The organism is Sphingomonas sp. (assembly GCF_017744835.1).
Lineage (GTDB): Bacteria > Pseudomonadota > Alphaproteobacteria > Sphingomonadales > Sphingomonadaceae > Sphingomonas.
This window is the reverse complement of the sequence record NZ_JAGIAM010000007.1, coordinates 1-110,266: the sequence shown is the minus strand read 5'-3', so window position 1 is coordinate 110,266 and position 110,266 is coordinate 1. Positions and strand designations below refer to the sequence as shown.

General features: G+C 67.9%; 114 protein-coding genes, 1 tRNA gene and 1 pseudogene (1 of these 116 cut by a window edge). 51 read left to right on the top strand and 65 right to left on the bottom strand.

Annotated features, from left to right (window positions below; all coding sequences use genetic code 11):
• The 3 genes in view from J7500_RS18110 to J7500_RS18100 are tightly spaced (at most 10 nt apart) and all read right to left on the bottom strand, a layout consistent with a single transcriptional unit that may run on beyond the window.
• Positions 1 to 356: the start of an SPOR domain-containing protein gene (locus J7500_RS18110; RefSeq protein ID WP_294063555.1), read on the bottom strand. Its footprint begins 982 nt before the window's first position; 356 of the gene's 1,338 nt are visible here — the first part of the coding sequence; the start codon lies at positions 354 to 356; its stop codon lies off the left edge, out of view.
• 2 nt (positions 357 to 358) lie between these two features.
• Positions 359 to 949: a hypothetical protein gene (locus tag J7500_RS18105; RefSeq protein WP_294063494.1), complete on the bottom strand. Its 591-nt coding sequence runs from the start codon at positions 947 to 949 to the stop codon at positions 359 to 361.
• A 10-nt stretch (positions 950 to 959) separates the two neighbouring features.
• A complete protein-coding gene (locus J7500_RS18100) occupies positions 960 to 1,676 on the bottom strand; it encodes a ParA family protein (protein ID WP_294063493.1) in 717 nt (238 codons plus the stop codon).
• Between the two features lie 183 nt (positions 1,677 to 1,859).
• Here J7500_RS18100 and J7500_RS18095 point away from each other — a divergent pair, with 183 nt between their 5' ends.
• Genes J7500_RS18095 through J7500_RS18085 form a run of 3 tightly spaced genes read left to right on the top strand, consistent with a single transcriptional unit; the run spans position 1,860 to position 4,083 of the window.
• On the top strand, positions 1,860 to 2,768 hold the full coding sequence (locus tag J7500_RS18095) for an SPOR domain-containing protein (RefSeq protein WP_294063492.1): 909 nt from the start codon (positions 1,860 to 1,862) through the stop codon (positions 2,766 to 2,768).
• A 49-nt stretch (positions 2,769 to 2,817) separates the two neighbouring features.
• A complete protein-coding gene (locus tag J7500_RS18090) occupies positions 2,818 to 3,627 on the top strand; it encodes a MipA/OmpV family protein (RefSeq protein WP_294063491.1) in 810 nt (269 codons plus the stop codon).
• Between the two features lie 33 nt (positions 3,628 to 3,660).
• A complete protein-coding gene (locus J7500_RS18085) occupies positions 3,661 to 4,083 on the top strand; it encodes a VOC family protein (protein WP_294063489.1) in 423 nt (140 codons plus the stop codon).
• A gap of 21 nt (positions 4,084 to 4,104) precedes the next feature.
• On the opposite strand, the gene serB is transcribed toward J7500_RS18085, so the two are convergent.
• Entirely contained in the window at positions 4,105 to 4,983 is an 879-nt protein-coding gene (gene serB / locus J7500_RS18080; protein ID WP_294063487.1) for a phosphoserine phosphatase SerB, read from the bottom strand.
• Here serB and miaA point away from each other — a divergent pair.
• From miaA to J7500_RS18050, 6 genes are all read left to right on the top strand, one after another.
• The gene (gene miaA / locus J7500_RS18075; protein WP_294063485.1) at positions 4,976 to 5,908 is read left to right on the top strand and encodes a tRNA (adenosine(37)-N6)-dimethylallyltransferase MiaA; all 933 of its coding nucleotides are present in this window, start codon (positions 4,976 to 4,978) and stop codon (positions 5,906 to 5,908) included. The genes serB and miaA overlap by 8 nt on opposite strands.
• Positions 5,909 to 5,985: 77 nt before the next feature.
• Entirely contained in the window at positions 5,986 to 7,731 is a 1,746-nt protein-coding gene (locus J7500_RS18070; protein WP_294063483.1) for an acetolactate synthase 3 large subunit, read from the top strand.
• A gap of 4 nt (positions 7,732 to 7,735) precedes the next feature.
• A complete protein-coding gene (gene ilvN, locus J7500_RS18065; protein ID WP_294063482.1) occupies positions 7,736 to 8,251 on the top strand; it encodes an acetolactate synthase small subunit in 516 nt (171 codons plus the stop codon).
• A 118-nt stretch (positions 8,252 to 8,369) separates the two neighbouring features.
• Entirely contained in the window at positions 8,370 to 9,389 is a 1,020-nt protein-coding gene (gene ilvC, locus J7500_RS18060; RefSeq protein WP_294063480.1) for a ketol-acid reductoisomerase, read from the top strand.
• Between the two features lie 120 nt (positions 9,390 to 9,509).
• Positions 9,510 to 10,112, top strand: coding sequence for a TMEM175 family protein (locus J7500_RS18055; protein WP_294063478.1), 603 nt, complete (start codon positions 9,510 to 9,512; stop codon positions 10,110 to 10,112).
• Positions 10,113 to 10,190: 78 nt separating this feature from the next.
• The gene (locus J7500_RS18050; RefSeq protein WP_294063476.1) at positions 10,191 to 10,823 is read left to right on the top strand and encodes a YceI family protein; all 633 of its coding nucleotides are present in this window, start codon (positions 10,191 to 10,193) and stop codon (positions 10,821 to 10,823) included.
• Positions 10,824 to 10,885: 62 nt separating this feature from the next.
• Here the strand turns inward: J7500_RS18050 and J7500_RS18045 are convergent, their stop codons facing one another.
• The gene (locus tag J7500_RS18045) at positions 10,886 to 13,567 is read right to left on the bottom strand and encodes a TonB-dependent receptor (RefSeq protein WP_294063475.1); all 2,682 of its coding nucleotides are present in this window, start codon (positions 13,565 to 13,567) and stop codon (positions 10,886 to 10,888) included.
• 215 nt (positions 13,568 to 13,782) lie between these two features.
• Here J7500_RS18045 and folE point away from each other — a divergent pair, with 215 nt between their 5' ends.
• The 4 genes from folE to J7500_RS18025 all read left to right on the top strand — a co-directional run bounded on the left by folE (position 13,783) and on the right by J7500_RS18025 (position 16,041).
• On the top strand, positions 13,783 to 14,403 hold the full coding sequence (folE, locus tag J7500_RS18040) for a GTP cyclohydrolase I FolE (protein ID WP_294063474.1): 621 nt from the start codon (positions 13,783 to 13,785) through the stop codon (positions 14,401 to 14,403).
• 3 nt (positions 14,404 to 14,406) lie between these two features.
• The gene (locus J7500_RS18035; RefSeq protein WP_294063473.1) at positions 14,407 to 15,171 is read left to right on the top strand and encodes an SDR family oxidoreductase; all 765 of its coding nucleotides are present in this window, start codon (positions 14,407 to 14,409) and stop codon (positions 15,169 to 15,171) included.
• Positions 15,164 to 15,523 carry a dihydroneopterin aldolase gene (locus tag J7500_RS18030; protein ID WP_294063472.1) on the top strand — a complete coding sequence of 120 codons (360 nt, stop codon included), beginning with the start codon at positions 15,164 to 15,166 and terminating at the stop codon, positions 15,521 to 15,523. Before J7500_RS18035 ends, J7500_RS18030 begins: the two co-directional genes overlap by 8 nt.
• Positions 15,524 to 15,654: 131 nt before the next feature.
• A complete protein-coding gene (locus tag J7500_RS18025) occupies positions 15,655 to 16,041 on the top strand; it encodes a PRC-barrel domain-containing protein (RefSeq protein ID WP_294063471.1) in 387 nt (128 codons plus the stop codon).
• 60 nt (positions 16,042 to 16,101) lie between these two features.
• On the opposite strand, the gene leuA is transcribed toward J7500_RS18025, so the two are convergent.
• From leuA to J7500_RS18005, 4 genes are all read right to left on the bottom strand, one after another.
• Positions 16,102 to 17,760, bottom strand: a complete 1,659-nt coding sequence (gene leuA / locus J7500_RS18020; protein ID WP_294063470.1) for a 2-isopropylmalate synthase — start codon at positions 17,758 to 17,760, stop codon at positions 16,102 to 16,104.
• A gap of 200 nt (positions 17,761 to 17,960) precedes the next feature.
• Complete coding sequence (locus J7500_RS18015; protein WP_294063469.1) at positions 17,961 to 18,113, bottom strand: hypothetical protein; 153 nt, start codon at positions 18,111 to 18,113, stop codon at positions 17,961 to 17,963.
• A 53-nt stretch (positions 18,114 to 18,166) separates the two neighbouring features.
• Positions 18,167 to 19,150, bottom strand: coding sequence for a Gfo/Idh/MocA family oxidoreductase (locus J7500_RS18010; protein ID WP_294063467.1), 984 nt, complete (start codon positions 19,148 to 19,150; stop codon positions 18,167 to 18,169).
• The gene (locus J7500_RS18005) at positions 19,147 to 20,103 is read right to left on the bottom strand and encodes a zinc-binding dehydrogenase (protein WP_294063553.1); all 957 of its coding nucleotides are present in this window, start codon (positions 20,101 to 20,103) and stop codon (positions 19,147 to 19,149) included. The genes J7500_RS18010 and J7500_RS18005 overlap by 4 nt, the downstream gene beginning before the upstream one ends.
• Positions 20,104 to 20,413: 310 nt before the next feature.
• Here J7500_RS18005 and J7500_RS18000 point away from each other — a divergent pair, with 310 nt between their 5' ends.
• Entirely contained in the window at positions 20,414 to 20,683 is a 270-nt protein-coding gene (locus J7500_RS18000) for an SWIB/MDM2 domain-containing protein (RefSeq protein WP_294063465.1), read from the top strand.
• Positions 20,684 to 20,816: 133 nt separating this feature from the next.
• A complete protein-coding gene (locus tag J7500_RS17995) occupies positions 20,817 to 22,325 on the top strand; it encodes a hypothetical protein (protein ID WP_294063464.1) in 1,509 nt (502 codons plus the stop codon).
• Positions 22,326 to 22,334: 9 nt separating this feature from the next.
• On the opposite strand, the gene J7500_RS17990 is transcribed toward J7500_RS17995, so the two are convergent.
• From J7500_RS17990 to J7500_RS17980, 3 genes are read right to left on the bottom strand one after another with little or no spacing between them, the layout of a single operon-like run.
• Positions 22,335 to 23,444, bottom strand: coding sequence for an inositol-3-phosphate synthase (locus tag J7500_RS17990; RefSeq protein WP_294063462.1), 1,110 nt, complete (start codon positions 23,442 to 23,444; stop codon positions 22,335 to 22,337).
• Positions 23,444 to 24,460, bottom strand: coding sequence for a beta-xylosidase (locus J7500_RS17985; protein WP_294063461.1), 1,017 nt, complete (start codon positions 24,458 to 24,460; stop codon positions 23,444 to 23,446). The genes J7500_RS17990 and J7500_RS17985 overlap by 1 nt, the downstream gene beginning before the upstream one ends.
• A complete protein-coding gene (locus J7500_RS17980) occupies positions 24,457 to 25,272 on the bottom strand; it encodes a TIGR04290 family methyltransferase (protein WP_294063460.1) in 816 nt (271 codons plus the stop codon). Before J7500_RS17980 ends, J7500_RS17985 begins: the two co-directional genes overlap by 4 nt.
• Before the next feature lie 189 nt (positions 25,273 to 25,461).
• Between J7500_RS17980 and J7500_RS17975 the strand changes: the two genes are divergently transcribed.
• On the top strand, positions 25,462 to 26,343 hold the full coding sequence (locus tag J7500_RS17975) for a glycosyltransferase family 9 protein (protein ID WP_294063459.1): 882 nt from the start codon (positions 25,462 to 25,464) through the stop codon (positions 26,341 to 26,343).
• Positions 26,344 to 26,351: 8 nt separating this feature from the next.
• Complete coding sequence (locus tag J7500_RS17970; protein ID WP_294063457.1) at positions 26,352 to 26,798, top strand: DUF6165 family protein; 447 nt, start codon at positions 26,352 to 26,354, stop codon at positions 26,796 to 26,798.
• On the opposite strand, the gene J7500_RS17965 is transcribed toward J7500_RS17970, so the two are convergent.
• Complete coding sequence (locus J7500_RS17965) at positions 26,779 to 27,363, bottom strand: histidine phosphatase family protein (protein ID WP_294063456.1); 585 nt, start codon at positions 27,361 to 27,363, stop codon at positions 26,779 to 26,781. The two genes, J7500_RS17970 and J7500_RS17965, sit on opposite strands and share 20 nt — an antisense overlap.
• 149 nt (positions 27,364 to 27,512) lie before the next feature.
• On the opposite strand from J7500_RS17965, the gene J7500_RS17960 reads away from it, so the two are divergent.
• The 8 genes from J7500_RS17960 to J7500_RS17925 all read left to right on the top strand — a co-directional run bounded on the left by J7500_RS17960 (position 27,513) and on the right by J7500_RS17925 (position 35,631).
• Positions 27,513 to 28,625: an NAD-dependent epimerase/dehydratase family protein gene (locus tag J7500_RS17960; protein WP_294063455.1), complete on the top strand. Its 1,113-nt coding sequence runs from the start codon at positions 27,513 to 27,515 to the stop codon at positions 28,623 to 28,625.
• Complete coding sequence (locus tag J7500_RS17955) at positions 28,622 to 29,710, top strand: SDR family NAD(P)-dependent oxidoreductase (protein WP_294063453.1); 1,089 nt, start codon at positions 28,622 to 28,624, stop codon at positions 29,708 to 29,710. Before J7500_RS17960 ends, J7500_RS17955 begins: the two co-directional genes overlap by 4 nt.
• Entirely contained in the window at positions 29,707 to 30,816 is a 1,110-nt protein-coding gene (locus J7500_RS17950; protein WP_294063451.1) for a glycosyltransferase family 4 protein, read from the top strand. Before J7500_RS17955 ends, J7500_RS17950 begins: the two co-directional genes overlap by 4 nt.
• The gene (locus J7500_RS17945; RefSeq protein ID WP_294063449.1) at positions 30,813 to 31,937 is read left to right on the top strand and encodes a glycosyltransferase; all 1,125 of its coding nucleotides are present in this window, start codon (positions 30,813 to 30,815) and stop codon (positions 31,935 to 31,937) included. The genes J7500_RS17950 and J7500_RS17945 overlap by 4 nt, the downstream gene beginning before the upstream one ends.
• The gene (locus tag J7500_RS17940; RefSeq protein ID WP_294063448.1) at positions 31,934 to 33,016 is read left to right on the top strand and encodes a glycosyltransferase; all 1,083 of its coding nucleotides are present in this window, start codon (positions 31,934 to 31,936) and stop codon (positions 33,014 to 33,016) included. The genes J7500_RS17945 and J7500_RS17940 overlap by 4 nt, the downstream gene beginning before the upstream one ends.
• Positions 33,013 to 34,083 carry a glycosyltransferase gene (locus J7500_RS17935; protein ID WP_294063447.1) on the top strand — a complete coding sequence of 357 codons (1,071 nt, stop codon included), beginning with the start codon at positions 33,013 to 33,015 and terminating at the stop codon, positions 34,081 to 34,083. Before J7500_RS17940 ends, J7500_RS17935 begins: the two co-directional genes overlap by 4 nt.
• Before the next feature lie 50 nt (positions 34,084 to 34,133).
• A complete protein-coding gene (locus J7500_RS17930) occupies positions 34,134 to 34,313 on the top strand; it encodes a hypothetical protein (protein WP_294063446.1) in 180 nt (59 codons plus the stop codon).
• A gap of 154 nt (positions 34,314 to 34,467) precedes the next feature.
• The gene (locus tag J7500_RS17925) at positions 34,468 to 35,631 is read left to right on the top strand and encodes an NAD(P)/FAD-dependent oxidoreductase (protein WP_294063445.1); all 1,164 of its coding nucleotides are present in this window, start codon (positions 34,468 to 34,470) and stop codon (positions 35,629 to 35,631) included.
• Positions 35,632 to 35,829: 198 nt separating this feature from the next.
• Here J7500_RS17925 and J7500_RS17920 read toward each other — a convergent pair whose 3' ends face one another.
• The 3 genes from J7500_RS17920 to J7500_RS17910 form a co-directional block, all read right to left on the bottom strand.
• Complete coding sequence (locus tag J7500_RS17920; protein ID WP_294063444.1) at positions 35,830 to 36,486, bottom strand: sigma-70 family RNA polymerase sigma factor; 657 nt, start codon at positions 36,484 to 36,486, stop codon at positions 35,830 to 35,832.
• A 93-nt stretch (positions 36,487 to 36,579) separates the two neighbouring features.
• Positions 36,580 to 36,717 carry a hypothetical protein gene (locus J7500_RS17915; RefSeq protein WP_294063442.1) on the bottom strand — a complete coding sequence of 46 codons (138 nt, stop codon included), beginning with the start codon at positions 36,715 to 36,717 and terminating at the stop codon, positions 36,580 to 36,582.
• A 65-nt stretch (positions 36,718 to 36,782) separates the two neighbouring features.
• A complete protein-coding gene (locus J7500_RS17910) occupies positions 36,783 to 37,586 on the bottom strand; it encodes a response regulator (RefSeq protein WP_294063441.1) in 804 nt (267 codons plus the stop codon).
• Positions 37,587 to 37,867: 281 nt separating this feature from the next.
• Here J7500_RS17910 and J7500_RS17905 point away from each other — a divergent pair, with 281 nt between their 5' ends.
• The 3 genes from J7500_RS17905 to J7500_RS17895 all read left to right on the top strand — a co-directional run bounded on the left by J7500_RS17905 (position 37,868) and on the right by J7500_RS17895 (position 40,006).
• Complete coding sequence (locus tag J7500_RS17905; RefSeq protein ID WP_294063439.1) at positions 37,868 to 38,029, top strand: NepR family anti-sigma factor; 162 nt, start codon at positions 37,868 to 37,870, stop codon at positions 38,027 to 38,029.
• Between the two features lie 10 nt (positions 38,030 to 38,039).
• Positions 38,040 to 39,608: a sensor histidine kinase gene (locus tag J7500_RS17900; RefSeq protein WP_294063438.1), complete on the top strand. Its 1,569-nt coding sequence runs from the start codon at positions 38,040 to 38,042 to the stop codon at positions 39,606 to 39,608.
• Positions 39,609 to 39,871: 263 nt separating this feature from the next.
• Entirely contained in the window at positions 39,872 to 40,006 is a 135-nt protein-coding gene (locus J7500_RS17895; protein ID WP_294063437.1) for an entericidin A/B family lipoprotein, read from the top strand.
• A gap of 67 nt (positions 40,007 to 40,073) precedes the next feature.
• Here J7500_RS17895 and tatC read toward each other — a convergent pair whose 3' ends face one another.
• The 8 genes from tatC to argS all read right to left on the bottom strand — a co-directional run bounded on the left by tatC (position 40,074) and on the right by argS (position 46,594).
• Positions 40,074 to 40,838 (bottom strand): twin-arginine translocase subunit TatC, encoded by a 765-nt coding sequence (tatC, locus tag J7500_RS17890; RefSeq protein ID WP_294063435.1) that lies wholly within the window; start codon positions 40,836 to 40,838, stop codon positions 40,074 to 40,076.
• Positions 40,835 to 41,314, bottom strand: a complete 480-nt coding sequence (gene tatB / locus J7500_RS17885) for a Sec-independent protein translocase protein TatB (RefSeq protein WP_294063434.1) — start codon at positions 41,312 to 41,314, stop codon at positions 40,835 to 40,837. Before tatB ends, tatC begins: the two co-directional genes overlap by 4 nt.
• A 56-nt stretch (positions 41,315 to 41,370) precedes the next feature.
• Complete coding sequence (locus J7500_RS17880; protein ID WP_294063433.1) at positions 41,371 to 41,607, bottom strand: twin-arginine translocase TatA/TatE family subunit; 237 nt, start codon at positions 41,605 to 41,607, stop codon at positions 41,371 to 41,373.
• Between the two features lie 74 nt (positions 41,608 to 41,681).
• Positions 41,682 to 42,287: an SMC-Scp complex subunit ScpB gene (gene scpB, locus J7500_RS17875; RefSeq protein ID WP_294063431.1), complete on the bottom strand. Its 606-nt coding sequence runs from the start codon at positions 42,285 to 42,287 to the stop codon at positions 41,682 to 41,684.
• Complete coding sequence (locus J7500_RS17870) at positions 42,284 to 43,018, bottom strand: ScpA family protein (protein WP_294063429.1); 735 nt, start codon at positions 43,016 to 43,018, stop codon at positions 42,284 to 42,286. Before J7500_RS17870 ends, scpB begins: the two co-directional genes overlap by 4 nt.
• Before the next feature lie 70 nt (positions 43,019 to 43,088).
• Entirely contained in the window at positions 43,089 to 44,096 is a 1,008-nt protein-coding gene (gene nagZ / locus J7500_RS17865) for a beta-N-acetylhexosaminidase (RefSeq protein WP_294063427.1), read from the bottom strand.
• A gap of 48 nt (positions 44,097 to 44,144) precedes the next feature.
• Positions 44,145 to 44,870, bottom strand: a complete 726-nt coding sequence (locus J7500_RS17860) for an SPOR domain-containing protein (RefSeq protein WP_294063426.1) — start codon at positions 44,868 to 44,870, stop codon at positions 44,145 to 44,147.
• On the bottom strand, positions 44,870 to 46,594 hold the full coding sequence (argS, locus tag J7500_RS17855; RefSeq protein ID WP_294063424.1) for an arginine--tRNA ligase: 1,725 nt from the start codon (positions 46,592 to 46,594) through the stop codon (positions 44,870 to 44,872). The genes J7500_RS17860 and argS overlap by 1 nt, the downstream gene beginning before the upstream one ends.
• 205 nt (positions 46,595 to 46,799) lie before the next feature.
• On the opposite strand from argS, the gene J7500_RS17850 reads away from it, so the two are divergent.
• Positions 46,800 to 47,072, top strand: a complete 273-nt coding sequence (locus J7500_RS17850) for a hypothetical protein (protein ID WP_294063423.1) — start codon at positions 46,800 to 46,802, stop codon at positions 47,070 to 47,072.
• Positions 47,073 to 47,110: 38 nt separating this feature from the next.
• Here the strand turns inward: J7500_RS17850 and J7500_RS17845 are convergent, their stop codons facing one another.
• From J7500_RS17845 to J7500_RS17740, 22 genes are all read right to left on the bottom strand, one after another.
• The gene (locus J7500_RS17845) at positions 47,111 to 48,277 is read right to left on the bottom strand and encodes a deoxyguanosinetriphosphate triphosphohydrolase (protein ID WP_294063421.1); all 1,167 of its coding nucleotides are present in this window, start codon (positions 48,275 to 48,277) and stop codon (positions 47,111 to 47,113) included.
• A 40-nt stretch (positions 48,278 to 48,317) separates the two neighbouring features.
• Positions 48,318 to 50,357, bottom strand: coding sequence for an SPOR domain-containing protein (locus J7500_RS17840; RefSeq protein WP_294063420.1), 2,040 nt, complete (start codon positions 50,355 to 50,357; stop codon positions 48,318 to 48,320).
• A 93-nt stretch (positions 50,358 to 50,450) separates the two neighbouring features.
• Positions 50,451 to 51,932: a cell division protein FtsZ gene (ftsZ, locus tag J7500_RS17835; RefSeq protein WP_294063418.1), complete on the bottom strand. Its 1,482-nt coding sequence runs from the start codon at positions 51,930 to 51,932 to the stop codon at positions 50,451 to 50,453.
• A 109-nt stretch (positions 51,933 to 52,041) separates the two neighbouring features.
• A complete protein-coding gene (ftsA, locus tag J7500_RS17830) occupies positions 52,042 to 53,304 on the bottom strand; it encodes a cell division protein FtsA (protein ID WP_294063416.1) in 1,263 nt (420 codons plus the stop codon).
• A gap of 19 nt (positions 53,305 to 53,323) precedes the next feature.
• The gene (locus J7500_RS17825; protein WP_294063414.1) at positions 53,324 to 54,217 is read right to left on the bottom strand and encodes a cell division protein FtsQ/DivIB; all 894 of its coding nucleotides are present in this window, start codon (positions 54,215 to 54,217) and stop codon (positions 53,324 to 53,326) included.
• On the bottom strand, positions 54,214 to 55,137 hold the full coding sequence (locus J7500_RS17820) for a D-alanine--D-alanine ligase (protein ID WP_294063551.1): 924 nt from the start codon (positions 55,135 to 55,137) through the stop codon (positions 54,214 to 54,216). The genes J7500_RS17825 and J7500_RS17820 overlap by 4 nt, the downstream gene beginning before the upstream one ends.
• A 5-nt stretch (positions 55,138 to 55,142) precedes the next feature.
• Complete coding sequence (murB, locus tag J7500_RS17815; protein ID WP_294063413.1) at positions 55,143 to 56,066, bottom strand: UDP-N-acetylmuramate dehydrogenase; 924 nt, start codon at positions 56,064 to 56,066, stop codon at positions 55,143 to 55,145.
• Positions 56,039 to 56,233 carry a hypothetical protein gene (locus J7500_RS17810; RefSeq protein ID WP_294063411.1) on the bottom strand — a complete coding sequence of 65 codons (195 nt, stop codon included), beginning with the start codon at positions 56,231 to 56,233 and terminating at the stop codon, positions 56,039 to 56,041. Before J7500_RS17810 ends, murB begins: the two co-directional genes overlap by 28 nt.
• The gene (gene murC / locus J7500_RS17805; protein WP_294063410.1) at positions 56,230 to 57,648 is read right to left on the bottom strand and encodes a UDP-N-acetylmuramate--L-alanine ligase; all 1,419 of its coding nucleotides are present in this window, start codon (positions 57,646 to 57,648) and stop codon (positions 56,230 to 56,232) included. Before murC ends, J7500_RS17810 begins: the two co-directional genes overlap by 4 nt.
• A complete protein-coding gene (gene murG, locus J7500_RS17800; protein WP_294063408.1) occupies positions 57,645 to 58,799 on the bottom strand; it encodes an undecaprenyldiphospho-muramoylpentapeptide beta-N-acetylglucosaminyltransferase in 1,155 nt (384 codons plus the stop codon). The genes murC and murG overlap by 4 nt, the downstream gene beginning before the upstream one ends.
• Positions 58,796 to 60,025 (bottom strand): FtsW/RodA/SpoVE family cell cycle protein, encoded by a 1,230-nt coding sequence (locus tag J7500_RS17795; protein ID WP_294063405.1) that lies wholly within the window; start codon positions 60,023 to 60,025, stop codon positions 58,796 to 58,798. Before J7500_RS17795 ends, murG begins: the two co-directional genes overlap by 4 nt.
• Positions 60,022 to 61,350 (bottom strand): UDP-N-acetylmuramoyl-L-alanine--D-glutamate ligase, encoded by a 1,329-nt coding sequence (gene murD, locus J7500_RS17790; RefSeq protein ID WP_294063404.1) that lies wholly within the window; start codon positions 61,348 to 61,350, stop codon positions 60,022 to 60,024. Before murD ends, J7500_RS17795 begins: the two co-directional genes overlap by 4 nt.
• Complete coding sequence (gene mraY / locus J7500_RS17785) at positions 61,347 to 62,417, bottom strand: phospho-N-acetylmuramoyl-pentapeptide-transferase (protein WP_294063403.1); 1,071 nt, start codon at positions 62,415 to 62,417, stop codon at positions 61,347 to 61,349. The genes murD and mraY overlap by 4 nt, the downstream gene beginning before the upstream one ends.
• A complete protein-coding gene (gene murF, locus J7500_RS17780; protein ID WP_294063402.1) occupies positions 62,405 to 63,784 on the bottom strand; it encodes a UDP-N-acetylmuramoyl-tripeptide--D-alanyl-D-alanine ligase in 1,380 nt (459 codons plus the stop codon). Before murF ends, mraY begins: the two co-directional genes overlap by 13 nt.
• Positions 63,781 to 65,196 (bottom strand): UDP-N-acetylmuramoyl-L-alanyl-D-glutamate--2,6-diaminopimelate ligase, encoded by a 1,416-nt coding sequence (locus J7500_RS17775; RefSeq protein WP_294063401.1) that lies wholly within the window; start codon positions 65,194 to 65,196, stop codon positions 63,781 to 63,783. Before J7500_RS17775 ends, murF begins: the two co-directional genes overlap by 4 nt.
• Positions 65,193 to 66,902, bottom strand: a complete 1,710-nt coding sequence (locus J7500_RS17770; RefSeq protein ID WP_294063400.1) for a penicillin-binding protein 2 — start codon at positions 66,900 to 66,902, stop codon at positions 65,193 to 65,195. The genes J7500_RS17775 and J7500_RS17770 overlap by 4 nt, the downstream gene beginning before the upstream one ends.
• Complete coding sequence (locus J7500_RS17765) at positions 66,899 to 67,474, bottom strand: hypothetical protein (protein WP_294063398.1); 576 nt, start codon at positions 67,472 to 67,474, stop codon at positions 66,899 to 66,901. The genes J7500_RS17770 and J7500_RS17765 overlap by 4 nt, the downstream gene beginning before the upstream one ends.
• Entirely contained in the window at positions 67,474 to 68,424 is a 951-nt protein-coding gene (gene rsmH / locus J7500_RS17760) for a 16S rRNA (cytosine(1402)-N(4))-methyltransferase RsmH (RefSeq protein ID WP_294063397.1), read from the bottom strand. The genes J7500_RS17765 and rsmH overlap by 1 nt, the downstream gene beginning before the upstream one ends.
• Complete coding sequence (locus J7500_RS17755; RefSeq protein WP_294063396.1) at positions 68,421 to 68,906, bottom strand: division/cell wall cluster transcriptional repressor MraZ; 486 nt, start codon at positions 68,904 to 68,906, stop codon at positions 68,421 to 68,423. Before J7500_RS17755 ends, rsmH begins: the two co-directional genes overlap by 4 nt.
• A gap of 358 nt (positions 68,907 to 69,264) precedes the next feature.
• Positions 69,265 to 69,522, bottom strand: a complete 258-nt coding sequence (locus tag J7500_RS17750; protein WP_294063395.1) for a hypothetical protein — start codon at positions 69,520 to 69,522, stop codon at positions 69,265 to 69,267.
• 534 nt (positions 69,523 to 70,056) lie between these two features.
• Positions 70,057 to 71,049, bottom strand: coding sequence for a cysteine synthase A (locus J7500_RS17745; RefSeq protein WP_294063393.1), 993 nt, complete (start codon positions 71,047 to 71,049; stop codon positions 70,057 to 70,059).
• A gap of 46 nt (positions 71,050 to 71,095) precedes the next feature.
• Complete coding sequence (locus J7500_RS17740; RefSeq protein ID WP_294063392.1) at positions 71,096 to 71,425, bottom strand: DUF962 domain-containing protein; 330 nt, start codon at positions 71,423 to 71,425, stop codon at positions 71,096 to 71,098.
• Here J7500_RS17740 and J7500_RS17735 point away from each other — a divergent pair.
• Entirely contained in the window at positions 71,424 to 71,945 is a 522-nt protein-coding gene (locus J7500_RS17735) for a DNA-deoxyinosine glycosylase (RefSeq protein ID WP_294063391.1), read from the top strand. The two genes, J7500_RS17740 and J7500_RS17735, sit on opposite strands and share 2 nt — an antisense overlap.
• A 9-nt stretch (positions 71,946 to 71,954) precedes the next feature.
• Here the strand turns inward: J7500_RS17735 and J7500_RS17730 are convergent, their stop codons facing one another.
• Positions 71,955 to 72,425, bottom strand: a complete 471-nt coding sequence (locus J7500_RS17730) for a hypothetical protein (RefSeq protein WP_294063390.1) — start codon at positions 72,423 to 72,425, stop codon at positions 71,955 to 71,957.
• Positions 72,426 to 72,661: 236 nt separating this feature from the next.
• Between J7500_RS17730 and J7500_RS17725 the strand changes: the two genes are divergently transcribed.
• Both J7500_RS17725 and aat read left to right on the top strand, forming a co-directional pair.
• Positions 72,662 to 73,042, top strand: coding sequence for a hypothetical protein (locus J7500_RS17725; protein WP_294063389.1), 381 nt, complete (start codon positions 72,662 to 72,664; stop codon positions 73,040 to 73,042).
• Positions 73,043 to 73,137: 95 nt separating this feature from the next.
• Complete coding sequence (gene aat, locus J7500_RS17720) at positions 73,138 to 73,899, top strand: leucyl/phenylalanyl-tRNA--protein transferase (RefSeq protein WP_294063388.1); 762 nt, start codon at positions 73,138 to 73,140, stop codon at positions 73,897 to 73,899.
• Here the strand turns inward: aat and J7500_RS17715 are convergent.
• From J7500_RS17715 to J7500_RS17695, 5 genes and pseudogenes are all read right to left on the bottom strand, one after another.
• Positions 73,839 to 74,369, bottom strand: a pseudogene (locus tag J7500_RS17715) (DUF2155 domain-containing protein); the annotation flags it as partial. The gene aat and the pseudogene J7500_RS17715 overlap by 61 nt on opposite strands.
• Positions 74,366 to 74,758: an NADH:ubiquinone oxidoreductase subunit NDUFA12 gene (locus J7500_RS17710; protein ID WP_294063387.1), complete on the bottom strand. Its 393-nt coding sequence runs from the start codon at positions 74,756 to 74,758 to the stop codon at positions 74,366 to 74,368. The gene J7500_RS17710 and the pseudogene J7500_RS17715, both read right to left, overlap by 4 nt.
• A 52-nt stretch (positions 74,759 to 74,810) precedes the next feature.
• The gene (locus tag J7500_RS17705; RefSeq protein WP_294063385.1) at positions 74,811 to 75,320 is read right to left on the bottom strand and encodes a DUF192 domain-containing protein; all 510 of its coding nucleotides are present in this window, start codon (positions 75,318 to 75,320) and stop codon (positions 74,811 to 74,813) included.
• Between the two features lie 4 nt (positions 75,321 to 75,324).
• Complete coding sequence (locus J7500_RS17700; RefSeq protein WP_294063384.1) at positions 75,325 to 75,909, bottom strand: cold-shock protein; 585 nt, start codon at positions 75,907 to 75,909, stop codon at positions 75,325 to 75,327.
• A gap of 78 nt (positions 75,910 to 75,987) precedes the next feature.
• Positions 75,988 to 76,530 (bottom strand): RecX family transcriptional regulator, encoded by a 543-nt coding sequence (locus J7500_RS17695; RefSeq protein WP_294063383.1) that lies wholly within the window; start codon positions 76,528 to 76,530, stop codon positions 75,988 to 75,990.
• A gap of 121 nt (positions 76,531 to 76,651) precedes the next feature.
• Between J7500_RS17695 and J7500_RS17690 the strand changes: the two genes are divergently transcribed.
• The 7 genes from J7500_RS17690 to J7500_RS17660 all read left to right on the top strand — a co-directional run bounded on the left by J7500_RS17690 (position 76,652) and on the right by J7500_RS17660 (position 85,292).
• On the top strand, positions 76,652 to 78,421 hold the full coding sequence (locus J7500_RS17690; protein WP_294063381.1) for a fatty acyl-AMP ligase: 1,770 nt from the start codon (positions 76,652 to 76,654) through the stop codon (positions 78,419 to 78,421).
• A gap of 96 nt (positions 78,422 to 78,517) precedes the next feature.
• The gene (locus J7500_RS17685) at positions 78,518 to 80,875 is read left to right on the top strand and encodes a bifunctional diguanylate cyclase/phosphodiesterase (protein ID WP_294063380.1); all 2,358 of its coding nucleotides are present in this window, start codon (positions 78,518 to 78,520) and stop codon (positions 80,873 to 80,875) included.
• 99 nt (positions 80,876 to 80,974) lie between these two features.
• Positions 80,975 to 81,051: transfer RNA gene (locus J7500_RS17680), tRNA-Trp, on the top strand.
• A 58-nt stretch (positions 81,052 to 81,109) separates the two neighbouring features.
• A complete protein-coding gene (locus J7500_RS17675) occupies positions 81,110 to 81,688 on the top strand; it encodes a YqaA family protein (protein ID WP_294063378.1) in 579 nt (192 codons plus the stop codon).
• A gap of 148 nt (positions 81,689 to 81,836) precedes the next feature.
• On the top strand, positions 81,837 to 82,034 hold the full coding sequence (secE, locus tag J7500_RS17670; RefSeq protein ID WP_294063377.1) for a preprotein translocase subunit SecE: 198 nt from the start codon (positions 81,837 to 81,839) through the stop codon (positions 82,032 to 82,034).
• Positions 82,035 to 82,055: 21 nt separating this feature from the next.
• Positions 82,056 to 82,595, top strand: coding sequence for a transcription termination/antitermination protein NusG (nusG, locus tag J7500_RS17665; protein WP_294063376.1), 540 nt, complete (start codon positions 82,056 to 82,058; stop codon positions 82,593 to 82,595).
• Between the two features lie 189 nt (positions 82,596 to 82,784).
• Positions 82,785 to 85,292, top strand: coding sequence for a PAS domain S-box protein (locus J7500_RS17660; protein WP_294063374.1), 2,508 nt, complete (start codon positions 82,785 to 82,787; stop codon positions 85,290 to 85,292).
• A gap of 7 nt (positions 85,293 to 85,299) precedes the next feature.
• On the opposite strand, the gene J7500_RS17655 is transcribed toward J7500_RS17660, so the two are convergent.
• Both J7500_RS17655 and J7500_RS17650 read right to left on the bottom strand, forming a co-directional pair.
• Positions 85,300 to 86,421, bottom strand: a complete 1,122-nt coding sequence (locus J7500_RS17655) for a P1 family peptidase (RefSeq protein WP_294063372.1) — start codon at positions 86,419 to 86,421, stop codon at positions 85,300 to 85,302.
• Between the two features lie 34 nt (positions 86,422 to 86,455).
• Positions 86,456 to 87,589 (bottom strand): FAD-binding oxidoreductase, encoded by a 1,134-nt coding sequence (locus tag J7500_RS17650; RefSeq protein ID WP_294063370.1) that lies wholly within the window; start codon positions 87,587 to 87,589, stop codon positions 86,456 to 86,458.
• A gap of 359 nt (positions 87,590 to 87,948) precedes the next feature.
• Here J7500_RS17650 and J7500_RS17645 point away from each other — a divergent pair, with 359 nt between their 5' ends.
• From J7500_RS17645 to J7500_RS17620, 6 genes are all read left to right on the top strand, one after another.
• Positions 87,949 to 89,142 carry a mechanosensitive ion channel gene (locus J7500_RS17645; RefSeq protein WP_294063369.1) on the top strand — a complete coding sequence of 398 codons (1,194 nt, stop codon included), beginning with the start codon at positions 87,949 to 87,951 and terminating at the stop codon, positions 89,140 to 89,142.
• A 231-nt stretch (positions 89,143 to 89,373) separates the two neighbouring features.
• Complete coding sequence (gene rplK / locus J7500_RS17640) at positions 89,374 to 89,805, top strand: 50S ribosomal protein L11 (RefSeq protein WP_294063368.1); 432 nt, start codon at positions 89,374 to 89,376, stop codon at positions 89,803 to 89,805.
• Positions 89,806 to 89,809: 4 nt separating this feature from the next.
• Complete coding sequence (gene rplA, locus J7500_RS17635) at positions 89,810 to 90,502, top strand: 50S ribosomal protein L1 (RefSeq protein WP_294063367.1); 693 nt, start codon at positions 89,810 to 89,812, stop codon at positions 90,500 to 90,502.
• Positions 90,503 to 90,877: 375 nt separating this feature from the next.
• Positions 90,878 to 91,186 (top strand): hypothetical protein, encoded by a 309-nt coding sequence (locus J7500_RS17630; protein ID WP_294063366.1) that lies wholly within the window; start codon positions 90,878 to 90,880, stop codon positions 91,184 to 91,186.
• An 89-nt stretch (positions 91,187 to 91,275) separates the two neighbouring features.
• On the top strand, positions 91,276 to 92,046 hold the full coding sequence (locus J7500_RS17625) for a hypothetical protein (RefSeq protein ID WP_294063364.1): 771 nt from the start codon (positions 91,276 to 91,278) through the stop codon (positions 92,044 to 92,046).
• Between the two features lie 40 nt (positions 92,047 to 92,086).
• Entirely contained in the window at positions 92,087 to 92,488 is a 402-nt protein-coding gene (locus J7500_RS17620; RefSeq protein WP_294063362.1) for a GFA family protein, read from the top strand.
• 23 nt (positions 92,489 to 92,511) lie between these two features.
• On the opposite strand, the gene J7500_RS17615 is transcribed toward J7500_RS17620, so the two are convergent.
• Entirely contained in the window at positions 92,512 to 93,453 is a 942-nt protein-coding gene (locus J7500_RS17615; protein ID WP_294063360.1) for a zinc-binding alcohol dehydrogenase family protein, read from the bottom strand.
• 71 nt (positions 93,454 to 93,524) lie between these two features.
• Between J7500_RS17615 and J7500_RS17610 the strand changes: the two genes are divergently transcribed.
• Positions 93,525 to 93,974: a MarR family transcriptional regulator gene (locus tag J7500_RS17610; protein WP_294063359.1), complete on the top strand. Its 450-nt coding sequence runs from the start codon at positions 93,525 to 93,527 to the stop codon at positions 93,972 to 93,974.
• Here the strand turns inward: J7500_RS17610 and J7500_RS17605 are convergent.
• Complete coding sequence (locus J7500_RS17605; RefSeq protein ID WP_294063358.1) at positions 93,971 to 94,429, bottom strand: hypothetical protein; 459 nt, start codon at positions 94,427 to 94,429, stop codon at positions 93,971 to 93,973. The genes J7500_RS17610 and J7500_RS17605 overlap by 4 nt on opposite strands.
• A gap of 238 nt (positions 94,430 to 94,667) precedes the next feature.
• Between J7500_RS17605 and J7500_RS17600 the strand changes: the two genes are divergently transcribed.
• The gene (locus tag J7500_RS17600) at positions 94,668 to 95,192 is read left to right on the top strand and encodes a hypothetical protein (RefSeq protein ID WP_294063357.1); all 525 of its coding nucleotides are present in this window, start codon (positions 94,668 to 94,670) and stop codon (positions 95,190 to 95,192) included.
• Here the strand turns inward: J7500_RS17600 and J7500_RS17595 are convergent.
• Both J7500_RS17595 and J7500_RS17590 read right to left on the bottom strand, forming a co-directional pair.
• Complete coding sequence (locus J7500_RS17595) at positions 95,183 to 95,737, bottom strand: L,D-transpeptidase family protein (protein WP_294063355.1); 555 nt, start codon at positions 95,735 to 95,737, stop codon at positions 95,183 to 95,185. The genes J7500_RS17600 and J7500_RS17595 overlap by 10 nt on opposite strands.
• A 359-nt stretch (positions 95,738 to 96,096) precedes the next feature.
• Positions 96,097 to 96,759: an NAD(P)H-dependent oxidoreductase gene (locus J7500_RS17590; RefSeq protein ID WP_294063353.1), complete on the bottom strand. Its 663-nt coding sequence runs from the start codon at positions 96,757 to 96,759 to the stop codon at positions 96,097 to 96,099.
• Between the two features lie 342 nt (positions 96,760 to 97,101).
• Here J7500_RS17590 and rplJ point away from each other — a divergent pair, with 342 nt between their 5' ends.
• Together rplJ and rplL are read left to right on the top strand one after the other, a co-directional pair.
• On the top strand, positions 97,102 to 97,617 hold the full coding sequence (rplJ, locus tag J7500_RS17585; RefSeq protein ID WP_294063352.1) for a 50S ribosomal protein L10: 516 nt from the start codon (positions 97,102 to 97,104) through the stop codon (positions 97,615 to 97,617).
• A 53-nt stretch (positions 97,618 to 97,670) separates the two neighbouring features.
• Complete coding sequence (gene rplL, locus J7500_RS17580) at positions 97,671 to 98,051, top strand: 50S ribosomal protein L7/L12 (RefSeq protein WP_294063351.1); 381 nt, start codon at positions 97,671 to 97,673, stop codon at positions 98,049 to 98,051.
• Positions 98,052 to 98,118: 67 nt separating this feature from the next.
• Here rplL and J7500_RS17575 read toward each other — a convergent pair whose 3' ends face one another.
• From J7500_RS17575 to J7500_RS17545, 7 genes are all read right to left on the bottom strand, one after another.
• On the bottom strand, positions 98,119 to 98,331 hold the full coding sequence (locus J7500_RS17575) for a hypothetical protein (RefSeq protein ID WP_294063349.1): 213 nt from the start codon (positions 98,329 to 98,331) through the stop codon (positions 98,119 to 98,121).
• A 68-nt stretch (positions 98,332 to 98,399) separates the two neighbouring features.
• Complete coding sequence (locus tag J7500_RS17570) at positions 98,400 to 99,680, bottom strand: hypothetical protein (RefSeq protein ID WP_294063348.1); 1,281 nt, start codon at positions 99,678 to 99,680, stop codon at positions 98,400 to 98,402.
• Between the two features lie 67 nt (positions 99,681 to 99,747).
• Entirely contained in the window at positions 99,748 to 101,166 is a 1,419-nt protein-coding gene (locus J7500_RS17565) for a pitrilysin family protein (protein WP_294063347.1), read from the bottom strand.
• Positions 101,166 to 102,575, bottom strand: a complete 1,410-nt coding sequence (locus J7500_RS17560; protein ID WP_294063346.1) for a pitrilysin family protein — start codon at positions 102,573 to 102,575, stop codon at positions 101,166 to 101,168. The genes J7500_RS17565 and J7500_RS17560 overlap by 1 nt, the downstream gene beginning before the upstream one ends.
• 75 nt (positions 102,576 to 102,650) lie before the next feature.
• Entirely contained in the window at positions 102,651 to 103,514 is an 864-nt protein-coding gene (locus J7500_RS17555) for an energy transducer TonB (protein ID WP_294063344.1), read from the bottom strand.
• A 79-nt stretch (positions 103,515 to 103,593) separates the two neighbouring features.
• Complete coding sequence (locus J7500_RS17550) at positions 103,594 to 104,787, bottom strand: S41 family peptidase (protein ID WP_294063342.1); 1,194 nt, start codon at positions 104,785 to 104,787, stop codon at positions 103,594 to 103,596.
• 310 nt (positions 104,788 to 105,097) lie between these two features.
• On the bottom strand, positions 105,098 to 107,029 hold the full coding sequence (locus J7500_RS17545; RefSeq protein WP_294063340.1) for a CocE/NonD family hydrolase: 1,932 nt from the start codon (positions 107,027 to 107,029) through the stop codon (positions 105,098 to 105,100).
• Positions 107,030 to 107,110: 81 nt separating this feature from the next.
• Between J7500_RS17545 and J7500_RS17540 the strand changes: the two genes are divergently transcribed.
• Entirely contained in the window at positions 107,111 to 107,362 is a 252-nt protein-coding gene (locus J7500_RS17540) for a hypothetical protein (RefSeq protein ID WP_294063338.1), read from the top strand.
• A gap of 247 nt (positions 107,363 to 107,609) precedes the next feature.
• Positions 107,610 to 110,266 (top strand): DNA-directed RNA polymerase subunit beta (gene rpoB, locus J7500_RS17535; protein WP_294063336.1); only part of this gene is annotated, 2,657 nt, incomplete at its 3' end.

The window sequence follows — 110,266 nt, the reverse complement described above, 5'->3', positions numbered from 1 at the left end:
AGGTTGAGCGCCACTGCGCCGTTCTTCGGATCGAGCGTCAGCGCGTCGGTGAGCGCCTGCCCCGCCGAGGCGAAGCGGCCCGCGAGCAGATAGGCCTGGCCGAGCAGCGCACGATATTCGGCGTTGTTCGGATCATTGGCGACCGCGAGCTCGGCATGCTCGACGGCGTTGTGTCCCTTGCGCTGCGCGATCGCCTTCTGTGCCTGCCGGGCCTCCGAAGCGGCCTTCTTGGCGTTCGCGCCCGAGGCCGCGAAGGCCGAGAGCGAGAGCCCCTGGGTGGCGACGCCCGTGACGGTGACGCCGCCCAGGATCAGGGCCGAGACCCCGAGCTTGAGCATGGTGCGGCTGTTCATCATCTTCACCCATTGTCCTTGGCGGAACCGAGCTGGCGCGCGAGCGCCTCGACTTCGGTCATGGTTTCGAGAAACTGATCGAGCGCCTGCGTGACGAGCTGCTGCGCCGAGCGGCCGGTGACTGCCGAGGCGAGCCGAAGCCGCACATGGCGTTCCTGGTCGAGGCGCAGCGTGAAGGCGGCCTTGCCCTTCTTGGCGGCGACTTCGCGCGCGACGCGGGCGAGCGCGGCGTCGGGAACCGGGCGGGCGTCGAGCTGCACGGGAACGCGACCGGGCTTCGGCACCAGTTGGTGCACCGGCTCGGCAGGCTCTTCCTCTTCCACGCGCGGCATGGGGGCCTGGGCGATCTGCTCGTCGAGCGCCTCGATCTGGCGCAGCACGACGGGCTTGGCGACGGGCACCACCGGCGGCGCAGTGACGGCGACGGGCATCGGCGCGGGGGCGAATGCCTCGTCGCCCATGTCGTTCCAGCCGAGATCCTCGACCTGGGCGCCGGGGGTCATCCCGACGAAGCCCTGGGGGCGCATGGCGGGGCGCGCCTGGCCCTTGCGGGCGAGCAGGCCGGAAGAGAGCGACGCGAGGGGCTTGCTGATCATGCCGCCCTCCTCAGCTCACGACGCGGCGGCCGAAGCCGCCGGCGGGACGGCCTGCGCCGAAATGGGCGACCGGTGCGGAAGGCGCCGCGAAGACGGTGCGGCGGAAGTTCTTCTCCAGCCGGTCGTTGATATAGGACCAGAGCCCCGCCACCTCGGCGGAGGACTTGCCGTTCGGGTCGATCTCCATGACCGTGCGGCCGTCGATCATCGAGGCGGCGAAATCGGTGCGGTGATGGAGCGTGATCGGCGCCACCGTGCCGTGCTGCGAGAGCGCGACCGCGGCTTCGGAGGTGATCCGGGCCTTGGGCGTGGCGGCGTTGACGACGAAGATCAGCGGCTTGCCGGCGCGGTCGCACAGGTCGACCGTGGCGCCCACGGCGCGCAGATCGTGCGGCGACGGCCGCGTCGGGATCACGATCAGCTCGGCGACCTGGATGACGCTCTGGATCGCCATGGTGATTGCCGGCGGCGTGTCGATCACCGCAAGACGGAAGCCCTGCTGGCGCAACACTTCGAGGTCCGCGGCGAGCCGCGCGACCGTGGTCTGCGCGAACGCCGGAAACTCGGTGTCCCGCTCGTTCCACCAGTCGGACAGCGAACCTTGCGGATCGATGTCGATGAGGACCACGGGCCCCTGGCCAGCCAGCTGCGCCTGCACCGCCAGGTGCCCGCTCAACGTGGTCTTGCCGGACCCGCCCTTCTGCGATGCCATCGCCAGAACGCGCATGTACCCCTCGAACGTTGCCGAATGCAGCGTCCCGTTTGGCATGCGGGCGGATAAGAAGAGGTTAATGCGTTTCAGGCGGGGACAATGGGGCTCTCGCAACCGCTCGTCGGGTAAGGATATCTTTGCACTTCGTGGTTAAGACACGCTTATCCATTTGATCGCGGGGGCGCGGAGTTGACTCGGATGAAAGCTGCTTTGCTGGCCGTTGCCGCGGGCGCGGTGCTGCTCGCAGCGCCCGTCTGCGCACAGGAAGATGCAGTCAAGAAGGGCGTCGACGCCTATCAGCGCGGCGACTATCCCGCCGCCGTCGCGCAGTGGCGCGCTGCCGCCGCGCGCGGGGACGCCGATGCGGAGTTCAACCTCGGCCAGGCATACAAGCTCGGCCGCGGCGTTCCGCCCGACATGAAGCAGGCGGAGGAATGGTATCGCAAGGCCGCGCTCCAGGGCCATGACGATGCCGAGACCTATTACGGGCTCGCGATGTTCGAAAACGGCAAGCACCGCGACGCGGTGCCCTGGCTCGAACGCGGCGTGGCGCGCGGCGACGCACGCGCGCAATATGTGCTGGGCGTGATGCTCTTCAACGGCGACAGCGTCGAGAAGGACTGGGTGCGCGCCTATGCGCTGATGGTCCGCGCCTCGCAGACCGGGCTCGATGCCGCGTCCAAGGCCCTGGCGCAGATGGACCAGCATGTCCCCCTCGCCGACCGTCAGAAGGGCTCGGCGCTCGCACGGCAGTACGAGCAGCAATATGGCAGCGGCGGCATTGCCCTGCCCCCCGCGCCGAAGACCGCAGCTGCGCCGACGCGACCGGCGGCTCCCGCGCCCAAGCCCGGCCGGGCGCCCGCACCTGCCCCCGCGCCCGCGGCTCCGGCGCGCGACGGCGGCTGGCGCGTCCAGCTCGGTGCGTTCGGCGACCCGAACAACGCCCGCAAGCTCTGGGCCCAGGTGGCGACACGCTTTCCGGGGCGGCAGCCCTATTTTGTGAAGGCCGGCGCGCTCACCAAGCTGCTCGTCGGGCCCTATGGCTCGCGTGCGGAAGCCGCGGCGGGGTGCCGGGGCGTGAACCCCTGCGTGCCCGTCGCGCGCTGACGGCGCCGCCGCTGCAGCAACCAAAGCGCGGAGGTTTCGTTGAGCGGCGATGATCCGCTCTCGTCTCGCCCTTGCGGCGCTCGCTTTCCCCTCCCTCGCTTCGCTTCCCGCCTCCGCCCAGACCTCGGGCGACCAGGCAGACGCGAACGAGCCACGTCGCTACCGTGTCGCGCTCGGCCCGCAGCTGGTGCCGAGCTATCCCGGCGCCGATCGCCACAGCCTGCGGCCGTTCGTCGACGTGTCGGTGACACGCGGCTCGAAGCCGTTCGAGTTCGAGGCGCCGGACGAGAGCTTCGGGCTGAGCCTGCTTCGCAGCCGGGGCTTCGAGGCGGGGCCGGCGCTCAACATCGAAGGCCGCCGCACGCGCGAGGAAGTCGGCGCGGATCTGGATGAAGTGGGCACCACCGTCGAAGTCGGCGGCTATGCGCAATATTGGCTCACCCCCGGGCTGCGCTTCCGGGCCGAGGCGCGCAAGGGCATCGGCGGGCACAAGGGATGGGTCGGCAATGTCGGCGCCGATCTGGTCGCGCGGGACGGCGACCGATGGCTTGTCTCGCTGGGGCCGCGCCTGACTCTTGCCGACGCGCTTTATCAGCGTACCTTCTTCGGCGTGAACCCCCGCGAGGCGGCTGCCACGGGCCTGCCGGCCTTCAGTCCGGAGAGCGGCGTCAACGCAGTGGGTGCCACGGCCGGCGCGATCTACCAGCTCTCTCCCCGCTGGGGTCTGCAGGGCTATGCGAAATATGATCGGCTCGTCTCCGACGCCAGCCGCTCGCCCGCGGTCCGCGCCTTCGGCTCACGCGATCAGTTTTCAGGCGGGCTGGCGCTCAGCTATACTTTCGGTCGCGGCGTGCGTTGAGGCGCCGGGACCCCGTCAACGGGAGGGACTGCGATGGCACTCCAGCAACTCTACCTCGGCCGGCTGATCGACCATATCCAGCTCGTCGTGCGCGACCTCGCGGCGAGCCGGCGCTTCTATGATTCGGTGCTCGACGCGCTCGGCATTCCGCTTTCGGGAAGCGGCGAGAATTTCTTCTGGGTCGACGAGCTGTACGTATCGACCGCCGATAGCGAGGCCGCGGCGGGCCACCTGACCGGGCGGCACCACATCGCCTTCCAGGCGCGCGACCGCGAGATGGTGGACGACTTCTACCGCGCCGCGCTGGCGGCCGGGGGTCGCGACAATGGCGCGCCGGGCGAGCGGTCCTACCATCCGGGCTATTACGCGGCCTTCGTGCTCGATCCCGATGGCAACATATCGAGGCGGTGTACCACGGCGTGCCCAAGGAGCGCAGCGCAGAGTCGATCGTGGTGACGTTCGACGCGGGCTGAGGCCTCAGCCCGTCACCCAGTCCGCGCGGGCGATGCCCTGGGCATAGAGCAGCGCCGTCAGGTCGTTATGGTCGACCCGCGCGCCCGCGGCGGCCGCGACGATCGGCTTGGCGTGATAGGCGACGCCCAGCCCCGCCTCGCGGATCATCGCCAGGTCGTTGGCGCCGTCACCCACTGCGAGCGTTTCGGACGGCGCTAGGCCGAGCTCGGCGCGGGCCTGGAGCAGCGTGGTTTCCTTGGTCGCGCTGTCGACGATCGGCTTGGCCACCGTGCCGGTGAGCTTCGCCGCCTCGATCAGCAGGCGGTTGGCGATCACGCGAGCGAAGCCGATCCGCTCACCCACCGGCTCGGCGAAGCGGGTGAAGCCGCCCGACACGAGGATGGTCAGCGCACCGCGTGCCCGCATCGTCTTCACCAGCGCCTCGGCGCCCGGCATCAGCTGCACGCGCTCGGCGAGACAGCGGTCGATCGCGCTCTCCTCGAGGCCCTTGAGCAGCGCTACGCGCGCGTCGAGCGCGGCGGCGAAATCCAGCTCGCCGCGCATCGCCCGCTCGGTCACTTCGGCGATCTGCGGCTTGATCCCGGCGTAATCGGCGAGCTCGTCTATGCATTCGACGGTGATCATCGTCGAATCCATGTCGGCGACGAGCAGTTTCTTGCTCCGCCCCTCCGCAGGCTGGACGATCACGTCGGTAGCCGGGAACGCACCCTCGAGCTCGGCGCGCGCAGCCCCGGGGTGCGACATGAACAGCAGGTCCGCGGCCTTGCCCTCTTCGAGCCAGTGCCACGCGCCGGGCGCGCAATCGACGCCGGCGAGCCGGTCGGCGGCTTCCGAAAGCTGCCCTGCGCCAAGACCGTCTGCTACAAGCGTCGCGATGAACATGGGATCCCCTGACCTTCCAACGGTGGCGCTCATCGCAGGGCCGACCGCGAGCGGCAAGTCCGCTCTCGCGCTGGCGCTCGCGGAAAAGCATCGCGGCACCGTGATCAACGCCGATTCGATGCAGGTCTATGCCGACCTGCGCATCCTCACTGCCCGGCCGACGCCGGCGGAGGAGAAGCGCGTGCCGCACCGGCTGTTCGGCCATGTCGACGGCGCCGACGCCTATTCGGCTGCGCGCTGGGCGATCGAGGCGCGCGCGGCTATCGCCGAGGCGCAGGAAGAGGGTCGCCTCCCGATCCTCGTCGGCGGCACCGGCATGTATCTGCGCACGCTGATCGAAGGTATCGCGCCGGTGCCCGAGATCGATCCCGAGGTCCGGCGCGAGGTCCGGGGGATGCCGGTGGCGGAGGCGCATGCCGCCTTGGCTGCGCTCGACCCCGATGCTGCGACGCGCCTTGGCCCGGCCGATACCAGCCGCGTCGCGCGCGCGCTGGAAGTGGTACGCTCGACCGGCCGCCCGATCGGCGAATGGCAGGCGCGGCGCGAGGGCGGGATCGGCGATGCGATCCGGCTCGTGCCGCTGATCCTGCTGCCCAACCGCGACTGGCTGGGTGAGCGGATCGACCGGCGGTTCGGGATGATGATCGCCCATGCCCGGGCCGAGGCCGAGGCACTGCTCGCGCGCACCGACCTCCCCGCCGACGCGCCGGTGCTCCGCGCGATCGGGGTGCCCGAGATGGGCGCCCTGCTCCGCGGCGAGATCGATTCCCACGCCGCAGTGACGGCCGGCGCGACCGCGACACGGCAATATGCCAAAAGGCAATATACCTGGTTCCGCCGCCAGCCCCCCGAGGCCTGGGAGCGCACGACTGAGATAGAAACCAACAAACTTGTAGATCTTTTCGAAAGAAAATTACTGCAATAAGGCTTGACGTGAAGTTTTCGTGCCGGTAGCAGCGCCGCTCGGGCAATGTTATGTGCGTTGCAGCAATGGAGGTTCCAGTGGCCGAGAAGAGCGGAGCAGACATCCTGATCGAGGCGCTGACCGACCTCGGTGTGGAGGTCGTGTTCGGCTATCCGGGCGGCGCGGTGCTTCCGATCTACGACGCGATCTTCAAGCAGGACCGCATCAAGCACATCCTGGTGCGCCACGAGCAGGCCGCGACCCACGCTGCCGAGGGCTATGCCCGCTCGACCGGCAAGCCGGGCGTGGTGCTCGTCACTTCGGGCCCTGGCGCGACCAATGCCGTCACCGGCATCACCGACGCGCTGATGGATTCGATCCCGATGGTGGTGATCACCGGCCAGGTGCCCACCGCGCTGATCGGCACCGACGCCTTCCAGGAGGCGGACACGGTCGGCATCACGCGGCACTGCACCAAGCACAATTATCTGGTGAAGTCGCCCGAGACGCTCGGCAGCACCGTCCATGAGGCGTTCCACATCGCCACCTCGGGTCGTCCGGGGCCGGTGGTGATCGACATCCCCAAGGACGTGCAGGTCGCCACCGCGCGCTACGAGGCGCCGGGCCCGATCCAGCACAAGACCTATCGCCCGCAGACCGAGCCCGACCCGGCCAAGATCCAGGAAGCGGTGGACATGCTCGCCGCAGCGGAGCGCCCGGTCTTCTACACCGGCGGCGGCGTGATCAATTCGGGGCCCGAGGCCGCGCGGCTGCTGCGCGAGCTGGCCGCGCTCACCGGCGCGCCGGTCACTTCGACGCTGATGGGCCTCGGCGCCTTCCCCGCCTCTTCGGACCAGTGGCTGGGCATGCTCGGCATGCACGGCACCTACGAAGCCAATTGGGCGATGAACAAGGCCGACCTGATCATCGCGCTCGGGGCGCGGTTCGACGATCGCGTCACCGGCCGGCTCGACGCCTTCGCGCCGAACAGCCGCAAGGTGCACATCGACATCGACCGTTCGAGCGTGAACAAGAACGTCCGCGTCGACCTGCCGATCATCGCCGATGTCGGCAACGCACTGGCGGCGATGATCGAGAGCTGGAAGGCACGCAACCATCCGAAGCCCGACCTGTCCGAATGGTACGCGCGCATCAACGGCTGGCGCGCCAAGCGCTGCCTCGACTTCGAGGATCGCCAGGACGCGATCATGCCGCAAAAGGCGATCCGTGCGCTCTACGAGGCGACCAGGGACCGCGCGCCGATCATCACCACCGAAGTCGGCCAGCACCAGATGTGGGCCGCGCAGCACTTCGGCTTCGAGGCCCCGAACAAGTGGCTGACCTCGGGCGGGCTCGGCACGATGGGCTATGGCTTGCCGGCCGCGATCGGCGCGCAGCTCGGCAATCCCGACGCGCTGGTGATCGACATCGCCGGCGAGGCATCGATCCAGATGAACATCCAGGAACTGGCGACGGCGACGCAATATCGCCTGCCGGTCAAGATCTTCATCCTCAACAACGAATATATGGGCATGGTCCGCCAGTGGCAGGAGCTGACCTATCAGAGCCGCTATTCGGAGAGCTATTCGGACGCGCTGCCCGATTTCGTGAAGCTCGCCGAGGCCTATGGCTGGAAGGGCATCCGCATCGAGGATCGCGCCGGTCTGGAGAGCGGCATCGAGGAAATGCTGGCCTATGACGGGCCGGTGATGGTCGATTGCCGCGTCGCCAAGCTCGCCAACTGCTTCCCGATGATCCCGTCGGGCGCGGCCCACACCGAAATGCTCCTCCAGTCCGCCGAAGTCTCCGGCGAAATGGACGACGAAGCCAAGGCGCTGGTCTGAACCCATGCACATCAAGGAAGAAACCACCGAGCGGCACACGCTCGCCGTGATCGTCGACAACGAGCCGGGCATTCTCGCCCGGATCGCCGGCCTGTTCACTGCGCGCGGCTACAATATCGAGAGCCTGACGGTGAGCGAGATCACCGCGGACAATCTCATCAGCCGCATCACCATCGTCACGTCGGCTTCGGCCCCGGTGATGGAGCAGATCATCGCCCAGCTCGAGCGGCTGGTGCCGGTGCACAAGGTGACCGACCTCACCGAGGCCGGCGCGCACGTCGAGCGCGAGCTGGCGCTGGTCAAGGTCAGGGGCACCGGCGAGCACCGGATCGAGGCGCTGCGCCTCGCCGAAGTCTATCGCGCCCGCGTGGTCGATGCGACGATCGGCAGCTTCGTGTTCGAAGTCACCGGCGGCCGCGAGAAGATCAACAAGTTCGTCGAGCTGATGCGCGACCTCGGCCTCGTCGAGGTGGCGCGCACCGGCATCGTCGCGATTTCGAGAGGGGCCGAGGCGGCCTGAGTTCCGTTTCATTCCGTCACCCCCGCGCAGGCGGGGGCCCAGAGTCACGAGCGTTCCGGCCTGTTGCCCTGGATCCCCGCCTTCGCGGGGATGACGATCACAAAGGGAAGAGAAGAGAATGCGTGTCTATTACGATCGCGACGCCGATCTGAACCTGATCACCGGCAAGAAGATCGCCATCCTCGGCTATGGCTCGCAGGGCCATGCCCATGCGCAGAACCTGCGCGACAGCGGCGTGAAGGAAGTCGCGATCGCGCTGCGCCCCGGCTCGGCCTCCGCGGCCAAGGCCGAAGGCGCCGGCTTCAAGGTGCTTCCGAACAAGGAAGCGGCCGCCTGGGCCGACATCCTGATGATCCTCGCGCCCGACGAGCACCAGGCCGCGATCTATGAGGCGGACATCAAGGGCAACATGAAGCCCGGCGCCGCGCTCGCGTTCGCGCATGGCCTCAACGTCCATTTCGGCCTGATCGAGCCGCCGGCGGACATCGACGTGATCATGATCGCGCCCAAGGGCCCCGGCCACACCGTGCGCAGCGAATATGTCCGTGGCGGCGGCGTCCCCTGCCTGATCGCGATCCACCAGGACGCCAGCGGCAACGCCCACGACGTCGCGCTCGCCTATGCCTCGGGCGTCGGCGGCGGCCGCTCGGGCATCATCGAGACCAACTTCCGCGAGGAATGCGAGACCGACCTGTTCGGCGAGCAGGCCGTGCTCTGCGGCGGCGCCACCGCGCTGGTCCAGGCGGGCTTCGAGACGCTGGTCGAGGCGGGCTATGCCCCCGAGATGGCCTATTTCGAGTGTCTCCATGAGCTCAAGCTGATTGTCGACCTGATGTACGAGGGCGGCATCGCCAACATGCGCTATTCGATCTCGAACACCGCCGAGTACGGTGACATCAAGACCGGCCCGCGCATCATCACCGAGGAAACCAAGAAGGAAATGAAGCGCGTGCTCGCCGACATCCAGTCGGGCCGCTTCGTCAAGGACTTCGTGCTCGACAACCGCGCCGGCCAGCCCGAGCTCAAGGCCAGCCGCATCGCCGCCAAGCGCCACCAGATCGAGCAGGTCGGCAGCGAGCTGCGCGCGATGATGCCCTGGATCGGCGCCAACAAGCTGGTCGACCAGACCAAGAACTGATCAACCGCACTCGCCGATCTACTCCCCTCTCTGCCCACAGGGAGGGGAAATCGGCGGGGAATTCGAGCCTTTGACTTCCCGGCCGCCATCCGCTCAAGATTGCCTGACGAGAGGGGCGACATGACCGGCGAAACCGAAGGCCATGGCGGAGTCACGCGGATCGAGGCCTTCTCGGACGGCGTGATCGCGATCATCATCACGATCATGGTGCTCGAGATGAAAGCGCCGGAGGAGCCCGGGGTGGCGCATCTGCTGGCGCTCTGGCCGGTGTTCGTCGCCTATGCGCTCAGCTATGCCTATGTCGCCATCTATTGGGTGAACCACCACCGCATGTTCAGCCATGCGCGGCGCGTGACCAACGCGCTGGTCTGGTCGAACATCGCGCTGCTCTTCGCGCTGTCGCTGGTGCCCTTCGCGACGGCCTATCTCGGCTCGCAGGAATTCAGCCGCGACTCGACTTTGCTCTACATGGGCGTGATGATCCTGCCGGCCTTCGCCTATGTCTGGCTTCAGTCCGTGGTCCGGCGCACGGGCAGCCAGGACGAGGCGGCGCAGGCCTATCACCAGCGCTCGGTGCGCAAGGGGATCGTCGCCACGCTGATCTATGGCAGCGGCATGCTGCTGACTCTGATCTCGCCCTGGGCGGGGCTCGCCTGCGCGGCGCTCGTCGCCTTGCTCTGGTTCCTGCCCAAGAGCCCGCTCGACGCGCTGTTCGGAAGCTGACTCGCCGCAAACGCCGGTTTGACGCGGGCCGGCGCCGGGAGGATTATGCAGCTGCCCAACGAACAGGGAGCCCCTCGTATGCGCATCCGCACCATCGCCATCGCCACCCTCTTTGCCGTCGCCACGCCGGTGATCGCCCAACAGGCCATGCAGGCGCCCGGCACGCACGACGCCTCGCGCCTGACCGGGGGCACCTATGCCGCCGATCCCAACCATACGCTGATCGGCTGGCGCGTGAGCCACCTCGGCTTCAACGACTATTTCGGGATCTTCGGCGGATCGACCGGCACGCTGACGCTCGATCCGAAGAACCCGGGAGCGGCCAAGGTGGACATCACGATCCCGGTCTCCAAGGTGACCACGGCCAACGCCGGCCTGACTCAGCACCTGCTCAAGCCCGCCGAGACCGGCAAGCCGGCCGACTTCTTCGGCGCCAACCCCGCCGACGCGCGCTTCGTCTCGAGACAAGTGACGGTGACCGGCGAGAAGGCCCGCATCCTCGGCGCGCTGACGCTCAACGGGCAGACGCGCGACGTGACGCTCGACGCCGAATTCGTCGGCGCAGGCCCCGCTCCGCGCAGCAACACGGAAACCGTCGGCTTCCACGCCCACGGCACGATCAAGCGCAGCGAGTTCGGCCTTGGCTTCGGCGTGCCGATGGTCTCGGACGAAGTCGCCCTGGATATCAGCGCTGCGTTCGAGAAGCAGTAAAGGCATAAGAAAAGGGCCGGAGCATCGCTGCTCCGGCCCTTTTCCTTGGCTCGGCCGCTGGCTCAGAAGCCGAAGCGGACCCGCGCGCCGTAGAAGCGCGGATAGCCGGGGTAGCCGTTGAAGTTGCCCGTCTGCTCCGGCACGGCGAAGCCGGTGATGTAGTAGAAGGTGTTGGTCAGGTTCTCGACAAACACCTCGCCGCGGATCTTGCCGTCGTTGGTCTGCAGGCCGATGCTGCCGTTGATCAGCCCATAGCCTTCGTTGCGGATCGCCGTCCGGCCGGTGACCGGATCGGGGTTGCTCGAAGGGATGTCGACTTCGCTGTTGTAGCGGAAGTCGATGTGCAGCAGCCCCTTGAGCGAGTCCGAGAGACGCGGCTCCCAGGTCATGGCGCCGGTCACCGTGTGCTCGGGCTGATTGTTGAACTGCTGGCCTTCCTGGCCCTGGAGCGGTGTGCCGGTGAAGTCGTTCGACTCGTCGTACTTGGCGCTGATGTAGCTGTAGCCGAGCTGGAAGGTGAGATCGCGCGCCGGGCGGATCGTCGATTCGACTTCGATGCCCTTCGAAATGCTCTTGTCGACATTCTGGACGACGAAGTTGTTGCCCGCGAACACCAGCGACTGGAGCCCGTAGAAGTTCATGTAGAAGGCCGCGACGTTGAGCGAGAAGGCGCGGCTCGGGCTCATCTTGAAGCCGACCTCATAGGCATCGTTGGTCTCCGCGCCGAAGCGCAGGTCCGAACCCTGCGCCCCGTTGCCGCCGAGCAGCACCGAGTCGAAGGTCGCCTGGTCGAGGTTGTAGCCGCCCGACTTGTAGCCGTGGTCGAAGCTCGCATAGGCGAGCAGCCGGTCGGAGAATTTGTACGCCAGCTTGGCGGTGCCGGTGATCTCGTCGTCCGAGAAGCTGTCGGTATAGTTGCCGTTGAACTCGGTGTTCACCGCCGGGTTGCAGCTCAGCAGGTACAGGTTGTTGAAGATGCCGAGCTGGCGGAGCACGTTGGCATAGGCGTTCGCCGCCGCATTGCCGCCGCGCACCTGCTCGAAGAAGCGGCAGCTGCCGGTGTTGTTGTTGATCGAGGCGTCGAGGGCCTTGCGCTCATGGTTCCAGCGGGCGCCGAGCGTCAGCGACAGTTTGTCGGTGACGTTGATGATGTTGTGCGTGAACAGCGCGAACGCGTCGGTCTTCACGCGGAAATCGTCGTTGTTGTTGCCCTGCCCTGGCGTGGCGGCCGGCAGCGGCGATGCGGCGAGCGCCGCCAGGCCCGGGATCGGCGTCGACGGGAAGCCGGGGATCACGCAAAGGCTCGACGGAGCCGTGCCCGCCTGTGCGCGGAAGCAGCCCACCAGCGGCGCCAGCTGCGCGCCATAGACTGCGTTCAGCGCCGGCAGCGAGTTGGGCACCGCGGGGTTGAGCAGCACGGCGCCGGGCGTCGGCACCGTCGGCCCGAGCGACCCGTAGAACTGCACGCGGCCGCCGAACGACGGGCCGGCTAGTGCATTGAACACCGAGTCGACGAAGAGATTGCCGTCGTTGCCCAGCCGCACCGTGTCGCGCAGCTTGTTGGTCTCGTTGAGGTAGAAACCGCCGACGAGCCAGTCGAGCACGCCACCGAAGGCCGAGCCCTGGAAGCGAAGCTCCTGGGTGAAGTCCTGGAGCTGGGTGCGGTAGCCATCGCGGTAGGCGCGATCGATGCCCGAGAAATCGATGTCCTGGTTCCGGGTGGCGCGCCAGTTGCGATAGGCGGTGATCGAGGTGAGCTTGGCGCCGCCCAAATCCCAGTTGAGCTCGCCCGAGAAGCCCCAATCGCGGACGCGCTCGGCATAGTCGCGATTGGGCGACATGCCCTGGACGCGGTCGCTCGGCGCGCCGGTGTAGATGCCGGTGCGGCCCTGCGCGGTCGCGATGCCGTTGATGATCTGCGCGAACGGGCCGCGCACGACCGAGACGGTGCCGCAGCACTGCTCGTCGGTCTCGTAATAGTCGCCGATCAGGCGGAAGGTGATGTCGCCGGTGTCGAGCAGCGCCTGGCCGCGGACGTTCCAGCGGTTGATGTCGTTGATTGCGCGATCGCTGTTCGCGTCCTGGATGAAGCCGTCGCGCTTGCGATAGCCGGCGTCAAGGCGCAGCGCGAGCGACTTGCCCACCGGGCCGGTGATCGCACCCTTCACGCCATAGGCGTTGTAGTTGCCGTACGTGCCCTCGACATAGCCGCCGAGGTCGAACTGCGGCTGGGCAGTGTAGATGCTGAGCGCGCCGGCCGAGGTGTTGCGGCCGAACAGCGTGCCCTGCGGCCCGCGCAACACTTCGACGCGCTCGAGCTCGGGCAACTCGGAGATGGCGACGCCCGCACGGGCGCGGAATACGCCATCGATGAACACGCCCACCGCCGGCTCGAAGCCGGGGTTGTCGCCGCCCGTCGTGATGCCGCGGATATAGATGGTGGTGCCGGTCGCCGAGGACTGGCCGGTCGAGCTCTGGAGCGACGGCGCGAGCTGCTCGAGGTCGCGGATGTTGTCGACGCCGGCATTCCGCAGCAGCTCGGGTCCGATCGCGGTGATCGCGATCGGCACCGACTGCACCGTCTCATTGCGGCGCGTGGCGGTGACGACGATCTCGTTGGCACCCTGGAAATCGTCCGTGGCGGCTTGCTGCGCGGCGCCGGTGGCGGGCGTTTCCTGCGCATAGGCGGGCGCGGCCAGGAACAGCGTGAGCGCAGTCGCGGCCAGCAGGTCGAACTTCTTCATCGGGAACCCCCTCTCCTGCGTCGCGCACCGGTTCCCTCCGGCCACGACGTTGCTTTTATTTCGGTTGCAACTATCGCTGCAATTCGAGAGCGCCGTCAACGGGCTGCAGGCGCGGGACTCCGCGGTCTGCGGCGGATTTCCGAGGGGGCCATGTGCGCTTCGGACGGGAACGGCGGTTGCCGTAGCGTCAAACGGATCGAGAGAAGGCAGGAGCGATGGCGGAAATTTTCGATGGTTCGGCAGACGGCGATCTCGTCGCGCCGGCGCCCAAGCTCCCCGTCCCCCCCGAAGTCGCCGAGGCCGTACGCACGATCATCCGCTGGGCCGGCGACGATCCCACCCGCGAGGGGCTGCTCGACACCCCCGAGCGCGTGGCGCGCGCGTGGAAGGAATATTGCCAGGGCTATGGCGAGGACCCCGCGCACCATCTGTCGCGCGTGTTCGAGGAAGTCGGCGGCTATGACGAGATCGTGCTGCTGAAGGACATTCCCTTCCAGTCGCACTGCGAGCATCACATGGCGCCGATCCTCGGCAAGGCCTCGATCGCCTATCTGCCCAAGGATCACGTCGTCGGCATCTCCAAGCTCGCGCGCGTGCTCCACGCCTTCGCGCGGCGCCTGCAGGTGCAGGAAAGGCTCACCGCCGAAGTGGCAGACTGTATCTGGAACGGGCTCAAGCCGGTCGGCGTCGCGGTGGTGATCGAGGCGAGCCACGCCTGCATGACCGCGCGCGGCGTGCGCACGCCGGGCGTGAACATGGTCACCAGCCGGATGATGGGCGTTTTCCGCGACGACGAGCGCAGCCGGCAGGAAGTGCTCAAGCTGATGGGCTATTGATCCATGCGCGTCCTGGTGACGGGCGGTGCGAAGCGCATCGGCGCGGCGATCGCGCGCCGGCTCGCGCTACGCGGGCACGCCGTCGCCATCCATCATCATCACGCCCCCGACGAAGCTGAGGCACTGCGCGCGCAGATCGCGGCCGAGGGCGGACGCGCCTGCGTGGTCAGCGGCGAGCTGGCCGATGCCGCCACGACCCCCGCCCTGATCGCGGCGGCGCGCGAGGGGCTGGGCGGGCCGGTCGAGGGCCTGGTCAACAACGCCTCGCTCTTCGCCTGGGACGCGCTGCCTTTGGGCGACTTCGACTTGCTTGACAGGCACATGCGCGTGAATTGCGGCGCCCCCGTCGCGCTCGCCTCTGCGTTGGCGGCGCAGGACGACCTGGCCGAGGGCGCCGTGGTCAATCTGCTCGACCAGAAGCTCGCCAACCTCAATCCGGACTTCTTCACCTACACGCTGAGCAAGGCCGCGCTCGCCACCGCCACCGAGTTGCTGGCGCGCGCGCTGGCGCCGCGTATCCGCGTCAACGCGGTATCGCCCGGGCTCACCCTGCCCAGTCTCGACCAGACGCCGGAGGAGTTCGCGGAGCATGCGCGGGAAAATCTGCTTCAGCGCCCGGTGGCGCTCGGCGACGTCGCGGCGACGGTCGAGCAGCTGCTGACCACCGGCAGCATCACGGGTCAGAATGTCTTCGTCGACTGCGGCCAGCGTTTCCTGTCCCGCGACGGCGACGTGATGTTCGAGGGCCGGGAGCGTCCGCGTGGCTGACTATGTCATCCATCTCGACGGGCTCGAAGTGACGATGGGGCTCGGCATCCATCCGCGCGAGCGATCGGCGCCCCAGCGCGTCGTGCTGAGCGTCGCGATGACCTGCCGCTACGATGCGCCTCCCTCCGACGGCATCGAGGCAGTGGTCGACTATGACTTCCTGCGCGACGAGATCCTGAAGCTGACGGCGTCCCGCCATTTCGAGTTGCAGGAGACGCTGTGCGACGCCGTGGCCGCGCTGGCCCTCAGCGACCCGCGCGTCGCGGAAGTGCGCGTCCGCTCGATGAAGCCCGACATCTATCCCGACGCGCGGATCGGATGCGAAGTGGTGCGAGCACGCAAAGGCGCCTGAAGTCGGTGGCGCCGATCGCACGGCGCAGATCCGGCACGGACTGGCTTTCGCGGCGCTAAGCCTGTCACCGAGCGGTCATGCCAGGCGTTGAACCTTCTGCATGGGCGGGGGCGAGTCTAGGAGACGAGCCGATGAACGACACCACCACCGCGACCGACAACATCGCCACCGACGAGACCGATCGCCTGATCGCGTCGAACAAGGTCGAGGGCACCGCGGTCTATAATCGCAACGAGGAAAAGCTCGGCACCATCTACAACTTCATGGTCGATAAGCGGTCGGGGACCGTGGAATATGCCGTGCTCCAGTTCGGCGGGATCTTCGGCCTGGGCAGCGACTATTATCCGCTGCCGTGGGAGAAGCTCACCTACGACACCGACCAGGGCGGCTATGTCGTCGACATCGACCGCGATCTCCTCGAAGCCGCGCCGCGTTACAGCCAGGACCAGGAGCCCCAGTACGACCGCGAGTACAACGAGCGCGTCTACGGCTATTACGGGCTGAACTATCCGGCCTGACGAGCTTCTTCCGGTCCTCCCCCGCAAGGGGAGGATCGGATACGCTCGCTCTCGAAAAAACTAGACCCGGTTCGCCGCGCTGAGCACCGCGCGCACCGAAGCTGTGGCGATGTCCGCGTCGATGCCAACGCCGAACACGGTGCGCCCGTCGTCGGTGCGGCATTCGACATAGGCCGCGGCCTGCGCGTCGGCGCCGTGGCCGATGGCGTGCTCGCTATAGTCCACCACGTCGAGCTTGGGGCCGGTGCTTCCCGCGAGCGCGTCGATCACGCCCGAGATCAGGCCATTGCCGCGCCCAGAGATCGAGCGCGCCTCGCCGTCGATCGCGATACGGCCGACGAACACGCGGTTCCCCGCGGTGCCGCTCTCCTCATAGTCGACCAGCGCGATCCGCGCGTCGTCGCCGGGCAGATAGGTGCGCTCGAACAGCGCGCCGATGTCGGCGGCGTTGAGCTCGCGGCTGGTCTCGTCGGCAAGCTGCTGGACGTGGCGTGAGAAGTCCGCCTGCATGCGCTTGGGCAGCTTGAGCCCGCGGTCCTGCTCGAGCACCCAGGCGACGCCGCCCTTGCCCGACTGCGAGTTGACGCGGATCACTGCCTCGTAGTCGCGCCCCAGGTCCTTGGGGTCGATCGGCAGATAGGGCACGTCCCAGAATTCGTCGTTGCGCGCCGCCTGCGCCGCGAAGCCCTTCTTGATCGCATCCTGATGGCTGCCCGAGAAGGCGGTGAACACCAGCTCGCCGGCATAGGGATGGCGCGGGTGCACCGGCAGCGCGTTGCAATATTCGACGGTCTGGATGACTTCGTCGATGTCCGAGAAGTCGAGCTCCGGATCGACGCCCTGGGTGTACATGTTGAGCGCCAGCGTCACGAGATCGACGTTGCCCGTGCGCTCGCCATTGCCGAACAGGCAGCCCTCGACGCGGTCCGCGCCCGCGAGCAGCCCCAGCTCCGACGCGGCGACGCCGGTGCCGCGGTCGTTGTGCGTGTGCAGGCTGATGACGACCGAATCCCGGTTGCGGATGTTGCGGCAGAACCACTCGATCTGGTCGGCATAGATGTTGGGCGTCGCCGCCTCGACCGTCGCCGGCAGATTGAGGATCAGCGGCTTCTCCGGCGTCGGGCGCAGGATGTCCATGACTGCCTCGCAGACCTCGACCGAGAAATCGAGCTCGGCGGTCGAGAAGGTCTCGGGGCTGTACTCGAAATGCCAGTCGGTGTCGGGCTGCTTGGCCGCCTCGTCGCGCAGTACTTTGGCGCCGGCGATGGCGATGCCCCTGATCTCATCGCGGCTCATCCCGAACACGATCCGCCGCCACGCCGGCGAGACGGCGTTGTAGAGATGGACGATGGCCTTCTTCGCGCCCTTGAGGCTCTGGAAGCTGGTCTCGATCAGATCCTGACGCGACTGGGTCAGCACCTGGATGATCACGTCATCGGGGACCTTGTCCTGCTGGACCAGCCCCGAGATGAAGTCGAACTCGGTGGCGCCCGCGCTCGGGAAGCCGACTTCGATCTCCTTGACGCCCACCTTCACGAGCAGGTCGAAGAAACGCTGCTTCTTCTCGGCGTCCATTGGGTCGATCAGCGCCTGGTTGCCGTCGCGCATGTCGGTGGACAGCCAGCGCGGCGCCTTGGTGATGGTGCGGCCTGGCCATTGCCGGTCGGGAAGGTCGACCTGCGGGAAGGGACGGTATTTGACGCTAGGATCGCGCAACATGGGACATGTCTCTCGGGGTATGCGGCCGCGCGCATAGCGCAGGCGCCGTGCTGACTGGAAGGCTCGAATTTACCCTTAGGGACGTGCGCGCGCGGCGGTTCGGCCCCTAAGGGCGAATAAGTCGCAGGCCAAGGCGCAGTACGTTCGTCACGCTGGTCTTATGGGACGGACGGAGGCTTTTGTCCACTCATCCCCAGATTCTATTCCGCCGGCGCGGGGCTCGGGCTCGGCGTGGAAATCGGCGTGGCGACGATCTCGGCCATGGGAGGCGGATCGGAATAGTTGGTGCCGGTGGTCCCGCCGCCGCCGCATCCGCTCAGCAACACCAGTCCGCACAGCGCCAGAAGCCGCATCGCAAGCCCTCCCCTTCTCCGCCCGAGCCTAGCACGCCAAGCGAAGTGGGCAACTAGCGCCCGTAGATGCGGTCGATCACTTCGGCGACGCGCACCAGCCCCTCGGCCTGCGCGTCGAACCGCTCGCCCGCCGCCAGCCGGCGTGCCCAGTCGGCGGCGGCACGGCCGCCCCAGGCGTCGGGCGGGCTGGCGATCGTCTCGCGTGCCGTGCCGGCGAAGCGCTGCGCCTCGAAGTCGTAGAAGGAGCCACCGACGTTGCGCTGCGCCGCCCCGCCTAGGGTGCCGTAGAATTCAGCGGCGATAACGGCGTCCTGTCCCGCATGCAGCCGCCACGAGCAAGTGAGCCGCACCGAGATACCGCCGGCGAGCGCGATCTGGGCGACGGCATAATCCTCGACCCGATCCGTGCCGGTCAGCGGCTCGCCGCCGGCGAAGAGCTGCGAGCGGACCTCGACCACTTCGGGAAAGCCGGACATCCAAAGCGCAAGATCGACGAGATGGACGCCAAGGTCCATCACGCAGCCCCCGCCGGAGAGCGCCGGGTCATAGAACCACGGCTTGTCCGGCCCATAGGCGTTGTGGAAGACCAGATCGGCGGCGAAGACGCGTCCCAGCGCGCCGCTGCGCACCAACTCGGCGACACGCTCCGTCCCCCGCTGGTGACGGTAGCAGAAGTCGACCGCGAGCAGCCGGTCCGCGGCACGCGCAGCGTCCACCACGGCGCGTGCCTCGGCGGCGGTGCGGCCGAGCGGTTTTTGGCAGAAGACCGCGACGCCGCGCTCCAGCGCCTGGATCGATTGCTCGGCGTGAAGCGCGCTGGGCGTGGCGATCACCAGCCCGTCGAGACTAAGATCGAGCAGTCCCTCGATGTCCTCCACGAGCGCAGCATCGGGGGCGAGCTTGCGAGCTTCTTCCGCCATCTCCAGCGACGGATCCGCAATACCCACGACCTCGACCGCGCCGGTTTCGACGATCGCCTCCATCCGGTGGCGTCCGATCCAGCCGGTGCCGAGGAAGCCGACGCGCGGACGGCTCATGCGAACTCCACCAGCGCCTTGACGAAACCGTCGGGCTTGTCGCGCGTGGCGTTGAGCGCCTCGCCCAGCCGGTCGAGACCATAGCGATGCGTATAGAGCGGCGCAGGGTCGAGACGGCCGCTCGCCACCGCTTCCACGGCATCGCGAATGCCCTGAAGCGCGACCTTCGGGTCACGCTCATGCGCGTTGATCACGTCGATGCCCTTCCAGTTCCACATCTGCATGTTGACCTGGCGGGGGCCATCCTGGTGATAGCCGGCAACGATCAGCCTGCCCACCTCGGCGACCAGTTCGCCGGCGAGGTCGAGCGGCCATTGCTTGCCCACCGCCTCGATCACGCGCTCGCAACCCCCGCCGCCGGTCAGGCCTCGGACCTGCTCGAGGATGCGCCAGTGATCGTCCATCACGATCGCCTCGTCCGCGCCATAGCGGCGCGCGAGATCGAGCGAGCTCTGGCGGCGCGAGATGGCGATCACTCGCGCGCCAGCCTCCTTGGCCAGCCGCGTGAGGATCGCACCGAGGAAGCCGATCCCGATGATCGCCACCGCCTGTCCGGCGCGGATGTCGCTGCGGCGGAAGATGTTGAAGGCGCAGCCCAGCGGCTCGCCAGGAAAAGGCTGGCCCCGAAGCGCCTCGGGGAGCTTCACCACCGCATCGGCCCTGGCGACGTCATATTCGGCGAAGCTCTTGAACGAGAGCGCGGCGACGCGGTCGCCCACTGCCAGCCCTTGCACGCCCGACCCGACCGCATCGATCGTGCCCCACCCCTCGTGTCCCATGCCGCCCGGATCGGTCGGGAATTGCATCCACTCGGGCCCTTCCCAGGGCGTGACATTGGAGGCGCAGACGCCGCATCCTTCCAGCCGGATGCGGACTTCGCCCTCGCCAGCCTCGGGCCTTTCGACGCTCTCGACGGCGAACGAACGGGGGCCGGTGACCACGGCGGCGCGCATCTTGTTCAACGAAGAACCCCTTTCGGGGAGCCGAACCCCAAGAGTCGCCCCGGCGTTCCCCCAGTGCCCATTTTTATCGTTAACGGTCGCTGTGAGGTGCGATTCCGCCGCAAATTGCCGTAAAAACCGGTTCTCCGGCGCACTGCATGGCTAGACAGACGCCCAAGAGCACGATCAAAAGGGAGCAGGTCCGCGCCCTTAGGGGGCGGATCGCGGTACATCGTCGGTTCGGCAACGGCGGGAGAGGTTTCGCACCGGGGGCGCCGACGAAGCAAATAGCCCTTCAGGGCAAGAACAGGAGAAGAGACACATGGCCGAGACTAAAGCATCTGGCGGAGCGCGCGGCGGCATTGCCAAGCCGGTGACCCCCTCCCCGGAGCTGGCCGCGATCGTCGGCAACGGTCCGCTGCCGCGCAGCGAGATCGTCAGCAAGCTTTGGGAGCACATCAAGAAGAACAACCTCCAGAACCCCGAGAACAAGCGGGAGATCCTGGCGGACGACAAGCTCGAGAAGGTCTTCGGCGCCAAGAAGGCGACGATGTTCGAGATGAACAAGCACGTCTCGAAGCACGTCAAGTAACAGGCGGCCGGCGTAGCGCCGGCCTGCCGGAAACCGGAACGGGGTGGGCTCGCGAGAGTCCGCCCCGTTTTGCGTTGGACGCCGCGGGATGCTGCGCCAGTTCTTAACGTCTAGACGCTAGTACCGCTCTCCGATGCGGGAGGCGGAAGCAAGATATTGGCTGCGGCCGATGATGGTGGTGGCGGCGCTCTTCGTCGCGGCGCTTCCGCTGCTCTGGCCTGCGATCCCGCCGCTGACCGACCTGCCCGGCCATATCGGGCGCTACCATGTCATGCTCGCCGGTCCCGACGCGCCGACCGCAGCCTGGTATCATTTCGAGTGGCGGCTCGTGCCCAATCTGGCCGGCGACCTTCTGGTCGCGGCGCTGGCGCCCGCGATCGGGCTCCTGCCGGCCGCCAAGCTGGTGGCGGTGGGCACGCCGGTGCTCACCGTGGCGGCCGCGCTCTGGCTGTCGCGCGAAGTGCATGGCCGCATCAGCCCCACCGCATTCCTCGCTCTCCCCCTTGCCTACAACCAGGCGTTCCTGGCGGGCTTCGTCAACTATGCCCTGGCGATGGCCGGTGCGCTGGCCGGGCTGGCGCTATGGCTGCGGCTGGAGCGCCTCGGCAAGCGGCGGCTGCGCGCTGCGCTGATGGTACCTGTCGGCGCGCTGCTCTGGGTCATGCACGCCTATGGCTGGGCGGTGCTCGCGCTCACGACCTTCGCGGTCGAACTGCACCGGCGGCGGGGCCGAGGCTTCGTGCGCGCAATTTCAGGCGCGGCGCTCTCCTGTGTTCCGCTCGCACTTCCGCTGCTGCTGATGCTGGCATGGCGATCCGGCTCCGGTGGACTGACCCACGGCTTCCTCGAGGCGGATACCAAGCTCCTCGCGCTCGCCACGGTCCTCCGGGATCGCTGGGCGGCATGGGATCTCGCCTGCCTCGGCGCACTTGGGTTCGGAACCTATGTCGCCGTGCGCCGCGGCTGGGTGACCGCAGCGCCCGCGCTGCTCTGGTGCGCGCTCGCGCTGGCAATCGCCTTCCTGGCGCTTCCAAAATGGCTGTTCGGCTCGGCACTCGCCGACGCTCGGCTGGCCCCCTATGCGATCCTCCTCGCGCTGATGGCCTTGCGGCCCCGGGCCGACGCCGCGAAGGGAGTAGGCATCGCCATCCTCGTCTTCGTCTTGCTGCGGATGGCAGGGCTGGCACTCAGCATGGCGCTGTACGACGCCGACTATCGAGACGAGCTGCGCGCCCTCGCACATCTGCCGGAAAATGTCCGCCTGGCCTCGCTGGTCTCACCCGGCTGCGATCGTCACTGGGCCGACAGCCGGCTCGACCATCTCGGCGGTCTGGCGCTCGCCCGGCGGAACGCCTTCTCCAACGAACAATGGGCGCTTGCCGGCGCTCCGCTCGTGCGCATCACGCCGCCCGTTGGTGCGGGCGCGTTCGCGGCCGACCCGTCGCAGTTCCTGCGCTGCGAGCCTGACCAGGTGGCAAAAGGATTGGGGCGCATCCCGCGCACCGCTTTCGACTATGTCTGGGTAATAGCCGCGGACGGTCCACCGCCGCGGGCTTCGGCCGGAATGGAGCGCATCTGGGCGCAGGGCAACAGCGCCCTCTATCGCACTTCCGAGGCTGCCACCGCGGCGTCGCGGAGCTGATAGCCGCGCTCAGGCCGCGCCGGCGATGAAATCCTCGAGCGCGGCATAGGCCGCGTCGTCGGTCATCTGCTCGGGCGGATGCTTGCAGAAAAAGGCGGCGGCCGGATGGATCGGGCCCCCGATGCCGCGATCGCGGGCGAGCTTCGCGCAACGGATCATGTCGATCGCGACGCCGGCCGAATTGGGGCTGTCCTCGACCGACAGGCGCAGCTCCAGGTTCATCGGCACCCCGCCGAACAGCTGCCCCTCCATGCGCAGGAAGCAGACCTTGTTGTCGTTCTGCCAGGGCACATAGTCGCTGGGGCCGATATGGATGTTCTCGTCGTCCAGCCGCTCCGCCGCGACTGCCTGCACCGCCTCCGTCTTGGAGATCTTCTTCGACGCCAGTCGCTTGCGGTTGGCCATGTTGAGGAAGTCGGTGTTGCCGCCGGTGTTGAGCTGATAGGTGCGCTCGAGCTTGACGCCGCGCTTGGCGAACAGGTCGGTCAGCACGCGGTGGACGATGGTCGCGCCCAGCTGCGCCTTGATGTCGTCGCCGATGATCGGCACCCCCGCCGCCTCGAAGCGCGCCGCCCAATCGGGATTGCTGGCAATGAACACGGGGATGTTGTTGACCAGCGCCACCCCGGCCTCGAGCGCGCATTCGGCGTAGAATTCGCTCGCCGCCTGCGATCCCACCGGCAGATAGTTGAGCAGCACATCGGCACCGCTCTCGCGCAGGACCTCGATCACTTCCTCCCGGCTCGCCTCGGGCTCGTCGGCGAGCATGAAGGTGCGGTCGTCCTGGAAGTCGGTCATGTGCTCCGCAATGCCATCGAGCACGCGGCCCATGCGGACCTTCGCCCCCGTCGCGCGGACGTGATCGCAGAAGACGGCGGTGCAATTGGGCTTGGCGAAGATCGCCTCGGCCACGTCGCGCCCCACCTTGCGCCGATCCACGTCCCAGGCGGCGACCACGTTGATGTCGGCAGGTCGATAGCCGCCGAGCTCGAGGTGCATCAGCCCGACCAGGTCGTTGGCGCCGCTGCGATAATGTTCGATCCCCTGCACCAGGCTGCTCGCGCAATTGCCGACGCCTACGATCGCCACGTTGATCGAACGGGGAGTTGGGGACAGCATCAGGCAGCGCTCCGTTCAGCGGCGAGGCGTTCGTCGCGGTTGAGGTGGAGAGTCGAGAGTTCGGGCGCCTCGGGCACGAAACCCTCGGGCACTTCGGGAGCGGCGACCGCCGGCCGTGCGCCCTGTCCCGGCGCGTAACGGTCGACCATCCAGGCGCAGAAATCGGCGAACTGCTGCGGATCGCGCGGCGGACTGGTGTGGTGCCGCCCCTCGCCCAGATGCTCGGGCGTGAAGCAGAAGGTGACGGTGGTGTCGAAGTCCGCCAGCGCCTCCATCTGCCGGTCGAACCAGTCGATCGCATTCGGGCGGAAGCTGTCGGCCCAGCTCAGCCCGGTGCGCAGATGGCGGACGCCGAGCCGCTTCATCCAGGCGACCGCGTCGTCGAGCCGCGGGTCCTCGAAATGGAACCATTGCATCAGGCCCATGCGATCGGCGACCTGGGCGTAATCCTCGAGCGCGGCCTTGGGCGTGCCGTCGGCGCGGATCAGGCCGAGGTAGAAATGGCGGTAGTAGCTCGAGCCCTCCGCCTCGCGGTGACGCGTGGTCGCGCCCCATTCCTGCGGCAGGTCGAACAGCGAATACCAGAAGACGCGCGGCACGCGGTTGAGCAGCAGCTCGGCGGTCTTGCGCACACCGAAGACCTGGACTTCCTCGGCGCCGAACGAGCCGACGCCCACTTCGGTAGCCCAGATCTCCTTGTCGGGCACCACAGCCTCGATCTCGGCGATCTTGTCGGGCCAGGCCTGGATCGGCCAGAGGTTCCAGTCGAGCGGGAAGCCGTGGACCGCGACCACGTCGACCGCGTCGATCGCACCCAGCGCGCGCATGCGGTTCACCCAATGCGGGTCGATCGGCGACATGCCGCCCAGCACGCGCTTCACCTCGGGGTTGACGGCCGCGATGGCATTGCCCGCGCGCACCACCGTCTCCGCGAAGATCGTCCAGTCGGGATCGAGCGCCGGGTCCCAGTGGGACTTGTTGTTGGGCTCGTTCCAGATCATCGCGGCTTCGATCATTCTTGCCCCCTCGCCGGATAGACCGCCATCGTATCCGCCAGTTCCTCGAACGGGATCGGCGCGACGCGGCAGAGATAGACTTCCTCTTCGGGCTGGGCCTCGATCGCGAAGCCCGCGGCGCGCAGCATCGCTTGGGCACAGGCGGCATTGGGCGCCCACCAGTTGGTCCAGTCGTTCGCGAACTTGCGCTCGATGAAGTGCATCTTCGGATAGGCCGGATTGTCGAAAAAGCCCGGCGGCCGCCCGGTGCCGGGCACGTGGAAGGGATGGTCCTCGGGCACCAGCAGCACGTCGCTCGAGCCCTGCTGCATCGTCTGGAACAGCATCAGGTCGCCGGCGACATGCTCGCGGATCAGGTCGAGCGCGAGCAGCGGATGGCGGAGGTGGTAGAGCACCCCCATGAAGATCACGACGTCGAACTTCTCGCCCAGCGCGCCGACGTCGTAGACGTCGAGCTTGCGGAACTCGATGCCGTCGAACCCCAGCGTCTCGGCCACGAAGCGCGCCTGCGCAAGATAGCGGTCGTCGCTGTCGATGCCGACCACGCGTGCCGCACCTCGGCGCTTCATCTCGATCGAATAGAATCCGGCGTTGCAGCCGATGTCGAGCACCGACTTGCCGCTCAGATCCTCCGGCAGCGCATGCTCGAACCGTTCGAACTTGAACCGCGGATAGTCGCCCAGGAAATGGTCGGGCGCCGTGTGGACGCCGCCGAGATCGATATTGTGAAACCAGGGACCGAGCGCCTCGATCCGGGCGCGCAGCTTGGCAGTTTCGATCCTGTCCGAACTATATTCGACAACCTGGCTCAATTGCGCCCCCTTTCCCGCGGCTTCGGCCTGCAGGTGGTGATGACGTTCGTTTCGCTAACGGGCGTAAGGGGTTGCTGTTCCGCCTGCGCACCGTCCCGGGCTCAACAAAGCTGACCCCTGCACGTTCCCGGCGATGAAATCTGCGGAACAGAAGGGCTCGCGCGACATTGCTCCGACATGGCGGATCGCATGGGGACATGGGTGGAGGCGATGCGCTCCGGGCGGTTCGAGGACGCCTGGCAAATCTCCGAAGCGACGCTGGCCGAGCGCGATCCGGCGACGCGCGACGACGCGGCACTGCCCTATCATCTGCGCTGGGTGTGGGACGGCCGCAGCTTCGACGACCGGCAGGTGCTGGTGCGCTGCTATCACGGGCTCGGCGACACCATCCAGTTCGCGCGCTTCCTGCCGCTGCTGGCGCGGCGCGCCGCTTCGCTGACGGTCGAGGTGCAGCCGCGGCTGCTGCCGCTCCTCGCGGATCTGGCGGAGCGCGAATTCGAACTCCGGCCCTTCGATCCGGCGCACCCGCTGCCCCCGTCCGAATGCGACTTGGAGATCACCGAGCTCGATTTCGCACTGGGCGCTCGCCCCGACGCGGCGCCGCCGCCTTATCTCTGCGCCCAGCCCGCCGCGCTGCCTCCGCGATCGGTCGCGTTCTGCTATGGCGCCGGCGACTGGGACCCGTCGCGCTGCGTGCCCCAGGAGCTGCTCGCGCCGCTCTGCCGCCATGCCCCTTGCGTGACGCTGATGGCCGAGCCCTGCTCGCTCGACGTGCTCAACCCTGGGGGCTGCGCCTTCGACATGGCGGAAACCGCCGCGCTCATCGCGGGCTCCGAACTGGTGATCACCGTCGACACCATGGTCGCGCACCTCGCCGGGGCCATGGGGAGGCCCGTCTGGCTGCTGCTCAAGGCCGATCCCGACTGGCGCTGGCCGACGCAGGGAACCTCCACCCCCTGGTATCCGTCGATGCGCCTCTATTCCCAGCCCCGTGCGGGAGACTGGGACTCCGTGCTCGAGCAGGTCGACGCCGACCTCAAGGCACGGAGCACAATAATGGCGGAAAGGTAGGTCGGCCGATGCAATGCCTCGAAAGCCCCACGGTCCCGGTTTCCTGGGGCGAGCTGCTCGACAAGATCACGATCCTCGAGATCAAGCGCGAGCGGATCGTCCGGCCCGAGGCGCGCACGCACGTTCTCAAGGAGCATCGGCTGCTCAGCGCCATCGCCTCGGGCGTGCTCGACGCGCCGGGCATCGCGCCGCTGCTCGACGGGCTCAAGCGAGTCAACGAAGCGCTCTGGGAGATCGAGGATGCGGTCCGCGAGCATGAGGCCGAGGGGCGCTTCGACGATCGCTTCGTCCAGCTCGCGCGCTGGGTCTATCAGCGCAACGACGAGCGCGCGCGGCTCAAGCGCGAGATCAACCAGGTGCTCAATTCGGAGCTGGTCGAAGAGAAGAGCTACGCCGGCTTCGTCGCCACCGGAACCGAGACCGCGCCCGAGCTGATCATCGGAAGCGCCGATTGATCGAGACCGGCCGCAGCCGCTCGCCCTCGATCGCGAAACTGGTCACCGAAGCGGGATCGCAGTCGAGTTCGAACATCGCGCCGAAACCCCTGCCCGTCTGTTCGGCGACGATGCCGCGGATGATGTCGCAGTGGGTGACGCAGAGCGCCGGGAAATCCGCGTCGGCGAGCGCCAGCAGATAGCCCGTCGCGCGCGCGGCCGCCTCCGCCATCGTCTCGCCACCGGGGCAGCGCGCGGTAGCACGCTCGGCGTTCCAGCGGTCCCAATCGGCATTGCCCTGCAGCGCATCGAATTCGCGTCCGGCGAAGGCGCCGAAATCGATCTCGTCGAGCGCAGGCGCAGCTCGCACCGCCAGCCCGCGCCGCTCGGCGAGCGGGGCAATCGTCTCGCGCGCACGGCGGCGCGGGCTGGCGTGGAGCGAGGCGATCGGCGTCCCCTCCAGCCCATCCACTAATGCCTCGGCCTCGGCGCGACCTCGCGGGTCGAGCGCGATCTCGGATCGCCCGCTGAGCACGCGCCCCAGCTCGGCGTGCGAGCCGTGGCGGACCAGCATCACGGCCTTCATGCGATGCTGCATCCATGCGCGAGCCAGCAGGCACGACCCCCGGGGGAACAAAGAGGAAGAAGAGGCATTCGGAAGGCCATGAGAGCGTAACGGGCAACACGCGGCAACGCTCCTCCCGACCTGGATCCAACCTGAGCGAGGGAACAGCCTTGACCGAGACCGTTCTGATCACCGGCGGCGCAGGCTTCATCGGCCGCTTCGTAACGCGAGAATTGCTGCGCAGGGGCAACCGGGTCCGCGTGCTCGATGCCCTGATCCCCCAGGTCCATGGCGGCAACGACTGGCCGGCCGATCTCCCCGATGTCGAGCGTATCCATGCCGATGTACGCGACGGCGATGCAGTGGCGAGGGCGTTGAACGGCGTCGACAGCGTGATCCATCTCGCGGCCGAAGTCGGCGTCGGCCAGTCGATGTACGAAGTCGAGCGCTATACCTCGGCGAACGACGTGGGCACCGCGGTGCTGTTCGAGCGGCTCATCGACCACCCGGTCCGCCGCGTCGTCACTGCCTCGTCGATGTCGATCTACGGCGAAGGCCTCTATCGCGATGCCAATGGCGCGCTGGTCGAGAATGCCGAGCGCGGCGTGGTGCGCGACGGGCAGAAGGTCTGGGACCCGCTCGACGCGCAGGGTCGCCCGCTCGTGCCCGTAGCCACACCCGAGTGGAAGCGGCCCAGCCTCGCCTCGATCTATGCGCTCAACAAATATGTGCAGGAGCGCACCACCCACATCATGGGCCAGCCCTATGGCATCGAGAGCGTGTGCCTGCGGCTGTTCAACGTCTATGGCCCCGGCCAGGCGCTTTCGAACCCCTATACCGGCGTGCTCGCGATCTTCGCCTCGCGGCTGCTCAACGGCCAGCAGCCGATGATCTTCGAGGATGGCGAGCAGCGGCGCGACTTCGTCCATGTCAGCGACGTGGCCCGCGCCTTCGCTGATGCGCTGGTCCACCCGGACGTGGCAGGCGGCACGTTCAACATCGGCTCGGGCCAGGACCGCTCGGTCACGCAAGTCGCACAGGCGCTGGCCCGCGCGATGGGCAAGAACGATGTCGAGCCCGAAATCGTCGGCAAGGCACGCATCGGCGACATCCGGCACTGCTTCTGCGACACCGGCCTCGCCGCCGAGAAGCTCGGCTTCGGGGCGCGGACCGACTTCGAGGAGGGCCTCGCCGAGCTCGCCGAATGGGTCGCCGAGCAGACCGCCGAGGACCGGGTCGCGCAGGCGCGCGCCGAGCTCGAGCAGCGGGGGCTCGTCGCATGAGGGCCGCCGCCAAGGACCGCCGCCCGATCCTGATCACCGGCGGCGCCGGCTTCATCGGATCGAACCTCGCCGACCGGCTGGCCGGCGAAGGCCATGACATATTGATCTACGACGCGCTCAGCCGCGCCGGGGTCGAGCGCAACCTGCGCTGGCTGGAGGAGCGGCATCCCGGCAAGATCGAGGCGATCGTCGCCGATGTCCGCGACGAGCCGGTCGTCGCGCAGGCCGTGCGCCGGGCGAAGGCGGTATTCCACCTCGCCGCCCAGGTCGCCGTCACCACCAGCCTCGCCGATCCGCGCGAGGATTTCGAGATCAACATTCGCGGCACGCTCAACGTGCTCGATGCGCTTCGCGGCACCGGCACACCGATCGTCTTCGCCTCGACCAACAAGGTCTATGGCGACCTGGCGGACCTGGAATTCGAGCGCGAGGGCGACGCCTATGTCCCGCTCGACGCGCGGGTGCGCAAATATGGGATAGGAGAGGATCGGCCGCTCGACTTCCACACGCCCTATGGGTGTTCGAAGGGGGCGGCCGACCAATATGTGCTCGATTATGCGCGCAGCTTCGGCGTACCCGCGGCGGTGCTGCGGATGAGCTGCATCTACGGCCGCCGCCAGATGGGGACCGAGGATCAGGGCTGGGTCGCGCATTTCCTGATCCGCGCGCTCGAGGGCAAGCCGATCACGCTCTACGGCGACGGCTGCCAGGTGCGAGACGTGCTCGACGTGTCGAACGCCGTCGAGGCCTATGTCCGCGCCTGGGAGCGGATCGACAAGGTCGCCGGCCGCGCCTTCAATCTCGGCGGCGGCCCCGGCAATGCGATCAGCCTGCGCCAGCTCCTCGCGCACATGGGCGACCTGATCGGGCGCGAAGTGAAGCTCGACTATTCGGACTGGCGCGCGGGCGACCAGCGCTATTTCGTCGCGGACACGCGCAACGCAGAGGCGGCGCTGGGGCTCGGCCCCAGGCTGCCGTGGCGCGACGGCGTCGCAGCGCTCGCCCACTGGCTCGCCGAGGAGCGCGATCTGGGCTGGACGCTGGCACCGCTCGCCGAGCCCGCCCTGCTCAAGGTGCCCGCATGAGCGAGGACCGAAGTCTTCGGCTGCTGATGACCGCCGATACCGTCGGCGGCGTTTGGCAATATGCAGTTGAGCTGGCCGGCGCGCTGGCGCCGCATGGCGTGCGCACCACGCTCGCGGTGCTGGGCCCCGCTCCCTCCCCCGAGCAGCGCGCCGAGGCCGCTGCCGTGCCGGAACTGGCGCTGGTCGAGACGGGATTGCCGCTCGACTGGCTGTGCGGCGGACCCGAGCCGGTGATCGCGGCAGGCCAGGCGATCGCGGAACTCGCCAGGGAGGCGCGCGCGGACCTTGTCCAGCTCAACGCGCCGGCGCTCGCTGCATGCGCCGACCTCCCGATGCCGGTGGTCGCCGTGGCGCACGGCTGCGTCTCCACCTGGTGGGAAGCCGCGCACGGCGGCGAGCCTGCGGACTATCGCTGGCACCGCAAGCTGATGCGCGATGGGCTGCACGCGGCCGACCGGGTGGTGGCGCCGACCGCCGCCTATGCCGCCACCGTCGCTCGCCACTATGGGCTGCCCGAAGCGCCGCTCGCGATCCACAACGGGCGGCGCCCGCTCGCGCTGCCCGCCGGCGTCACCGCACAGGATTTCGCCTTCACCGTCGGCCGGCTCTGGGATCGCGTCAAAGGCGCCGACACGCTCGATCGCGCCGCGGCCCGGCTCAGCGTGCCCCTGCTCGCCGCAGGCACCACGCAAGGCCCGCACGGCGAGACCATCGCCCTCCGCCACATGCGCGCGCTCGGCCATCTCTCCGGCGCAGCGCTCGCGCAGCGGCTCGCCGCACGCCCGGTGTTCGTGTCGGCCGCCTCGTTCGAGCCCTTTGGTCTCGCGGTGCTCGAGGCCGCAGCGGCGGGATGCCCGCTCCTGCTTTCCGACATCGGCAGCTTCCGCGAGCTGTGGGACGAAGCCGCCTTGTTCGTAGCGCCCGACGACGACGCGGGCTTCGCCGATGCCGTCGAAGCGATCCTGGCAGACCCTGCACTCCGCAACCGGCTGGGGGAAGCGGCACGCGCCCGCGCGGCCCGCTTCACGCCCGAGGCCACGGCCGAGGCGATGGCGGCGCTGTTCGCTCAGCTCGCCGCCGAAGCGCCGGCGCGGAGGGCGGCGTGAGGATCGTCTATTTCACCCATTCGCTCGCCAGCTGCTGGAACCACGGCAATGCTCATTTCCTCCGCGGCGTGCTGCGTGAGCTGATCGCGCGCGGGCACGACGTGCAGGTCTGGGAACCGGAGGGTTCGTGGAGCCTCGCCAACCTCCTCGCCGACCATGGCGACGCCGGGCTGGACGCGTTCAGGACCGCCTATCCCGAGCTCCGCGCGCAGACCTACACGGCGATGGCGCATTTCGAGCAGCTCGCCGATGGAGCCGATCTGGTTATCGTTCACGAGTGGAACGAACCAAAATTGGTCGCCCAGCTCGGAACGCTCCGCCGCCTGGGCGCGCCCTTCACGCTGCTCTTCCACGACACGCATCACCGCGCGGTGAGCGCGCCCGAAGAGATGCGCGCCTATGACCTCAACGGCTATGACGGCGTCCTCGCGTTCGGCGAGGCATTGTCGCGGGTCTATCGCGACTGGGGGTGGGGCGAGCGCGTCTGGACCTGGCACGAGGCGGCGGACACCCGCCTCTTCCACCCGCCCGCGACCGAGCAGCCGCGCGACGGGCTGGTCTGGATCGGCAATTGGGGCGACGGCGAGCGCACCGAGGAACTCGAACGCTTCCTCTTCCGCCCCGCCGAACAGGCCGGCCTGCCGCTCGACGTCTACGGCGTCCGCTATCCCGCCGAGGCCAAAGCCGCGCTAACCCGCCACGGTGCGCGCTATCACGGCTGGGCGCCCAATGCCCGCGCGCCGGAGATCTTCGCGCGCCACCTGGCGACGGTGCATGTCCCCCGCCGCTATTATGCGACAATCCTGCCGGGCATCCCCACCATCCGCGTGTTCGAGGCGCTGGCGTGCGGCATCCCCCTGGTGTCCGCGCCCTGGGAGGATGCCGAAGGACTGTTCCGGCCCGGGCAGGACTATCTCGTCGCGCGCGACGGCGAGGAGATGACCCATCACCTTCGCGCGTTGCGCGACGATCCCGATCTCCGCGCGGAGCTGGTGCGCAGCGGGCTCGAGACGATCCGCGCGCGCCACAGCTGCGCCCACCGCGGCGACGAGCTGCTGGCGATCGTCGCCCAGCTCCGCCCTGCGCAGGCATCCACCGAAGTCATGAGGAACGTCGCGTGAAGATCGCCTTCTACGGATCGAGCCTGCTTTCCTCCTATTGGAACGGCGCGGCCACCTATTACCGCGGCATCTTGAAGGCGCTCCACGCCCATGGGCACGAGATCACCTTCTACGAGCCCGACGCTTTCGACCGGCAGCAGCACCGCGACATCGATCCGCCGGACTATGCGCGCGTTGTCGTCTATCCCGCGACCGAGGCCGGCGTGCGCGACGTGCTCGAGGCGGGCGCCGACGCGGAGGTAGTGGTGAAGGCGAGCGGCGTCGGCGTGTTCGACGCCGAGCTGCTTCACGGCATCCTGCGCCACGCCAGCGCGCTGCGCATCTTCTGGGACGTCGACGCCGCTGCCACGCTCGACGAGATGCGCCGCGACGCCGATCATCCGCTCCACAGCGCGCTGCTCGATCTCGATCTGGTCCTCACTTATGGTGGCGGGCCGCCGGTGGTGAAGGCCTATCGCGGTTTCGGTGCCGAATGCTGCGTGCCCGTCTACAATGCGCTCGATCCCGAAACGCACCACCCTGCCCCGCGCGATCCGCGGTTCGAGGCCGATCTGGCGCTGCTCGCCAACCGGCTGCCCGACCGCGAGGCGCGGATCGAGGAATTCTTCCTCAAGCCCGCCGCGCTGCTGCCCGAGCGCAGCTTCCTGCTCGGCGGCAACGGCTGGGCGGACAAGGGCATGCCTGCCAATGTCCGCGCGATCGGCCATGTCGGCACCGCCGACCATAATGGCTTCAACTGCACGCCTGCGGCGGTGCTCAACGTCGCGCGCGATTCGATGGCGGACATCGGCTTCTCGCCGGCGACGCGCGTGTTCGAAGCCGCAGGCGCCGCCGCCTGCCTGATCACCGACGCCTGGGAAGGCATCGAGCTGTTCCTCAAGCCCGACGAGGAAGTGCTGGTCGCGCGCGACGGGCAGGACGTCGCCGAGCATCTCCGCAATCTCACGCCCGAGCGCGCCCGCGCGATCGGCGAGGCGGCGCTGCGCCGCGTCCTCGCCGAACACACCTATGAACTCCGCGGCCGGCAGGTCGACGCGCTCCTCACCGAGCACCGCGCGCGCATCGAGGTGGCGGCATGAAGCTCGTCGTCCTTGGCCTGTCGCTGTCCTCCTCCTGGGGCAATGGCCATGCCACCACCTTTCGCGCGCTGCTCAAGGCCTTTGCCGCGCGCGGCCATGACATCCTCTTCCTCGAGCGCGACATGCCCTGGTATCGCGAGAACCGCGATCTGGCCGAGCCGGGCTTCTGCCGGCTCGAATATTATGCCGATCTCGACGACCTCGGCCGCTTCGAGCGCGACATCGCCGCCGCCGACGCAGTGCTGGTCGGCTCCTATGTTCCCGAGGGCGTGGCCGTGGGCCGCTTCGTCCAGGCGACAGCGGGGGGCGTCACGGCCTTCTACGACATCGATACGCCGGTGACGCTGGCGAAGCTCGAACGCGAAGACTTCGAATATCTCTCGCCCGAAGTGATCCCGGGCTACCAGGTCTATTTCTCCTTCACCGGAGGCCCGACGCTCGGCCGTATCGAGCGCGATTACGGTTCGCCCGCGGCGCGCGCGCTCTATTGCTCGGTCGACGCCGCCGCCTATCGCCCGCTCGACGTGCCCAAGCGCTGGGACCTCTCCTATCTCGGCACCTACAGCCCCGATCGCCAACCGACGCTCGAGCGGCTGCTGATCGAGCCCGCGCATGCCCGGCCCGAGCTGCGCTTCGTCGTCGCCGGCCCGCAATATCCGGCGGACATCGACTGGCCGGCCAATGTCGAGCGCATCGATCATTGCCCGCCGGCCGAGCATCCGCGCTTCTACGGCGCCTCGCGCTTCACGCTCAACGTCACGCGCGCCGACATGATCGCGGCCGGCTGGTCGCCCTCGGTGCGGATCTTCGAGGCCTGCGCCTGCGGCACGCCGATCATCTCGGACCGCTGGGAAGGGCTCGACACCATCCTGGCGCCTGAGCGCGAGATCATCCTCGCAGACGACAGCAACGACGTGCTGGCGGCACTGGAGCGCGACGCCTCGGCGATCGGCGAGGCAGCGCGCACGCGCGTGCTCGCCGAGCACACCGCCGAGCATCGCGCGACCGAGCTGGAGGCGCATCTCGCCGCCGCGATGGAGACGCGGCCGCTACTCGCCACCGCCTGAGCGAGGTGCTAGCGCGGCCAGACGCCGGACGCCCCGGCGATGGAGCAAGCATGTCCGAGCGTTTCGAGCGCCACCGCCAGCCCTGGCGGCCCGATGAAGTCCAGAAGCTGCACACGCTCGCCAAGAAGGGCATGGCGTTGAAGGCGATCGCTAAGGCGCTCACGCGCAGCGAGGAATCGGTGAAGGAGCGCGCCAAGCAGGACGGGCTGTCGATCGCCAAGCTGCGCTGACCGCCATGTCCGCCCTTCCGCCGTCACCCCCGCGAAAGCGGGGGCCCATCTCGTGCCGGGGCCGGCCCAGACAACAGGGCTGGTGTGCGCTGCTAGCGCCGGAGATGGGCCCCCGCTTTCGCGGGGGTGACGAAAAAAGCGTAGCGCGCGGATCATGAACTACGACGCGATCGTCCTCGGCGGCGGCGCCGCGGGGCTGATGTGCGCGGCCGTCGCCGGGCAGCGCGGCCGGCGCGTACTGCTGCTCGACCATGCCGATCGCGTCGGCAAGAAAATCCTGATCTCGGGCGGCGGGCGGTGCAACTTCACCAACCTGCACGTCGCGCCCGATCGCTATCTGTCCGCCAATCCCCATTTCGCCAAGTCCGCGCTCGGCCGCTACACCGCACAGGATTTCCTCGCGCTGGTCGAGCGGCACCGCATCGCCTGGCACGAGAAGACGCTGGGCCAGCTCTTCTGCGATGGCTCGGCCACCCAGATCGTCGACATGCTGCTCGACGAATGCGCGGAAGGCGGCGTCGACATCCGCACCGGCCGCCCCGCGGGCGAAGTCACCCACGCCGACGGCAGCTTCCGGGTCCAGGATGCCGAAGCGCCCGCGCTGGTGATCGCCACCGGCGGCCCGTCGATCCCCAAGCTCGGCGCCACCGGCTATGCCTATGACCTTGCCCGGCGCTTCGGGCTCAAGGTAGTCGAACCGCGCCCCGCGCTCGTCCCGCTCACCCTGCCGCCGGATCAGGCATTGTTCCGCGAGCTCTCGGGCGTCTCCACCGAAGTGATCGCGCGCGCGGGCAAGACGCGCTTCCGCGAAGCCGCGCTGTTCACGCACCGCGGGCTGTCGGGCCCGTCGATCCTGCAGGTCTCCTCCTATTGGCGCCCCGGCGAGCCGATCGGCATCGATTTCCTCCCCGATGCGGCCGCAGGCTGGCTGACCGACGCCAAGCGCGCGCGTCCCCGCACCACGCTCCGCAAGCTTCTCTCCGAACTGCTTCCCGACCGGCTGGCCGAGACGCTGGCCGAGCAGCTCGCGCTGGCCGGCGAGCTCGCCAACCTGCCCGACCGCAAGCTCCAGGATGCCGCCCAGCGCCTAGCCGACTGGCAGTTCCGTCCCAACGGCACCGAAGGCTTCGCCAAGGCCGAAGTGACCGTGGGCGGCATCTCGACCGCCGAGCTCTCCTCGCAGACGATGGAAGCGCGCAAGGTTCCCGGCCTCTACGCCATCGGCGAGGCCGTGGACGTCACCGGCTGGCTGGGCGGCTATAATTTCCAATGGGCCTGGGCCAGCGGCTGGGCCGCCGGGCAGGCGCTTGCAAAATAGGATTTCGTCTGATCAGCTCGGCGCTGGCTCGGCCTTGCCGCGCCCGCCCTTTGAACCGGTAGATGGCGGCCTCACACGCCCGACAATGCGCAACGAAATGTCACGCGCGCACAATTTTATGTCTCGATGCGCGGGAAAAGTGGGAAGCTAGGCGCGCGAAATCCTATTCGCGCGCCTCTCCGGCCCACAACCGACGCCTCAGCGTTCGCGGCTGAGGTCGTCGACTTCGCCCATGATCGTGTCGAGCGCGCTCTTCCCCTCGGGGTTGGCGAGCGCCTCGCGCCGCGAGGGAAGCTGGCCCTCCGTCAGCAGCGATTCGAGCGCGACGCGGCCGCGCGCGACGCGGCTCTTGATCGTGCCGACCGCCACTTGGCAGATCTCCGCTGCTTCCTCATAGGCGAAGCCGCCTGCGCCGACGAGGATCAGCGCTTCGCGCTGCGGCTGCGGCAGGTGCATCAGCGCGCGCTGCATGTCCGACAGCTCGACATGACGGTCCTGGCTCGCCGGCGCGGCGAGCAGCCGGTCGGCGACCAGATCGTCCCACTCGCCCTTGAAGCGCGCGCGGCGCATCTGGCTGAGATAGAGGTTGCGCAGGATGATGAAGGTCCAGGCGCGCATGTTGGTGCCCGCCTGGAAGCGCTTGCGCGCCGCCCAGGCCTTGAGCAGCGTCTCCTGCACCAGATCGTCGGCCAGGTCGCGGCTGCCCGACAGCGAACGCCCGAAGGCGCGCAGGTGCGGGATCACCTGGGCAAGCTGTTTCTTGAACTCGGGGTCGGAGAGCGCGACATGCTCCCGCGGAGCCTCCGCATCCTCTGCGGATTCCACGCTTCCAGCCGGCTTTTCGGACTGAGTCATTCGATCCCGTTCAATTGCGCGCGCCGAAGAACGGCAGACAGGGGAGATAGGGGCCGCTTCCGCGATTGCCAGCATAATCCAACGCTCCCGAAATCAGAGCAAGACGATGAAGGCGAAAGCGAGCACCACCAGTACCAGGCCGACGCCCAGTACATAGCGGGTCATGTGTGGGGTGGCACCGGCGCGGGCCCGATCGGTGGTTACATGGATGGGTTCGTTGTTCTCAGCCATGTACATCCAACCCGCGAGAACCGTTTTGGCTCCGTATCATGTGGAACCCGCGCCGGAGATTTTTTTCACGCCGCGGCGGGAACCGTTGCCTGATCGAAGAACAGCGCCTGACTGATCGTGGTCTTCACCGTCTCGCGCTGGAACGGCTTGGTGATCAGGAAGGTCGGCTCGGGCCGCTCGCCGGTGAGCAGCCGCTCGGGGAAGGCAGTGATGAAGATCACCGGCACGCTGAACTCGGCGAGGATGTCCTTCACCGCGTCGATGCCCGAGCTGTCGTCGGCCAGCTGGATGTCGGCGAGCACCAGCCCCGGCCGGTCCTCCATCGCCAGCGCCACGGCCTCGTCGCGAGTCACGGCGACGCCGGTGACTTCATGGCCCAGGTCGCGCACGATCTGCTCGAGGTCCATCGCGATCAGCGGCTCGTCCTCGATGATCATCACGCGGGTGCGCGTCTGGCGCTCGATCTCGGCGACCGCCTCGGCGACCAGCTTCGACACGCTCTCGGGATCCTCCTCGATCAGATAGCCGGCGTCCTCGACGCTGAATCCCTCCACCGTGGTGAGGAGCAGCGCCTGGCGCGACAGCGGGGTCAGGCGCGCGAGCCGGCGACGGGCGATCGCCTCATTCTCGTTGGCGCTTTCGGGAACGATCTCGTCCTCCTCGAGATGGGTCGACTGCCAGATCGCCTGGAAGGTGCGGTAGAGGCCCAGCCGCGGATCGGTATCGCGGGGAAATTGATCGGGTGCCGCCACAATGGCTTCAAGCGCGGCACGTACGTAGCGGTCCCCCTCGGCCTGGCTGCCGGTGAGCGCGCGGGCATAACGGCGAAGCAGTGGAAGATGGGGCGCGAGTTGCTGTCCAAGCGACATAAGCGAACTATTCTCCTTCGAGGGCCCGGAGGCGTTTCTTCGCGTCCGAGCGTAACCTTTGCAAATGATTCTGCTATCCCGAAGGAGCCCCTCCCCGGAAATCACATCGGCTGTGGAACAATCGAGCGGCTGTTTGGTTTCATCGCCCAAGCCACGTGGTGCGCCTGTACCACATCCAACGCTTGCGCTCCGCCGTCATGGCAGTATCGAAACGCTTGCGTATGGAGACGTTCGTTCATTAGTCCGGGCCCCGGACTACCCGGGTCCTCAGGGGGGAATTGGTGCGTTCCGCTAGAGACGAAAAGAAATCGCCGAAGGCCAAGGGAGGGGAGACCAGCAAACCTGGCCGCAACGTCGGTGAAGCGTTGCGCCGCGCCTATGACGAGGCGGTCGGCGAAGCTGTGCCCGACGACCTTCTCGACCTGCTGAAGAAGCTCGACTAACGATCTCAGGATGACAGGCACCGATCAGGAACCGCACGCCCGAAACCCGGCGGCGGCGGTGGCGCGCATGCCCACCGGGGCGAAGGTGTTCCTGATCCTGGTCGGAGCACTGCTCCCGCTCGCGCTGATCGCGCTGCTCACCACGCTCCAGACCACGCGCACCGCCGATACCGAAGCCCGCGCGCGCCTCCGCGCCGTCGCCGACGAAAGCACCGGCAATCTCGACAATGCGCTCACCAACCAGGCGAACCAGCTCCGCGAGGGACTGACCGCGCTCGAACGCGATTCGTCCGACGCGTCGAGCTGCATGCGGCTGGTGGGCACCTTTGCGGCGCAGGGCGGCGTGCGCTTCGCGATCGCACGCGATGACGGCCAGGTGATCTGCGGCCAGCGCGTGAGCCTCGCAGGCGCCGGCGCCGTCCCGCCCGGCGAGACCCAGGCGCTGGTCAACGACGAAGGCCTGACGATCCGCATGGCGGGCTCGCGCGGCATGACCGCCCTCGCCTATTATCCCGTCGCCGCGCTCAACGCGATGTCGCGCCCCAGCGGCTTCGTCCCCGAATATGGCGCGGCGCTGGTCAAGGGCGACCAGCGCGTCGTGCTGCGCACGCTGCAGGGCGTCGGGCCACTCGGGCGGCGCGAGGAAATCCGCGGCGAGCTTTCGATCGGTGGGCTCGAGCTCGAGATGTCGATGCCCGGCGCGCCGATCACCTCGCCGCTGATACTCACCACGCTGCTGCTCGTCCTGATGTGGATCGCCGCGGCGGCGATCGGCTGGTTCGTGGTCGACATATTGCTGATCCGCCCGCTGCGCCGCCTGCGTCGCAGCGTGGGCAACTACCGGCCGGGCGAAGTGATCGACATGCGTCGGATGGGCGCGATCCCGGCGCAGGAGATCCGCGAGCTCGGCGAGACCTTCCAGCAGATCAGCCGTACCGTGCAGCTCCACGAGGCCGATCTCGCGCAGGGCTTGGTGCGCCAGACCAAGCTGACGCGCGAAGTGCACCACCGCGTGAAGAACAACCTGCAAGTCATTTCGAGCCTGATCAATTTCCATGCACGCGGGGCCAGGAGCCTCGAAGCGACCGAAGCCTATGCCTCGATCCAGCGCCGCGTCGACGCGCTCGCCGTCGTCCACCGCCACCATTATGCCGAGCTCGAGGAGAACCGCGGGCTCGACCTGCGCTCGGTGATCGGCGAGCTGGCGGCCAACATCCGCGCCACTGCCCCCGAGAATGCCGCGGGCCTCGGCCTCACGCTCGATATCGAGCCGCTGCTGGTCAATCAGGATGTGGCAATCGCGGTCGCCTTCCTGCTCACCGAGCTCGTCGAGCTGGCGATGAGCTGCAACCCGCGCACCCAGGTCCGCATCTCGATCAAGGGCACCGACGATCCCGAGCGCGCGACCCTGCGCGTCAACTCGCCGGCGCTGGTCGAAGACCCGGCGCTGCAGGCACTTATGGAAAATCGCTACGAACGCGTGATCTTCGGGCTGGCCCGGCAGCTTCGCAGCAAGCTCCACTATGACCCGCTCGTAGGTGCCTTCGAGGCCGCGATCGCCATGACCGGGCGGCCCTGAATTTTTTTCGCAAATTTTTCGAACTCGCCGGAACCCCCAGCGTCAAAGCTCGTTGTGCAGTTCGGATAGTGACCTTTTGCCCCCCCGCTCTCGCTATCCAAGACATGGGCCCGGAAGCGTCAACCCTCCCCCCCCCGGTGACGCTTCCGGGCCTAACATTTTCCGGGGCCTCCACATTTTCTACCGCCCATGCTGCCGTGATGGCAGCGGAACGATTTGCGCGATCCGCGCATTTCTTCCCGGCAGTTCTACGGAGAGTTACGATGCGTAAGATCATGACCTGTGCAGCGCTTGCGGGCGCGATCCTGCTTTCGGCGTGCAACACGATCGAAGGCGTCGGCAAGGATGTCGCCTCGGCGGGCGATACCGTCGCCAACACCGCCGACGACGCCAAATAATCTTTTTCCAGCGATGGAATTGGAAAACCCCTCCCCTTGCCGGGAGGGGTTTTTCTTTGGGCCTCGGTTAGGCCGCCTCTACCTGATCCTGCTGCTCGCGGCGGCGGCGCGTGAACCAGATCGCCGCGAGCGAGATGAAATAGAGCCCCACCAGCGGGACAGCGAGCAGCAGCTGCGAGCCGACGTCGGGCGGCGTGAGCACCGCGGCAATCGCAAAGGCCGCGACCACGGCATAGCGCCACGCGCCCTTGAGCTGCTCGTAGGTGACGATCCCCGAGCGTTCGAGCAGCATCAGCAGCACCGGCAGCAGGAAGGTGATTCCGAACGCGAACAGGAACTGCATGATGAAGTCGAGGTATTTGATGACCTCGGGCAGCGCCTCCTGCTGCACGCCGTTGCCCAGATCGCCCTGGTAGCTCAGCAGGAAATGCAGCGCGGTCGGGATCGCGACGAAATAGGCGAGCGCTGCGCCGGTCAGGAAGAGCAGCGGGGTGGCGAACAGGAAAGGCAGCAGCGCCTGCTTTTCCTTGCGGTACAGCCCCGGCGCGACGAATTGCCACAGCTGGTTGGCCACCACCGGGAACGACAGCATCAGCGCCGCGAAGAACGCCACCTTCACCTGGACGAAGAAGGCGCCGAAGATCTCGGTATAGACCACCTTGGTCTGCCCTGCGGCGGCGAGCGGCCGCACCAGAAAGCCGAAGATCGGCTTGGCGAAATAGAAGCTGACCAGGAAGGTCACGACCAGCGCCACGATGCAGTAGAGCAACCGGCGCCGCAGTTCGATCAGATGCTCCAGCAGCGGCTGCTGGGTGTCGTCGATGTCCTTCATTCGGCGGCCTCGGTCGAGGATTCCGCCTTCTTGCGCGGCCGGCGCGGCTTGGCCGGCGCTTCGGCTGCCGCCGCCGCTGCCTTGGGCGCGCGAGTGCGCTTGGGCTTTTCCACCGCCACCGGTGCCGGTGCCACCCCGATCTCCGCTTCGGGGAGGATCGTGGGCTGCTCGACCATCACCGGCGCGTCCTCACTGGTCGCCATATGGTCGCTCTGCGCCTCGGGCGCGGGAAGCTGCACCGGCGGATGCTCGGCCATGATCCGCGCGTTCTCCGCGGCCCATTGCTTCTCCATCTCGGCGAGTTCGGCTTCGCGAACCATGTTGTCGAAGCCCGAGCGGAACTGGCGCGCGACGCCACGGGCCTTGCCGACCCATTTGCCCAGGAAGTGCATTGCCTTGGGCAGGTCCTTGGGCCCGATCACGACCAGCGCGACGATCGCGACGACCAGAAACTCGGGCGCATTGAAATCAAGCATCTAGGGTCGCCAGAAACAGCCCGCCGGCACATGCGCGGCGGGCGGACGGTAACGGATCAGCGCTGTTCTTCGCGGACCGGCTCGGCCTCGCGGCGCACGGTCGGCTCGGGCGCTGCCTTGCCCTCGATACGGGTGGGCGCCGGCTTGTCGTCGTCGTCCTCGGCCATGCCCTTCTTGAACTGCTTGATGCCCTTGGCGACGTCACCCATCATGTTCGAGAAACGCCCGCCGCCCAGCAGCAGGATCGCGATCACGCCCAGCACCAACCAGTGCATCAGGCTGAAACTACCCATCTCAACTCTCCTCGATTCCGGCTTTATCTAGGCCCGCCGGGCACCTGCGGCAATGGCCGAGGCGCCTGGGCGCCCTATTCGTCGTCTGTGACAGTTTCGATTTGGTCCGCGGCTTCCTCTTCGCGCTCCCCTGCCATCTCGAAGGCGAGGTCGACGGGATCGAGCAACCCGGCGGCCTTGAGGTCGTCGATGCCCGGCAGATCGCGGCGGCTCGCCAGGCCGAAATGGGTGAGGAAGCCCGCCGTGGTGGCATACATCAGCGGCCGCCCAGGCACTTCGCGGCGGCCCGCGGGGCGCACCCAGCCGGCCTCCATCAGCACGTCGATCGTTCCCTTGCTGATCTGCACGCCGCGGATCGCCTCGATCTCGGCGCGCGTGACCGGCTCGTGATAGGCGATGATCGCCAGCGTCTCGATGCCGGCGCGGCTCAGCTTGCGCGCCTCCTCGCGGTCGCGGCGGAGCAGGTGCGCCAGGTCGGCGGCGGTCTGGAAATGCCAGCGGTCGCCGCGGCGGACCAACTCGATGCCGCGTCCGGCATAGAGTTCGCCCAGCCGCGCCAGGGCGTCGCGCACGTCGGCCTCCTGCCCCACATGCGCCCTGATCTCGTCGACCGACAGCGGGTGCTCCGACGCGAACAGCACCGCTTCGACGGCGCGCGTGAGATCGTCCTGGGGCGTCATGCGCTGGCCTTGAGATAGAGCGGCGCGAAGGCCGATTTCTGCCGGATCTCTACCCTGCCCTGCCGCGCCAGCTCGAGCGCGGCGACGAAGGACGAGGCGAGCGCGGACTTGCGATAGGTGCCGGTGGCACCTTCGGGCAGAAAGCTCTCGATGCTGCTCCACTCGATCCGCGCGCCGATCAGCTCGGAAACGCGCTCGATCGCTTCCTCCAGGGTCATCACGTCGCGCTGGGCGACGACGTGCATCACCGGCCGCGTGCGCGCGCTGATCCGGCCATAGGCGGCGATCAGGTCATAGATTTCGGCCTGGTACCGGCCCTTGCGCACCACCCGAAGTCCCTCGGGTACGCCGCGCAGGAAGGTGTCGCGTCCCAGCCGGTCGCGCGCGACCAGCCGCGCGCCGGCCTCGCGCATCGCATTGAGCCGCTCGAGCCGCAGCTGCAGGCGTAGCGCCAGCTCCTCCGGGCTCGGCGTCTCCTCCGGATTGCGAGGCAGCAGCAGCGCCGACTTCAGATAGGCGAGCCAAGCCGCCATCACGAGATAATCCGCCGCCAGCTCGAGCCGGAGCGCACGCGCCTCGTGCACGAAGGCGAGATATTGCTCGACGAGCTGGAGGATCGAAATCTGGCGCAGATCGACCTTCTGCGTCCGCGCCAGCGCAAGCAGCAGGTCGAGCGGCCCTTCCCAGCCGTCGAGCTCGATCTTCAGGGTGTCGGAAGCGTCGGCGTCCATGGCGGCGAGTTAAGCAGAGCCCAAAGCCACTGTCACTGACTCCCTCCACCCTCAGGGGAGAGGGTGAAGATCACACCTCGGCCAGCAGCGTATCCCGCTTCGCGATCAGCGCGCCGAAATCGGCCTGCTGCGGCCCCCCGGCAACCGTCGCCATCGCCCGCTCCAGCCGTGCCATGCACGCGTCGGTAGCATCCGGAATCCGCCCGGCGATCTCGATCATCTCGTCCATCCGAGCCCAGCAGTCGAGCACCACGTCGCAGCCCGCGGCAAGCGCGCTCGCTGCCTTCTGCCCCGCTGTGCCGCTCAGCGCCTTCATGTCGATGTCGTCGGTCATCAGCAGCCCGTCGAAGCCGATCCGACCGCGGATGATCTGCTCGATCACGATCGGCGAGAGCGTCGCCGGGCGCTCGGCGTCCCATGCATCGAAAACGACGTGGCAGGTCATACCCATCGGCGCGTCGTTGAGCCGCGCGAAGGGCTCGATGTCGGTCTCCAGCGCCGCGGCATCGGCGGCGACGCGCGGCAGTTCGTAATGGCTGTCGACCAGCGCACGCCCGTGCCCGGGCATATGCTTGACCACGCCGACCACGCCGCCGCGCCGCATCCCCTCGAGCATCGCCTGCCCCAGCGCCGCCACGCGCATAGGATCGCCGCCGAACGCGCGGTCCCCGATCGCGGGCGTCACTTCGGGTTGGCGCACGTCGAGCAGGGGCGCGCAGTTCACGTTGACTCCCGCCTCCGCAAGCATCAGCGCCAGCGCATGCGCATTAGCGCGCGCCGCCTCGATCGCCGAGATCGGCGCCACGTCGTAGAGCGCGTCGAACGCCGCGCCCGCAGGAAATTCGGGCCACTCGGGCGGCTGCATCCGCGACACGCGCCCGCCCTCCTGGTCGATCAGGATCGGCACGTCGGCCCGGCCCGAGAGCTCGCGCAGGCTGTCCGTGAGCGCCTTCATCTGCACACGGTCGCCGCAATTGCGCTTGAACAATATGTAGCCGAGCGGGTCGACATCGCGGAAGAAGGCGCGCTCGTCGGGCGTCAGTTCATGGCCCGAGAGGCCGAAGATCACCGGTTTCATGGGCTTGGCTTAGCCGACAGACCGGCCGGGTTTAAACCCCCGCCCGGCTCAATTCGCGACGAAGCAGTTCTCGCCGGCGACCTTGAGGCGTCCGCACAGCTCGCGCGCCTGGGTATTGCTGCCCGCATTGACGCGCAGGCGGAAGATCGCCTTGCCGTCCTTCTCGGCGCGCTCGACCGATTTCCCCAGCGGCGCCAGATAGGCAAAGCGCTTCGAAAGCCGCGTCCAGGCGATGTTCGCCCCGCCCTCGTCCGGATAGGCACCGAGCTGGATCAGCGAACCCGATCCCGCGGGCGGTGCCGCCGCTGCGGCAGCAGAAGCCGCCGCCGGCCTGCGCTCGACGAGCTTGGCGCCGGGAACCGCGATTTTGGCGACGCGGCTGCCCGGCACGGCCTGGCCGGCCTCCGCCGCGCGCCTGCCCTCCACCGGCGCCTCGGGAAGCGCGCCGACGTTGATGCTCGCGTTGCTCGACGCCCCCTGGCTGGTCGCGAAGAGCGTGTCGCCCTCGCCTTCCACCTTCATCCCGCCGGGCTCGTCGGGCTTGACCTTGTAGTCGCCGGGCTCGGGCTCGATCAGCTCGCCATTGCCCTGCAGCCCCTGGTGCTGGCTGTACCAGTAATAGCCGCCCGCTCCCGCGGCCAGGACGAGCAGCAGCAGGGCGGCGAACAGGGCGATGCGGCCGAGCGGAAGGCCCTCGCGATATTCCTCCTCGACCGTCTCAAGCCACGGCAATCGATCGTCGTCGCCATAGCCGTCCCCTGCGCGCACGCTCATCAATGCATCTCCTGCACGGCCTCCACGCCCATCAGCGCAAGGCCGTTGCGGATAATCTGCCCGATCCCGCGCGCCAAGAACAGCCGGGCACAGGTCAGCTGGGGCTGGTCGGGCAGCAGGAAGCGGCGCTCGGGGCGGTCGTTGCCGGCGTTCCACAATGCATGGAATTCCGCTGCCAGGTCATAGAGATAGAAGGCGATCCGGTGCGGCTCGCGCGCCGCCGCGGCGCCCTCGACCACGCGGGGGAATTGCGCGGCGCGCTTCACCAGCGCGAGCTCCTCTGTATCAAGCAGAGACAGGTCGCCCGTGGCGCATTCGATCCCCGCCTCGGCCGCCTTGCGGTGGAGCGAGGCGACGCGCGCATGCGCATACTGGACGTAGAAGACCGGATTGTCCTTCGACGCCTCGACCACCTTGGCGAAGTCGAAGTCCATCTGCGCATCGGCCTTGCGGGTGAGCATGGTGAAGCGGACCACGTCCTTGCCCACTTCGTTGACCACGTCGGCAAGCGTCACGAAATTGCCCGCGCGCTTGGACATCTTCACCGGCTCGCCCGCGCGCAGCAGCCGCACCATCTGGACGAGCTTCACGTCGAACTTCGTCATGCCCCCAGTCAGCGCCTGCACCGCCGCGACGATGCGCTTGACCGTGCCGGCATGGTCGGCGCCCCAGATGTCGATCAGCTGATCGGCTTCCTGCGCCTTCTGGAAGTGATAGGCCAGGTCGGCGCCGAAATAGGTCCAGGCGCCGTTCGATTTCTTGATCGGCCGGTCCTGATCGTCCCCGAACTGCGTCGCACGGAACAGCGGCAGCTCCACCGGTTCCCAATCCTCGGGTGTCTCGCCCTTGGGCGCTTCGAGCACGCCGTCATAGACCAGCCCGCGCTCGCGCAGCCACGCCTCGGCCGCCTCGGGCTTGCCCGCAGCCTGAAGTTCGGCCTCGGAGGAGAAAACCTCGTGCGTGATGCCGAGCAGCGCCAGGTCGGCGCGGATCATCTCCATCATCGCCGCGACCGCGGTCTTGCGGAACAGTACCAGCCATTCGCTCTCGGGTGCGCCGACGTACTTGTCGCCATGTTCGGCCGCGAGCGCCGCGCCCACCGGCTTCAGATAATCGCCCGGGTACAGGCCCTCGGGGATCTCGATGCTCTCGCCAAGCGCCTCGCGGTAGCGCAGGTGCGCCGAGCGCGCGAGCACGTCCACCTGCCCGCCGGCGTCGTTGACATAATATTCGCGGATCACGCGGTGCCCGATGAACTCGAGCAGCGTCGCCAGCGCGTCGCCCACCACCGCGCCGCGGCAATGGCCCATGTGCATCGGGCCTGTGGGGTTGGCCGAGACATATTCGACATTGACGCTGATCCCCTGCCCGATCGTCGAGCGGCCGTAATCGGCCTGGGTCCGCAGGATCTCGGAAAGCTCGCCGCGCCAGGTGTCGTCGGTCAGGGTCATGTTGATGAAGCCTGGCCCAGCGATCGCGACCGAGGCGACTTCGTCCAGCTTCTCCAGCTCGGCGCCGATCTTCTCGGCCAGCGCGCGCGGATTGGTGCCAGCGGGCTTGGCGAGCACCATCGCGGCGTTGGTGGCGAGATCGCCGTGGCTCGCGTCGCGCGGCGGCTCCACCGTGACGGCGCGTCGCTCCAGTCCGGCAGGCAGCTCGCCGGCGGCGACAAGCGCGTCGAGGGCAGCATCCAGATGCGCGGCGAAACGGGCGTAGAGCGTCATTCACGGTTCCAATGGCTGGCGGAAGCGCGGGCTCTTAGCGGAAGCCGCCCGCGCGCGCAAAGTTTCCGCGGCACTCGTTGCGCAAAGTGCAACCATCACGCCCGCGCTTTGCGTTTGCGGGAAATGTTGCAGTGCAGCAACATTGCCGCAGAACATAAAACAGGATGCCGATCTGGCTCTTTTCAATGCTTGAAGGAGAAAGATCGTGACTCGTACCTTTTTCGCGGCGGCTGCCGCTGTCCTCGCCTTCGCCACCCCTGCGCTCGCGCACGAGCGCAGCTTCACTCACGAAGGCGTGACCTACGCCTATACCGCCACTTCGAAGGGCGACGCCCGCATCCTCGAGGGCAAGACCTCGACCGGCGACAAGTTCCGCCTCGTCGTCAAGGACGGCTGGGTAACCGGCTATGCCGCCGACACTCGCGTTTCGTTCCGCGCGCCCAAGGGCGACGCGACGCTGCAGGTCGCGCAGCGCTGATCTGCCCGCTCCCCTCCCTGCCCGCAGGGAGGGGAACCTCAAAACCCCTCGGGCAGCTCCAGCTCCCCCACCACTTCGCGGTAGCGGGCGATCGCATAGCGATCGGTCATCCCAGCGATGAAGTCGGCGATGTGGCGGCTCCGCGCAGGCTCCTCCGCGGGTAGCGCATCGCGCCACTCCTCGGGCATCAGCCGCGGATCATCGGCATAGGCCGCGAACAGCCCCGCCACCACGCCGTGCGCCGCCTCGGCAGCCGCCAGTTGGCTGGGGTGATGGTACAGGTTGGCATACATGAAGCGCTTGAGGCCGCGCTCGGCCTCGCGCATCCGGTCCGAGAAACAGGCGAGCGCACGCCCGGCGGCGCGAACGTCGTCGACGCTCGCCACGCCCGAGTCCGCCAGCCGCGCCTGAGTGGCGGCGATGAAGTCGTTGACCATCTCGCCGATCTGCGCGCGGATCAGTTCCCCGATCAGCCGGCGGCGATCGCAGCCGGGGAACTTCGCCTCCACCCGGCGCCAGCCTTCGGCGATCATCGGCACGTCCATCAGCTGGTCGAGCGTCAGCAGCCCGGCGCGCAGCCCGTCATCGATGTCGTGATTGTCATAGGCGATGTCGTCGGCGATCGCGGCGACTTGCGCCTCGAGCGAGGGCCAACTCATGAGCTCGAGCGGGAACTGCGCGTCGGCAGCCTCCAACGCCCACTGCGGCGCCTCGATCGGCCCGTTGTGCTTTGCCAGGCCTTCGAGCGTGTCCCAGGTCAGGTTCAGCCCGTTCCAGGCCGGATAGGGCCGCTCGAGCTCGGTGAGCGTGCGCAGCGTATGGCCGTTGTGGTCGAAGCCCCCGTTCGCCGACAGCGCCTGCTTGAGCGCGTCCTCGCCGGCATGGCCGAAGGGCGGATGGCCGATGTCGTGCGCCAGGCACAGCGCCTCGGTCAGATCCTCGTTGAGGCCGAGCATGCGCGCGATCGCCCGGCCGATCTGCGCCACTTCCAGGCTGTGCGTCAGCCGCACGCGGAAATGGTCGCCGTCGGGCGCCATGAAGACCTGGGTCTTGTGGCGCAGGCGCCGGAAGCTGATCGAATGGATGATCCGGTCGCGGTCGCGCTGGAAGGCATCCCGCGGGCCGCGCGCAGTGCCGCCGGGCTCCGGGTGCAGGCGGCCGCGGCTCTTTTCGGGCGTGCTGGCCCAGGGGGCGTTCGGTCTCACGCCGCCGCCCTAGCCGCTCTGCGCCTGCCTCGGAAGGCAGTTATTTGGCGGGCAGCTTCGTCACTTTCTGCCCCGGCTCACTGGTGAAGACGAAGCCGGACGCCCCTGCCTTGGCGAGCGCGTTGATGAAGCTCTGTGCCTCGGCGGCTGTCTTGAACGGGCCTGCGAGCACACGATTGGTAGCGCGGACCGGGGTCGACCAGCCCGACCTGCCCTTGAACGCCGCAGGTGCCTTGGCGACCGCAGCGCTCCACGCCTTCGGAAGCGACTCTTCGTTGGCGCCACTCGCGACCTGCACCCAGATCCGGCTCGGCTCCGCCTTGGCCGGGTCCTTGGCCTTGGGATCCGGCTTCTTCGCCGCCTTGGGGTCCGGCTTGGCGGCTGCCTTGGGATCGGGCTTGGCCGGCGCGGCCTTTCTGGGATCGGGTTTCGGGGCCTCGGGCTTGGGCGTTGCAGCGACGACGCGCGCCGGTGCGGGCGCCTGTCGAGGCGTTGCCGCCGCGGGAGGCAAATCGACCGGCTGCGCGGTGACGACTTCCAGCTCCTGCGCCGGAATGGTGATGTTGGCGATGATCGACGCGAGCACCGAATCCTCTTCGCCCACGCGCGCCGGCCCCGGCGGAGTCGGCGCCGGCGTCGGAGCGGGTGTCGCGGCTGCGGGCTGAGTCACCGGTTGGGGTTCGGGCGTCGAGGGCGCGCGTGCAGGCGCCGGGGCTAGCGGCTCCGGCGCGGGCTTGGACGCGAGCGTGAAGCTGGATGCGGGCGCGGAAGCCGCGAGCGGCGTCTGCCCCGGAACCGGCGTTGATGCTGCTGGACGCTGCTCCGGCTGTGCGGGGCTCGGCTGGGTCTCGGGGGGCGCACGTCGCACCGGGATATCGTTGGCCGCAAGCTGAACCGCATTGTTCGGGCTGCCCGCCAGCCGCGCAGGAGCCGGGGCCGGAGTCTGCGCCGGTGTTGGAGCAGGTGTCGGAAGCGGCTGCACCATCGGCCGCTGCGGCTGCGCCGGAGGCTGGAACTGCGGCTGCGGCTGTGCCGGCGGTTGGAATTGTGGCTGCGGCTGTGCCGGCGGTTGGAATTGTGGCTGAGCCTGGGCCGGTACTTGCGTCGGTACCGGCGTACGCGGCGGCGCGGCGGATGCGGTCCGGACGGGCGCGGAGCGCGACGCCTGGGCGCTGGAGAAATCATCCGCCATCGACGAACGGCGACCGCGGGAGCGACGGTTGGCCGCGGCGGGAGATGCCGGCGGCTGAGCCTGCGCGACCTGCACCGGCTGCTGCCGGGGCGTGTAGGGCGGCAGCTGCGGTGCCATCCGCGCGTCCGCCATGCGCGCCACGGTCGGCGAAAGCTCGCCGAAATGCGCGGCGAAGGCGCGATCCGCCGGCGAGAGTCCTCCCAGCCTGCGGAAGAAGGGCGTCAGCGCCGAGCCCATGTTGCCCGGCATCATCGTCGAGGCGATCTTCTCGGCGCCCGGCACATCGCCGTTCATCGCCATGATGAAAGCGCGCGCGCGCCATGCGGCACGGTCGCTCTTGCGCAGCAGCGGGTCGAGCTCGCGCATCGCCTCGTCGACGTCGCCGGTGATGCCGAGCGAAAGCGCGTAGCGACGCAGCAGCTCGTCTTCGCGGCTCGTCTGTAGCGCCAGCTTATAGTCGCGCTGGGCGAGCAGCGGCTGGCCGAGCAAATCATAGGCGAAGCCGCGGTCGGCAGCATAGTCGCGCATCGGCACGCCACGCGCCTCGGAGGTCTGGAAGAGCCGGAGCGCTTCGCCCGGACGCCCGAGCCGGACCAGTGCCATCGCGCGGCCCGCCGGAATGCGGGGATTGGAGGGGTCGATCCCCTGCGCCCGCGCGAAGAAGGCGAAGGCTGCCGGGGTGTCGCCCAGCCGCGCGCTCAGCTCGCCTGCGCGCAGCAGCGCGCCCACGTTGCGCGGGTCGGCAGCGAGGACATGCATCTCCTGCGCCAGCCGATCCGCGTCGGGATTGAGCTGGGGAGCGACCGTCGTCTGCGCGAACGCCGGCCCCGCGCCCGTGGCGAGGACGACGGCAAGCGCGAGCGGGCGCAGGAAACCTCTCTGCTGCATGCCCCAGCTAGACCGTATCAAAGGTGAACCGGCAATGACGCGCCGCCGGCCGCTCGCCAGGGCGAGAGCAACCGACGACGAACGTGCATCAACTTATTGATTGTTCTGGCTGCGCAGGAAACGCGGGATGTCCAGCGGGTCCTTGTCGTCCTCGTCGGCCGCATTCGCCTTCGAGCCGCGCGAGGCCGAGGCCATGCGCTCGAACAGCGTGCCGCCGGCGCGGCGCGCAGGCTTGGGCTCGGGGGCCAGATCCTCGTCGCTGCCGCCGGTCAGCCAGCGGCGACGGCTGCTGATCTCGGGCGAAGGCTCGGGCGCGGCGGGCTCGGGCGCCAGGGGCACCGCGTCCTCGGCGCCGAGCAGCAGCTCGTCCGCACCGGCATCTTCCTCGACCTGCGCGACCGGCTCGGGCTGCTGCGGCTCGGGCTCATAGGCCTCGGGCACGCGCGGCGCCTCGGCGATCGGCTCGATCTCCTCGGGCGCAGGCTCGTAGCTCGGCTCGGGCGCAGGCGCGGCGAGCGGCGCCGGCTCGGCCGCGGCGGTGCGGCGCGGCGTCGAGAAGGAGAAGACGCGCGGCTGCTCGGCGGCGACGGGCGCCTGCTTGGGCTGCGCATCGGCGTCGATGCCGGTGGCGACCACCGACACGCGGATCTTGCCTTCCAGGTCCGGGTTGAACGCCGAGCCCCAGATGATGTTCGCGTCCGGATCGACCAGCTCGCGGATGTGGTTGGCGGCCTCGTCGACCTCGAGCAGGCGCATGTCCTCGCCGCCGGTGATCGAGACGATCACGCCCTTGGCGCCGTTCATGCTCACGCCGTCGAGCAGCGGGTTGGCGATCGCCTTCTGCGCGGCGATCAGCGCGCGGTCGTCGCCATCGGCCTCGCCGGTGCCCATCATCGCCTTGCCCATCTCCTGCATCACCGAGCGTACGTCGGCGAAGTCGAGGTTGATGAGGCCCGGCATGACCATCAGGTCGGTGATGCCACGCACGCCCTGCTGCAGCACCTCGTCGGCCATCTCGAACGCTTCCTTGAAGGTCGTGTTCGCGTTGGCGATCAGGAAGAGGTTCTGGTTCGGAATGACGATGAGCGTGTCGACGTACTTCTGAAGCTCCTCGATGCCCGCCTCGGCGCTCTGCGCGCGGCGCTTGCCCTCGAAGGCGAAGGGCTTGGTCACCACGCCCACGGTCAGGATGCCCATGTCGCGCGCCGCCTTGGCGATGACCGGCGCCGCACCCGTGCCGGTGCCGCCGCCCATGCCGGCCGCGATGAAGCACATGTGTGCGCCCTCGAGCGCCTGCTGCACCTGGTCGATCGTCTCTTCGGCCGCCGCGCGTCCGATTTCGGGACGCGAGCCCGCGCCCAGCCCCTGGGTGATCTTCGCGCCGAGCTGGATCCGGTGCCCGGCGGCCGACTGCTTCAGCGCCTGGGCATCGGTGTTGGCAACGAGGAACTCCACGCCCTGCACGTCCGAACGGATCATGTTCGCGATCGCGTTGCCGCCCGCGCCACCGACGCCGATCACCGTGATGCGCGGCGTCAGCTCGTCGACATCTGCGGGAAGAAATTCAATGCTCATCCTGTAGTCTCCCTGGCGCCGCCGTCGCGAGGGGCGGCACTTTGACGATTGTTCTGCACGAAGGACCGGACCGACTCTAGAGGAATCCCGCGGCGCCTATCGTATTTCTTTAATAATTCGACCGGAATGCCGCCATCAGCCGCTGGAAGAGCGCGCCTGCGCTCGCCTTGGTCACCATCTGGTGCGGCGCGGGCTCGAGCGCGCGCAGGTCGATCGGATCCGCCGCGGCGAAGCGCGCGAGCCCCGCCAGCGTCGCGAAGGCCGGGCCGGCATGCGCCTCGGGAAGCGCGATCAGTCCCTTGGGGCGGCCGACGCGCACGGCGCTGCCCAGCGCCTGCTGCGCATAATCGGCGATGCCCTTCAACTCGGCGCCGCCGCCGGTGAGCACGATCTGCCGCCCCACAGGGTCGGCGAAGCCCAGCTTCTTCAGCTCCTTCTGGATCTCGGCCATCAGCCGCTCGAGCCGCTGGCGGATGATCGCGTTGAGCTGTGCCTTGGTGACGCGTGGCCCTTCCGCCCCGCCGTCGGGAATCGCCGGGACGACGTCGATCATCTCGTGATTGTCGCGCGGGGAGAGGTTCGCCGAGCCGTGGAAGCACTTGGTCCGCTCGGCCCAGTTGCGCGCCGTGCCCAGCGCCGAGGCGATGTCGTCAGTGATGTCGGCCGAGCCCATCGGGATCGAGGCGAGACCGGCGAGCACGCCCGCCGCGAAGACCGAGACGTTGGTGACCCCCGCCCCCACTTCGACCAGCGCGACGCCCAGCTCGCGCTCCTCCTCGCTCAGGCAGGCAAGTCCGGTCGCCACGGGCGCAGCGATGATCGAGCGCACTTCGAGATGCGCCGATCGCACGCAGTGATCGAGGTTGCGCACCGGCGAGCCCTCGGTCGCCACGACATGGATGTCGACGCCCAGCTTGTCTGCGTGCAGCCCCAGCGGGCGCTTGACCCCGCCCAGCCCGTCGACGGTGTAGCGCGTCGGCTGTGCGTGGAGGATCATCTTGCCCTGCGGATCGATCGCGTCGCGACCTGCCTTGAGCAGTTCGTCGATGTCGGCCTGTTCGACGCGGTGTCCGCCCAGGTCGGCCTCGAGCTTGACGATGTCGGACAGCAGGCCTCCCGCCGAGAAGCTGACCCAGACGTCCTCGATGTTGAACCCGGCGATGCGCTCGGCCTGCTCCACGGCTTCGCGGATCGCCAGCTCGGTCGCGTGCATGTCGGCGACATAGCCGCGCTTGACGCCGCGGCTCTCGCGCTGGCCTGTGCCCAGCACCACTAGCTGCCCGTCGTCCGCCTTTTGCGCGATCAGCGCCGACACCTTCGACGACCCCACGTCGAGTGCGGTGATCAGACCTTCCGGTGCGGTCTTCGCCATTGCCCCAAAAATCCCCTGCTCAAACGCCCTTATCCCCCGATTCAGGCGGATTCACAACATTTTGCCTGCGCACTACGAGCTTTTCCGGATCGCGCATGTCGAAGCCGACATGCCCGCGTCCCAGCAGCCGTTGGGTGGCCTCCAGTTCGGCGAACTTCTTGAGCGCCGCGGCGGACTCGGGCTCGCCTTCGGGAAGCTGCAGCCGTTCGCCGCTTTTGAACAACAGGTCCCAGCGGCGGTTGCCGATCCAGGTCGCCGCCTTGACCTGCTCACGGAGCGCGGGCGCGGCCTCCAGCAACTTGCGGCGCGCGGCTTCCTGCGAATTGGCGCCCTCGCCGATCAGCAGCGGCAGGTCGGGCATCGCTTCGCGCGAGACGGGCTCCAGCGGCACGCCGGTCGTGTCGACCAGCATCAGCTGGCCGTGGCTCTGCCAGATCGCCGCGGGCTCGCGCTCGACGATGTAGATGCGGAGCGTATTGGGCAGCTGGCGCGAAACGCGCGCATCCTTGACCCAAGGGTGCTGGAGCAACCGCTCGCGTACCATCGCCAGGTCGACCAGCGGCATCGCGCGCGAATCCTGGTCGAGCGCCTGCTCATAGACGGTCATCCGGTCCATGCGCTTGATGCCGTCGATCTGGATCGCGTCGACCTTCAACCCCGCCTCGCCGACCAGGTTCGAGGCGGCGACGCCCGCCATCGCGGGCACGCCCGCCCACACCGCCGCGCCCAGCGCCGCGGCGGCGACGCTGCCGACGATCGTGACGGTCACGATCCGGTGCCAGGTCTCGTGGCTGATCGGCAGCGCAGCGACCGCACGCTCGATCAAGCCCGGCTTCTTGGGCTTGCGCGCCGGCGCCTTCTTGGGCGCCGCACCGCGACGCGTGGCCGTGCGCTTGGGCTGACTGCGGCTCAAGCGGGCCCTCCGGCGAGCGCTTCCTCGACGATCTTCTGCACCAGCTCGGGATAGCTCATCCCGATGTGCCGGGCCTGCTCGGGCACCAGGCTGAGCGGAGTCATGCCGGGCTGGGTGTTCACCTCGAGCAGGAACAGCCCGTCGACGCCCTGGCTGTCGTCCCAGCGGAAGTCGGAGCGCGAGGCGCCCTTGCAGCCGAGCAGCCGGTGCGCCTCCAGCGCGATGCGCTTGCACGCCTCGGCGATCTCCTCGGGCACTTCGGCCGGGCAGACATGCTCGGTGAGCCCATCGGTATATTTGGCGTCGTAGTCGTAGAAGCCGCTCTTGGGCTTGAGTTCGGTCACGCCCAGCGCCGTATCGCCCAGCACCGCAGTGGTCAGTTCGCGCCCGCGGATGAAGGGCTCGGCGAGCAGCTCGTCGAATTCCTGCCACGGCCCCCGCGCGTCGCGCGCGATCGGATTGCCGTAATTGCCCTCGGCAGTGACGATCGCCACACCCACCGACGAGCCTTCGTTGACGGGCTTGAGCACATAGGGGCGCGGCAGCGGATCGCGCTCGTGCAGTTCCTCGGTACGCACCATCCGCCCGCCGGGCATCGGCACGCCATGCGGCACCAGCGCCTGCTTGGTGAGCTGCTTGTCGATCGCGATCACCGAAGTGACCAGCCCGGAATGCGTGTAGGGAACGCCCATCAGGTCGAGCATGCCCTGCACCGTACCGTCCTCGCCCGGCGTGCCGTGGAGCGCGTTGAACACCACGTCGGGCTTCAGCTCGGCGAGCCGCACCGCCACGTCATGCCCCATGTCGACACGCGAGACCTTGTGTCCCAGGCTCTCGAGCGCCTCCGCGACGCCGCTGCCCGACATCAGCGAAACCTCGCGCTCGGCCGACCAGCCGCCCATCAGGACCGCGACGTGCAACTGCTTCACTCGGCTACTCCAACTCTCTGAATCTCCCACTCCAGCTCCACGCCGGATTGGGCCTTCACCTTCGCCCGCACTTCCTCGCCCAGCGCCTCGATGTCGGCACTCGTCGCGCTGCCAAGGTTGAGCAGGAAGTTGCAATGCTTCTCGGAGACCTGCGCGTCACCGCGGCGCAAGCCCCGGCAGCCGGCCGCATCGACCAGCGCCCAGGCCTTGTGGCCCTCGGGGTTCTTGAAGGTCGATCCGCCGGTCTTCGATCGCAGCGGCTGCGATTCCTCGCGCGCGGCTGCGATGCGGTCCATCTCGGCCTGGATTGCCTGGGGATCGCCCTCCTCTCCGCGGAAGGTCGCGCTCACCACGATCGCGCCGGGGGGCAGCGCGCTGTGGCGATAGGTGTAGCCGAGGTCGTCGCGCGACAGGACCCGGCGCTCGCCGCTGCGCAGCACGACTTCGCTCTCGACGAGCACGTCGCTGGTCTCGCGGCCATAGGCGCCGCCATTCATCCGCACGAAGCCACCGACCGTGCCGGGGATCGAACGCAGGAACTCCACGCCCGCGATCCCCGCGTCGCGCGCCTTGGACGAAACCAGAATTCCCGAAGCACCACCGCCGCACTGGAGCGTGGTCGCGTCGACCTGCTCGACGGTGGCGAAGGCCTTGCCCAGCCGCACCACCACGCCGGGCACGCCGCCGTCGCGAACGATCATGTTCGAGCCCAGCCCCAGCCCCATCACGGGCACCGAGGGATCGAGCGCGTAGAGGAAATCGCTCAGGTCCTTGACGTCCGCCGGCTCGAACAGCCATTCCGCCGCGCCGCCGCTCTTGAACCATACGAGAGGCGCGAGCGGTGCGCCGTGCGTCAATTTTCCACGAACCGGAGGCAGCGCGTAACAGACGCTCACTTCCACCCCCAGAGGCCCGCCCATTGCTTCCACGCGGCGAGATTGGCCTCGGCGGCCTTCTGGCCGGCCTCCTGGAACTTCATCAGCTCGCGGCCGCCGTCGAGCATCTTCTGCGCAGCGTCCATCTGCGCCTTTTGCGCCCGCAGCATCTCGCGCTGCATTTCGAGGGCGGTGGAGAACCAATCGCTCATGCTGCAGCCTCCTCGCGCGCCGCCTCGATCGCGGGCGCAAGCCCGGCGGCCCATTTGGTGATGTCGCCCGCGCCCAGGCAGACGAGCAGGTCGCCCGGCCGCCCGACTTCGGCGATCGTGCGGGCGAGCGCATCGGCATCCGCGACGGACGCGACCGAGCGGTGCCCGCGACGCTTGACGTTTTCGACCAGCGCCTCGGCGTTCACCCCTTCGCGCGGCTCCTCGCCGGCGGCATAGACGGGGGTCACGAACACCATGTCGGCGTCGTTGAAGGCCTGGGCGAACTCGTCCATCAGATTGCCGAGACGCGAATAGCGGTGCGGCTGGACGACCGCGATCACGCGCCCCTCGGCGCTCTCGCGCGCGGCGGCGAGCACCGCGCGGATCTCGACCGGATGGTGGCCATAATCGTCGATCACGGTGATGCCGCCGGTCTCGCCCACCTTTGTGAAGCGGCGCTTGACCCCACCGAACTTAGCGAAGCCTTGCTGGATCGTCGCGTCGGGAATGCCGAGCTCCAGCGCCACGCCGATCGCGGCGAGCGCGTTCTGGACATTGTGCCGCCCCGGCATCGGCAGCTCGATGTTCTCGATCGAGCGCGTCGTGCCGTCGCGGTTGCGGATGATCGCCTCGAAGCGATTGCCGCCCGAAAATGGCGTGACGTTCACGCCGCGAACGTCCGCGCTGGCGGCGAAGCCATAGGTGACGAGCCGCCGGTCGCGCACGCGCGGGATGATCGCCTGCACTTCGGGGTGGTCGAGGCAGAGCAAGGCCGCGCCGTAGAAGGGCACGTTCTCGACGAACTCGACATAGGCGTCCTTGGCTCGGTCGAACGAGCCGTAATGGTCGAGATGCTCGGGATCGATGTTGGTCACCACTGCGATCGTGCCGTCGAGCCGCAGGAAGCTGCCGTCGCTCTCGTCGGCCTCCACCACCATCCAGTCGCTGTCGCCCAGCCGCGCGTTCGAGCCGTACTGGTTGATGATGCCGCCGTTGATCACGGTCGGGTCCACCCCGCCCGCGTCGAGCAGCGCCGCGACCATCGACGTGGTCGTGGTCTTGCCGTGCGTGCCCGCCACCGCGACGGTGGATTTAAGGCGCATCAGCTCGGCGAGCATCTCCGCGCGGCGCACCACCGGAATGCGGCGCTCGTAAGCGGCTTCGACCTCGGGATTGGTGCGCACGATCGCGGTGGAGACCACCACCACCGCTGCGTCTCCCAGATTCTCGGGCTTGTGGCCGATCGCCACCGGGATGCCACGGTCGCGCAGCCCCTGGACGACATAGCCCTCGGCGACGTCCGATCCCTGCACCTTGTAGCCGAGATTGTGCATCACCTCGGCGATGCCCGACATGCCGATCCCGCCGATGCCGACGAAATGGATGGTACCGATGTCGGTTGCGACACCCTTCATGCGTAAGCCGGCCTTCCCTGGGTTGCTGCCGCCCGGGCCTTCCCCACAGGGGCGGCCGGGGCGTTGATCGATTCGACGAGGTCCGCGAGGTCGCGGACGGCATAGGGGCGGCCGCAGCTGCGCGCGCGCGCCGCGGCAAGCGCCAGGCCCTCGGTCTCGAGGCCCAGCTTCTGCATCTGCTTGGCGAGCTCGGGCGCAGTAAAGGCGCGCTGCGCGATGGTGCGTGCGCCGCCCGCTTCGCTGATCTCACGGGCATTGGCGGTCTGGTGGTCGTCGGTCGCGGTCGGCAGCGGCACCAGGATCGCCGGGCGGCCGGCCGCAGTCAGCTCGGCGATGGTCGAGGCTCCTGCCCTTGCGATCACGACATGCGCCCAGGCGAGCCGCTCGGGCATGTCGGCCAGATAGGTGGCGATCTCGGCGGGGATCGAGTGCGCTGCGTATTTGGCGCGCACCGTGTCGATGTCCTCGACGCGCGCCTGGTGCGTAACCTGCAGCCGGCGGCGGAAATGGACCGGGAGCAGCGCGAGCCCGTCGGGCACCACCTGGCTCAGCACCGATGCGCCCTGGCTCCCGCCGGTGACAAGCACGCGGAAGATGCCGTCCTCGTCGAGCACGGGATAAGGCCGGTCGCGCAGCGCCAGCACTTCCTCGCGCACCGGATTGCCGATCAGGTGCGTCTTGGGTTCCCAGCCGGACTTGAGCCGCTCGACATGCTCATAAGAAGTGGCGATCGCGTCGACCTTGCCTGCGACCAGGCGATTGACGCGGCCGAGCACCGCGTTCTGCTCATGGACGATCGTCGGGATGCGCGCGCGGAAGGCGGCGAGCAGCGCGGGAAACGCCGGATAGCCGCCGAAGCCGATCACTGCCGCCGGGCGCCGCGCCTTGTAGAGCTTGAGCGCCATCGAGCGGCCCGCCAGCATCTTGCCGACTGCCCTGGCCATACCGATCGGTCCGCCGCCCAGCCTTCCCGCGGGGAGCACATGCGTCTCGACGCCCTCGAACAGCCCGGGGAAGCGCACGCCGCGGTCGTCGCTGATCAGCGCGACGTGATGGCCGCGCCGCGTCAGCTCTACCGCGAGCGCCGCCGCGGGCACCATATGCCCGCCGGTGCCCCCGGCTGCCAGAACGTAGCTGCGCGATTCGGTCATCCTTTGCTCCACCGGCCCGTGTAGGGAGAGCGCTTCAGATACGGGTTTCGTCGCGTGAAAGCGAGCAGCAGCCCGAAGCCGACCGAAAGCGCCACCATCGACGACCCGCCATAGCTGATGAACGGCAGCGTCATCCCCTTCGACGGCGCGATCCCGGTGTTCACGGCCATGTTGATCAGCGCCTGGATGCCGAATTGGGAAGCGAGGCCGGCAGCGGCGAGCAGGCGGAAGGCGTCCTCCTCGTCGAGCAGCTTCATGAAGACGCGGATCACGATCGCGGCATAGAGCATGACGATCACTGCGCAGGCGAGCAGCCCGAACTCCTCGCCGATCACAGAGAAGATATAGTCGGTATGCGCCTCGGGCAGGCGGAACTTCATCTGGCCGCTACCCGGCCCCGTTCCGGTCAGGCCGCCGCCGGTCAGCGTCGCATGCGCGGTCTCGATCTGGTAGCGATCGGCGAGCGCGGCCTCCTTGCTCGGGAAGAGGAAGTTGTTGATGCGCGTGTGCGCGGTATCATAGAAAAGATAGGCCGCCACGACGCCCGCCACCGCAGTGCCGCCGAGCCCTGCAATCGCAACCGGCGAAATCCCCGAGACGATCAGCAGGATCACCCAGACGGCGCCGAACACCATCGTCTGCCCGAAGTCCGGCTGGAGCATCAGCAGCACGGCGACCACCGCGGTGAGCGCGCCGGTGACGAACAGCACCGGCAGCTCGGGGTCCTTCGCGCGGAACGACAGGATCCAGGCGGTTGCGACGATGAAGAAGGGTTTCAGGAACTCCGATGGCTGCAGGTCGGAGAAGCCCAGGTTGATCCAGCGCTTCGCGCCGTTCACCTCGGCGCCCACCACGGGAACCAGCGCGAGCAGGAAAAGGAACACGCCCGCGCAGACCAGCGACAGCCGCCGCGCGGCGGTTTCGGGCAGCATCGAGACGGCGATCAGCACAGGCAGCGACACGCAGACCCAGACGAGCTGGCGCCAGAAATAATGCATCGCGGGCATCACGTGCGCCGCATCCGAGTAGCGCCGCGCCGCTGCCGGCGAAGCTGCCGCCACCGCCACCAGCCCGATCGCGATCAGGACGAGGACGAGCGTCAACAGCACGCGGTCGACCTCCCAGAACCACATGCCCGAACGCGAGGTATTGGAGCGCCCGAGTTGCTTGCTCACCCGGCGCTTGACCTCGCGGCCGATCGAATCGGCTTCGGCCGCGTCGTTCATCCGAGCGCCTCCACGGCATCGCGGAAGGCCTGGCCGCGGGCCTCATAGTCCTTGAACTGGTCGAAGGAGGCGCAGGCCGGCGAAAGCAGCACCGTCTCGCCGGGGCGCGCATTGGCGGCGGCGCTCTTCACTGCCGCCTCGAGCGTGCCCGAACGTTCGACCGGCATTTCCCCCTCCAGCAGCTTCGCGAACATCTCGCTCGCGTCGCCGATGGTATAAGCCTTCGCAACATGGGGGAAACCCGGACGGCAGGCGTCGAGGTCGTTTGTCTTGGCGAGCCCGCCGAGAATCCAGTGAATGCGTGGATAGGCGGAGAGCGCCGGCGCGGTGGAATCCGCATTGGTCGCCTTGCTGTCGTTGACGAACAGCACGCCGTTCTTCGTCGCCACGCGCTCCATGCGGTGGGGCAGGCCGGGGAAGGTCTCGAGCCCGCGATCGATCGCCTCGCGCGCGACGCCCAGCGCCTCGCATGCAGCGATCGCCGCGAGCGCGTTCTGCGCGTTGTGCGGCCCCTGCAGCGCAGGCCAGCGCGACTGGTCCATGCAAACGCCGGGAGCAATCTTGCTGAGATCCTCACTGCGGCCCGCCCGCGCGAGCTGCGCCGCGATCTCGTACGAAGGCGTGTCCCCGATCCCGATCACCGCGGCATGGCCCTTCGACTGCATCGCGAACAGCCGCGCCTTGGCGGCAGCATAGGCCGCGAACCCGTCATAGCGATCGAGATGATCGGGGGTGATGTTGAGCAGCACCGCGACGTCGCAGTCGAGACTGAAAGTCAGATCGACCTGGTAGCTCGAAAGCTCGAGCACATAGACCCCGCCCTCCGGCAGCGGATCGCGGCCGAGGATCGGCAGGCCGATATTGCCGCCGGCCAGGCTCGGCAGCCCCGAAGTGCGGCAGATATGGTCGATCAGCGCGGTGGTGGTCGATTTGCCGTTGGTGCCGGTGATGCCGACCACCTTGTGCGGTGGCAGATCGGCGCGCGCCTGCGCGAAGAGCTCGACATCGCCAATCACCGGAACGCCGAACGCCGCAGCATGAGCTGCAATCGGATGCTTGTTGAGCGGCACCCCGGGCGAAACGACGACGCCGGAGAAGCCGGAAAGGTCGATCTCCACCGGATCCGCAAAGTCCAAATCGACACGTGAGAGGTCGAGCGACAGTTCCTGAACGCGGTCTGCAGCCTCTTCACGGCGCGTATCGTTGGTATCCCAGGCAGTGACTTGCGCGCCCGCGGTTATGAGAGCGTCGACCGTCGCAAGCCCCGAGCGTGCCAGCCCGAGAACCGCGTAGCGTTTGCCGCGCCAGGCCTCGCTGGTGATCACCGGAGCTTGAGGGTCGAAAGCCCCGCGAGCGCGAGCACGAAGGCGATGATCCAGAAGCGGATCACGACCGTCGGCTCGGCCCAGCCGAGCTGCTCGAAATGATGGTGGATCGGCGCCATCCGGAACACGCGCTTGCCCGTCCGCTTGAAGAAGAAGACCTGGATGATCACGCTCATCGCCTCGACGACGAACAGGCCGCCGATGATGCCGAGCACCAGCTCATGGTGCGACGTGACGGCGATCGCGCCCAGCGCTCCGCCGAGCGCCAGGCTGCCGGTGTCGCCCATGAACACTGCCGCCGGGGGCGCATTGAACCACAGGAAGGCGAGCCCCGCCCCGATCATCGCGCCGCAGAAGATCGCAAGGTCGCCCGATCCCGGCACATGCGGGATGCCCAGGTACGTCGCAAAGCGCACGTTGCCGGTCAGGTACACGATCACCATGAACGCCAGGCTGGCGATGATCACCGGCATCGAGGCGAGCCCGTCGAGCCCGTCGGTGAGGTTCACTGCATTGCCGAACGCCACGATCGTGAAGGCGGCGAAGACGATGTAGAAATAGCCGAGATCCGGATGGATCCAGCTGAAGAAGGGCACGTAGAGCTCGGTGCCGCTGTGCTGGACGATGATCCAACTGGCGATGCCCGCGATCACGAACTCGCCGAGCAGACGCACGCGGCCCGAGACGCCCGCGGTGCTCGCCTTGCGCACCTTGTCATAGTCGTCGAGGAAACCGATCATGCCGAAGCCGAAGGTCACGAACATGCATGCCCAGACCATCGGGTTCGAAAGATCCATCCACAGCAGCAGCGAGATCATCAGCGAGCTGAGGATCATCAGCCCGCCCATCGTGGGCGTGCCGCGCTTGGCGAGATGAGTCTGCGGGCCGTCGGTGCGGATCGGCTGTCCCTTGCCCTGGCGCACGCGCAGCCAGCCGATGAAGCTCGGCCCCATCAGCAGCCCGAGCAGCAGCGCCGTCGTTACGGCCGCGCCGGTGCGGAAGGAGAGATAGCGGATAAGGTTCAGGGCTCCAGGGAAGCCCAGATATTCCGCGATCAGGTAGAGCATGATTGCCTTTCCGCCAGCGCCGCCACAAGCGTGGAGAGCCGCACGCCGTTCGAGCCTTTCACGAGAACCGCGTCGCCCGGCGCCAGCACGGCCTCGAGCCGTTCGCGCGCAGTCGCGGCGTCGGGCACATGGACGAAATCCACCCTGCCCTCAAGCGCATTCGCGAGCGCACCCATTGCTTCGCCGACGAGGATCGCATGCGATACGCCCGCCGCCTCGATCGGCTCAGCCAGCTCGGCATGGAAGCCATCCGAATGCTCGCCCAGCTCGCGCATCTCGCCCAGCACCACCAGGCGGCGCGCGTGCTCCTGCGCCAGCACCTTCAGCGTCGCACGCATCGAGGCGGGATTGGCGTTGTAGCTCTCGTCGATCACCAGCGCCTCGCCTTCCCCCACTCGCGTGAGGAAGCGCGCACCGCGGCCGGGCAGCCCGCCCATTTCGGCCAGCGCAAGGCCCGCCATCTCCAAGTCGCCGCCCACTGCATCGACCACAGCAAGGATGCCCATCGCGTTTGAAACCCAGTGCGCGCCTGGCTGGGCGATGGTGAAGCTCAGCTCGCGGTCGCCGAACCGCGCGGTGACGAAGGTACCGCCGGTGCGCGTGCGAATCGATTCGACCGCGCGGTAATCGGCCCCCTGCCCAAGCCCGAAGGTCACGACCTTCGCGGCGTGCGGCCGCGCGGCGGCGATCAGCCGATCCCGGTGGGGGCTGTCGAACGGCACGACGGCCGTACCGCCGGGCTCCAATCCCTGGAAGATCTCACCCTTGGCGTCGGCGATGGCTTCCTCGCTCGCGAAGAACCCCATGTGCGCCGGCGCGATCGTGGTGACCATCGCGACATGCGGGCGCACCAGCCGCGTGAGCTCCGCGAGTTCGCCGGCATGGTTCATCCCCATCTCGAACACGCCGAAGCGCGCCTCGCGCGGCATTCGTGCCAGGCTGAGCGGAACGCCGGTGTGGTTGTTGTAGCTCTTGACCGAACGATGCGCCGCGCCGGGCTCCATCCTGTCCAGCGCGGCGAACAGCGCTTCCTTGGTGCCGGTCTTGCCCACCGATCCGGTGACGCCGATCACCTTGCCCTGCATGCGCACCCGCGACGCCGCGCCGAGCGCGTTGAGCGCAGCCATGGTATCGTCGACCAGCACATGCGGATGCTCGACCGCCATCGAGACCACCGCGCCCCCCGCGCCTTGCGCAAAGGCCTGGTCGAGAAAGCGATGCCCGTCGGTCGTCTCGCCCTTGAGCGCGAGGAACAGGTCGCCGGGGCCGACTTCGCGCGAGTCGAAAGTGACGCCGGAGACAGTGAACTCCGTCGAGGCTGCGCCGCCGGTCGCGGAGGCGATCTCCGCGGAAGTCCAGAGGCTCACGCCGCGCACTCCCGCGCGACGGTCACATCGTCGAACGGCAGCACCATGTCTCCCACGATCTGCCCCTGCTCATGCCCCTTGCCGGCGATCAGCACGATGTCTTCGCTCCCGGCCATCTCAATCGCCGCGCGGATCGCGTCGCGACGGCCGCCAATGTCGAGCGCGCCCGGCGCACCCTTCAGCACTTCGGCGCGGATCGCGGCGGCATCCTCGCTGCGCGGATTGTCGTCAGTGACGATCACCACCTCGGCGCCCGCCGCGGCCGCCTGGCCCATCGGCTCGCGCTTGCCGCGGTCGCGGTCGCCGCCCGCGCCGAACACCAGGATCAGCCGCCCGCCGGTGTGCGGCTTCAGCGCGGCAATCGCAGCTTCGATCGCGTCGGGCGTGTGCGCATAGTCGACATAGACCGGCGCTCCGCTCCGGGCGATCACCGCCCGCTCGAGCCGCCCGCGCACCGGTTGGAGGCGGCCGAGGTTCGCGATCGTCGTCGCCACGTCGCCGCCGGTCGCGATCACCAGCCCCGCGGCAGTCAAGGCATTGGCAGCCTGATAGGCGCCGATCAGCGGCAGCATCACCTTGTGCGTGCCGCCCTCGGTCTCGATCGTGAGCCCCTGCCCCAGCAGCGTCGGCTCGCGCCCGACCAGCTTGAGCGTCGCGCCATGCTCGCCGACCGTGATCAGCCGGTTGCCGCGCATCCGGGCGAGTTCCTCGACCCGCGGCGCGTGCGGGTCGTCGGCCCAGACCACAGCGGTGCCGTCGGGATCGAGCACGTCCGCAAACAGGCGGAGCTTGGCGCAGAAATAGGCGGCCATGTCGCCGTGATAGTCGAGATGATCGCGGCTCAAGTTGGTGAACGCCGCCGCGCGCACCGGCAGCCCCTCGGTGCGATATTGCGACAGCCCGTGCGACGACGCCTCGAACGCGACATGCGTCACGCCCTCGCGCGCCAGCCCTGCTACATTGGACAGGAAGGTGACGATGTCGGGCGTGGTCAACCCCGTGGTCACGCGCTCGTCGGCCGTGGTGACGCCCAGCGTGCCGATCGACGCGGCGTGAAACCCCGCCATCCGCCAGAGCTGGCGAGTCATCTCGACGGTGGAGGTCTTGCCGTTGGTGCCGGTCACCGCCACTGCGGTCTCGGGAAAGGGCGCGAAGAATTGCGCCGCGAGTCGGGCGAAGCGCTCGCGCGGATTGTCCGCGGCAATGTGGAGCGCGCCTTCGACGACCGCCTCGGGGCGCGCGACGATCGCGACTGCACCTGCCTTGACCGCGTCGGGAATGAAGTCCTCGCCGTTGACCCGGGCGCCCTCGAACGCGCCGAAGATCGTCCCCGGCGCGACCTTTCGATGGTCGATCGCAAAGCCGGTGACGACAGCGGCCTGATCGCCGCCGGTCAGTGCACCCAGCCTCATTGCACGCCCTGCGCGGTCTGCGGCCCCTGCCAGATCAGCGGCAGGAGCTCGCTCTCGTCGATGTCGCGATTGTTGTCGGGAGCGACGCCGAGCAGCGTGCCGGTGCGGCTGACCACGCGGCTGACCACCGGAGCGGCGGTCCAGGCGGCCGTGGTGCGATATACCCCCAGCGCGGGGTTTGCCTTGGGCGAATCGAGCATGACCACCATGACATAGCGCGGCGCGTCGATCGGGAAAGCCGCCGCGAAGGTCGAGACGTTGCGATGCTTGTCGTAACCGCCCGCTACGGCCGCCTCGCCGGTGCCGGTCTTGCCCGCGATGCGATAGCCCGGCGCCTCGCCCTTGCGGCCCGTGCCCTTGAGCACGATCAGGCGCAGCAGCTGCCGCATCCGCGCGCTGGTCGATTCCTGCAGCACGCGCTGCCCGGCGGGCGCGTGCGCCGGATCGACCTTCAGCATCGTCGCGGGGCGCAGGATGCCGCCATTGACCAGCGCGGAATAGGCGCTCGCAAGATGCAGCGGCGTGACTGCGATGCCATGGCCATAGGCGGAGGTCATCACCGTAACGCGCGCCCAGAAGGTCGGCCACAACGGCCGCGCGCCGCCCAGCTCGATCGCCGGACGCCGATCGAAGCCCAGGCGCCGGAACATGCCCTGCAGCTTCTCGGCCCCTAGCTCGTCGGCGATGCGCGCAGTGGCGATGTTCGACGAATAGATCAGCGTCTCGGGGATGTTGAGCCAGCGGAACTGCTCGTCGCCGGGATCGTCGTTGATCGCGAAGCGGCCGATGTGGAGCGGCTTGGTGGCGTCGAACCGCCGCGCCATCGACGTGATCGTTCCCGAATCGATCGCTGCGGCCACGGCGATCGGCTTGAAGGTCGATCCCAGCTCATAGACGCTCTGGGTCACGTTGTTCGGCGGCGGCGAACCCTGCAGCGCATTGGGGTTGAAGCTCGGCAGCGAAGTCATCGCCAGCACTTCGCCGGTACGCACGTCGAGGATCACGCCGCCTGCGCCCCGTGCCTGAAGGTCGGTCATCGTCCGGCCGAGCTCGTTCTCCAGCGCCGCCTGGACGCGCGCGTCGATCGACAGCGCGACCGGCTGCCCGCGACGCGCCGGATCGCTCAGCTGGGAATCGAGCACCTTCTCCATGCCCGAGACGCCGTGCCCCTGACCGTCGAGGAAGCCGAGCACGTGCGCGGCCATGTTCGACTGGGGATAGAGCCGGTCGGGCTCGCGCTGGAATTCGATGGCGGGCTCGCCCAGCGCATTCACTGCGTTGACCAGCTCGGGCATCGCCCGGCGCTTCAGAAAGGCGAAATTGCCGCCCGAATTGAGCAGCGCATAATAGTGGCCGGCGTTCTGCTCGGGGATCAGCTCGGCGAGCTTCTGCGCGAGCGCGCCCTTGTCGCCGATCACCTGGTTCGGGTGAATGGCGATCGACCAGGCGTCGATGGTCCGCGCAAGCGGCGCGCCGTTGCGGTCGACGATGTCGCCGCGCGGCGGGATCAGCGTTGCGGCGATGTCGCGTGCCGTCGCCGGCTCGGCCCAGAGCGCGAGCAGCGCCAGCTTGCCGATCACCACCAGCATGCCGAAGCCGAACAGCAGCGACAGCACCATCAGCCGCAGCTGCGCGACGGCGACCAGCGCCTGCCGGGCTCCGCCCGATGCGCGTGCGCGCGCAGGCGGGGCGACGACGACGATCAACGGAGCGCCAGCTTCTCGCGCTTCGCCAGCTTCTCCAGGTCGTTGACCGTCGACGCGCTCAGCACGCCGTCGCCCACCATGGCGACTGCCCGGCGGTCAGCCTTCTTCATCAGCTTGCGAAGCTCCCCGTCCTGCTGCGCGACGGCCCTGGGGGCCTCGGCATCACGCGCGGCGCTCTGCACCGGCTGGGCGGCGGGAACCACTGCCGCAGCGACGGCCTGCACCGGAGTCGCGCCGGCCGGAACCACGAGCGACGCGGTCTGCACCTGCGCGCCCGCCGCCGACTCGTCGAGGCTCGCCAGCTGCGTCTCGCTCGCCAGGAACTGCTGCGGCGCCGGCGCGGCGAGCGCCAGCACCTCGCCGTTCCAGCGCTCCAGCTGGGCGAGGTTGGCGCGCGTGTTGAACTCGGTCTCGAGCTGGCGGATGTCGCGCTGCGCCTGGAGAATTGCCGATTTGGTCGCGTTGAGCTTCGCCTGCTCGGCCGCGCCATAGCTATTCACCATGTAACAGGCAGGCGCCACGATGACGCCGCACAGGAACCAACCCAGCCCCTCGAAGCGATGCATTGCCATCAGTCCACTCCTTCACTCGACCACGGCGCGGCCGCCGTCCGCCGCGCCACGCGCAGCGTCGCCGATCGCGCGCGCGGGTTACGCGCCACTTCCGCCTCGCCCGGGCGCACGGCCTTGGCGGGCGGCTCAAAACTGGGTTCCGCCCGCGGACCCACTGCGGGACGGTGTCGCGAACCGGCCGGCTCGCCGCCGCTGCGCTCGCGCAGGAAGCGTTTCACCATCCGGTCCTCGAGGCTGTGGAAGGTCACGACTGCCAGCCGGCCGCCGGGCCTGAGCACGCGCTCGGCCGCCGCCAGCCCTTCCGCCAGCTCGTCGAGCTCGCGGTTGAGATGGATGCGGATCGCCTGAAAGGTCCGGGTGGCCGGATCCTTCTTGTCGTGCGGCTTGTGCCCTAATGCCTTCCTAACCACGTTCGCCAGCTCGGAAGTCCGCTTAAGGGGTCGTGCGGAGACGATCGCCTTGGCGACACGGCGCGAACGCGGCTCCTCGCCATATTGGTAGAGCACGTCGGCGATCTCGCCCTCGTCGGCGGTGTTGAGCCATTCCTCGGCGCTCAGCCCCGACTGGCTCATCCGCATGTCGAGCGGCCCGTCGGCCATGAACGAGAAGCCACGCTCGGGCTGGTCGAGCTGCATCGACGAGACGCCGATATCCATGGTCACGCCGTCGACGGGCACGAGCCCGCGGTGCGCGAGTTCCTGCTCCATCCGGCTGAACGGCGCCTCGATCAGGATCAGCCGTCCGCCCGACGCGGCCACGATGGTTTGGCCGCCTTCGATCGCCTGGGGGTCGCGGTCGAAGGCGGCCACCTCGGCACCCCGCTCGAGGATCGCCTGAGTGTATCCGCCCGCGCCGAAGGTTGCGTCGACATGACGCTCGCCGGGCACGATGGCGAGCGCGTCGACCACTTCGTCGCGCAGCACGGGAATGTGGGGAGCGGAGCCGGTCACAGCTTCACTCCCTTCGACTGGCAGAGATATTCGCAGATCTCGCGCAGCATCGGGTCGGCATTGGGATCGCCCATCAGCCGCTCGGGCGCCCAGATGTCGAAGGTCTCGCCGCTGCCGTAGAACAGCGCCCACTTCTGGATGCCGGCCTTCATGCGGAAGAAGGGCGGGATCACGAAGCGGCCGCTGTCGTCGAACGGCGCCTTCTCGACCTGGCCGAAGGCGCGGCGCTTGGCGCGCAGGTCGACGTCCTGGCCGGCCTCGACTGCCTGCTGCTCGCGCCGATCGAGCCGGTCGTACTTCTCCTTGGACCAGCTCAGATCGTGCGCGGAGAGGCACGGATCCTCCGGATGGAGGCCCACGACGATCTGGCGGATATCGGAGTTGCGCTCGGCGGCGGCGCGCAGGTCTGCGGGAATGGCGACGCGACCCTTCTGGTCGACCGCCTGGAGCGCAAATCCCTCGAAGAGCTCCCTGTCCGCCACCAACCCGACCTCGAAAAGCCAGGCACGCCTTTCCCGCCGCCGGAATCGCGCTCGTCGCTGCGTCCAGCCTGTTGTTCTCACGGTGAAAAGGGCGTGCCCCCTTAGATTGCGTGTTTAACCACAAATCCCGACGGGACACAACGGGAGAGTTGGGGACAGAGCGGGAAATTCCCCCACTTAGCGCCATTTTACAAGCGTTTTCCCGTTACGAACTCTATCTGTTCTTTATATGGACTTCCACGCACTCGGGCGCGCAGCGGCATTCCGCGCGCGGGCCAATGGAATGGCGGCAAACTGGGGAACGACTCGGCCGCGATAGAGCGGCGAGCGGGATTACCGGAAGACGCGACCGCTCAGGTCAGCGTGCGGGTTCGGCGGCCTCGGTCTGATCGGTCTCGGCTGCGTCGGTGGAGGATGCGCTCGGCGCCGCGCCAAGCTCGGCGAGGGGCTCGTCCTTCGCCTTCTGCGTGGCGACACCGGCATCGCGGTCAGTCATATTGGCCACGACGGCCGCGTTGGGCGCACCCACCGCAGCCACCGGTTCGTCACGATTGGCCGAGGAGAGGATCGCGCTGGCGATTCCGATGAGCACAAGGACCAGCGCGAGACCGGTCATTCCGACGCGGACGCGCTGCATTGCCTGGGCTGAGTCTTGGTGCGATCCCGACTTCATCCTGTGGCATAAATGTAACGCCTCATCCCCGGCTTGTCGAGGGAAGCGTGGATTTTGTCCCTGGGGCGCATCGAAATTCAGCCTAACGCGCTCCCTTCCCTTTTGGGGAGGGGAGGATGAATGTCGATACAGCCCAGCCCCCGGCGCAAAATCTTGCCGCTTGCAAAATTGGATTTGGCCTGAAACAAATCGGGAACGCTCTTTCTCAATCTGAATATAATCGGCGTCTCGCGCGCACACGCACGCGCGCAGGCACGTACGCACGCGCATGCGCCCGCGTTGGGGTGTCCACTTTGTCCACTTCCGCCGTGTCCACTTCCGGCATCGCGCCGCCGGATCGGCCGATGGTCAGGCCCGCTCGAACCGCCGCGATAGTGTGACCTTGGTGTGACCTTTGATCGCGCAGGATGCGCGGGGCGGCGCGATAGCGTAACGCGCCTCCCTCCCCGAAAGTAGGGGGATGAATGTCGATACAACCTAGGCGGTGGCGAGCCACTCCGGAACCGGCAGGGCTTTGGTGCGCAGCCACTCGGCATTGTAGAGCGTCGAGAGGTAGCGGAAGCCAGTGTCGGCAAGGATCGTCACGATCCGCTTGCCCGGCCCCAGCTCGCGTGCGAGCCGCACCGCGCCGGCGACGTTGATGCCCGACGAAAGGCCCAGGCACAGCCCCTCCTCCGCGAGCAGCCTGCGGACCCATTCGAGTCCCTCCTCGTCGGAAATGCGGAACTGGGTGTCGACCGGCGCGCCTTCCAGGTTGCCGGTGATCCGCCCCTGCCCGATCCCCTCGGCCACGGACGAGCCTTCGGACTTCAGCTCGCCATGCGCATAATATTCGTAGAGCGCCGCGCCATGCGGGTCGCTGAGCGCGACGCACACCTTCTCGTCCTTGGCTTTGAGGCCCAGCCCGACGCCGGCGAAGGTCCCGCCGGTGCCCACCGCGCAGGTGAAGCCGTCGACCCGGCCTTCCATCTGCGACCAGATCTCCTCGGCGGTGCCAGCGATATGCGCGCGCCGGTTGGCGATATTGTCGAACTGGTTGGCCCAGATCGCGTTCGGCGTCTCCTCGGCGATGCGGCGCGAGGTGTGCACGAAGTGGCCGGGATTCGAATAGGGCGCCGCGGGCACCAGCACGAGCTCGGCACCGAGCGCGCGCAGCGTGTCCATTTTCTCGCGGCTCTGCGTCTCGGGCATCACGATGATCGTCTTGTAGCCCTTGGCATTGGCGACCAGCGCCAGGCCGATGCCGGTGTTGCCGGCGGTGCCTTCGACGATCGTGCCGCCCGGCGCGATCAGCCCGCGCTCCTCGGCATCCTGGACGATGAAGAGCGCCGCGCGGTCCTTCACCGAGGCGCCGGGATTGGCGAACTCGCATTTGCCGAAGATCTCGCAGCCGGTCGCTTCGCTCGGCCCCTTGAGGCGAACAAGCGGAGTATTGCCGATGAGCGCCAGCGTGTCGGGTGTCACATGCATGCGCGCTAGATAGGGGCGTCGCGGGGCGAACCGCAAGCAAGTGAAACTATGCGGCGACGCCCGCCTGCTTGAGATGCGGCCCTAGCCGGCCGCTCAGCCACAGGAAGAACATGCGATAGTCGGAAAAGAGCGACCAGAGCGGATAGGTGAAAGTCGCCGGCCGGTTCTTCTCGACGCCGAAATGCGCGGCCCAGGCGAAGCCATATCCGGCGAGCGGGATCAGCAGCCACCACCAGCCGCCCTGCGTCAGCGCAAGCGCCAGGAACACGAAAGTGAGCGCAGTCCCGACATAATGCAGCCGCCGCGTCTCCGGCTTCGCGTGCTCCTGGAGATAATAGGGCCAGAAATCGGCATAGCGGGTGATGGTACGCGCCATGACGGGAGGCTATCGCAGCCGGATGGCCGACCGCAAGCACTCCTTTCCCCCGGTAGTGGACGCACGCGTACGCCTGCTCGTGCTCGGCTCGCTGCCGGGCGAGCGCTCCCTGGCCGAGCGGCGCTATTATGCGCATCCGCAGAACCAGTTCTGGCGTTTGATGTCGCCGGTCGCCGGCCAGGAACTCGCGCCGCTCCCCTATGAGGCGAGGCTGGCCGCACTGCTGGCTGCGCATGTCGGGCTGTGGGACGTCGTCGCCAGCGCGACGCGTACCGGCAGCGCCGACGCGACGATCCGCGACATCCAAGGCCATGATGTCGCCGCCCTCGCCGCCACGCTGCCCGAGCTGCGGGCGATCGCCTTCAACGGCGGCACTGCGCTCCGGCACGGGCTGAAGCAGCTGGGAACGGCGGCGCAGCGCTACGAGATCGTCGCCCTGCCCTCGAGCAGCCCGCTCCATACTGTGGGCCTAACCGCCAAGCTGCCCGCCTGGGAGGCGCTGGGAACCTATTTGCGCTGACCCGCCTGGTCAGCCGGTGACGTTCGCGGCCTCGTCGGCGGGTTCGCCTTCGCCGCGTTGCTGCCCGCAGCCCGCGAAGGTGCGCCCGCCGATCCGGACTTCGGCGGTGAGCGGGAGTCGGTCCGCCCCGCACGCAGCCGCGACGAGCGTTATCGTCACCGGATCCCCGTCGGGGGTCTTGGTGGAATAAGAGGCGCGAGTGCGCTCCGCCCTCGGGCTCACTGGATAGAAGTCGACCGGCGCGCGCCCCGGCGCGTCCGCGAAGGTGATCCGGCCGGGAGCGATCGCCATTCGCCACGAGCCGCCGGCCCCTTGCAGATCTACCGGCCGCGACAGATCCACGGCGCCGAGCATCGGCCCATGCGGCAGCTCCACCACCTCATTTGCTGCCGCGTTCTCGCTTTCATCCTCCGCCGAGCCGCAGCCGGCGAGCAGGAGCACACATGCCATCGAAAGCGCGCGCATCGCCATCTTTTCCATGAACGTCGCATGCTGCCGCGCGCCTGGCGGGTCAAGACGGGACAAATCTGCGCCGCAATGCGGCAGAAATCTGACCTCAGTCGTATTCCTGAAATGAATTTGGGCCAACGACTCGCGATCTTTAGGCCAAGGGCGCAAGGATTCGATAATTTCGCTGCGCCGCACAACAACAATGTTACCTTATCACACGAATCGACTTGACGATCGTTAACGTCTGAGGAAAAGCAGCGTCCGCTATGAAGAACACCCCCGTTTATGTCGCCGCTCTTGCGCTCCTGTCGCTGACCGCCTGCGAGAGCAAGCCCGAGGAAGTCAGCTCGACTGCGCCCGATCCCATGGCGTCGCAGCTCGCCAACGCCGCTCCCGTCGAGCTGCCGCCGGCGATCTCGTCGACCGCTACGCTGCGTTGCGGCGACAATAGCCTGGTCTTCGTCGACTTCTTCCAGGGCAACAAGCAGGTCCAGCTCCGCACCGAGAAGGGCGGCAAGGCGACCATGCTCAAGGCTGCAGCCGAAGGCGGTCCGTTCGAAGCCGATGGCGGCTACAAGCTGACCGGCACGCCGAAGAGCGTGAACGTCACGCTGCCGGGCAAGGGTTCCAAGACCTGCCACGTCTGATCTCCGGATAAATATCCTGCAATCCCAAGGGCCGGCGGGCATTTCCGCCGGCCCTTTTTCGTGGCAGCGTGCGTTATGGCCCCGAGACAGCACCGATGAGCCACCGCATCTCCCCCCAGCTGGACCTGGACCCCGATCTGGTGCTGCGCGCCTATGCGATGGGCGTGTTCCCCATGGCGGACGACCGCCGCGCCGCCAGCGTCTATTGGGTCGAGCCGAAATTGCGCGGCATCCTGCCGCTCGACGACTTTCATCTCTCGCGCTCGCTCAGGAAGACGATCCTGTCGGACCGCTTCCGCGTGACCACGGACAAGGCCTTCCACGAGATCGTGCAGCTCTGCGCCGAGTCGGCGCCCGATCGGCCCGACACCTGGATCAACGGTCCGATCGAACGCGTCTTCATCGAGCTCCACCGCCGCGGCTTCGCGCACTCGATCGAGTGCTGGGACGGCGACCGACTGGCAGGCGGGCTCTACGGCCTGGCGCTGGGCCGCGCCTTCTTCGGCGAATCGATGGTGACGCGGGTACGCGACGCATCCAAGGTCGCCTTCGCGCATCTGGTGGCCCGGCTGAAGGCAGGCGGCTTCACGCTACTCGACTGCCAGTTCCAGACCGATCATCTCGCCTCGCTCGGCGCGGTCGAGATCCCGCGTGACGATTACGTCGCGTTGCTGGACGGCGCGCTGGGCGACTCGGCCGCCGGGCTTTCCGCAGGCGCCCCTTCGGTGGCAGGCGACTGGCTGGCGCTCGATCGATTGCCGCCGATTCCGCCTGCCCCGCCCGCGGAAGGCGCCGGAACCGTGTCGGGCCCGCTGTCACGGAAGGTCATCGCGCAGCTCTTGACCCACACGTCGTAGATCGGGTGCTGCACCACGTTGAGCGCGGGGCGCTCCTTGAAGAGCCAGCCCGAGAAGACGCGGTGCCACTTCTTGTCGAGCTCGAGCACGTCGACCTGCACGAAGGCGCCGGTGAGCTGATCGGCTTCCCACGGCGCGGTGCGGTCGCATGCGCGCAGCCGCACGATCACGTCGCCCAGCCGCCCGGCCTGGCCCGGCCGGAGCTTGAACTCGCGCGCTTCGCCGTTGCGCTTGTTCAGCAGGCCGAGCACCGCCTCGCGCTCGTTCATCGGCGTCGCGGCGGCGTTGAGCGTGCTGCCGTCGGGGCCGGTCGTCACCAGCTCGGCCCCGCCCTCGGTCTTCGCGCCCGGGGCGGCATCGGCGATGACGATGTCGTCGGCACTGTTGTTGGCAGGCGAATCGCCGCCCGAGCATGCGCCGAGCGCCAGCACCAACAGCGCCGCCACGGCATGCCCGGCGCGCAGGCTCATGCGTCGGGAGTCCAGGCCTCGTAATCCCCGGTGGAGCGGATGCGGTGGCCGCCCGCCTCGAGCGCGCCGGGCGGGCGATAGGCCAGCCGCGTGCCGGTCTGGTTCGGCTCCCACGGCTTCTCCCAGGTCCGCTGCGGCGGCAGCGCGCGATCGGGCACGTCGTCGATCTGGTGGTGCAGCCAGCTGAACCATTCGGGGGCGATCCGGCTCGCGTCGTTCGAGCCGTTGTAGATCACCCAGCGGCGCGTGAGCCCGTTGGGATCCTTGCCGCCCTCGTAATAGACGTTGCCGAGTTCGTCCTCGCCCACCTGCGTCTTGCCGCGCAGGCCGAACCAGGTGCCAAGCGTGGCGCCGTTCCACCACGTGAAGGGATTGAGATTGAGGCCCATGGCCGCCGATTAGCGGCACGCGGGAACGAGGGCAATCGCTATCCTGCCCCGATCAGCGCAGCTGCCACGTCACCTTGTCGCCCGGCGCGATGCCGAGCTCGGCAGCCTTGCCGCCGTTGATCTCGAGCACCGCGCTCACCGGCTCGCCCGAGCGCAGCGTCTTTTCGGAGAAAGGCACGGCGTTGGCGGCGATCGTCGCGATCGTGCCGTCGGGCCGGATGAAGAGGATGTCGAGCGGGCTCGGCGTGTTCTTCATCCAGAAGCTCGCCTCGCGCGGGCCACCGCCCTCGGCCGGATAAGGCGTGAAGAGCATGCCGCCGTCGGGCGGCAGGTTGGTGCGGTACATCAGCCCGCGCTCCTGCTCCTCGACGGTGCGGGCGATCTCGACATTGAACTGCCGGGCCCCCGAACGAGTCTGGATCGTCACCAGCGCCCTGGGCGCCGCCACCTGGGCCGCAGCCTTGGAGGCCGACTCCTGCGCCGTCGCTCCGCCCGCGCACGCACCCGAGACAAGCAACGCCGCGGCGGCAACCGCCGCTCGCACACCACGCAACACGATCATCGTCTCAGCAGGTCCTTTCGACCGCCACTGCGAGCGGCCCCTTGTCGCCGTCGACGATGCGGGCGCGGAGCGGTTGACCGGGCTCGACGTCCTCGATCTCTCCGCGCCGCAGCGTCTCCATGTGCACGAATATATCGGCGGAGTCCGACCCGCGCACGAGGAATCCATAGCCCTTGAGACGATTGAACCATTTTACGGTGACCGGCTCGAACGGCCCGGCCGAGGCGATCAGCTTGAGCCGGTCGGCACGTTCTCCCGGGCGCTTCGGCGGCTCGATGGCTTCGCTGAGATCGATCGAGCGGATTTCCTTGGCCTGGAGCCCCCGCTGGCGCTTCACTGCGACGCATTCGACTCGCGCGCCCTCGGGGAGGCTGCGCCGGCCATGCTCCTGGAGCACGGTGAAGTGAATCAATATGTCGCCTACCGACACATCATCCGCGACAAGAAAGCCGAATCCCCGCGTGACGTCGAACCATTTGACGACGCCCCAATGGACCTGCTCTTCCGATGCCGCATCGGCACCGCTGCCTTCACTCTCCATTTGCGCGACCGCGTAATCGTCGGACGCAAGCTGTGGGTCAGCACGCATTTTCTTTACCCCCAAGCCCGCGACTTTATCACAGCATTTCGCGGAATGGGAAATTGGTTTGTAACATTCGACACGGGCTCAGTCCCGCTCAGAGACAATAAGGAAATCAACGTCTTCCCCCGGCGCCATATGGACGATCGCGCGCGCGAGTCCGATCGGATGACCCGCGCGCAGCATCGCGGCCAGCTGCTTTTCGCGCAGCGGCCGATCGGCTGGATCGCGTGCGTAAGGGCCGATCCGCTTGCGCCGCGCAAAGGCCAGCGCGCTGGCTCCGGCGCGCGCCTCCACGTCCGGAGCCAGCGCCGCCGCATCCTCCCCGTCGACGCCCGCATGGCGCAGCGCTTCGGAGACTCGCCTGGCGCCCAGCCCGCGCCGCGCCATCGCCCCCGCGCGCGCTTCGGCAAAGGCGCGGTCGTCGACATAGCCCAGCTCGGCCATCCGCTCCGCCAGCGCCGCCGTCTCGGGCGCGGCCTCCCCCGCCCAGCCGCGCTCGCGGATTTTGCGCTCCAGATAGGCCGCCAACCGGGCCCTTGTGGTTGCGAAGCGCTCGACGTAACGGAGCGCCAGACGCTCCAGGTCGGCACGGTCCAGGGGGGAAAGCGGGCGGCGGGAACGAGCCATGCGCCATGATTGTGCCACACTGGCAACCGAATTTGAACGATAGTGCGTAGCAGAGCCGACGCGTTTTGATGCGTTGTGGGGGCACAACGGCCTGTTACCTCACAGGGGCACGAGAATAAGAATGACATTGGAAGAAACGGGATCGCACGAAACTATCGCCGCGGGGACCACGCCCGTCCCGACGGCGACCGAGGACAGCCTGCCGCGCCGCTTTGCGGACTTCGCGACGCTGGGCGATGCGCTCGACTATGCGGCGACAGGCAAGCGCGGGCTCAATTTCCATGACGCCCGCGGCAATCTGCTGCGTCCCTATCCCTTTTCCGAGCTGCGCCGCGACGCGCTGGATCAGGCGCGCCGCCTCATCGCGGCGGGCGTGAAGCCCGAGGACCGCATCGCGCTGATCGCCGAGACGGGGCCGGAATTCGCTTCGCTCTTCTTCGGCGTGGTCTATGCCGGCGCTTGGCCGGTGCCGCTGCCGCTGCCCACCAGCTTCGGCGGCGCGCAGAGCTACATCGACCAGCTCCACGTCCAGCTGCAGAGCTGCGATCCGTCGATGCTGATCTTCCCGCCCGAGATCGGCGCGATGTGCGCCGAAGCGGCGCGGATCTCGAACGTGCAGGCGATCGACTGGTCCGAGTTCGGCCAGCGCCCCGCGCCCGAGACGCAGCTTCCCGAGGCGAAGACCGACGACATCGCCTATCTGCAATATTCGAGCGGCTCGACTCGCTTCCCGCACGGCGTCGCGATCACGCACCACGCGCTGCTCAACAATCTCTCCGCGCACAGCCACGGCATGCAGCTCGAGCCCAGCGACCGCTGCGTCTCCTGGCTGCCCTGGTACCATGACATGGGGCTGGTCGGCTGCTTCCTCTCGGTCGTCGCCAACCAGGTGTCGACCGACTATCTGAAGACCGAGGATTTCGCGCGGCGCCCGCTCGCCTGGCTCGACATGATCAGCCGCAACCAGGGCACCACCCTCTCCTATTCGCCGACCTTCGGCTACGACATCTGCGCGCGCCGCATGTCGAGCCAGACCAAGGCGAGCGAGCGCTTCGATCTGTCGCGCTGGCGCGTCGCCGGCAACGGCGCCGACATGATCCGCCCGGACGTGATGCAGTCGTTCGTCGACGCCTTCGCCGATGCCGGATTCAAGGCCACTGCGTTCCTGCCGAGCTACGGCCTGGCCGAGGCGACGCTGGCGGTCTCGATCATGCCCCCGGGTGAAGGCATCCAGGTCGAGCTGGTCGAGGAGACCCAGCTCTCCGGCGGCAGCCACGGCGCCAATCGCCCGCAGCGTTTCCGCGCGATCGTGAACTGCGGCAAGCCGGTCAAGGACATGGAAGTCGAGGTCCGCGAGGAGGACGGCACGCCGCTTCCCGAGAAAGCGATCGGCAAGGTCTGGTGCCGCGGCCCGAGCGTGATGGTGGGCTATTTCCGCGATCCCGAATCGACTGCCGCATGCATGAAGGACGGCTGGCTCGACACCGGCGATATGGGTTATATCTCAGAGGGTTATGTCTATATCGTCGGCCGGGCGAAGGACATGATCATCATCAACGGCAAGAACCACTGGCCCCAGGACATCGAATGGGCGGTGGAGCAGCTGCCGGCGTTCAAGCAGGGCGATGTCGCGGCCTTCGCGATCACCACCCCTGGCGGCGAGGAAACCCCGGCGGTGCTCGTCCAGTGCCGCACCTCGGATGAGGCCGAGCGCGTCCGCCTGCGCGACGAGATCCGCGAGCGCGTCCGCTCGGTGACCGGCATGAACTGCGTGATCGAGCTCGTGCCCCCGCGCACGCTGCCGCGCACCAGCTCGGGCAAGCTCAGCCGCGCCAAGGCACGCAACCTCTACCTCGCCGGCGAGATCAAGCCCTACGACATCGCGGCGTGAACCGCCTTCCCCTACGGGGGAAGGAATTCGCCGAAATCGTTTCGATCGGGCGCCGGTTCTAACCTCTCGCTAACCAGCGGGGGCTAGACTCCGCGCGTGACCAGCCAGACGACATCCCAATTCGCCCGGCCGCGCATCGATGCGCGCGCGCTCCTCGGGCTCTACGATCCCGCCGATACGACGGATTGGGGGCCGATTCGCGCCGCGCAGCTCCACGCCGGCCGACAGCTCGCGCTATTCATGCTGGCGGCAAACCTGATCGGTGCCTCGCTCGTCACGCTCATCCTGGCACCGCTGGTGCCGCTGTGGCAGCTCGCCAGCTGGGGCGCGCTCGTCGCGGCGGTGGCGTGCGCAGTCGCCTTCCGTCGCCTGTCGAAGCGGCACCGCGACGCCGTCATCGCCTCGCTCAAGGATGTTCGCGACACCGGCCTGGACGGCATCGGGTTGGGCCTGGTCTGGTCGATCCTGCCGCTCGCCTTCGGCCGCATGGTCGATCCGGGCGCGGCGCTGGGGCTGTGGATCGTGCTGTCGGTGCTGATGACCGCATCGGCCGTAGCCATGGCCGCGCTGCCGCTGGCCACGATTGTGTTCGTGTCGATCCTGGGTATCGCGATTACCACGACGCTGGCCTTGATCGCGACGCCGGTGATGGCGGCGGCATCGGCGCTGTTCACACTGCTGCTCGCGATCGCCACCTTCGGTCGCGGCAAGGCACTGGTGGTGATTCGCGCCAACGAGATCGCGCTGGCCGAACGCGACGAGACCGTGAGCCTGCTGCTGCGCGAGTTCGAGGATTCGGGCGCCGACTGGCTGTGGGAAATCGATGCCCAGCGTCGCGTGATCCGTGCCAACCCTCGCTTCGCGGTCTCGGTGGGCGCCGACCCCAAGACGATCAACGGCACGGCCTTCTTGCAGATCCTGGCCGGCCCGACGTGGGAATCGGGCAATTTCGCGCCGGCGCTGCGCACGCTCGCCGAGAAGCTCAAGCAGCGCGAGCCGTTCAGCGATCTGCTGCTCCCGGTCTATGTCAACGGCGAGGAGCGGTGGTGGGAAATGTCCGCTTCCCCGCGCTTCGACGAACGCGGCGCCTTCGTCGGCTTCCGCGGCGTCGGCTCGGACGTCACCGAGCAGCGCAAGTCGCAGGACCAGATCAGCAAGATGGCGCGGTTCGACACGCTCACCGGCCTGCCCAATCGCCTGCTGATCAACGAGGCGCTGATGCGCGCCATGGCCGACGCCGAGAAATGGAGCTCGCGCTGCGCGTTCATGATGATCGACTTGGATCGCTTCAAGGCGGTCAACGACACGCTCGGCCATCCCGTGGGCGACCGGCTGCTCGGCCGCGTCTCCGAGCGGCTCCAGCTGCTGATGACCGACAATGAGATGATCGGCCGGCTGGGCGGCGACGAGTTCGCCGTCGTGGTGCGCGACGCGACCGACACCGCGCGAATCGAGCGGCTGGCGCAAACGATCATCGAGACGCTGTCGCAGCCCTATGAGGTCGACGCGCACACGCTCTACATCGGCGCGTCGGTCGGCGTGGCGATCGGCCCGCGCGACGGTCGGACCGCCGAGATGCTGATCCGTTCGGCCGACCTCGCGCTCTATCGGTCGAAGGATGCCGGCGGCGGCGTCTTCCACGCCTATGAGCCGCAACTCCACATGGCGGCAGAGGAGCGGCGCGTGCTCGAGATCGCGCTGCGCAACGCCGTCGAGAACGGCCAGCTCCACCTGGTCTATCAGCCGGTCGTCAATGCCGCGACGGGCGCGCTCACCGGCTTCGAGGCGCTGCTGCGCTGGACGCACCCGGAATTCGGCAATGTCTCGCCTGCCAAGTTCGTGCCGCTGGCCGAGGAAGCGCGGCTGATCGCGCCGATCGGCGAATGGGTGCTCCGTACCGCCTGCGACGAGGCCGCGCGTTGGGACGTGCCCGCGCGAGTCGCAGTCAACGTCAGTCCCGAGCAGCTCCACAATCCGGCATTCGTGAGCGTCGTCGCGCAGGCGCTGGTCCAGTCCGGCCTTCCCCCCGAACGGCTCGAGCTCGAAGTCACCGAGAGCGTGTTCATGCGCGAGGGCACTGCCGCGGTGCAGGTGCTCGAGAAGATCATGGACCTCGGCGTGCGGCTGAGCCTCGACGATTTCGGCACCGGCTATTCGTCGCTCGGCTATCTCGCGCACACGCGCTTCAGCTCGATCAAGATCGACCGCAGCTTCGTCCAGGACGCCTCGCGGGGCACCAAGGAAGCGATCGCGATCATCCGCGCGGTCGTCGCCTTGGCCGACAGCCTGGGCATGGCGACCACCGCCGAAGGGGTCGAGACCGAGGAAGAGCACATCATGGTGCAGCAGCTCGGCTGCACCAAGGTGCAGGGCTATTATTTCGGCCGGCCGCTTCCGGTGGAGGAAGCCCGCGCGCTCACGCTGCGCCCGACGGGCAGCACCGCCGCCGCCTGACGTCGGCGGCGCACGACGCGGAATTCCACGCGAAGATCGCGATCCGCCGCGCGAGCGCTTGCTTTCCTGCGCGACAGAAAATAGGAGCGGTGGCCGCACAGGGGCGTAGCTCAGCTGGTTAGAGCGTCGGTCTCCAAAACCGAAGGCCCTCGGTTCGAATCCGAGCGCCCCTGCCATCGCGACGCGGAAAGCACACAGGGGCCGCGGTTCCAGCCACCCAAGCCCGGGGGACGCATGTTTCGCCCAATGTACGACTGGGTGCTGCGCCTTGCGCACCACCGCCACGCGCTTCGCAGCCTCGCCATCGTCTCCTTCGCCGAAAGCAGCTTCTTCCCCATCCCGCCCGACGTGATGGTGGTGCCGATGGTGCTCGCACGCCGCGACCGCGCCTGGCTGATCGCCGGCGTGTGCACGCTCTTCTCGGTGCTGGGTGCGATGCTGGGCTATGCCATCGGCTATTATCTGCTCGAGAGCGTCGGCGAGTGGCTGATCCGGCTCTACCACATGGAGGACAAGGTCGGGCAGTTCCAGGAGATGTACGGCCATTACGGCGCCGCGATCATCCTGCTGAAGGGCCTCACCCCGATCCCGTTCAAGCTCGTCACGATCGCGAGCGGCATCGCGCACTTCAACTTCCCGCTGTTCGTGCTGCTGGCGGCGATCACTCGCGGTGCGCGCTTCTTCATCATCGCCGCGCTGCTCAAGCGTTTCGGCGAGCCGGTCCAGGCCTTCATCGAGGAGCGCTTGAACCTCTTCGCCTGGGGTTTCCTGATCCTGCTGATCGGCGGATTCGCGGCAGTCGCATACCTCTGAGTGCGGCGCTTGCCTTGCCCGGGCTTCGTCGCTAGATAGCTGACCCATTCCGACAGCGGTGATGGAACGCGCCGGTCCCTTGCTAGGGAGCGGCAGCGGACCTATGCCCCGCTTCGGCAAAACCGTTTTTCATGCGAGGCGAGCCGCCGTGGCGAAGACCAGTCCGATGCAGTTCATCAACCAGGTGCGGGCCGAGACCGGCAAGATCACCTGGCCGACGCGCAAGGAGACGATCATGACCGGCATCATGGTGCTGATCATGGCGAGCCTGCTCGGCGTCTTCTTCCTGGGCGTGGACGCGATCTTCGATGCGATCGTGCGCTTCCTGCTCAGCCTCGCCCGATAAGAACAGAACAAGGGACAGACAATGGCGCGCTGGTACATCATCCACGCCTACTCGGGCTTCGAGGGCAAGGTCCGCGACCAGATCCTGGCCGACGCGACCCGCATGGGGCTCGACCGTCTCGTCGAGGCCGTCGAGGTGCCGACCGAGACGGTGACCGAGGTCCGCCGCGGCAAGAAGATCCAGTCCGAGCGCAAGTTCTTCCCGGGCTATGTCCTCGCCAAGCTCGAGATGAACGACGACGTTTATCACCTCGTGAAAAACACCCCGAAGGTGACGGGCTTCCTGGGCTCGTCGGGCAAGCCGCAGCCGATCAGCGAGGCCGAGGCCGCGCGCATCCTCAACACCAAGGACGAGGCCGCCTCCGCCGCGCCCAAGACCAAGGTCAAGGTCGATTACGACATCGGCGACACGGTGAAGGTGACCAGCGGCAACTTCGCGACCTTCACCGGCGTGGTCGAGGAGCTCGACTACGACAAGAGCCGCGTGAAGGTCTCGATCTCGATCTTCGGCCGCGCCACCCCGCTGGAGCTGGGGTTCGAGGACGTCGAACGCGTGAAGTGATTGCTCGCAAGAGATTGGGTTTCGAGAGGCCGGGGCGGAGACGCTCCGGCCTTTCTGCTTTTGGGACGATCGCCCACCCTTCGCGGCAACCGCGGAAACATCCAATGCCGGAATATGCGCTATGGGCCGGCGTTCGCATCCAAATGACGCGGTGCGCGTTGGGATCGAATCACGATCTTGGGGGGAGGAATGGACGTAAATTCAGGCGAGGACCTGACCGACATATTCCCCGGCTCCAGCGAGATGGCCGGGGTCATGCGGCGCCATGATTGGTCGTCTTCGCCGCTCGGCGATCCGCGGCAATGGTCGGATGCGCTGAAGATCCCGATGCGGATGCTGCTGACGTCGCGTTTCGAGATGTGGCTCGGCTGGGGCCCTGACCTGTGCTTCTTTTACAACGACGCCTACATCCCGACGCTCGGCCTCAAACACCCCGCCATGTTCGGGCGGCCCTTCCGCGAGGTCTGGTCCGAAATCTACGACGAACTAACCGACCAGGTGGAGAGCGTCTGGGCCGGAGAGGCGACCTGGAACAAGGCGTTGCGCCTTCTGCTCGAGCGCAACGGATATCCGGAAGAGACCTATCACAGCTTTTCGTACAGCCCGCTGCACGAGGCCGACGGCTCGGTCGGGGGGTTGCTCTGCATCGTCACCGAGGAAACCGAGAAGGTCATCACCGAGCGGCGGCTGGAAACGTTGCGGCATTTGGGTGCGGCATTGGTGGGCGCCGCCGACACCTCGATGATCCTGGACGCCGCACGGTCTGTGTTCGCCGCCAATCGCCGCGACTTCCCCTTTGCCGCCCTGCGATTGCTCGACGACGAGCATCCGGACGACACCGCTTACGCGACCGACCCGTCGCTGATTCCGGCCATCGACGCCATTTCGGGGTTCGACGCCGATCCCGCGGGAACGCTCCTAACCCTGCCCGAGGACCATCCTTGGCCGACCGGCGACTGGGACCGGGCACCGCGCCAAGCCATTGCGATAGCGGTACCGGGCCCGGTGGGCGAGGCGCCGCTGGGAACGCTCGTGCTCGGCCTCAATCCCTATCGCCCCGACGATCCGGACGTCCTGAACATCGCGCGGCTGATCTCGGCGCAGTTCAGCGGCGCGCTGGCCAATGTCACCGAGCGGCGCCTGGCCGAACAGGCGCTGAGCGAAAGCGAAAAGCAGTTCCGTCACCTGGTCCAGGGCGTGACGGACTATGCCATCTACATGATCGATCTCGAAGGGCACGTCTCGAGCTGGAACGAAGGCGCGCGCCGCATCAAGGGTTACGAGCCCGAGGAGATCATTGGCGAGCATTTCTCTCGCTTCTACACCGAGGAGGACCGAGCCCGCGGCGAGCCGGCCCACGCGCTGGAGACAGCACGACGCGAGGGCCGCTTCCTTGCCGAGGGATGGCGGGTCCGCAAGGATGGCGAGCGTTTCCGGGCGAGCGTCGTCATCGACGCCATTCGCGATGACGCGGGCAAGCCGATCGGCTTCGCCAAGATCACGCGCGACGTCACCGAGCGCGAAGCCACGCAACTCGAGCTGGAACAGGCACGCGAGGCGCTGTTCCAGTCGCAGAAGATGGAAGCGATCGGCCAGCTGACCGGCGGCATCGCGCACGACTTCAACAATCTGCTGATGGCGGTGCTCAGCAGCCTGGACCTGCTGCGCAAGCGGATCCCCGAAGACCCACTCACCCAACGCTTCCTCGATAACGCCATCCAGGGTGCGCAGCGCGGCGCAACCCTGACGCAGCGGATGCTGGCGTTCGCCCGCCGCCAGGACCTCAAGATGGGCAAGGTCGACCTCTCGCAGCTGCTCAGCGGGATGGGGGACCTTGTTCAGCGCTCGATCGGCACCGAATGGCCGATATCGACCAATCTTCCCATCGGCCTTCCCCGGGTAAAGGCGGATGCCAACCAACTCGAAATGGCGCTGCTCAACCTGATCGTGAACGCCCGCGACGCGACGCCTTCGGGTGGTCCGATCGTGGTGTCGGCGACGCGGGAGGATGTGGCTGACGGTCACCCCAGGTTGAACGCAGGAAGCTACGTCCGCCTCGTCGTTGCCGACAAGGGGAGCGGCATGGACGAGGAGACCCTGCGGCGGGCCACCGAGCCCTTCTTCACCACCAAAGGCGTGGGCAAGGGAACGGGCCTCGGCCTACCGATGGTGCACGGCATGGCGCATCAGTCCGGTGGCGCATTCGAGCTGCTGAGCGCCGTCGGCGAAGGGACTCGCGCCGTGCTGTGGCTGCCGGTCGCGGAGACGGAAAAGGCCGGTGCCGAACCGGAGGCGCCCGAGGAGATGGCGCCGAAAATATCGCGCCTGACCGTTCTGGTCGTGGACGACGATCCGCTCATCCTGATGAACGTCGCGGCGCTGCTCGAAGATCTGGGACACAAGGTCGTCGAGGCGGATTCGGGCGCGGAGGCGATCGACAAATTCCTGACGGACAACAGCATCGACGTGGTGATTACCGACCAGGCCATGCCGGGCATGACCGGCGCCGAGTTGATCGAGGCGATCCGCGGCACCGGATCGGACGTCCCGATCATCGTCGCGAGCGGATATGGCGAGGGAATGGAGGGACTCGGCGGGGACGTCATCCGCCTCGGCAAGCCGTTCAACCAGGTCCACCTGGCGCGCGCAATCGCCGAGGCGTCGGAGAAGCTGCCGGTCAAGGCGGCGATCCCTTGATTGCCTCCTAGTGCCGCCGTGCGATCGAAGGCAGGACAGCCTCCACGGGGAGGCGCTCCACGGTGCCCCGGTGGCCGACTACCGTCTTGCCGGCGAACAGCGAGTTGATCACGGCTTCCTCGGCCGCCTCCGCAACAGCCTGGAACAGCGGAGACAGCGCCTCGTTGCGCAGGTCGGTCACCTGCAGCGGCGCCGCGCTCCCTTCCTCGCGCCGCACGGCAGGGTTGGTCGAGAAGGCGATCGCATAGTCGCCCGATCCGTTCGAGAAGGACGAGCCCGTCCGGCCGATTCCGATGAAGGCGCGCTCGGCGATGCGGCGGAGGTTGCGGTCCGAGACCGGCGCGTCGGTCGCGATCACCACCACGACCGAGCCGTCGGCGCTCCTGCGCTCGACGGCGTCCTTGAACTCGTAGCGTCCCAGGTTGATACCGACGGGCACGCCCGCGATGCTCAGCACGCCGCCATAGTTGGTCTGGACGAGCACGCCCAGGGTCCATCCCCCCAGCGACGCCGGCAGCTTGCGTGAGGCGGTGCCGATGCCGCCCTTGAAACCGAAGGCCACCGTGCCGGTGCCCGCGCCGACCGGTCCTTCCGCCACCGCACCGCCCCTCGCGCTCTCGATCGCGCGCAGGGCATCGGCGATCGTCACCCGGCGGCGGCGGATGTCGTTGAGCAGCCCGTCGTTGGTCTCCCCAACCACGGCATTGACCGAACGCACCGCTTCGTTGCCGGGCTGCGCCAGCGTCCATTCGACCGATGCCGCCATCGCTTCGGGCACGTTGAGCGTGTTGGTGAGAAGAATCGGCGTCTCGACTTCGCCCAGCTCGACGACCTGGGTCGAGCCGGCAAACTTCCCGAACGCATTGAACGCGACGAAGCCGGCCGGCACGCGCGAGCGGAAGACGTTGCCGCCATGGGGGAGGATCGCAGTGACGCCGGTGTGGACATCCTTGCCTTCCTCGATCGTGACTTGGCCGACGCGGACGCCAGCGACATCCGTGATCGCATTGAGCGGGCCGGTCGGCAGGACGCCGATCACGACCCCCGCCTCTCGCGCCCGCTGCCCGGCAGGCGCCGCCGATGCCAGCGTCAGAAGGCCCACCCCCGCGATCACTCTGCTCAGTCTCATCCGTCCCTCCCCCATGTGCTTCAAAAGCGCCCGCTCAGAGCCGCGCAGGCGAGAGCGTCGCCGCGTCGATCCCCATTTCCGCGAGCGGTTCGGGCCATGGCTGGCGAAGGACCAGCGCTGCAGCGGCCGCGGAAAGCGCGGGCGAGGTCTGCAGGCCTGCCCCGCCCTGCCCCGCCAGCCAGAAGAATCCCTCCGCCGCGGCGTCGTAACCCACCGCAGGATTGCCGTCGGGGAAGAAGGACCGCAGCCCGGCCCAGCGCGCGGCGATGCGGCGGACTGCGATCGTGGTCGCTTCCTCGACGCGCCAGGCCGCGGTCGCCACGTCGATCTCCTCGGGCTGGGCGTCAGCCGGATCGGTCGGCGTCACGTCCATCGGCGAGGCGAGCAGCTTGCCGGCGTCGGGGAGCATGTAGAAGCCGTCGTCGATCACCGTCTTGAGGAAGGGCCAGTTGTCAACTGCCTGCCCCTCGGGCGCGTCGAAGCCGATGATCGTCCGGCGCATCGGCTGCAGGCCCAGCGGACGAACGCCCGCCGCCTCGGCGACGCGGTCCGCCCAGGCGCCCGCGGCATTGACGATCGTCCGTGCGGACCAGCTCGCCGAGGGCGTGTCGACCACCCAGCGCTCGCCTGCGCGGCGGATGGCGAGCACCTCAGCGCCGGTCACGATCTTGCCGCCCTGCGCAGCGATCGCGCGGGTGTGCGACTGGAGCAGCGCGTGCGAATCGATGCGGCGCGCGCCCTCGTCGCAGACGCCCTGGACGAAATGCTCGCCGCCGACGCGCAGCACCGGAACGCGGTCGGTGAGCTCGCTGCCTTCGAGGTGGCGGACATTTTGCGAGACGCTGCGCATCCCGCGCTCGAGCGTCGCAAGCTGGTCGAGCTCGCTCTCCCGCGCGATGAACAGCGCCGGATGGGCGGAGGACAGTGGCGGGTGTTCCGGGTCGGCGGGCGGCTCGGCGAAGGCGGGCGCGCTCGCCATGGTCAGCGCACGCACCAGCGGGGTGCCGATGCCGAGGTGCAGCCAGGTCGCGCTACGCCCCGACGAATGATAGCCGAGCGCATCCTCACGCTCGAGCACGACAACCGACGCGTGCCCTGCCAGCCGCGCGGCGCAGGACAGGCCGGCGATGCCGCCGCCGATGACAAGAATATCGACGGCTTCGGTCACGCAGGCTCCCCTTGAACTGGTCGCCGGCACCGGCGAGGCGATGCACTGTGCGAGGCGCGCCCGCCGACGTCCAATGCATTGTCGGCAAAAGCCATGCGCCACGGGCATGGCGCAGGATTCTGTCCGGCAAGCACTTGTCCGAACAGGCGACGAACCGAGGGCGATTGCAAACAATCGATGCCGCACAGCGAAGCGTTCGTGATATGCTCCGCACCAGTCGCGCGGGTTACACCAATTTACACCGTGCAAATTGACGCCGGACGGAGCGGGCAAGCATAGTCCCCGCCGCATTGCAGACGACTGAGGGACGCGCCCGCGCGCGCCCGGCTCTAGTTCCCTCGACTGAAGGAGATGGGACGATGCAGACGGTGGATTATCGCTTCGACCAGGGTCTGACGATGGAGATACTCGAAAAGGTCGGGATCGCAGTACTGATCCTTGTGGTGACCTGGGCGCTGGCCAAGGCGGCGCAATGGGCGTTCGCCAAGCTGGTCGACAAGGTGAAGGTGCTGCGGCGCGGCACCGAGAGCGGCGCGACGGTCGGCCATTCCCTAGGCCGCATCGTCAGCCTGCTGATCTGGCTGCTGGGCCTGCTGGCCGTGCTCCAGGTGTTCGACCTGGGCGGCGTGATGGGGCCGGTGCAGACGCTGCTCAACAACATCATGGCCTTCATCCCAAATCTGATCGGCGCAGGCCTGATCTTCTTCATCGGGCTGATGGTGGCGCGGATCGTCCGCGACATCGTGGTGACGGCGCTCCAGACGGTCGACTTCGACAAATGGGTCAATCGCGGCGGCGTCCAGACGGTGACCGGCAACACGACGCTCAGCCGAACGATCGGAACGATCGTCTATGTGCTGATCGTCGTGCCGGTGGCGATCGCGGCGCTGGAGGCGCTCGACATCGCGACGATCTCCGGCCCCGCGAGCAACATGCTGCAGCTCATCTTCGGGGCGATCCCGCGGATCCTGGGCGCGGCGGTGCTGCTCGGGATCGGCTATCTGATCTCGGTGTTCGTGGCGCAGATCCTGAAGGAAGTGCTGCCGGGGCTCGGCGTCGACCGTTCGCTCGAATCGGTGGAAGTGCTCCCCTCCGGCACCACCGCGACCGGCGTGCTGGTGCGCGTGGTGCAGATCGCGATCATCCTGTTCTTCGCGATCGCGGCGACGCGGCTGCTGGGCTTCCCCGAGCTAACCGCGATCCTCGACCAGGTGCTGGCTCTCGGCGGGCACGTGATCTTCGGCGCGGTGGTGGTGCTGTTCGGCTTCCTGGTGGCGCGGCTGCTCGAGAAGCTGATCTCGGGCACCGGCGAGGCGCCGTTGGCCGCGACGATCGTCAAATGGGCGGCGATCGTGCTGTTCACCTTCATGGGGCTGCAGTTCATGGGCGTGGGTGAGGAGATCGTCCAGATCGCCTTCGCCGCGCTGGTGGTCGGCGGTGCCGTGGCGGGCGCGCTCGCCTTCGGGCTCGGCGGGCGCGAATGGGCCAAGCGCAAGCTCGAGCAGCTCGATGCCGCGGCGCAGAAGGACCGCACCCCGCCGCCGCTGGCCTGACACCCTCCGTTCCCGTAGACTGGGGCGCGAACCATGCCCTCGCGCCCCTCTTTTTTGTGGCGAGCCCGCAGGTTGCCATCGCGGCGCAACTGGGCTAAGGGCCCGCGCTTCCAAAGCCACAGCGTTGGAAACCCTGCGGGAGGGCCCGCTCGATTCGAGCGTGTCCGGCTGTACCGCTAAACTTGATCAGGGGCCCGCGGCTTCGCCCGCGCGCTCCGGAAAGAGAGTGACATGGCAAAGAAGATTACCGGCTATATCAAGCTGCAGGTGCCCGCCGGCGCCGCAAATCCCTCGCCTCCGATCGGCCCTGCCCTGGGTCAGCGCGGCGTGAACATCATGGAATTCTGCAAGGCGTTCAACGCGCAGACCGGCGACACCGAGAAGGGCACGCCCCTTCCCACCGTCATCACCGTCTATGCGGACCGTTCGTTCTCGTTCGAGACCAAGACCCCGCCGGCGACCTATCTGATCAAGAAGGCCGTCAACCTGAAGTCGGGCTCGAAGGAGCCGGGCAAGGTGAGCGCGGGCAAGATCAAGCGCTCGCAGCTGAGCGAGATCGCCCAGATCAAGATGAAGGACCTGAACGCCAACGACATCGAGGCAGCGACCAAGATCATCGAAGGCTCCGCCCGCGCGATGGGCCTCGAAGTGGTGGAGGGCTGACACGATGGCTAAGCTGACCAAGAAGCAGAAGACCTGGACCGTCGACAGCGAGAAGCTGCACGGCGTGGACGAGGCGATCGCGATCGTGAAGGCGAACGCGACCAGCAAGTTCGACGAGACCGTCGAAGTCGCGCTCAACCTGGGCGTCGATCCGCGCCACGCCGACCAGATGGTCCGCGGCGTCGTGACTCTCCCCAAGGGCACCGGCAAGACCGTGCGCGTCGGCGTGTTCGCCCGCGGCGCCAAGGCCGACGAAGCGACTGCCGCTGGCGCGGACGTCGTCGGCGCCGAGGACCTGATGGAAGCCATCCAGGGCGGCAAGATCGACTTCGATCGCTGCATCGCCACCCCGGACATGATGGGCCTGGTCGGCCGCCTCGGTAAGGTGCTGGGTCCGAAGGGCCTGATGCCGAACCCGAAGCTCGGCACCGTGACCATGAACGTCGGCGAGGCCGTCAAGGCCGCCAAGGGTGGTCAGGTCGAGTATCGCGTCGAGAAGGCGGGCATCATCCACTCGGGCATCGGCAAGGCGTCGTTCCCGGCCGAGGACCTGCGCGCGAACTTCGACGCGCTGGTCGACGCGGTGGTCAAGGCCAAGCCGTCGGGCGCCAAGGGCAAGTACCTGAAGAAGGTCGCGCTTTCGTCGACGATGGGTCCGGGCGTGAAGGTGGACGTCGCCGAAGTGGCGACCGCCTGAACCCTGTCCCAGGACAAGTAAGCGAAAGGGCCGGGAGCGATCCCGGCCCTTTCTTTATTGGCGGCGCGCGCATGATCCTCCGCGAACGGAGGGGAATGCCATGGGGCTTGCAATCATGCAGGCAGGGCCGGGCTGGCGCTGATCGCCCCCTCCCTCCCCGCTCGCGGTTCGCGGCACGCTCGAGAAGCCCAGCCGCTGGCGCTGCCTGCCGGCGGTTGAGCGTGCCGACGAGCGCTTTGTCGCTATTTTCGCGGGTAAAAGCGCTCCAGCATCATCTACTCACCGGAGGGAATGCACGGCCGGACAGAATCGCCATTGTCGCCCTCCCGGCGCTCCGCTTGGTTGTGACGGGTCGTTAACCATTGGAAGATTGCGATGTCCCCGTTCGTAACGAAACTTGCCCCTGTTGTCGTGCTCGTGGTCGGCGCCGTCGGCTTGAGCGGCTGTGCCACCAAGGGCTTCGTGCGAGAGCAGGTCGCGCTCGTCGGTCAGCGTGTCGACACGCTGGAGGCGAAGGTGCAGGAGACCGACGGCACGGCCAAGGCCGCGCTGGCGGAAGCGCAGGCGGCGTCGGGCCAGGCCCGCAACAACAGCCAGCGCATCGACCAGCTCAATGGTCGCGTCGACGGCATCGAGCAGCGCATCCGCGAGAAGGAAAACCAGGCCAAGCGGCCGCGCAACTGATCAGCGCGTCAGCGAACGCTGATCCGACTGTGATTACCGGCGCCGGCCCGTCCGGGGCGGGCGCCGGTTCCTTTCCGACGTATCGAGCGATGATGAAAATGTTCGCGGCATTTGCCGCACTCGCGCTGGCTCTTCCCGCGCCCGCAGGCGCGGCAGAACAGGCGCGTCCCCCTGCAACCACCCAGGCGAAGGCCAAGCCGAAGCCCAGGGTCTTTCCCAAGCCCAGGGCGAAGGCTGAGCCGGCCAAAGCCGAGGACGAGCCAGTCAAAACCGAAGCCGAGGCCGCGGCCGAGGCGGAGCGGATGGCTGCGGTCGCGCGCGTCGCCGACTGGATCGCCGCCTCCGGCGACAACGGGTCGCTGCCCTATGCCATCGTCGACAAGAAGGCGGCGGCGCTGCTGCTGTTCAACGCGAAGGGCAAGAGAGTCGCCAAGGTGCCGGTGCTGATCGGAGTCGCAGTGGGCGACGACGCCACCCCCGGCGTGGGCAGCAAGAACCTGGCCGAGATCGGCCCCGCCGAGAAGACGACGCCTGCAGGGCGCTTCCTCGCCCGATACGGGCTAGCCGGCGGCAGGCAGCGCGTGCTCTGGGTCGATTATGCGACCTCGGTGGCGCTCCACCCGATCCCGCCGACGGCCAGCAAGAAGGAGCGCCGCCGTCAGCGGATGCTGTCCCCTACCCCGGAGGACAATCGCATCACCTTCGGCTGCATCAACGTGCCGGTGGCCTTCTATGGCAAGGATCTGCAGCCGCTGTTCCGCAGGAAGGGCGGCTATGTCTATGTGCTGCCCGATACCAAGCCGATCGAGGAGGTGTTCCCGCGGCTGCGCGTCCAGGCAGTGGCGGGCGCGCGCGGATAGCGGCTGTTGCGCGGCCGGCGTGTGCGCTAGGCTCCGAGGCATGCCCGCTCGCCTGGCCAGCTGCAGCTGCGGACAGCTTCGCCTGACCTGCGAAGGCGAGCCGCTGCGCGTCTCGATCTGCCACTGCCTCGAGTGCCAGAAGCGCACCGGCAGCGTCTTCGCGGTGCAGGCACGCTTTCCGCGCGACCGGGTGACCGTCGAGGGCCACGCCGCGCAATGGACCCGGCGCGGCGACAGCGGCACCGCGGCCAGCTTCCATTTCTGTGCCACCTGCGGATCGACCGTTTATTGGGAGCCGGAGGCGATGCCGGACGTCCTCTATGTGGCGGTGGGCGCATTCGCTGACCCCGGCTTCCCGCCACCCCAGGTTTCGGTCTACGAAGAGCGCCGCCACCCCTGGGCACTCGTTGCAGGGGAATTGCCGCTTGAACGTGAGTTCTAGCGCGCGCGACTGCGAGCCGCCCCTCACTCCGCGGGAATCAGGACCAGCCGCTCGCGCGTCCGGTCGTTCCAGACGCTCTCGATATCCCGCAGCGGTACCGCTCGCGCTTCGACACGCAGGGCACCGCGCGCGATGTCCTGCGCCAGCGCCGGCAATTCCTCGAGGATCTGGCGCGTCGACACCGATCCCAGCCCGCTCCCCACGATCTGAAGATTGGCGCTGCGCAGCAAGGCTCCGGGGATCGCGGCGGACTCGCCGGTCATCGATCCGAGATGGACCCAGGTGACCGGCCGTGCGCGATCGCTGCGTTGGCGGAGCAGCGTCTCCATGATCCGCGGTGCTTGCTCGCCCCAGAGGAAATCCAGGACAACGTCGACTTCCGCCGCACGCGTCCCCAGTTGCGGATCGTCGAGCGCGACGGCGTCGGTCGCGTCGAGCACCTTGAGCTCCGCGAGCCGTTTTGCGTCGCGGCCGACGGCAATTACCTGAGACGCACCGAGCCGATGCGCGATCTGGACGGCCATGCTGCCCGAGCTCCCCGTTGCGCCAAGGACAAGGACCCGCATCCCGTCGCGGAAACCGACACGACACCGCAGCGCCAGCCACGAAGCCATCGCCGGGTTCATGCCGGCAGCCATCGCCACCGGATCGCCCTCGGGCGGAAGCTCGAGGCTATGGTCGAGGTCGATCACGGTCCTTTCGGCCAGCGTCCCCATCTCTCCCGGGCCCTGGACGAAGTAGCGCAGTTTCCCGTCGGGGCCACGACCCACGCCGTCCGCCCCCGCGATCAGCGGCAGCGCATCCGCGCTCGAATAATGCCTGCCCGACGCCTTTGCGCGCGTGAGGTGATGCAGTCCGACTGCGAGAACGTCGACGACCATGTGCCCGGAATCGTGCGCGACCGGCTCGGGAACCTCGCCGTAGCGCGGCGGAGCGTCGAAGGCGGTGATGACAGCGGCTTTCATGACAACCTCGCTGATAGTTCGTTATACGAACAATAATTGATGCGTATTACGAACCATGTCAAGCTTGGTCGATGGAACCCGCTACCCCGCCCGTGGCCGGCGAAGCCGTGATCGACGCGCTCGTCCCCGTGGCCTTCGCCATCATGGCCGCGCTCAATCGGATCGGTGCGGAGAACGACCTGTCGCTGACGATGCTGCGCGTCATGGGCATTCTTCGCGACCGCCGGCCGCGAATGGCCGAGCTGGCCGATCACCTCGGTCTCGAAAAGCAGACGCTGTCGGGACTCATCGCGCGCGGCGAAAAGCGCGGGCTGGTGGCCCGCACCCCGAACGCCGATGACGGCAGGGCGACGGACGTTCTGCTGACTCGCGAAGGATATGCGTTGATCGGCCGCCTGTACGGCCAGTTCCGCGAAGCGCTGGCTCCCTTGATCGGCGAACTGGACGCCGCCGATCAGCGCACTCTGGAGGACCTGCTCACCCGAATGCAGGCCTCGCGTCGATCGAGCAGTCCGCTCTAGGCGAGCACCGCAAGCACGACGCCCTTGCCCTGAACCGTGCCCGGCTGGCCCAGGAACAGGTCGAACAGGCCGCGCGTGGGGTGCGAGAGCTGGTAGGTCTTGCCGCCGGTGGGAACCAGCCGGCTGTCCATTTCGAAATAGGCGATGAACGGCTGATGCCGGGCGAGGTCGGCCGGCCGATTGGGGTCCGCGGGCGAGCGTTCGAGCGCGGCCAGCGTCGCGGGCGCATTGCCTGCCTCGCCCATGATCAGGAAGCTGGTGCCGACGAGCTTCTCCCAATCCTCGACTTCGCTGCGCGTGAGCGGAACGGGCGGCGCCGACGCGACCGGCTGCGCAGGCGGCGCCGCGACGCTGCCCGATCCGGCGGAGCCGCATCCGGCCAGGCTCGTCGCCGCCACGCTCGCCAATCCGCCGAGCACGAAGCTCCGACGGGAACTCTCTGTATCTGTACGCATGGTGCCCCCAAAGCGGATCGTTTCCCCGCCGCTTTGGAGTCGCTGTAGCGCCTCGCGCGGCATTCCGCATCTGCAGAATTGGATAGATTCCCGCATCGGGACCTGGCCGGAGGCAATGCTCAGCAAATGCTCACGCTTTGCTCATGCCCTTCACCGCGCCCAACACGATGCTGCCTGCTTCGAACTGCGAAGGAGGAAGGCAATGGCGCAAATGGCGAACGGAGGGCGAGCGGGAGGCATGGTTCCGGGGAGGCTGCTCTTCTGGGGTGGCGCGGCGGCCCTGCTGACAATTCCGCTGCTCGCGCGATGGCCCTGGACAGCCTCCGATTTCCTGTTCGCCGCGGTGATGTTCGGTACCGTGGGCGGCATCTTCGAGCTGGCGATGCGGATGACCCCGAACCCCGCCTATCGCGCCGCGGTGGCAGTGGCGCTGGGGGCGTCCTTCCTCCTCGTGTGGATCAACGGCGCGGTGGGGATCATTGGCGACGAGGATAATGCCGCCAACCTGATGTACCTGGGCGTGATCGGCGTGGCGCTCGCCGGCGCGGCGATTGCCCTGTTCAAGGCGGCGGGCATGGCGCGCGCGATGTTCGCCGCGGCAGGTGCGCAGGGGGTGGTGACTGCGATCGTGCTGCTCGCCGGCCTCGGCGCGAACGAACCGCCGGGCGCTCTGGGCGTGCTGGGGCTGAACCTGTTCTTCCTGCTGCCCTGGCTGGTTTCGGGCGCGCTGTTCCGCAGGGCGGCGCGCGACGCTCAGCTATAGGCTTGGGGGAGCCAATTGCGCGTGACGGTGACTCGGTCGCCGACGCGCGCGACCTTGAAGAGCAGCGCCGCGAATTCGTCGGGAAGCCCGATGCAGCCGTGCGTGGCCCAGCGGTTCTCGACGAACTCGCCGCTGCCGTGGATCGAGATGCCGCCCCAGGTGAGCCGCATCATGTAGGGCATGGGGGCGCCATAGAGGTTCGAGATATGGCGCGCATTCTTCTGGAGGATCGGAAAGCTGCCGAGCGGAGTCGGCTTGTGGTCGGCACCGTAGATCAGGATGGTGCGGCCGATCTCGACGCCGCCGCGATAGACGTAGAGCGTGTCGCGGGCGAGGTCGGCGACGATCTCGAGGCGGCCGCTCGGCGCGCGCTGCGGCTCCCAGAGATATTCGCCGGGTTCGAGCGGGCTGTCGGTCTCGAGCACCGAATAGACGATCGGGACGCGGGACGCGGCAAGCGCCTCGGACGTCGAGACGAGGAGCAGCAGGACCATCGCCTTCGCGAGGAAGCGGGCGAGGCCGGAGAGGAGCGAGCGCCTGTTCATGGGCGCGATATCGCGCGGCTTTTGGCCGCTGAACAGCCCCCGAAAATGGCCTGTTCCGGGCAGGGACAGGGTGAACAAGTGTTAACCGTGATTGCTCGCGCGCGTGTCGGTGACCGGAATTTTCGGCGGCGCCCAAAGAAACGATGGGAAGAGAGGAATGGCCATGAAAGTCTCAGCCGGGCGCGCCGTGCGCTCGCCCCCGCATTACTTGCCACGACGTCGTCCATGCTCCTCTCTGCAGCCGAACCCCGGTACAGGAGCAGCTCGATAGCGGGTTAGTCGCGCTGCCCGCCGCGGGCGGCGGCACGCCCGACTCAGTCTATCGGCTGCAGGCAGTGTCGGCGACAGGCGCGACGTCCTCAACCTTGTCCCATCTGATGACGCGCCGCGTGGCGTTCGCTGAGCATCGCGGCGCACACCGCACGCGTCCGCTCGCGCACGTTGGACAGGCGCTCCTCGAGCACGCGTTCGCGCTCCTCTTCGACCACCGCGTCGAAATGGACATGCTCGGCGGGCGTCATCCCGAAGATCATCGACAGATACCGGCCGAACCCCTGGTACAGCGAAACCCACTGCCCCTGTTCCTCGAGCCACGGCAGCGTGGTGGCGGACGAGCTGAACTGCATCAGCCGCTTGCCCTGCAGCGCCGGCTGCGCGGCCCCTTGCCCGATGCCCGATGGATCGAAGCCGGCGCCGAGCACGCGTTCGACATAGCCCTTGATGATCGCAGGCGGCAGCCCGAACCAGACGGGATAGACGAAGGTGACGATCGTCGCGCCGCGCAGCAGATCGAGCTCGGCACGCAGGTCGGCCGAAGGCACGTTTCCAGAAGCGCCCGGCAGTTCCTCCGCCTTGAGCACCGGATCGAAGCCCAACGCATAGAGGTCGCGCACCACCGCTTCCTGGCCACAGGCGGCGACTTCGTCGCGATAGGCCTCGGCGACCGAATGGACGAAGCTGGGCCTGACCGGATGGCCCAGCACCACCAGATGGCGGATCGGCTCTGAATGTGCGTCGCCCATCACCCGCAATCCCTTGCCTGTCACCGCCCCAACGCGGTAGCGGGGACGCGTATCCCTCGCGCTTGCCCGCCGATGCGGCGAAGCGACGTTGACTTTGGGACGATTCCCGCTATGTGCGCGCCTTCGCAGATGGGGTTTGCCCTGCCTGCGTGCCGTCCGAGACAGCGAGTGGCCGGAATATGCCGGCCTTGATTTCTCGCCTAGACGGGGACTGATTTCATCGGCGCTTCCGCTATCCGGAGCGTCCGGGTCATGCCAGGGCTGGTCTCTGGCGCTGACGATCCTTCCCCTCGGACAATGTGTAACCGGAGCCTCTCGGGGCTCCATAACGAGGAGACCGGCATGGATCGTTCCCAGAAGACCGACGCCGTTGCCGAGCTGAACCGCACCTTCAACGAGGTCGGCGTGGTGGTCGTCACCCGCAACCTCGGGATGACCGTCAAGCAGTCGACGGACCTCCGCAACAAGATGCGCGACGCCGGTGCGAGCTACAAGGTCAGCAAGAACCGCCTTGCCAAGATTGCCGCCGAGGGCACCGATTATTCGGTGATCGCGGACCTGCTCAAGGGTCCGACGGCGCTTGCCACCTCCGCCGATCCCGTGGCTGCGGCCAAGATCGCGGTGGAATTCGCCAAGACGAACGACAAGCTCGAGATCGTCGGCGGCGCAATGGGCAAGCAGCTGCTCGACGCGAACGGCGTCAAGGCACTCGCCTCGCTGCCGTCGCTGGACGAACTGCGTGGCAAGCTCGTGGGCCTCATCGCCGCTCCGGCGACCAAGCTCGCGACCGTCACCCAGGCTCCGGCCGCGCAGCTCGCGCGCGTCTTCGGCGCCTATGCGGCCAAGGACGCCGCATAAGCGGCTCTTGCAAGACTATTTACCTGAAACATCTGATTTGATTGGAGTTTATCATGGCTGACCTGAACGCGATTGTTGACCAGCTTTCGGAACTGACCGTCCTCGAGGCCGCTGAGCTCTCGAAGCTGCTCGAAGAGAAGTGGGGCGTCTCGGCCGCCGCTGCTGTTGCGGTTGCTGCTCCGGGTGCCGGCGGCGGTGCCGCTGCTCCGGCCGCGGAAGAGAAGACCGAGTTCGACGTGATCCTCACCGGCGACGGTGGCAAGAAGATCAACGTCATCAAGGAAGTCCGCGCGATCACCAACCTCGGCCTGACCGAGGCGAAGGCTCTCGTCGAGGGCGCGCCGAAGGCCGTCAAGGAAGGCGTGTCGAAGGACGAAGCCGAGAAGATCAAGAAGCAGCTCGAGGAAGCCGGCGCGACCGTCGAGGTCAAGTAAGCTTCTTCTGCTTCATGGCAGAGAACGAAAGGGCGGTCCCTCGGGACCGCCCTTTTTCGTTGGGCCGTTACTGCGTGCCGCCGGCGCGGATCGCCCACCCCTGCTCGCCGCAGCCCGGGCAGTTGGCCGGCACGCGCGTGAAGTCGTTGGTGATGCCGAAGGCTTCGGTGAGCGGCTTCACTTGCCGCGGCGCGACCTTGAGCTCGGTGGCGATGCACGCATCGCAGAGCGCCTGGGGGCTGCGGGCTTCGAGAAGGTCTGCAATCTGTTTGGCTAGCATCGCCGAAATCTAGGAAAGCCGCTGCAAGCCCTTCAATAACCCAAATTAATCTTAAACCCGCGCATTCTTCATGCCGCTACCGGTGCCGGGCGGGGCACGTAGCGGGTGGCGGCAAGCGGCGCGGCGGGGGCGCGGTCGAGCCAGATCGGGCCGAGCTTGGCCCCCTGCCCCGCAGTGCCGACCATGAAGTCCGCGCCGAAGCGCCGGATACTGAGACCGCCGCGCCAGCGCAGATCGACCATCACCATCGGCACGAACATCGGCCGGCCGCCGACCTGGACCACATGGATATGCTCGCGGCGGACGCGCAGCCGCACCGGCATGCGCCCGCCCGCGCCCGGCGGCAGGTCGAAGGGCTCGCCCGCGGCCTCGACCATCGGATTGGCGTGGAAGCCCATGATCTGCCGATCCTGGTCGGGATTTGCGCTGATCAGCGCGAGCGAGGGGCGTATCGCCTCGGCGGCGCCCGTCTGGCGGTTGCCGATCAGCAGTTCGAGATCGATCAGCACTTCCTGGTCGCCGAGTTCGATGCGCGCCGGACGCAGCACGATTTCGAAGGGGTCGGAAACCGCCGCGGGCGCCACGGGAGCGACCGGCGCGGTGGTGGGCCGCGGCGGAACGGCAGGGCGCGGCGGCACCGGATCGGGGCGCGGCCCCAGCCCCGGCGGCGCGGCGGGCACGCGCGGCTGTGGGATCGGTGCGAGCTCGACGGCGGGCCCGCTTTCCTCCTCGAAGCCCTGACGACGGCGACGCAGCGCCCAGATGCCGGCCAGGACGATCGCCATGCCCGCAGCGCCGCCGAGCGCCCACAGCCAACCGGGCGTGCCCGCGGGCCCTTCGACCGGAGCGGCAGCAGGGGTAGGCTGCGCCTGGGATATGGTCACCGGCTGCGCGACGATCGGCTGGTCGCCCGTAGGCGCAACCGGCGCCGCGTCGGGCGTGGCTGTGGCCCCGGGAGCAGGGGTTGGCGCAGCGGTGCGGGCTGCAGGCTGTGCCGTGCGTCCTGCGGGAGCGCGGGCGCTGCGTACCGGCGGTGGCGGAGCCTGGGTCGCGACCGGAGTCGGCGTGGGTGCCGGTGCCGGGGCGGGCGCTGCGTTGCCGCCGATCGAGTAACGCTCGGGCACCACATTGGGCAGGTACATGACGTTGGGCGGCGGCGAGCGCGTCGGAGCGGGTGCCGGCGCCGGGGCCGGGGCCGGGGCCGGGGCCGGGGCCGGGGCCGGGGCAGGTGCTGGGGCCGGTGCGGTCGGCTGGGTCTGCTGCGCGTGCACGGCCGGCGCGGCGAACGCGGCCAAGGCTGCCGCGGCGCAGCTCGTCAGCGGGCCGATGCGATAGTTGCGATACTCCACGCTCCACCTCTAGCCGGTCCAAGCTGAATTGCAGATTGCACGCGGCGCATATTAGCCCCGGCTCGTCTCAGGGCACCGTCACGCGCTGGAAGGGAACATTGGCCAGCTCGGGCAATGCCTTGAGCTGCGGCTCGACTGTCTTGAGGTCGCCCACCGCCACCAACGTCATCCGCTCGAGCGGATAGCCGGCCTTGGCCGAAGCCATCATCGCCTCGGGCGTGACCGACATCACCGCGGGCACATAGCGGTCGGTCCAGTCGGCCGGCAGCCCCAGCATGTCGCGCGTCGCCAGCGTCCCCACCAGCGCGGGCGAGGTCGAGTTCTGGATCGCGAACACGCCCGCCAGATAGGTACGGATGCCCTTCGACTCTTCCGCCGGCGCCGGCTCGGACTGCATCCGCCGGACTTCCTTGAAGACTTCCTTGAGCGCGTCGCCGGTGACGTTGGTGGTCACATCGGCCTCGAAGGTCCACAGCGCCTCCTCCGGGTTGAAGGCGATCCCGGAGCTGGGCGAATAGGTATAGCCCTTGTCCTCGCGAATGTTGGTGGTGATGCGCGAGCTGAAGGCGCCGCCGAGCAGCGCATTGGTGACGCGCTGGGGAATGTCGGCGTCGGTGCCCGCGCGCGCCGCGTCGAAGGCGAGGCGCAGCGTGGTCTGCGGCGCGCCGGGGCGGTCGACCAGCACCACCTTCGGCCCCTGCGCATGCGGGCTGGTTAGCGCGAGCGGCTCGGGCCCCGGCTTCCAGCCGGCGAACGCCTTTTCGATCGCCGCCTTCACCGCGGCGGCATCGAACTTGCCGGCGACATAGAGATGCGCCCGCTTCGCCCCGAACTGCGCGGCGTGGAAGCGCCTGGCGTCGTCGATCGAATAGCCGGCGAGCTGCGCCTGGGTGGGGATCACCCGGCCATAGGGGTGGTTGGGCCCATAGACGGTGCGCGCGAGCGCGACATCGGCGAGCGTGCCCGGCTCGGAGAGCGCGACGGCGAGCTGGCGGCCGATCGAGGCCTTGACCCGCGCGAGCTCGCTTGCGGGAAAGTCCGGGCGGATCGCGACGTCGCCGATCAGCGCGACGGCCTCGGGCGCATGCTCCGAAAGCACATTCATCGTGATCGCAGTGGTCTGCAGCCCCGCGCTCACGTCGAGGTCGCCGCCCATCGAGGCCGCGGCAGTGGCGAGTTGGTTGGCCGAGCGCCCCCCTGCCCCTTCCTTCATCATCGCGGCGGTGACTTCGGAGAGCCAGGTCTGGTCGCCGTCGGTTGCGTTGCCCGCGCGGACGCGCAGCGACACCACCGCCTTTGGCGCGATGCCATAGGGCACGAGCGTGACCTGCATCCCGTTGGCGAGCGTGAAGCTCTCGGTCGCGGGCAGCTTGAAGGGCTTGGGCTCGGCGATCGGCGGCGCGGGCGGGAAATCCTGCGCCAGCGCGGGCGTGGCGGCCGAGGCCAGGCAGATCGCGACGAGCGCGCGCTTCATTCCACGGCGCATCAGCGGCCTCCCTGCGGCTTGGCGGCGCCCTGGGCGGCGCCGGGCTCGACCACGTAGATCGAGCGGTTGGTCTTGCGCAGATATTCCTGCGCGGTCTTCTGGATCAGCGCGGGCGTGACCTGCGCGAAGCCCTGCTCGATGCGGTTCACTGCCTGCGGATCCTTGTCGAACAGCGCATAGGAGGCGAGCAGGTTGACCAGCCCGATCCGTCCGCCGGAATCGATCGTCGAATAGAGCTGCGAGCGCATCTTGGTGCGCGCCCGCTCCAGCTCGGCGGCACTGACCGGCTTGGTGCGAAGATCGTCGATCACGCTGTCGACCGCGGCGGTGATCTGCTCGCGGCTGTGGTCGGGATCGTGGGTGAAGTTCACGCTCCACAGCATCGGGCCGTTATAGTCGAACATGTCGCCCAGGCCCCAGTTGATCCCGCCATCGACCTCTCCGGTGATCGCGGCTTCCTGGACGAGCTTGCGGTGCAGCCGGCTATCGTCGCCCTGGACGAGCATCTGGTCGATCAGCCCCATCGCATACCATTCGGGGGTGCCGCGCTTCGGCACGTGATAGCCGAAGGCGAAGCCGGGCTTGGGCGCGAGCGCGTCGACGCGGCTCTTGAACTTCTCCTCGGTCTGGCGCGGCTCGGAGATGTCGGGGAGCGCGACCGCGGGCTTCTTCGCCAGCGGGCCGAAATATTTCTCCACCATCGCGCGGGTGGCGGCATAATCGATGTCGCCCGCGACCACGAGCACGGCGTTGCTCGGGCGATAGAAGCTGTCCGAGAAGGATTTGGCGTCGGGCACCGTCGCCGCCTCGATCTCCTTCAGGTCGCCGTAGAAATTGTGGCTGTTGTACCAGTTGGTGTTGGCCAGCATCGGCAGATCGATCCACGGCCAGGTCGAATAGGGCTGGTTGAGGACGTTGACCTTGACCTCGTTGCCCACCACGCCCTGCTGGTTCTTGAGCACGGTCTCGTCGATCACCGGATTGGCCATGCGATCGGCCTCGAGCCACAGCAGCCGCTCGAGCGCGCCCGAGGGGGTGACTTCGTAATAGTTGGTGAAATCGAAGCGCGTGGAACCGTTGTTGAACCCGCCGGCGTTGGTGATGGTGGTGTCGAACACGCCCTTGGGCGCGTGCTTCGAGCCCTGGAACATCAGATGCTCGAACAGATGCGCGAAACCGGTGCGCTCGCGCGGCTCGATGCGAAACCCGATGCCGTAATAGACTGCAACCGTCACCGTGGGCGCGATGCTGTCCCTGGTCAGCACCACGCGCAGGCCGTTGGGCAGCGTGAAATACTGCATGTCGACGTTGAGCGCGCTCGCCGCGGCGGACGACGACGCAGTCTGGGCGATCGCCGGGCCGGACAGGGCCGTGGCGGCGAGCGCGAGCGCGAGGCTCCATTGCTTCATCGGTCTGATTCCCCTCGGACCCGGTGACTGTGTTGGTGGATTAGTACGGCAATGGCAGGGGAAGGCAAGTGTGGGTCAACCGCCCGAATTCCATACGTTCTGCATTATGAAACTGGCGACAGGCCTTCCCTGTGCATCCCGGGCCGGTTCATACTTGGCGCGGCGCGACAAGGCTCGGCAGACGATGTCGGCGAACGAGTCCGGGCTGGGCCGCGAAAGCGCATTGCAGCGCGCAACGTTGCCGGCCGCATCGACGTCGAGCCGGAACCGGACGGACCCGCTGGCGCCGTTGTTCAGCGTGCCGGTCGGAAAATCGCTGGACAGGAGCCAGTTAGCCGGCTCGCCGACCGGCTTCAGCGGGCGGCTGAGCGTCGCCTGAACCTTGGGGTCATAGCCCCAGCTCTCAACAAGCGTCGTCATGCAATGGCGCATCAGTTCGAAAGGCTCGCGCATCGAACCGAATTCCAGGCGGAACGTCGGCTTGTGCTTGATCGACACTGTAGCGCTGTGAACCGCTGCTTCCATATCGGGTGTGACCGGAGGCGCAGTTTCGCCTTCCTTCAGCGGCCACTCCCCCTTCCGCGGCCATCCATCGAGACGCTCTTCGCCGAAGAATATCGCAGGGAGCTCGCCAAGCGAGCCTGTCCGGAAGCCCTGAGTCTCGACAGGCGCGCCTGGGAGCCCGAAATCGAGCAGGGCCTGGGGCCTGCCATTTATCTTGAGCCGGTTGCCAAAGATCGAGAAATCAAAGCCGTCTCCCGGCTGATAGCGGGAGAAGCGCGCAAGGACCGACCCGTCGCCGCTTCCAAACTGTGCCGTTAGGTGACAGCGGTCGCGGTCATGGTCGATTACCCATTGGCCGTTACGCTTCAGCACCTCGGGCTCGGGATCCTTGGCGACCGCAATCGCCGGAAGTGCCGCAGCAGCGGCGAAAACCATCCCCCATTTTAACATTGGCAAAATGCCCCCTTCGAACCGCGTGGACCGCCTAACCCGGCAGCAGACCGCAGGGAAGCGTTCACCGCAGCACCGACACTCGCCGCAGCGCCGCTTCCATCCCCCTTGCCCAGCTCGTCTCGTCCTGCGCCTCGAGCGGGATGTCGGGCCTTTGCCCCTCGATCTCGTTGGTGCCGTCGGCGAGGAAGCGGGCGCAATTGGGCATGCGGACCTCGAGCCCGGCGCGTTCGAGCCGCAGCCGGCCGCCGCCGTTCGCATAGCCGCAGCCGGCGCCGAGCGTCTTCTCGCCGATCAGCGTCGCGGCCTTGTTCTGGTGGAGCCAGGCAGCAAAGTCTTCGGTCGCCGAGGCGCTGCCCTTGTCGGCGTAGATCAGCAGCGGCCCGCGCCACGCGCCCTTGCCCTGGATCTCGCGCTGCTCCGCCGCACCGCCGAGCACCGGGCAGACCGCGCCCCCGGCCCAGATCGCCGAGCGGTCGCACTTGGGCGCCGCGAGACGCGGTTCGCTGCGGACGAGGCGGCGCGGCGTCATCAGCGCGACCACCTCCTCCACCCATTCGCTGCCGCCGCCGTTTCCGCTGACGTCGACCAGCAGCCGCAGCGCCCCCTGCGCGCGGAGCTGGGCCATGGCGCGGGCGATCTGGAGGTCGAGCTGGTGCCGCGTCGCCGCGCGCAGCCTGTCGGCGTCCATCCCGGCGCGGAAGGCGCGGCGGCAGGCGGGGAGATAGCGCATGTCGTCGAAGCTGCCGATGCGCAGCACGCCGGTGTCGCCGACCATCGCGATCGGGAAGTCATCATCGGAGGCGCTGCGCGGGCGCCAGCCGGTGACGCGGCTCCAGCGCTCGGCGAAGCCGCTGCGGTCGTCGCGGTAGCCCGCGGCTTCGCAGCTGTCGACGGGGAGGCTCTGCTGCGCCTCGCTCGGCGCGGTGGCGGGTTCGGGCTTGCCGCCCATCGCGAGGGCAAGCTTCAGATGCGGGTCGGCGAAGGCGGCGACGAAGCGGCGCAGCGCCAGATACGCCTGGACGTGCGACCAGGCGGAATCGAGCGAGGCCCGGGTCTCGGCGTCGAGCGTGGCGAGGTCGAGCTTGCGGTGGTCGCGGATCCAGTCGAGATTGGCATAGGTCTGCGCCATCTCGCGCTTGAGCAGGCCATAGTCGCGCTTCCAGCCCGCGCGGTCGAAGGTCGCGACATCGAGGATCGCGGCGCCGACCACGGCCAGCAGCGCGAGCCCGAAGACCCATTTGAACACGCGGACCATCCGCCCTCCCCCACTTGCCGCGGCACGCTAGCGGGGGTGAGAGAGGGGCTCAAGTTGCGGGGTTCGGGATCGTTTTTTGTTCACGCAAAGGCGCGAAGGCGCGAAGAGGTTCGCCGCCGCGGCAGCGGCGGGAATCCCGGAAAGCGCTCCGAGGGCCGCTGCGCGGCGCCACTGGCTGAAGCCTCTTCGCGTCTTCGCGCCTTTGCGTGAACGCCTCTTTCCGTCATCCCCGCGAAGGCGGGGACCCAGAGCCACCAGGGCATCGCCCGTGATTCCTGGATCCCCGCTTTCGGGGTGACGGTGGAGCGTCCTACTTCGCCGCCGCCGCCGACTGGTCGAGCGGGACCACCGGGAGGAGCACGTTGCTCGACTGGGCGCCGCCGTACATCAGCGTCACCGTCGCCTTCTGATAGTCCTCGGGCTTGGCGAAGAAGATGTTGGGCACGAACTTCTGCGGGTTGCGGTCATAGACCGGGAACAGGCTCGACTGGACCTGTACCATGATCCGGTGCCCCGGCTGGAAGACGTGGTTCACCGTCGGCAGGCGGAACTTGTACTCCTGCACCTTGCCCGCGGGGATCGCGGTCGGATGCTCGAACGAGTTGCGATAGCGGCCGCGGAAGATGTCCAGCGCGATGGGAAGCTGGAAGCCGCCCATCTCCTTCTTGGTCGCCATCTCGTCGGGATAGACGTCGATGACCTTGACGACGAAGTCGCCGTCGGTGCCCGTCGTCTTGGCGAAGAGATCGGCGATCGGCGCACCCGAGACGCGGACCGGCGCGGTCAGCGGTTCGGTCATATAGGTCATCACGTCGGTCCGGCCGTCGACGAAGCGCTGGTCGGTGACCAGATAGGTCGACCAGCGGCCGTCCTGGAAGTTGACCGGCCGCGGCAGGTGCGGGACCGGCTTGGCAGGATCCGAGACGTAGCTGTCCGAGCCCGCGCCCGGCTTGTCGAAGCCCAGCCGCTCGGCCGACTTGAGGTAGATCGGCGTGAGCTTCTGGTCGCAGCCATTGTCGCAGGCGAGCGGCCACTTGCTGAGATAGTCCCAGCGATTGTCGCCGGTGTTGTAGAAGCTCGCCTTGGCCGGCGTGAAGGGCGGCGCGCCGTCCTTCAGATAGGCGTTGAAGAAGGGCAGCAGGATGTCACGGCGCGCCTGGAGCGCCGTGTCGCCCTCGAACTCGAGCTGGCCGAGCTTCGAACCGTTGTAGTTGAAGCCCGAATGGCGCCACGGCCCCATCAGCAGGAAGTTCCTGTCGGCCGCCGGGGTCTTCTGCATTTCCTCCCAGGCGTGGATCGCGCCGTACATGTCCTCGTGATCCCAGATGCCCTGCTCCCAGAGGGTGGGGACGTTCGAAGGCTTCTGCGCGATCAGCTTGTCGAGCGCCTGGAGCTGCCAGAATTCGTCATAGGCCACGTGCTGGCTCATCTTGTTCCACATCGGCAGCTGGTCGTAGCCGAACTTCTTCGCCCAATCGCCGGCCGAGCCGACGCGGCGGAAGGTGTCGTAATCGTCCCAGTCGGGTCGGTTGGGCGCCTTGCCGTCGCCCTTGTAGCCGGTCTGCGCGCCGATCCAGCCGATGTTGGCGAGGCGGAAGGCGCCATAGTGGAACCAGTCGTCGCCCATCCAGCCGTCGATCATCGGGCTCTCGGGCGCGGCGACCTTGAGCGCAGGGTGCGGGTTGAGCAGCGCCATCACCACGGTGAAGCCCTCGTAGCTCGAGCCGAGCATGCCGACCTTGCCGTTGGTCTCGGGGATGTTCTTGACCATCCAGTCGATCGAGTCCCACGCATCGGTGGTGTGATCGACCTTGGTCGGGTTGAGCGGCCCCACCGGCGGGCGCGTGATGACGTAGTCGCCCTCCGAGCGGTACTTGCCGCGGATGTCCTGGAAGACGCGGATATAGCCCGCCTTGACGAACACCTCGTCGCCCTCGGGCAGCGCGTTGATCATCGTGGTGCTGTCGGTCCGCTTGACGCGGCCGTTGGCGTTGTAGGGCGTGCGCGTGAACAGGATCGGCGCGTTCTTCGCACCCTTGGGGATGACGATGACGGTGTAGAGCTTCACCCCGTCGCGCATCGGGATCATCACTTCGCGCTTGATGAAGTCGCCGGGTTGCTCGGGCGGCGTGAAGTTCGCCGGGATGTCGTTGAACGGCTGCGCGGGCTGCCCCTGCTGCGCGAGCGCGGGCGAGGCGAGGAAAGCGGTTCCAGCGAGAAGGACGGTAAGGATCTTGGTCATCGGCTGCATGTCTCCAGCGGGAAGCTGCTCGATAGGCGCAAATCCGCGCGCGTGAAAAGAGCCGCCCCGTTGGAAGGAACCATGACGCGCCGCTTGTTTCCGGGGTTTGTCGTTCGCCTCACAGCCGTCGGCGAGCGGGCCGAGGGCGGGATTTTTGTTCACGCAAAGGCGCAAAGACGCGAAGATGCCGCCCTGCCCTGCGAGCGATCGCGCCGCGCAAGCGGCAGCTATTGCCGATCTCGAGGATTCCAGCCGCTGTCGCGGTACCAGATCCCTTTGCGCCTTTGCGTGAACAAAAAAATCGAGCCGCCGCCGCCACACCCATCGGTTTGACAGACCCGCCCCGCGCTCCTATATCGCGCTTCTTCCACAGCACCGGGAAATGATGCGTCGTCGCGCAACGCATCGGTCGAATGGGTGTCGTGGACCTGACGAGGACGCTGGGAGCTGCCGAATTCCACAAGGAAGTCGAGCGGCCTTTCTGCGTCCTTTCGCACGTCCCGGCCCCGGATCACGGGCACCGAAATTACGCCCCCGCCCCGGCAGGGGCAAACTTACGGCTGACGAGGCAAAAACACCCATGGCTACCAAGGCAATCGAGGGCGGCACGATGAAGCGCCGCATCCGCAAGGTGTTCGGCGACATCCACGAAGTGGTGCAGATGCCGAACCTGATCGAGGTTCAGCGCGAATCCTACGAACAGTTCCTGCGGAGCGATCCCTCGATCGGCTACGTCTCGGGCCTGGAGAAGACGCTGCGCTCGGTCTTCCCGATCCGCGACTTCGCCGGCACCGCCGAGCTCGACTTCGTCAACTATGAGCTCGAGCCGCCGAAGTTCGACGTCGAAGAGTGCCGCCAGCGCGGCATCACCTATGCGGCGCCGATGCGCGTGACGCTGCGCCTGATCGTGTTCGAGGTGGATCCCGATACCGAGGCCCGTTCGGTCCTCGATATCAAGGAGCAGGACGTCTACATGGGCGACATGCCGCTCATGACCGAGAACGGCACCTTCTTCATCAACGGCACCGAGCGCGTCATCGTCAGCCAGATGCACCGTTCGCCGGGCGTGCTGTTCGATCATGACCGCGGCAAGACCCATGCCTCGGGCAAGTATCTCTTCGCGGCGCGCGTGATCCCGTATCGCGGCTCGTGGCTCGACTTCGAGTTCGACGCCAAGGACATCGTCAACGTCCGCATCGACCGCAAGCGCAAGCTGCCGGTGACCACGCTGCTCTACGCCCTGGGCCTGAACAGCGAGGACATCCTCAACTATTTCTACAACCGCGTAACCTTCGTCCGCGGCCAGGGCGGCTGGCAGATCCCCTTCCAGCCCGAGAACTGGCGCGGCGCCAAGCCGATGTTCGACATCGTCGACGCCAAGTCGGGCGAGGTCGTGTTCCCGGCCGGCCAGAAGATCAGCCCCCGCGCTGCCAACAAGGCGGCCAAGGACGGTCTCGAGACGCTGCTCATCCCGACCGAGGAAATCTTCGGCCGCTACAGCGCCTATGACCTGATCAACGAAGCGACCGGCGAGATCTACATCGAGGCCGGCGACGAAGTCTCGGCCGAGAACCTCGAGAAGCTCGACAAGGCGGGCATCGACCGCATCGAGCTGCTCGACATCGACCACATCGCCACGGGTCCGTGGATCCGCAACACGCTCAAGGCCGACAAGGCCGAGGAGCGCGAGCAGGCGCTGGCCGACATCTACCGCGTCATGCGCCCCGGCGAGCCGCCGACGCTCGAGACCGCGGAATCGCTGTTCGCCGGCCTGTTCTTCGACCCCGAGCGCTACGACCTCTCGGCCGTGGGCCGCGTGAAGCTCAACATGCGCCTCGAGCTCGACGCCGAGGACACCGTCACCACGCTGCGCACCGAGGACATCCTCGCCGTCGTGAAGACCCTCGTCGACCTCAAGGACGGCAAGGGCGAAGTCGACGACATCGACAACCTCGGCAACCGCCGCGTTCGCTCGGTGGGCGAGCTGCTCGAGAACCAGTATCGCGTCGGCCTGCTCCGCATGGAGCGCGCCGTTAAGGAGCGTATGAGCTCGGTCGACGTGTCGACCGTCATGCCGAACGACCTGATCAACGCGAAGCCGGCCGTGGCTGCCGTCCGCGAGTTCTTCGGCTCGTCGCAGCTGTCGCAGTTCATGGACCAGACCAACCCGCTTTCCGAAGTGACGCACAAGCGTCGCGTCTCGGCGCTCGGGCCGGGCGGCCTCACCCGCGAGCGCGCGGGCTTCGAAGTCCGCGACGTCCATCCGACCCACTATGGCCGTATCTGCCCGATCGAGACGCCGGAAGGGCCGAACATCGGTCTGATCAACTCGCTTGCAAGCTTCAGCCGCGTCAACAAGTACGGCTTCATCGAGACGCCGTACCGCAAGGTCGTCGACGGCAAGGTGACCAACGAGGTCGTCTATCTCTCGGCGATGGAAGAGGCCAAGCACACGATCGCCCAGGCTTCGGCCGAGGTCGATGCGGAAGGCCGCTTCACCGAGGAGCTGATCTCGGCCCGTCAGGCCGGCGAATTCCTGATGGCGCTGCCGGAGACGGTGACGCTGATGGACGTCAGCCCCAAGCAGCTCGTCTCGGTCGCCGCGTCGCTGATCCCGTTCCTCGAGAACGACGACGCCAACCGCGCGCTTATGGGCTCGAACATGCAGCGCCAGGCCGTGCCGCTGGTGAAGGCGGAAGCGCCCTTCGTCGGCACCGGCATGGAAGAGACCGTCGCCCGTGACTCGGGTGCCGCGATCGCCGCCAAGCGCGCCGGCATTGTCGATCAGGTCGACGCGACCCGTATCGTCGTCCGCGCCACCGGCGACGTCGAGGCCACCGAGAGCGGCGTCGACATCTACACGCTGATGAAGTTCCAGCGCTCGAACCAGTCGACCTGCATCAACCAGCGTCCGCTGGTGAAGGTGGGCGACGTGGTCTCGGCCGGCGACATCATCGCCGACGGTCCCTCGACCGAGTTCGGCGAGCTCGCGCTGGGCCGCAACGCGCTCGTCGCGTTCATGCCCTGGAACGGCTACAACTATGAGGACTCGATCCTCATCAGCGAGCGGATCGTGAAGGACGACGTGTTCACGTCGATCCACATCGACGAGTTCGAAGTCATGGCCCGCGACACCAAGCTCGGGCCGGAGGACATCACCCGCGACATCCCCAACGTCGGCGAGGAAGCGCTGCGCAACCTCGACGAGGCGGGCATCGTCTACATCGGCGCCGAAGT

What these genes read in the sequence shown, in the direction of transcription:
- J7500_RS18010 (WP_294063467.1), bottom strand. Translation starts at nt 19,150, where the DNA reads ATGAGCCGTCCGCGCGTCGGCTTCCTCGGCACCGGCTGGATCGGACGC.
- rplA (WP_294063367.1), top strand. Translation starts at nt 89,810, where the DNA reads ATGGCTAAGCTGACCAAGAAGCAGAAGACCTGGACCGTCGACAGCGAG.
- rplK (WP_294063368.1), top strand. Translation starts at nt 89,374, where the DNA reads ATGGCAAAGAAGATTACCGGCTATATCAAGCTGCAGGTGCCCGCCGGC.
- J7500_RS17775 (WP_294063401.1), bottom strand. Translation starts at nt 65,196, where the DNA reads ATGAGGCTGGGTGCACTGACCGGCGGCGATCAGGCCGCTGTCGTCACC.
- J7500_RS18090 (WP_294063491.1), top strand. Translation starts at nt 2,818, where the DNA reads ATGATCCGCTCTCGTCTCGCCCTTGCGGCGCTCGCTTTCCCCTCCCTC.
- J7500_RS17595 (WP_294063355.1), bottom strand. Translation starts at nt 95,737, where the DNA reads ATGAACAGGCGCTCGCTCCTCTCCGGCCTCGCCCGCTTCCTCGCGAAG.
- J7500_RS17545 (WP_294063340.1), bottom strand. Translation starts at nt 107,029, where the DNA reads ATGACCAAGATCCTTACCGTCCTTCTCGCTGGAACCGCTTTCCTCGCC.
- J7500_RS17610 (WP_294063359.1), top strand. Translation starts at nt 93,525, where the DNA reads ATGGAACCCGCTACCCCGCCCGTGGCCGGCGAAGCCGTGATCGACGCG.
- J7500_RS17915 (WP_294063442.1), bottom strand. Translation starts at nt 36,717, where the DNA reads ATGGCTGAGAACAACGAACCCATCCATGTAACCACCGATCGGGCCCGC.
- J7500_RS17565 (WP_294063347.1), bottom strand. Translation starts at nt 101,166, where the DNA reads ATGCGCCGTGGAATGAAGCGCGCGCTCGTCGCGATCTGCCTGGCCTCG.
- J7500_RS18025 (WP_294063471.1), top strand. Translation starts at nt 15,655, where the DNA reads ATGAACGACACCACCACCGCGACCGACAACATCGCCACCGACGAGACC.
- J7500_RS17840 (WP_294063420.1), bottom strand. Translation starts at nt 50,357, where the DNA reads ATGCAGCAGAGAGGTTTCCTGCGCCCGCTCGCGCTTGCCGTCGTCCTC.
- J7500_RS17620 (WP_294063362.1), top strand. Translation starts at nt 92,087, where the DNA reads ATGCCCGCTCGCCTGGCCAGCTGCAGCTGCGGACAGCTTCGCCTGACC.
- J7500_RS17705 (WP_294063385.1), bottom strand. Translation starts at nt 75,320, where the DNA reads ATGATCGTGTTGCGTGGTGTGCGAGCGGCGGTTGCCGCCGCGGCGTTG.
- scpB (WP_294063431.1), bottom strand. Translation starts at nt 42,287, where the DNA reads ATGACGCCCCAGGACGATCTCACGCGCGCCGTCGAAGCGGTGCTGTTC.
- J7500_RS17995 (WP_294063464.1), top strand. Translation starts at nt 20,817, where the DNA reads ATGCGGGAGGCGGAAGCAAGATATTGGCTGCGGCCGATGATGGTGGTG.
- nusG (WP_294063376.1), top strand. Translation starts at nt 82,056, where the DNA reads ATGGCGCGCTGGTACATCATCCACGCCTACTCGGGCTTCGAGGGCAAG.
- leuA (WP_294063470.1), bottom strand. Translation starts at nt 17,760, where the DNA reads ATGTTGCGCGATCCTAGCGTCAAATACCGTCCCTTCCCGCAGGTCGAC.
- ftsZ (WP_294063418.1), bottom strand. Translation starts at nt 51,932, where the DNA reads ATGAGCATTGAATTTCTTCCCGCAGATGTCGACGAGCTGACGCCGCGC.
- J7500_RS18085 (WP_294063489.1), top strand. Translation starts at nt 3,661, where the DNA reads ATGGCACTCCAGCAACTCTACCTCGGCCGGCTGATCGACCATATCCAG.
- J7500_RS17810 (WP_294063411.1), bottom strand. Translation starts at nt 56,233, where the DNA reads ATGAGCGATTGGTTCTCCACCGCCCTCGAAATGCAGCGCGAGATGCTG.
- J7500_RS17590 (WP_294063353.1), bottom strand. Translation starts at nt 96,759, where the DNA reads ATGGGCGACGCACATTCAGAGCCGATCCGCCATCTGGTGGTGCTGGGC.
- serB (WP_294063487.1), bottom strand. Translation starts at nt 4,983, where the DNA reads ATGTTCATCGCGACGCTTGTAGCAGACGGTCTTGGCGCAGGGCAGCTT.
- J7500_RS18015 (WP_294063469.1), bottom strand. Translation starts at nt 18,113, where the DNA reads ATGCGGCTTCTGGCGCTGTGCGGACTGGTGTTGCTGAGCGGATGCGGC.
- J7500_RS17710 (WP_294063387.1), bottom strand. Translation starts at nt 74,758, where the DNA reads ATGGGCCTCAATCTCAATCCCTTCACGTGGTGGAACGGCGCCACGCTT.
- ilvN (WP_294063482.1), top strand. Translation starts at nt 7,736, where the DNA reads ATGCACATCAAGGAAGAAACCACCGAGCGGCACACGCTCGCCGTGATC.
- J7500_RS17970 (WP_294063457.1), top strand. Translation starts at nt 26,352, where the DNA reads ATGCAATGCCTCGAAAGCCCCACGGTCCCGGTTTCCTGGGGCGAGCTG.
- J7500_RS17895 (WP_294063437.1), top strand. Translation starts at nt 39,872, where the DNA reads ATGCGTAAGATCATGACCTGTGCAGCGCTTGCGGGCGCGATCCTGCTT.
- J7500_RS17985 (WP_294063461.1), bottom strand. Translation starts at nt 24,460, where the DNA reads ATGATCGAAGCCGCGATGATCTGGAACGAGCCCAACAACAAGTCCCAC.
- J7500_RS17870 (WP_294063429.1), bottom strand. Translation starts at nt 43,018, where the DNA reads ATGGACGCCGACGCTTCCGACACCCTGAAGATCGAGCTCGACGGCTGG.
- tatC (WP_294063435.1), bottom strand. Translation starts at nt 40,838, where the DNA reads ATGAAGGACATCGACGACACCCAGCAGCCGCTGCTGGAGCATCTGATC.
- J7500_RS17735 (WP_294063391.1), top strand. Translation starts at nt 71,424, where the DNA reads ATGACGGGAGGCTATCGCAGCCGGATGGCCGACCGCAAGCACTCCTTT.
- J7500_RS18035 (WP_294063473.1), top strand. Translation starts at nt 14,407, where the DNA reads ATGCGCGTCCTGGTGACGGGCGGTGCGAAGCGCATCGGCGCGGCGATC.
- J7500_RS17645 (WP_294063369.1), top strand. Translation starts at nt 87,949, where the DNA reads ATGCAGACGGTGGATTATCGCTTCGACCAGGGTCTGACGATGGAGATA.
- J7500_RS17630 (WP_294063366.1), top strand. Translation starts at nt 90,878, where the DNA reads ATGTCCCCGTTCGTAACGAAACTTGCCCCTGTTGTCGTGCTCGTGGTC.
- J7500_RS17540 (WP_294063338.1), top strand. Translation starts at nt 107,111, where the DNA reads ATGACGCGCCGCTTGTTTCCGGGGTTTGTCGTTCGCCTCACAGCCGTC.
- nagZ (WP_294063427.1), bottom strand. Translation starts at nt 44,096, where the DNA reads ATGAAACCGGTGATCTTCGGCCTCTCGGGCCATGAACTGACGCCCGAC.
- J7500_RS17935 (WP_294063447.1), top strand. Translation starts at nt 33,013, where the DNA reads ATGAAGCTCGTCGTCCTTGGCCTGTCGCTGTCCTCCTCCTGGGGCAAT.
- J7500_RS17555 (WP_294063344.1), bottom strand. Translation starts at nt 103,514, where the DNA reads ATGGTTTTCGCCGCTGCTGCGGCACTTCCGGCGATTGCGGTCGCCAAG.
- rplJ (WP_294063352.1), top strand. Translation starts at nt 97,102, where the DNA reads ATGGATCGTTCCCAGAAGACCGACGCCGTTGCCGAGCTGAACCGCACC.
- aat (WP_294063388.1), top strand. Translation starts at nt 73,138, where the DNA reads ATGAGCCACCGCATCTCCCCCCAGCTGGACCTGGACCCCGATCTGGTG.
- J7500_RS17955 (WP_294063453.1), top strand. Translation starts at nt 28,622, where the DNA reads ATGAGGGCCGCCGCCAAGGACCGCCGCCCGATCCTGATCACCGGCGGC.
- J7500_RS18050 (WP_294063476.1), top strand. Translation starts at nt 10,191, where the DNA reads ATGCGCATCCGCACCATCGCCATCGCCACCCTCTTTGCCGTCGCCACG.
- tatB (WP_294063434.1), bottom strand. Translation starts at nt 41,314, where the DNA reads ATGCTTGATTTCAATGCGCCCGAGTTTCTGGTCGTCGCGATCGTCGCG.
- J7500_RS17695 (WP_294063383.1), bottom strand. Translation starts at nt 76,530, where the DNA reads ATGGCTCGTTCCCGCCGCCCGCTTTCCCCCCTGGACCGTGCCGACCTG.
- J7500_RS17690 (WP_294063381.1), top strand. Translation starts at nt 76,652, where the DNA reads ATGACATTGGAAGAAACGGGATCGCACGAAACTATCGCCGCGGGGACC.
- ftsA (WP_294063416.1), bottom strand. Translation starts at nt 53,304, where the DNA reads ATGGCGAAGACCGCACCGGAAGGTCTGATCACCGCACTCGACGTGGGG.
- J7500_RS17930 (WP_294063446.1), top strand. Translation starts at nt 34,134, where the DNA reads ATGTCCGAGCGTTTCGAGCGCCACCGCCAGCCCTGGCGGCCCGATGAA.
- J7500_RS17600 (WP_294063357.1), top strand. Translation starts at nt 94,668, where the DNA reads ATGGTTCCGGGGAGGCTGCTCTTCTGGGGTGGCGCGGCGGCCCTGCTG.
- J7500_RS17860 (WP_294063426.1), bottom strand. Translation starts at nt 44,870, where the DNA reads ATGAGCGTGCGCGCAGGGGACGGCTATGGCGACGACGATCGATTGCCG.
- J7500_RS17990 (WP_294063462.1), bottom strand. Translation starts at nt 23,444, where the DNA reads ATGCTGTCCCCAACTCCCCGTTCGATCAACGTGGCGATCGTAGGCGTC.
- J7500_RS17560 (WP_294063346.1), bottom strand. Translation starts at nt 102,575, where the DNA reads ATGAAGCAATGGAGCCTCGCGCTCGCGCTCGCCGCCACGGCCCTGTCC.
- J7500_RS17550 (WP_294063342.1), bottom strand. Translation starts at nt 104,787, where the DNA reads ATGGTCCGCGTGTTCAAATGGGTCTTCGGGCTCGCGCTGCTGGCCGTG.
- J7500_RS18055 (WP_294063478.1), top strand. Translation starts at nt 9,510, where the DNA reads ATGACCGGCGAAACCGAAGGCCATGGCGGAGTCACGCGGATCGAGGCC.
- J7500_RS17880 (WP_294063433.1), bottom strand. Translation starts at nt 41,607, where the DNA reads ATGGGTAGTTTCAGCCTGATGCACTGGTTGGTGCTGGGCGTGATCGCG.
- J7500_RS17605 (WP_294063358.1), bottom strand. Translation starts at nt 94,429, where the DNA reads ATGCGTACAGATACAGAGAGTTCCCGTCGGAGCTTCGTGCTCGGCGGA.
- J7500_RS18105 (WP_294063494.1), bottom strand. Translation starts at nt 949, where the DNA reads ATGATCAGCAAGCCCCTCGCGTCGCTCTCTTCCGGCCTGCTCGCCCGC.
- argS (WP_294063424.1), bottom strand. Translation starts at nt 46,594, where the DNA reads ATGACGCTCTACGCCCGTTTCGCCGCGCATCTGGATGCTGCCCTCGAC.
- J7500_RS17950 (WP_294063451.1), top strand. Translation starts at nt 29,707, where the DNA reads ATGAGCGAGGACCGAAGTCTTCGGCTGCTGATGACCGCCGATACCGTC.
- J7500_RS17675 (WP_294063378.1), top strand. Translation starts at nt 81,110, where the DNA reads ATGTTTCGCCCAATGTACGACTGGGTGCTGCGCCTTGCGCACCACCGC.
- J7500_RS17750 (WP_294063395.1), bottom strand. Translation starts at nt 69,522, where the DNA reads ATGACCGGTCTCGCGCTGGTCCTTGTGCTCATCGGAATCGCCAGCGCG.
- J7500_RS17795 (WP_294063405.1), bottom strand. Translation starts at nt 60,025, where the DNA reads ATGAACGACGCGGCCGAAGCCGATTCGATCGGCCGCGAGGTCAAGCGC.
- J7500_RS17575 (WP_294063349.1), bottom strand. Translation starts at nt 98,331, where the DNA reads ATGCTAGCCAAACAGATTGCAGACCTTCTCGAAGCCCGCAGCCCCCAG.
- J7500_RS18000 (WP_294063465.1), top strand. Translation starts at nt 20,414, where the DNA reads ATGGCCGAGACTAAAGCATCTGGCGGAGCGCGCGGCGGCATTGCCAAG.
- rplL (WP_294063351.1), top strand. Translation starts at nt 97,671, where the DNA reads ATGGCTGACCTGAACGCGATTGTTGACCAGCTTTCGGAACTGACCGTC.
- murB (WP_294063413.1), bottom strand. Translation starts at nt 56,066, where the DNA reads ATGGGCGGGCCTCTGGGGGTGGAAGTGAGCGTCTGTTACGCGCTGCCT.
- ilvC (WP_294063480.1), top strand. Translation starts at nt 8,370, where the DNA reads ATGCGTGTCTATTACGATCGCGACGCCGATCTGAACCTGATCACCGGC.
- J7500_RS17910 (WP_294063441.1), bottom strand. Translation starts at nt 37,586, where the DNA reads ATGTCGCTTGGACAGCAACTCGCGCCCCATCTTCCACTGCTTCGCCGT.
- J7500_RS17975 (WP_294063459.1), top strand. Translation starts at nt 25,462, where the DNA reads ATGGGGACATGGGTGGAGGCGATGCGCTCCGGGCGGTTCGAGGACGCC.
- miaA (WP_294063485.1), top strand. Translation starts at nt 4,976, where the DNA reads ATGAACATGGGATCCCCTGACCTTCCAACGGTGGCGCTCATCGCAGGG.
- J7500_RS17925 (WP_294063445.1), top strand. Translation starts at nt 34,468, where the DNA reads ATGAACTACGACGCGATCGTCCTCGGCGGCGGCGCCGCGGGGCTGATG.
- mraY (WP_294063403.1), bottom strand. Translation starts at nt 62,417, where the DNA reads ATGCTCTACCTGATCGCGGAATATCTGGGCTTCCCTGGAGCCCTGAAC.
- J7500_RS17660 (WP_294063374.1), top strand. Translation starts at nt 82,785, where the DNA reads ATGGACGTAAATTCAGGCGAGGACCTGACCGACATATTCCCCGGCTCC.
- J7500_RS17900 (WP_294063438.1), top strand. Translation starts at nt 38,040, where the DNA reads ATGACAGGCACCGATCAGGAACCGCACGCCCGAAACCCGGCGGCGGCG.
- J7500_RS17765 (WP_294063398.1), bottom strand. Translation starts at nt 67,474, where the DNA reads ATGGCAATGCATCGCTTCGAGGGGCTGGGTTGGTTCCTGTGCGGCGTC.
- J7500_RS17965 (WP_294063456.1), bottom strand. Translation starts at nt 27,363, where the DNA reads ATGAAGGCCGTGATGCTGGTCCGCCACGGCTCGCACGCCGAGCTGGGG.
- J7500_RS17625 (WP_294063364.1), top strand. Translation starts at nt 91,276, where the DNA reads ATGATGAAAATGTTCGCGGCATTTGCCGCACTCGCGCTGGCTCTTCCC.
- J7500_RS17725 (WP_294063389.1), top strand. Translation starts at nt 72,662, where the DNA reads ATGAAGAACACCCCCGTTTATGTCGCCGCTCTTGCGCTCCTGTCGCTG.
- J7500_RS17700 (WP_294063384.1), bottom strand. Translation starts at nt 75,909, where the DNA reads ATGCGTGCTGACCCACAGCTTGCGTCCGACGATTACGCGGTCGCGCAA.
- J7500_RS17615 (WP_294063360.1), bottom strand. Translation starts at nt 93,453, where the DNA reads ATGAAAGCCGCTGTCATCACCGCCTTCGACGCTCCGCCGCGCTACGGC.
- J7500_RS17655 (WP_294063372.1), bottom strand. Translation starts at nt 86,421, where the DNA reads ATGAGACTGAGCAGAGTGATCGCGGGGGTGGGCCTTCTGACGCTGGCA.
- J7500_RS18005 (WP_294063553.1), bottom strand. Translation starts at nt 20,103, where the DNA reads ATGCGCGCCGCCGTGGTCACCGGCCCCCGTTCGTTCGCCGTCGAGAGC.
- J7500_RS17745 (WP_294063393.1), bottom strand. Translation starts at nt 71,049, where the DNA reads ATGCATGTGACACCCGACACGCTGGCGCTCATCGGCAATACTCCGCTT.
- J7500_RS18045 (WP_294063475.1), bottom strand. Translation starts at nt 13,567, where the DNA reads ATGAAGAAGTTCGACCTGCTGGCCGCGACTGCGCTCACGCTGTTCCTG.
- J7500_RS17730 (WP_294063390.1), bottom strand. Translation starts at nt 72,425, where the DNA reads ATGGAAAAGATGGCGATGCGCGCGCTTTCGATGGCATGTGTGCTCCTG.
- murG (WP_294063408.1), bottom strand. Translation starts at nt 58,799, where the DNA reads ATGACCGAATCGCGCAGCTACGTTCTGGCAGCCGGGGGCACCGGCGGG.
- folE (WP_294063474.1), top strand. Translation starts at nt 13,783, where the DNA reads ATGGCGGAAATTTTCGATGGTTCGGCAGACGGCGATCTCGTCGCGCCG.
- murC (WP_294063410.1), bottom strand. Translation starts at nt 57,648, where the DNA reads ATGAAGGGTGTCGCAACCGACATCGGTACCATCCATTTCGTCGGCATC.
- J7500_RS17740 (WP_294063392.1), bottom strand. Translation starts at nt 71,425, where the DNA reads ATGGCGCGTACCATCACCCGCTATGCCGATTTCTGGCCCTATTATCTC.
- J7500_RS18095 (WP_294063492.1), top strand. Translation starts at nt 1,860, where the DNA reads ATGAAAGCTGCTTTGCTGGCCGTTGCCGCGGGCGCGGTGCTGCTCGCA.
- J7500_RS18100 (WP_294063493.1), bottom strand. Translation starts at nt 1,676, where the DNA reads ATGCGCGTTCTGGCGATGGCATCGCAGAAGGGCGGGTCCGGCAAGACC.
- J7500_RS17920 (WP_294063444.1), bottom strand. Translation starts at nt 36,486, where the DNA reads ATGACTCAGTCCGAAAAGCCGGCTGGAAGCGTGGAATCCGCAGAGGAT.